The 92,570-nt window shown below is 55.7% G+C and carries 84 protein-coding genes, 2 pseudogenes and 1 other annotated feature; of the genes and pseudogenes, 32 read left to right on the top strand and 54 right to left on the bottom strand.

Annotation, left to right across the window (positions count from 1 at the left end):
- Positions 1 to 124: 124 nt before the first annotated feature.
- The 7 genes from uhpT to ivbL all read right to left on the bottom strand — a co-directional run bounded on the left by uhpT (position 125) and on the right by ivbL (position 7,395).
- Positions 125 to 1,516, bottom strand: a complete 1,392-nt coding sequence (uhpT, locus tag CWM53_RS29845) for a hexose-6-phosphate:phosphate antiporter (RefSeq protein WP_061152901.1) — start codon at positions 1,514 to 1,516, stop codon at positions 125 to 127.
- A 145-nt stretch (positions 1,517 to 1,661) separates the two neighbouring features.
- Positions 1,662 to 2,990, bottom strand: coding sequence for an MFS transporter (locus CWM53_RS29840; protein WP_012967017.1), 1,329 nt, complete (start codon positions 2,988 to 2,990; stop codon positions 1,662 to 1,664).
- Between the two features lie 11 nt (positions 2,991 to 3,001).
- Positions 3,002 to 4,483 (bottom strand): signal transduction histidine-protein kinase/phosphatase UhpB, encoded by a 1,482-nt coding sequence (uhpB, locus tag CWM53_RS29835; protein ID WP_165785154.1) that lies wholly within the window; start codon positions 4,481 to 4,483, stop codon positions 3,002 to 3,004.
- A 17-nt stretch (positions 4,484 to 4,500) separates the two neighbouring features.
- Positions 4,501 to 5,094, bottom strand: coding sequence for a transcriptional regulator UhpA (gene uhpA / locus CWM53_RS29830; RefSeq protein WP_100730494.1), 594 nt, complete (start codon positions 5,092 to 5,094; stop codon positions 4,501 to 4,503).
- Positions 5,095 to 5,215: 121 nt separating this feature from the next.
- Positions 5,216 to 5,503, bottom strand: a complete 288-nt coding sequence (ilvN, locus tag CWM53_RS29825; protein ID WP_002923283.1) for an acetolactate synthase small subunit — start codon at positions 5,501 to 5,503, stop codon at positions 5,216 to 5,218.
- Positions 5,504 to 5,506: 3 nt separating this feature from the next.
- The gene (gene ilvB, locus CWM53_RS29820) at positions 5,507 to 7,195 is read right to left on the bottom strand and encodes an acetolactate synthase large subunit (protein WP_042947099.1); all 1,689 of its coding nucleotides are present in this window, start codon (positions 7,193 to 7,195) and stop codon (positions 5,507 to 5,509) included.
- Between the two features lie 104 nt (positions 7,196 to 7,299).
- Positions 7,300 to 7,395 (bottom strand): ilvB operon leader peptide IvbL, encoded by a 96-nt coding sequence (ivbL, locus tag CWM53_RS29815; protein WP_100730493.1) that lies wholly within the window; start codon positions 7,393 to 7,395, stop codon positions 7,300 to 7,302.
- A 12-nt stretch (positions 7,396 to 7,407) separates the two neighbouring features.
- Between ivbL and CWM53_RS31560 the strand changes: the two genes are divergently transcribed.
- The 5 genes from CWM53_RS31560 to emrD all read left to right on the top strand — a co-directional run bounded on the left by CWM53_RS31560 (position 7,408) and on the right by emrD (position 10,945).
- Positions 7,408 to 7,575, top strand: coding sequence for a hypothetical protein (locus CWM53_RS31560; protein ID WP_165785152.1), 168 nt, complete (start codon positions 7,408 to 7,410; stop codon positions 7,573 to 7,575).
- A gap of 452 nt (positions 7,576 to 8,027) precedes the next feature.
- Entirely contained in the window at positions 8,028 to 8,147 is a 120-nt protein-coding gene (gene tisB, locus CWM53_RS29805; protein WP_004145059.1) for a type I toxin-antitoxin system toxin TisB, read from the top strand.
- A gap of 90 nt (positions 8,148 to 8,237) precedes the next feature.
- Positions 8,238 to 8,684, top strand: coding sequence for a GNAT family N-acetyltransferase (locus CWM53_RS29800; protein WP_061152896.1), 447 nt, complete (start codon positions 8,238 to 8,240; stop codon positions 8,682 to 8,684).
- A gap of 67 nt (positions 8,685 to 8,751) precedes the next feature.
- On the top strand, positions 8,752 to 9,585 hold the full coding sequence (locus CWM53_RS29795; RefSeq protein ID WP_100730492.1) for a DMT family transporter: 834 nt from the start codon (positions 8,752 to 8,754) through the stop codon (positions 9,583 to 9,585).
- 175 nt (positions 9,586 to 9,760) lie between these two features.
- Positions 9,761 to 10,945 carry a multidrug efflux MFS transporter EmrD gene (emrD, locus tag CWM53_RS29790; protein WP_074385316.1) on the top strand — a complete coding sequence of 395 codons (1,185 nt, stop codon included), beginning with the start codon at positions 9,761 to 9,763 and terminating at the stop codon, positions 10,943 to 10,945.
- A 176-nt stretch (positions 10,946 to 11,121) separates the two neighbouring features.
- Here the strand turns inward: emrD and dsdC are convergent, their stop codons facing one another.
- A complete protein-coding gene (dsdC, locus tag CWM53_RS29785; protein WP_074385315.1) occupies positions 11,122 to 12,045 on the bottom strand; it encodes a DNA-binding transcriptional regulator DsdC in 924 nt (307 codons plus the stop codon).
- A 16-nt stretch (positions 12,046 to 12,061) separates the two neighbouring features.
- A pseudogene (locus CWM53_RS31555) lies at positions 12,062 to 12,178 on the bottom strand (hypothetical protein); the annotation flags it as partial.
- Positions 12,179 to 12,269: 91 nt separating this feature from the next.
- Between CWM53_RS31555 and dsdX the strand changes: the two are divergent.
- On the top strand, positions 12,270 to 13,607 hold the full coding sequence (dsdX, locus tag CWM53_RS29775) for a D-serine transporter DsdX (protein WP_074385314.1): 1,338 nt from the start codon (positions 12,270 to 12,272) through the stop codon (positions 13,605 to 13,607).
- A 16-nt stretch (positions 13,608 to 13,623) separates the two neighbouring features.
- The gene (gene dsdA / locus CWM53_RS29770; RefSeq protein WP_074385313.1) at positions 13,624 to 14,952 is read left to right on the top strand and encodes a D-serine ammonia-lyase; all 1,329 of its coding nucleotides are present in this window, start codon (positions 13,624 to 13,626) and stop codon (positions 14,950 to 14,952) included.
- A 3-nt stretch (positions 14,953 to 14,955) separates the two neighbouring features.
- On the opposite strand, the gene CWM53_RS29765 is transcribed toward dsdA, so the two are convergent.
- From CWM53_RS29765 to CWM53_RS29745, 5 genes are all read right to left on the bottom strand, one after another.
- Positions 14,956 to 15,378 carry a regulator gene (locus CWM53_RS29765; protein ID WP_074385312.1) on the bottom strand — a complete coding sequence of 141 codons (423 nt, stop codon included), beginning with the start codon at positions 15,376 to 15,378 and terminating at the stop codon, positions 14,956 to 14,958.
- A gap of 74 nt (positions 15,379 to 15,452) precedes the next feature.
- Entirely contained in the window at positions 15,453 to 15,815 is a 363-nt protein-coding gene (locus CWM53_RS29760; RefSeq protein ID WP_074385311.1) for a DUF202 domain-containing protein, read from the bottom strand.
- On the bottom strand, positions 15,805 to 16,152 hold the full coding sequence (locus CWM53_RS29755; protein ID WP_100730491.1) for a YidH family protein: 348 nt from the start codon (positions 16,150 to 16,152) through the stop codon (positions 15,805 to 15,807). The genes CWM53_RS29760 and CWM53_RS29755 overlap by 11 nt, the downstream gene beginning before the upstream one ends.
- Positions 16,153 to 16,253: 101 nt before the next feature.
- Positions 16,254 to 17,576: a 6-phospho-alpha-glucosidase gene (locus tag CWM53_RS29750; protein ID WP_074385310.1), complete on the bottom strand. Its 1,323-nt coding sequence runs from the start codon at positions 17,574 to 17,576 to the stop codon at positions 16,254 to 16,256.
- Positions 17,573 to 19,195, bottom strand: coding sequence for an alpha-glucoside-specific PTS transporter subunit IIBC (locus tag CWM53_RS29745; RefSeq protein ID WP_074385309.1), 1,623 nt, complete (start codon positions 19,193 to 19,195; stop codon positions 17,573 to 17,575). The genes CWM53_RS29750 and CWM53_RS29745 overlap by 4 nt, the downstream gene beginning before the upstream one ends.
- Positions 19,196 to 19,493: 298 nt before the next feature.
- Between CWM53_RS29745 and CWM53_RS29740 the strand changes: the two genes are divergently transcribed.
- On the top strand, positions 19,494 to 20,240 hold the full coding sequence (locus tag CWM53_RS29740) for a GntR family transcriptional regulator (RefSeq protein WP_008806752.1): 747 nt from the start codon (positions 19,494 to 19,496) through the stop codon (positions 20,238 to 20,240).
- On the opposite strand, the gene CWM53_RS29735 is transcribed toward CWM53_RS29740, so the two are convergent.
- The 4 genes and pseudogenes from CWM53_RS29735 to ibpA form a co-directional block, all read right to left on the bottom strand.
- Complete coding sequence (locus tag CWM53_RS29735) at positions 20,208 to 21,869, bottom strand: putative transporter (RefSeq protein ID WP_061152887.1); 1,662 nt, start codon at positions 21,867 to 21,869, stop codon at positions 20,208 to 20,210. The genes CWM53_RS29740 and CWM53_RS29735 overlap by 33 nt on opposite strands.
- A 101-nt stretch (positions 21,870 to 21,970) precedes the next feature.
- Positions 21,971 to 22,795, bottom strand: a pseudogene (gene dinD, locus CWM53_RS29730) (DNA damage-inducible protein D).
- 136 nt (positions 22,796 to 22,931) lie between these two features.
- Positions 22,932 to 23,360, bottom strand: coding sequence for a small heat shock chaperone IbpB (ibpB, locus tag CWM53_RS29725; protein ID WP_008806750.1), 429 nt, complete (start codon positions 23,358 to 23,360; stop codon positions 22,932 to 22,934).
- 116 nt (positions 23,361 to 23,476) lie between these two features.
- Positions 23,477 to 23,890 carry a small heat shock chaperone IbpA gene (ibpA, locus tag CWM53_RS29720; protein WP_004151523.1) on the bottom strand — a complete coding sequence of 138 codons (414 nt, stop codon included), beginning with the start codon at positions 23,888 to 23,890 and terminating at the stop codon, positions 23,477 to 23,479.
- Positions 23,884 to 23,959: a sequence feature (ROSE (Repression Of Heat Shock gene Expression) occurs in the 5'-region of heat shock genes and acts as an RNA thermometer to modulate expression.), on the bottom strand. Its footprint overlaps the gene before it by 7 nt.
- A 245-nt stretch (positions 23,960 to 24,204) precedes the next feature.
- Between ibpA and CWM53_RS29715 the strand changes: the two genes are divergently transcribed.
- On the top strand, positions 24,205 to 24,537 hold the full coding sequence (locus CWM53_RS29715; RefSeq protein ID WP_061152886.1) for a YceK/YidQ family lipoprotein: 333 nt from the start codon (positions 24,205 to 24,207) through the stop codon (positions 24,535 to 24,537).
- Position 24,538: 1 nt separating this feature from the next.
- On the opposite strand, the gene CWM53_RS29710 is transcribed toward CWM53_RS29715, so the two are convergent.
- From CWM53_RS29710 to yidA, 4 genes are all read right to left on the bottom strand, one after another.
- Positions 24,539 to 25,765, bottom strand: a complete 1,227-nt coding sequence (locus CWM53_RS29710) for a DUF3748 domain-containing protein (RefSeq protein ID WP_074385308.1) — start codon at positions 25,763 to 25,765, stop codon at positions 24,539 to 24,541.
- A gap of 77 nt (positions 25,766 to 25,842) precedes the next feature.
- On the bottom strand, positions 25,843 to 26,976 hold the full coding sequence (locus tag CWM53_RS29705; protein WP_100730490.1) for a BamA/TamA family outer membrane protein: 1,134 nt from the start codon (positions 26,974 to 26,976) through the stop codon (positions 25,843 to 25,845).
- Positions 26,973 to 28,055, bottom strand: a complete 1,083-nt coding sequence (locus tag CWM53_RS29700) for a hypothetical protein (protein WP_100730489.1) — start codon at positions 28,053 to 28,055, stop codon at positions 26,973 to 26,975. The genes CWM53_RS29705 and CWM53_RS29700 overlap by 4 nt, the downstream gene beginning before the upstream one ends.
- 149 nt (positions 28,056 to 28,204) lie before the next feature.
- Positions 28,205 to 29,017 (bottom strand): sugar-phosphatase, encoded by an 813-nt coding sequence (gene yidA, locus CWM53_RS29695; RefSeq protein ID WP_074385305.1) that lies wholly within the window; start codon positions 29,015 to 29,017, stop codon positions 28,205 to 28,207.
- 163 nt (positions 29,018 to 29,180) lie between these two features.
- Here yidA and CWM53_RS29690 point away from each other — a divergent pair, with 163 nt between their 5' ends.
- The 4 genes from CWM53_RS29690 to CWM53_RS29675 are packed head-to-tail and all read left to right on the top strand — an operon-like array spanning position 29,181 to position 35,744.
- Positions 29,181 to 30,644 carry a DUF3375 domain-containing protein gene (locus CWM53_RS29690; protein WP_074385304.1) on the top strand — a complete coding sequence of 488 codons (1,464 nt, stop codon included), beginning with the start codon at positions 29,181 to 29,183 and terminating at the stop codon, positions 30,642 to 30,644.
- Positions 30,631 to 31,236: a DUF4194 domain-containing protein gene (locus CWM53_RS29685; RefSeq protein ID WP_074385303.1), complete on the top strand. Its 606-nt coding sequence runs from the start codon at positions 30,631 to 30,633 to the stop codon at positions 31,234 to 31,236. The genes CWM53_RS29690 and CWM53_RS29685 overlap by 14 nt, the downstream gene beginning before the upstream one ends.
- Entirely contained in the window at positions 31,229 to 34,609 is a 3,381-nt protein-coding gene (locus CWM53_RS29680) for an ATP-binding protein (protein ID WP_074385302.1), read from the top strand. The genes CWM53_RS29685 and CWM53_RS29680 overlap by 8 nt, the downstream gene beginning before the upstream one ends.
- On the top strand, positions 34,590 to 35,744 hold the full coding sequence (locus tag CWM53_RS29675; RefSeq protein ID WP_074385301.1) for a DUF3322 domain-containing protein: 1,155 nt from the start codon (positions 34,590 to 34,592) through the stop codon (positions 35,742 to 35,744). The genes CWM53_RS29680 and CWM53_RS29675 overlap by 20 nt, the downstream gene beginning before the upstream one ends.
- 75 nt (positions 35,745 to 35,819) lie before the next feature.
- On the opposite strand, the gene gyrB is transcribed toward CWM53_RS29675, so the two are convergent.
- From gyrB to dnaA, 4 genes are all read right to left on the bottom strand, one after another.
- A complete protein-coding gene (gene gyrB, locus CWM53_RS29670) occupies positions 35,820 to 38,234 on the bottom strand; it encodes a DNA topoisomerase (ATP-hydrolyzing) subunit B (protein ID WP_074385300.1) in 2,415 nt (804 codons plus the stop codon).
- Positions 38,235 to 38,262: 28 nt separating this feature from the next.
- Complete coding sequence (gene recF / locus CWM53_RS29665) at positions 38,263 to 39,336, bottom strand: DNA replication/repair protein RecF (protein WP_074385299.1); 1,074 nt, start codon at positions 39,334 to 39,336, stop codon at positions 38,263 to 38,265.
- A 146-nt stretch (positions 39,337 to 39,482) separates the two neighbouring features.
- Positions 39,483 to 40,583 (bottom strand): DNA polymerase III subunit beta, encoded by a 1,101-nt coding sequence (dnaN, locus tag CWM53_RS29660; protein ID WP_008806743.1) that lies wholly within the window; start codon positions 40,581 to 40,583, stop codon positions 39,483 to 39,485.
- A gap of 4 nt (positions 40,584 to 40,587) precedes the next feature.
- Positions 40,588 to 41,991 (bottom strand): chromosomal replication initiator protein DnaA, encoded by a 1,404-nt coding sequence (dnaA, locus tag CWM53_RS29655; RefSeq protein WP_061156307.1) that lies wholly within the window; start codon positions 41,989 to 41,991, stop codon positions 40,588 to 40,590.
- 621 nt (positions 41,992 to 42,612) lie between these two features.
- Here dnaA and rpmH point away from each other — a divergent pair.
- From rpmH to CWM53_RS29600, 10 genes are all read left to right on the top strand, one after another.
- Positions 42,613 to 42,753 (top strand): 50S ribosomal protein L34, encoded by a 141-nt coding sequence (rpmH, locus tag CWM53_RS29650; RefSeq protein ID WP_000831330.1) that lies wholly within the window; start codon positions 42,613 to 42,615, stop codon positions 42,751 to 42,753.
- Between the two features lie 15 nt (positions 42,754 to 42,768).
- Positions 42,769 to 43,128, top strand: coding sequence for a ribonuclease P protein component (rnpA, locus tag CWM53_RS29645; RefSeq protein ID WP_004151535.1), 360 nt, complete (start codon positions 42,769 to 42,771; stop codon positions 43,126 to 43,128).
- Positions 43,092 to 43,349: a membrane protein insertion efficiency factor YidD gene (gene yidD / locus CWM53_RS29640; protein ID WP_004151536.1), complete on the top strand. Its 258-nt coding sequence runs from the start codon at positions 43,092 to 43,094 to the stop codon at positions 43,347 to 43,349. Before rnpA ends, yidD begins: the two co-directional genes overlap by 37 nt.
- A gap of 2 nt (positions 43,350 to 43,351) precedes the next feature.
- On the top strand, positions 43,352 to 44,998 hold the full coding sequence (yidC, locus tag CWM53_RS29635; protein ID WP_061156305.1) for a membrane protein insertase YidC: 1,647 nt from the start codon (positions 43,352 to 43,354) through the stop codon (positions 44,996 to 44,998).
- 194 nt (positions 44,999 to 45,192) lie between these two features.
- Positions 45,193 to 46,557, top strand: a complete 1,365-nt coding sequence (gene mnmE, locus CWM53_RS29625; protein ID WP_100632164.1) for a tRNA uridine-5-carboxymethylaminomethyl(34) synthesis GTPase MnmE — start codon at positions 45,193 to 45,195, stop codon at positions 46,555 to 46,557.
- Between the two features lie 119 nt (positions 46,558 to 46,676).
- Entirely contained in the window at positions 46,677 to 47,096 is a 420-nt protein-coding gene (locus CWM53_RS29620) for a GNAT family N-acetyltransferase (RefSeq protein WP_004151539.1), read from the top strand.
- A 99-nt stretch (positions 47,097 to 47,195) separates the two neighbouring features.
- Positions 47,196 to 48,374: an MFS transporter gene (locus tag CWM53_RS29615; RefSeq protein ID WP_074385297.1), complete on the top strand. Its 1,179-nt coding sequence runs from the start codon at positions 47,196 to 47,198 to the stop codon at positions 48,372 to 48,374.
- A complete protein-coding gene (gene yidZ, locus CWM53_RS29610; protein WP_061156302.1) occupies positions 48,349 to 49,308 on the top strand; it encodes an HTH-type transcriptional regulator YidZ in 960 nt (319 codons plus the stop codon). Before CWM53_RS29615 ends, yidZ begins: the two co-directional genes overlap by 26 nt.
- A 308-nt stretch (positions 49,309 to 49,616) precedes the next feature.
- Positions 49,617 to 50,186, top strand: a complete 570-nt coding sequence (locus CWM53_RS29605; RefSeq protein WP_165785153.1) for a 4'-phosphopantetheinyl transferase family protein — start codon at positions 49,617 to 49,619, stop codon at positions 50,184 to 50,186.
- Positions 50,187 to 50,222: 36 nt separating this feature from the next.
- Positions 50,223 to 50,789 carry an NADPH-dependent FMN reductase gene (locus CWM53_RS29600; RefSeq protein ID WP_100730487.1) on the top strand — a complete coding sequence of 189 codons (567 nt, stop codon included), beginning with the start codon at positions 50,223 to 50,225 and terminating at the stop codon, positions 50,787 to 50,789.
- Positions 50,790 to 50,834: 45 nt separating this feature from the next.
- On the opposite strand, the gene CWM53_RS29595 is transcribed toward CWM53_RS29600, so the two are convergent.
- Positions 50,835 to 52,172 carry an NCS2 family permease gene (locus CWM53_RS29595; RefSeq protein WP_074385295.1) on the bottom strand — a complete coding sequence of 446 codons (1,338 nt, stop codon included), beginning with the start codon at positions 52,170 to 52,172 and terminating at the stop codon, positions 50,835 to 50,837.
- A gap of 170 nt (positions 52,173 to 52,342) precedes the next feature.
- Here CWM53_RS29595 and yieH point away from each other — a divergent pair, with 170 nt between their 5' ends.
- Complete coding sequence (gene yieH / locus CWM53_RS29585; RefSeq protein WP_008806734.1) at positions 52,343 to 53,008, top strand: 6-phosphogluconate phosphatase; 666 nt, start codon at positions 52,343 to 52,345, stop codon at positions 53,006 to 53,008.
- A gap of 79 nt (positions 53,009 to 53,087) precedes the next feature.
- Here the strand turns inward: yieH and CWM53_RS29580 are convergent, their stop codons facing one another.
- The 23 genes from CWM53_RS29580 to asnC form a co-directional block, all read right to left on the bottom strand.
- Complete coding sequence (locus CWM53_RS29580; protein ID WP_074385293.1) at positions 53,088 to 53,807, bottom strand: glucosamine-6-phosphate deaminase; 720 nt, start codon at positions 53,805 to 53,807, stop codon at positions 53,088 to 53,090.
- 49 nt (positions 53,808 to 53,856) lie between these two features.
- Complete coding sequence (locus CWM53_RS29575; protein ID WP_074385292.1) at positions 53,857 to 55,023, bottom strand: alpha/beta hydrolase-fold protein; 1,167 nt, start codon at positions 55,021 to 55,023, stop codon at positions 53,857 to 53,859.
- Positions 55,024 to 55,061: 38 nt separating this feature from the next.
- Positions 55,062 to 56,696 carry a carbohydrate porin gene (locus CWM53_RS29570; RefSeq protein WP_074385291.1) on the bottom strand — a complete coding sequence of 545 codons (1,635 nt, stop codon included), beginning with the start codon at positions 56,694 to 56,696 and terminating at the stop codon, positions 55,062 to 55,064.
- 482 nt (positions 56,697 to 57,178) lie between these two features.
- Positions 57,179 to 57,904: a phosphate signaling complex protein PhoU gene (gene phoU, locus CWM53_RS29560; protein ID WP_004145007.1), complete on the bottom strand. Its 726-nt coding sequence runs from the start codon at positions 57,902 to 57,904 to the stop codon at positions 57,179 to 57,181.
- A 50-nt stretch (positions 57,905 to 57,954) separates the two neighbouring features.
- A complete protein-coding gene (gene pstB / locus CWM53_RS29555) occupies positions 57,955 to 58,728 on the bottom strand; it encodes a phosphate ABC transporter ATP-binding protein PstB (RefSeq protein ID WP_004145006.1) in 774 nt (257 codons plus the stop codon).
- Between the two features lie 47 nt (positions 58,729 to 58,775).
- Positions 58,776 to 59,666 (bottom strand): phosphate ABC transporter permease PstA, encoded by an 891-nt coding sequence (gene pstA, locus CWM53_RS29550; RefSeq protein WP_061156294.1) that lies wholly within the window; start codon positions 59,664 to 59,666, stop codon positions 58,776 to 58,778.
- Positions 59,666 to 60,625, bottom strand: coding sequence for a phosphate ABC transporter permease PstC (gene pstC / locus CWM53_RS29545; RefSeq protein WP_004145004.1), 960 nt, complete (start codon positions 60,623 to 60,625; stop codon positions 59,666 to 59,668). The genes pstA and pstC overlap by 1 nt, the downstream gene beginning before the upstream one ends.
- A 128-nt stretch (positions 60,626 to 60,753) precedes the next feature.
- Positions 60,754 to 61,794: a phosphate ABC transporter substrate-binding protein PstS gene (gene pstS / locus CWM53_RS29540; protein ID WP_061156292.1), complete on the bottom strand. Its 1,041-nt coding sequence runs from the start codon at positions 61,792 to 61,794 to the stop codon at positions 60,754 to 60,756.
- A 336-nt stretch (positions 61,795 to 62,130) separates the two neighbouring features.
- Positions 62,131 to 63,960 (bottom strand): glutamine--fructose-6-phosphate transaminase (isomerizing), encoded by a 1,830-nt coding sequence (glmS, locus tag CWM53_RS29535; protein WP_061156291.1) that lies wholly within the window; start codon positions 63,958 to 63,960, stop codon positions 62,131 to 62,133.
- 183 nt (positions 63,961 to 64,143) lie between these two features.
- Positions 64,144 to 65,514 carry a bifunctional UDP-N-acetylglucosamine diphosphorylase/glucosamine-1-phosphate N-acetyltransferase GlmU gene (gene glmU, locus CWM53_RS29530; RefSeq protein ID WP_061156290.1) on the bottom strand — a complete coding sequence of 457 codons (1,371 nt, stop codon included), beginning with the start codon at positions 65,512 to 65,514 and terminating at the stop codon, positions 64,144 to 64,146.
- Positions 65,515 to 66,207: 693 nt separating this feature from the next.
- Positions 66,208 to 66,627 carry a F0F1 ATP synthase subunit epsilon gene (locus CWM53_RS29520; protein WP_008806724.1) on the bottom strand — a complete coding sequence of 140 codons (420 nt, stop codon included), beginning with the start codon at positions 66,625 to 66,627 and terminating at the stop codon, positions 66,208 to 66,210.
- A gap of 20 nt (positions 66,628 to 66,647) precedes the next feature.
- Positions 66,648 to 68,030 carry a F0F1 ATP synthase subunit beta gene (gene atpD / locus CWM53_RS29515; protein ID WP_008806723.1) on the bottom strand — a complete coding sequence of 461 codons (1,383 nt, stop codon included), beginning with the start codon at positions 68,028 to 68,030 and terminating at the stop codon, positions 66,648 to 66,650.
- A 26-nt stretch (positions 68,031 to 68,056) separates the two neighbouring features.
- Positions 68,057 to 68,920 carry a F0F1 ATP synthase subunit gamma gene (gene atpG / locus CWM53_RS29510; protein ID WP_008806722.1) on the bottom strand — a complete coding sequence of 288 codons (864 nt, stop codon included), beginning with the start codon at positions 68,918 to 68,920 and terminating at the stop codon, positions 68,057 to 68,059.
- A 50-nt stretch (positions 68,921 to 68,970) separates the two neighbouring features.
- A complete protein-coding gene (gene atpA, locus CWM53_RS29505; protein WP_012543303.1) occupies positions 68,971 to 70,512 on the bottom strand; it encodes a F0F1 ATP synthase subunit alpha in 1,542 nt (513 codons plus the stop codon).
- 12 nt (positions 70,513 to 70,524) lie between these two features.
- Entirely contained in the window at positions 70,525 to 71,058 is a 534-nt protein-coding gene (gene atpH, locus CWM53_RS29500) for a F0F1 ATP synthase subunit delta (protein WP_004202307.1), read from the bottom strand.
- A 14-nt stretch (positions 71,059 to 71,072) separates the two neighbouring features.
- Positions 71,073 to 71,543 carry a F0F1 ATP synthase subunit B gene (atpF, locus tag CWM53_RS29495; protein ID WP_004107293.1) on the bottom strand — a complete coding sequence of 157 codons (471 nt, stop codon included), beginning with the start codon at positions 71,541 to 71,543 and terminating at the stop codon, positions 71,073 to 71,075.
- 50 nt (positions 71,544 to 71,593) lie between these two features.
- A complete protein-coding gene (gene atpE / locus CWM53_RS29490) occupies positions 71,594 to 71,833 on the bottom strand; it encodes a F0F1 ATP synthase subunit C (RefSeq protein ID WP_000429386.1) in 240 nt (79 codons plus the stop codon).
- A 48-nt stretch (positions 71,834 to 71,881) separates the two neighbouring features.
- On the bottom strand, positions 71,882 to 72,697 hold the full coding sequence (gene atpB / locus CWM53_RS29485; RefSeq protein WP_016162026.1) for a F0F1 ATP synthase subunit A: 816 nt from the start codon (positions 72,695 to 72,697) through the stop codon (positions 71,882 to 71,884).
- Between the two features lie 7 nt (positions 72,698 to 72,704).
- Positions 72,705 to 73,085: a F0F1 ATP synthase subunit I gene (gene atpI / locus CWM53_RS29480; RefSeq protein WP_008806719.1), complete on the bottom strand. Its 381-nt coding sequence runs from the start codon at positions 73,083 to 73,085 to the stop codon at positions 72,705 to 72,707.
- Between the two features lie 616 nt (positions 73,086 to 73,701).
- On the bottom strand, positions 73,702 to 74,325 hold the full coding sequence (rsmG, locus tag CWM53_RS29475; RefSeq protein ID WP_050887797.1) for a 16S rRNA (guanine(527)-N(7))-methyltransferase RsmG: 624 nt from the start codon (positions 74,323 to 74,325) through the stop codon (positions 73,702 to 73,704).
- A 116-nt stretch (positions 74,326 to 74,441) separates the two neighbouring features.
- Complete coding sequence (gene mnmG, locus CWM53_RS29470; protein ID WP_061156287.1) at positions 74,442 to 76,331, bottom strand: tRNA uridine-5-carboxymethylaminomethyl(34) synthesis enzyme MnmG; 1,890 nt, start codon at positions 76,329 to 76,331, stop codon at positions 74,442 to 74,444.
- A gap of 381 nt (positions 76,332 to 76,712) precedes the next feature.
- Positions 76,713 to 77,153: an FMN-binding protein MioC gene (gene mioC / locus CWM53_RS29465; protein ID WP_008806716.1), complete on the bottom strand. Its 441-nt coding sequence runs from the start codon at positions 77,151 to 77,153 to the stop codon at positions 76,713 to 76,715.
- Positions 77,154 to 77,251: 98 nt separating this feature from the next.
- Complete coding sequence (asnC, locus tag CWM53_RS29460; RefSeq protein WP_002882510.1) at positions 77,252 to 77,710, bottom strand: transcriptional regulator AsnC; 459 nt, start codon at positions 77,708 to 77,710, stop codon at positions 77,252 to 77,254.
- A 151-nt stretch (positions 77,711 to 77,861) separates the two neighbouring features.
- On the opposite strand from asnC, the gene asnA reads away from it, so the two are divergent.
- Positions 77,862 to 78,854 carry an aspartate--ammonia ligase gene (asnA, locus tag CWM53_RS29455; RefSeq protein ID WP_100632160.1) on the top strand — a complete coding sequence of 331 codons (993 nt, stop codon included), beginning with the start codon at positions 77,862 to 77,864 and terminating at the stop codon, positions 78,852 to 78,854.
- Between the two features lie 4 nt (positions 78,855 to 78,858).
- On the opposite strand, the gene viaA is transcribed toward asnA, so the two are convergent.
- Together viaA and ravA are read right to left on the bottom strand one after the other, a co-directional pair.
- On the bottom strand, positions 78,859 to 80,307 hold the full coding sequence (viaA, locus tag CWM53_RS29450; protein ID WP_008806714.1) for an ATPase RavA stimulator ViaA: 1,449 nt from the start codon (positions 80,305 to 80,307) through the stop codon (positions 78,859 to 78,861).
- Positions 80,304 to 81,803 carry an ATPase RavA gene (ravA, locus tag CWM53_RS29445; protein ID WP_074385288.1) on the bottom strand — a complete coding sequence of 500 codons (1,500 nt, stop codon included), beginning with the start codon at positions 81,801 to 81,803 and terminating at the stop codon, positions 80,304 to 80,306. Before ravA ends, viaA begins: the two co-directional genes overlap by 4 nt.
- 217 nt (positions 81,804 to 82,020) lie before the next feature.
- Between ravA and kup the strand changes: the two genes are divergently transcribed.
- From kup to rbsR, 7 genes are all read left to right on the top strand, one after another.
- Entirely contained in the window at positions 82,021 to 83,889 is a 1,869-nt protein-coding gene (gene kup, locus CWM53_RS29440; protein WP_012543298.1) for a low affinity potassium transporter Kup, read from the top strand.
- A 185-nt stretch (positions 83,890 to 84,074) separates the two neighbouring features.
- Positions 84,075 to 84,494 carry a D-ribose pyranase gene (rbsD, locus tag CWM53_RS29435; RefSeq protein WP_002882527.1) on the top strand — a complete coding sequence of 140 codons (420 nt, stop codon included), beginning with the start codon at positions 84,075 to 84,077 and terminating at the stop codon, positions 84,492 to 84,494.
- 10 nt (positions 84,495 to 84,504) lie between these two features.
- Complete coding sequence (rbsA, locus tag CWM53_RS29430; protein WP_100682099.1) at positions 84,505 to 86,010, top strand: ribose ABC transporter ATP-binding protein RbsA; 1,506 nt, start codon at positions 84,505 to 84,507, stop codon at positions 86,008 to 86,010.
- A 5-nt stretch (positions 86,011 to 86,015) separates the two neighbouring features.
- The gene (rbsC, locus tag CWM53_RS29425; protein ID WP_008806709.1) at positions 86,016 to 86,981 is read left to right on the top strand and encodes a ribose ABC transporter permease; all 966 of its coding nucleotides are present in this window, start codon (positions 86,016 to 86,018) and stop codon (positions 86,979 to 86,981) included.
- 27 nt (positions 86,982 to 87,008) lie between these two features.
- Entirely contained in the window at positions 87,009 to 87,899 is an 891-nt protein-coding gene (gene rbsB, locus CWM53_RS29420; RefSeq protein ID WP_012969238.1) for a ribose ABC transporter substrate-binding protein RbsB, read from the top strand.
- A 100-nt stretch (positions 87,900 to 87,999) separates the two neighbouring features.
- Positions 88,000 to 88,932, top strand: a complete 933-nt coding sequence (rbsK, locus tag CWM53_RS29415) for a ribokinase (RefSeq protein WP_162678220.1) — start codon at positions 88,000 to 88,002, stop codon at positions 88,930 to 88,932.
- Positions 88,933 to 88,935: 3 nt separating this feature from the next.
- Positions 88,936 to 89,928: a ribose operon transcriptional repressor RbsR gene (gene rbsR, locus CWM53_RS29410; RefSeq protein ID WP_074385287.1), complete on the top strand. Its 993-nt coding sequence runs from the start codon at positions 88,936 to 88,938 to the stop codon at positions 89,926 to 89,928.
- Here rbsR and mdtD read toward each other — a convergent pair.
- Positions 89,925 to 91,322: a multidrug transporter subunit MdtD gene (mdtD, locus tag CWM53_RS29405; RefSeq protein WP_074385286.1), complete on the bottom strand. Its 1,398-nt coding sequence runs from the start codon at positions 91,320 to 91,322 to the stop codon at positions 89,925 to 89,927. The genes rbsR and mdtD overlap by 4 nt on opposite strands.
- Before the next feature lie 12 nt (positions 91,323 to 91,334).
- Positions 91,335 to 92,036, bottom strand: a complete 702-nt coding sequence (locus CWM53_RS29400; RefSeq protein WP_100682097.1) for a FadR/GntR family transcriptional regulator — start codon at positions 92,034 to 92,036, stop codon at positions 91,335 to 91,337.
- Between the last annotated feature and the right edge of the window lie 534 nt (positions 92,037 to 92,570).

Here is a 92,570-nt window from a genome sequence, read left to right as displayed (position 1 = left end):
ACGAGCGTAACCATCATGACCCGGCGCAGCAGTGGCTGCGGGAGCTACTCCTGCAATCCAGCCAGCAAGAACAATAAAAAAGCCCGGCGCAATGGCCGGGCAAGCTTACCAAATACCTGGTGAATCAGGCAGTCTGCAAAATACGGTTCTTTTTCTCGCGGCGAATTTTACGCTCTTCGAAGATAGCCACGATGGCCATCAGGCAGATACAGCCGATGGCGGCGGCGTCCAGCGCCGCAAAGGTGCCGGCCCAGCCGGTCAGGCCGAAGACCGGCGTACCGTCGGCGATCATCCCGAGCCCCAGTTTGGCGAAGCTATCGCCGATCAGATAGGCGAAGGTGCCCTTGATTCCATCGGCGGCGCCGATCGCTTTTTTCGGCACGAAGCCGACGGCGGCGACGCCGATCAACAGCTGCGGACCAAACACCAGGAAGCCCAGCGCAAACAACGAGGCCAGATAGACGTACTGGTTGCTGGCATGTTGGTAAACCCCGAGGGTGGCGATAATCAGCGCCAGCGCGACGCAGGCCACCAGCGCGCGGCGGCCGTTGGCCAGATCCGACAACCAGCCCCACAGTAGCGTGCCAACCAGCGCGCCGACTTCAAACAGGGTAAAGCCCTGAATCGCCACCTCTTTAGACAGCTTCAGCTCCTGGAAGGCATACACGGTGGACCACTGATCGATACCGATACGCACCACGTAGAGGAAGATGTTGGAGAAGCACAGCAGCCAGATCACTTTGTTTTTCAGCACGTACTCAACAAAGATCTGCCACTTGGTCATCGCATTTTCTTCGGTCTCTTTGTCCTCTTCGCTGATCGCTTCGCCAAACAGCTCTTCCGCCGTACCAAGGCCGTAGGATTCCGGCGAGTCGCTACCGTAGCGCAGGCCGATAAAGCCAACGATCAGCGCAATAATCGACGGGAAGACAAACATGCCGATCACGTGGCCGTCGAACAGATAGTTGGCGCCAAACAGCGCCACGCCCGCCGCGCCCGCGCCGCCGAGGTTGTGGGAGATATTCCAGAAGCCGAGGAAGGTGCCGCGTTTGCGTCTGGGCGTCCACTTGGTGATGGTGGAATAGCTGCACGAGCCGCCGGTGCTCTGGAAGAAGCCGCTCAGCGCATAGAAGGCGATCATCAGGAACAAGCTGGTGGAGCCCGCGCCCATGCTGGCGCTAAAGCCCAGCATACAGATGGCGGAGAGGATCAGCATAAACGGCAGGAACTGCTTGGTGTTTTTGCCGTCGGCATAATAAGAGACCAGCGTCTTGCCCACGCCATAGGTGATGGAGAAGCCCAGGCCAATCATCCCCAGCTGCGTCATGCTCAACCCGTAGGTGGAGATCATGTCGTTCTGCGCGATATTAAAGTTCTTGCGGATCAGATACATGGTCAGGTAGCCGATGAAGACCACCAGATAGGACTGCATGAAAGGTTTGAACCACATTTTGCGCCGCACATCGAGCGGCAGATCCAGGGTCGGCTTGCGCACCTGATTCAGAAAGGCCAGCATGGGTATCTCCTGAGCTGATTTTTTATGCCTGCGTAATAACCAGGCATTGTAAAAACCAGCGCGCCGTCTGGCCTGAGACGGCGTCCAGGTGAAACCGGGAAAATTTCTTAGTTTTGCCCCGTTCGCGGCGAAAGGGTGAGCTACATCACGCTTCGCTGGCGGTACGCGGCGCCTGCGCGTTTAAAAACGGCAGCAGCAGCAGCGCGGAAATGCCGGCGGCAATCGCAATCACCACGAAGAATCCGGTCCAGTGCCAGATATCCATCACCTGCGCCAGCGGCCAGCCGGAAAGCGAGGCGCCAAGATAAGCGAACAGGCCGACAAACCCGGTTGCCGCCCCGGCGGCTTCTTTATGCGAACATTCCGCCGCCGCCATGCCGATCAGCATCTGCGGGCCGAAGACGAAGAACCCGGTGGTGAAGAAGCAAGCCGCCTGCATGACGTAGCTGGCAAACGGCATCAGCCACAGCCCGCCAACCGACAACAAAATTCCGGCGGCGAAAATCAGATTCATCGGCCCACGGTTGCCGTTAAACAGCTTATCCGAGCCCCAGCCCGCCACCAGCGCGCCGATAAAACCGCCCAGCTCAAACATGGTCACCGCCGAGTTAGCGGTCACCAGATCGACGCCGAGCGTCTCCGACATATACAGATTACCCCAGTCGTTAATCGCCGCCCGCACCACGTACACCAGCACATAGCACAGCGACAGCAGCCAGATATAGGGATTGGCCAGCACGTAGCGGGTCAGGATCGCTTTGCGCGTCAGCCCGGCCCCCTCCTGCTGCTGGGCGATTTCCAGCGCATCGTGACGCCAGTCGCCCACGGCGGGTAACCCCACCGCCTGCGGGCGATCGCGCAGCCGCCAGCACAGATACAGCCCGGCGAGGATCGCCAGACAGCCGGCAATGGTCATCCCGGCACGCCAGCCGTAGTGCAGCGCCGCCGCCCCCACCACCATCGGGATCAGCGCGCCGCCGACGTTATGCGCGGTATTCCATAGCGCCCACCAGCCGCCGCGTTCGGTCCGCGAATACCAGGCCGTCAGCAGCCGGGCGCACACCGGCGAGCCCCAGCCCTGGAAGAAGGCATTCAGCGCCCACAGCAGCGCGAAAGCCCATAGCGAAGTGGAAAAACCGAATAGAATATTCACCACCCCGGTGGCAATCAGCCCCAGCCCCATAAAATAGCGGGCGTCGGAGCGGTCGCTGACGATACCGGAGAAAAATTTCGACAGCCCGTAAGTGATGTAAAACAACGTGGCCAGCAGGCCAATATCGCTGCGGGTCAGGACGTTGCTGGCAAGAATTTCCGGGACCGCGGCGTTAAAGCTTTTGCGGGTGAAATAAAACAGCGCGTAACCAAGCCAGATAGTGAGCAGAATATGTCGACGCCAGTAACGATAACGCTCGTCCAGCTCGCGTTTATCGCTAACTGGCGCGGCGTCCGGCGGCGCTTTTAAAAAGGCAAACATCGGCGCTCCTCTCAGGCGTAACGCAGCGGTAAATTGACGCACACGCGGGTACCATGTGTGCAAGAGATCGTTAACGTACCGCCCAGCGCGGTCACACGTTCGCGCATGCCGGTCAGGCCGAACCCCTGCAGATTCGAGCCCGGCGGCAGGCCGCAACCGTCATCTTCCAGCACCAGCATCAGACGCCCATCCTGCTGCCAGCCCTGGAGGGTGACGGCGCTGGCGCTGGCGTGCTTGACGATATTATTGAGTCCTTCCTGGCAGACGCGAAACAGCGTCACGCGCTGGTTTTCGCTCAGCCCCGCTTCGTTAATCCGCCAGTCGAGATGGCTGACAATACCGCGGTCTTCCAGTTCCATTTCGCGCATCAACGAACGTATCGCCTGTTCAAGCGGCAGATCGTCAAGCTGGCGCGGACGCAGACGACCAAGCAGTCTTCGCACCGAGTCGTAAACTCCCAGCGACAGCTGTTCTATCAGCTGGCCGCTCTGGCGCACGCTGCCGTTATTCGGCGCCAGACGCTGGACGATCCCCGCCTGGGTGCGAATTGCCGTGATCGTCTGGCCAATATCATCGTGGAGCTCGCGCGCCACGTCACGCCGCACGCTCTCTTCCGTTTCCAGCAGGCGTTCCGCCAGCCGCCGATTACGCGCCAGCTCGTTCTGTAGCGACAGGTTAAGCTCGCGCAATCGCTGGATCCCCGCCCCCAGCAGCAGCCCGGTGAGGCTCTGGGCCAGCAGTGAAAGCAATAAATCGACCGGGTGATCGTGCCAGGTCTGGCTGGCAATCAGCGCGATGGCGTTCATCAGGGTGGCGATCAGCGCCCCCTGCCAGCCGTAGTGCCAGGCGAGGGCGATAATCGGCAGCGCGAGGCAAAACGGGGTAAAGCGGGAGAGCTCGGCGGGCAGCCCAAGCTGCAGCCACAGGCTAATGGTGAATAACAGCAGGTACCAGATCAGATGCCGGCCGCGCCAGTTAATCGGCTGCGAGACCAGCGCGGGCCCCAGTGGCCGCCAGACGGTACTGGTAAGATAGTGCCAGATAACCAGGCAGGTCGGCGCCAGCGTCAGACCACCGGTCAGCGTCAACAGCAGGGCGGTCAATCCTTCGCTCCCTTGCGCCAGCCACGGCAGCGATTGCAGCAGCGAGGCGGCGATCAGCGCCCCGCCCTGGCGCAGCAGCGTCAGCCAGTCGCGCTGATGGCGATAGCGTGAAATCAATGCCACCGGCAGCAGGGTCAGCAGACTTCCGGTCATCAATATTATCGGGTGCGCCAGCGCCACTTCCTGCGCCAGCCAGAAGATAAGCAGCCACTCGGCGCCCAGCAGCACCGGCCAGTAGCCGCGCGGGCATTGCAGCATCAGCCCTAAACGCAGGCCAAAGGGAAACAGCAGCACCGCTAAATCCGCACGTTCCACCAGATGCAGACTGATACTCCACAGGCAAAACCAGGCTGCGGAGAAGATAAAGGCGCAGCCGATCACCGACAGCAATCGTGAGACGACAGCCTTCATTGCCAGCTATCGAACATGCGGCGCGCCAGCTCAACGTCGTTACTGACGCCCAGTTTTTCCAGCAGGTTGGCGCGGTGAACGTGAACGGTTTTCGGCGACAGGCCGAGCTCGGCGGCAATCTCTTTCACCGCCATCCCCTGCGCCAGTTTTTCCGCCACCTGGCGTTCGCGTTTGGTGAGTGGATCCTGGCGCCCGGCGGCCAGCTTCATGGCGATATCCGGCGTGAGATAGCAACCGCCCGCCGCCACCGTGCGCACCGCGGCGATAAGTTCATCCGGGCTGCAGCGTTTCGACAGGAAGCCTCGCGCGCCGGCGTTCAGCGCCTGCTCGATCAGCGCCGGGCTGTCGTGTACCGACAGCATGATGGTCGCCATCCCCTTCGGCAACTGGCTGAGCAGCTCCAGCCCGGAAACATCCGGCATGGAGATATCGCAGATACAAATCTGAACGCCGCGCCCCGGTAGCCCCGCCAGCGCCTCGCGGCCGCTACCAAATTCGGCGACAACCTGAAAATCAGCTTCCAGCCCCAGCAGCTGAGCAAAGCCGGAGCGGACAATCAAATGATCGTCAATAAGGGCGATGGTGGTCATGATAGGGTCCTGGTGCCTGAGACGAAAAAGCGCTGTGTCCGTAGGCCGGATAAGCGCAGCGCCATCCGGCAAAGGCGCTTACCTTAACCATAAGCACCTTACCGTTCAAGCCTTGCGCGATTTACTCGAAGAACACTGCAATTTTGTTAAACATGGTGGGATCGGACTGGTTGCGCGCCACTTTGGTGACATCTTCCAGCTTTTCAATCTGGCTAATCATCTGCCCCAATCGCTGGTCATCATTCACCAGCAGCCAGATACGGCTGTGTTCACTGCCCTGAATTGGCAGACAGAGAATGCCTTCGACGTTAAACGCCCGACGGGCAAATAGCCCGCAAACGTGGGTCATGACGCCGGGATGGTTGCGGACGGTGAGTTCCAGAATGACGTTATCACATTGTTTTTGCATGGCTTATTCCCCCACCATTTCAGTATTGGCCGCACCCGGCGGTACCATCGGATACACTTTCTGCTGTGCGTCGATACGCACGTGGATCAGCGCCGGCCCCGGACGGTCGATAATTGCCTGCAGCGCCGCCTGCGGATCGGCTTCGTTATTTAAATCACAGGTTTGCAGGCCAAAACCGGCGGCAATCTGCATAAAGTTAATCATCCCCGGATAGGTGGCGGCGAACACGCCCTGCTGATAAAACAGGCTCTGCTGCTGGTGCACCAGCCCCAGCGCTTCGTTGTTCAGCAGGATAATTTTGACATCCAGCTGATTTTCGGCGGCGGTAGCCATCTCCTGAATATTCATCATCAGGCTGCCGTCGCCGGAGAAGCAGATAACCTTGCGCTGCGGATTCGCCAGCGCCGCGCCGATGGCCGCCGGCAGGCCGAAGCCCATGGTGCCGAGGCCGCCGGAAGTCAGCCACTGGCGCGGACGGTTGAGCGGGTAGGCCTGCGCTGTCCACATCTGATGCTGACCCACATCGGTGGTGATGATCGCCTCATCGTCAACGCAGGCGGCCACGGCGTTAATCAGGCCGTAATGGGAGAGCGGGTCGCTTTCCTGCGGGATGGCGCAGGGGAATTCACGCTGCAAATCGGCCACCAGCTGGCGCCACTCGTCGCGCGGCTGCGCCTCAATCTGCGGGATGAGCTGGGCTAAGACTTCCGCCACATCACCCTGAATCGCGACGTGCGGTTGCTTGATTTTACCCAGCTCAGAGCGGTCGATATCGACGTGGATAATCTTCGCGTTCGGGCAGAACTGCTCGGTCTTGCCAATCGCCCGGTCATCAAAACGCGCGCCTAAAACAATCAGTAAATCCGCTTCCTGCAGAATAAAGTTGGTGCTGCGCGCGCCGTGCATGCCCAGCATCCCCAGCGACAACGGATGCGCCTTGGGCAGCATGCCCAGCGCCATCAAGGTCATGGTGGTCGGCAGGTTGGCTTTTTCCGCCAGCTCACGAATCGGCTGCGGCGCGTTAATCACCCCGCCGCCCAGATAGAGCACCGGACGCTTCGCCGCGTTGATCATCGCCGCTGCTTCACGCACACTTTCAGGGGCGAATGCCGGTGCCGGGGCGCGCTCGCCCGGTTCTGGCAAGGTCTCCAGTTCAATAGTGGCCGACTGTACGTCCTTAGGAATGTCTATCCACACCGGTCCGGGACGCCCGGACTGGGCAATACGGAAGGCATCGCTCATCACCTGCGGCAGCTCGGCGATGTCGCGCACCAGATAGTTATGCTTGGTGATGGGGATAGAGATGCCGTAGGTGTCGACTTCCTGGAAAGCGTCGGTGCCGATCATGGAGGCCGGCACCTGGCCGGTGATGCACACCAGCGGAATTGAATCGAGGCGGGCATCGGCGATCGCCGTAATCAGGTTGGTGGCGCCAGGGCCGCTACAGGCCATACAGACGGCGGGTTTGCCTTCGGTTCGCGCCATCCCCTGAGCGATAAAACCCGCGCCCTGCTCGTGGCGCGCCAGGATGTGGCGGATCTGCGTGCTTTGGCTTAAGGCATCGTAGATAGGCAGGATAGAACCGCCCGGGATGCCGCTGACCATAGTGATGCCCTGGCGTTCCAGTAAATGAACAACCAGCTGCGCGCCGGTAAAGCGCATTGTGTTTGATGTTGTGCCCGAACTTGCCATGCTCCAGTCCTTTTATTCTGGGCCGACTTTACCGGGGGGCTCGCCAACAAAAAACCCCGCTCGGTTTGCGCCGGCGGGGTTTGGAATTCGTGTTGTTCCGGACCCTACGGCGCGTTGCCGACGACGACCACCACAGACACGACGACCACCGCGGCAGGCGCGGTTTTTAGTAGGGTCGAAGCGATCAGGGTTGCGTACATTAGGGACCTGTTGTGTCAATAAATAAGCTGAATTCATACAAACACAGGTTTTCCATTTTCACAATGGATTTATTTTCATCCAGGAAAATTTGCGCGAAAGATCACAATTCGGCGCAAAAGGGCAGAAAACAAAAAACCCCGCCGGAGCGAGGTTTTTATCAGCATTGTTACGGGTGGTAGCCGCAAGCACACTGTATTACGTCAACGCCAAAAGTATACGCGATCGCTGCAGTTCGCGCAATTTAAGGACGATATTTCTCTGTCATAGAGTATGGACGAGGGGGGCGAACTTGTCCAAAAAATACTGTTCATCCATACAGTATTTATCTATACTGGGTGTGTTCACTTTGTGCCATTCGGGGGCCGCAAGTTTGACCGGCGCAACGAAGTCCTGGCTGAAACGGGTGGTGCCGTCAGTGCCTTAACCCCGAGAGAGCACACTGTGTTACGTCAACAACGTGCAGTATCTGAACCGCGCGGCAACGCGTGGGTCAACGCTGCGCACCCCTGCTGTTGCAGGCGGCGGGCCGGGAAGCCGTCTACGGAAAGGACGAACTATCGGCCAGGGCAGACGCCGCCGGCGACAGGCAGGGATAAGCTGGCCACAGGCAGCGGAAAGGTACGTCAGCTTATTGTGCTCCTTAACCACAGGAGACGCGCGTATGGGCGGAATGGATATTATTATTTTAATCCTGAAACTCATGGTTGCTGTGTTGCAACTACTTGATGCAGTCCTGAAACAGTTCCGCTGATTCAGGTTCAAGTCGCACCTGAGGGGGGCGGGCAACCGCCCCCCTGCAGGCGCCCGCCGGGCGTCCCGGGATGACTTGATGGAGGAAGCTATGCCACCCCTGTTAATTGCCGCCACGACGCCGGATGTCCCGGGGTTCGCGGCGCTACGAATCGAAAGCCTTGAACAGCATTTCAATATGCTGCGCCGCCTGGCGGAAAACTGGCAGAGCGGCAAAAACCGCTTTAACGCGCCGGGCGAAACGCTGCTGGGCGCCTTCGTCAACCACCAGCTGGTAGGGGTATGCGGCATCAATAGCGATCCCTTCAGTCCGCAGCCGCGGGCCGGGCGCATTCGCCACCTCTACATCAGCGAACGCTATCGTCGCCGGGGGATCGGCCAGCAGCTGCTGGTCTCGGTCATTACCCACTCCAGCGCCTGGTTCGATTTTCTTAACACCCATGCCCCGGCGCAGGCCTGGCCCTTTTATGAAAAGCTTGGTTTTCGCCCGGTATACGATGAACCCCGGGTCACGCATCGTCTGTTCTGCTCGCTTTAGCCGCAGCTGGTTGGCTGCGCGGGCGCATGTTACAGTCCGAAGACCTTAACTTCTGAATCGTTTTGCGATGACCCTCACCGTATTCTGCATTTTGCTGTTCGCCGCCCTGCTGCATGCCAGCTGGAACGCTATCGTCAAAGCCAGCGGCGATAAAATGTACGCGGCGATAAGCGTCAGCGGATCGGCCGCGCTGCTCGCCCTGGTGATGCTGCCCTTCGCGCCGCAGCCGACGCTGGCCAGCGCGCCTTATCTGGCGGCGTCCTGCGCATTGCAGGTGGTGTATACGGTGCTGGTAGCGAAGACCTACCAGGTGTCGGATATGAGCCAGACCTATCCGCTGATGCGCGGCACCGCGCCGCTGCTGGTGGCAGCCATTAGCGTCATTTTTCTTGGCGATCGCTTATCGCCGCTGGCCTGGCTGGGCATCGGCGTTATTTGCCTGGCGATTCTGGCGATGGCCTTTCACGGCCGCGTTAGCTCCCGCAAAGGCATCGTGCTGGCGCTGATCAACGCCTGCTTTATCGCCGGCTACACGCTGGTGGACGGCACCGGCGTCCGGCTGGCGGGCTCTGCGCTGGGTTATACCCTGTGGACCTTTTTTATGAACGGTTTCTGCCTGCTGTGCTGGGCCATGGTGGCGCGACGGCGAGAGGCCAGTCGTTATTTACGTCAGCACTGGAAAAAGGGCATCCTCGGCGGTGTCGGCACCATGGGCTCCTACGGTCTGGCGCTATGGGCGATGACGCAAGCGCCGCTGGCGGTGGTCGCCGCGCTACGTGAAACCTCCATTCTCTTCGGCGCGCTGATCGCCTTTATCGTCCTGAAAGAGCAACTGATACCGCTGCGCATCGTGGCCGCCTGCGGGATTGCCGCCGGGGCGATCCTCCTGCGGCTGTCATAGCCTGAAATGGCAACATTAGTTGCCGAACCTGTTTACAAAATCTGCCTCGACTCCCCCCAGCAATCGGTACTTTGCAGTTGTTCTGTCATTTTTATATGGTAGATTCCTCCATCGTTTACGGGGTGTGCCAGTCACATATTCTTCACTTCTAATTACTCACAAAGTATTCATCGACATGAAACGGCATAAGAACTTCAATTTGTTGTTGATGCTGGTACTGCTGGTGGCCGTCGGCCAGATGGCGCAGACCATTTATATTCCGGCCATCGCCGACATGGCGGTCGCGCTGAACGTCCGCGAAGGGGCGGTACAAAGCGTGATGGCGGCCTATCTGCTGACCTACGGTATTTCACAGCTGTTCTACGGTCCGCTCTCCGACCGCGTGGGCCGCCGTCCGGTGATCCTCGTCGGGATGTCGATTTTTATGCTGGCGACGCTGGTAGCCATTACCACCCATAGCCTGCCGGTGCTGATCGCCGCCAGCGCCATGCAAGGGATGGGTACGGGGGTCGGCGGCGTGATGGCGCGCACCCTGCCCCGCGACCTGTACGAAGGCGCTCAGCTGCGTCATGCCAATAGCTTGTTAAATATGGGTATTCTGGTCAGCCCGCTGATTGCGCCGCTGCTCGGCGGCATCCTCGACACCCTGTGGAGCTGGCGCGCCTGCTACGCTTTCCTGCTGGTCCTGTGCGCTGGGGTGACCTTTAGCATGGCGAAGTGGATGCCGGAAACGCGCCCGGAAGGCGCGCCGCGCACCAAACTCCTGACCAGCTACAAAACGCTGTTCGGTACCGGGGCGTTTAACTGCTATCTGCTGATGCTGATCGGCGGCCTGGCGGGGATAGCGGTATTCGAAGCCTGCTCCGGGGTGCTGATGGGCGCGGTGCTCGGTCTGAGCAGCATGGCGGTGAGTATTCTGTTTATTCTGCCGATCCCGGCGGCATTCTTCGGCGCATGGTTTGCCGGCCGGCCGAACAAGCGTTTCCCGACGCTGATGTGGCAATCGGTTATTTGCTGCCTGTTGGCAGGTTTGATGATGTGGATCCCTGGGCTGCTGGGCATCATGACTGTCTGGACCCTGCTGGTGCCTGCGGCGCTGTTCTTCTTCGGCGCCGGGATGTTGTTCCCGCTGGCCACCAGCGGCGCGATGGAGCCATTCCCGTTCCTCGCCGGTACCGCCGGGGCCCTGGTGGGCGGTTTGCAGAATATCGGCTCCGGCGTACTGGCCTGGCTGTCAGCGATGATGCCGCAAACCGGTCAGGGCAGCCTCGGCCTTCTGATGATGCTGATGGGCCTGTTGATTCTGCTGTGCTGGCTGCCGCTGGCCTCGCGCTTTACTCGCCATCAGCAGCCGGTATAAGCGCGTCGGCCGTTCCCCGGATGGCGGCTGACGCCTTATCCGGGCTGCCGTTCTGATGAAGGCCCCGGCGATGGGTTCCGTAGAACCGTAGCCCTGCTAAGCGTAGCGCAAGCAGGGAAATCCCCGGATAGCGGCTTACGCCTTATCCGGGCTACCCCCGGGTGGCGGCTTTTACCCTATGTCAGGCTGTGCAGCCATTCGATAAAGGCGTCGATTTTCGGCCACTGACGGCCCGGCAGGGTCGTCACGTAATAATGCTGATGGCATTTCAGCGTCATGTCGCCGAACGGCGCGATAAGCTCCCCGCTTTCTAACCGCTTCTGCACCAGCCGCTTGCGCCCCATCGCCACCCCTACATGGTTCATTGCCGCAATCACTGCTAAATCGGAACGATCGAAGCCAATGCCCGACGATGGCGGCAGTTCCACCGCAAACTGCTGCGCCCAGCTATACCACTCATCGGTCCCCGAGTCGTTGCTCCATGCCTGGCGATCGTGGAGCAGTGTGCAGTGGCGCAGATTGTCAGGATGCTGCGTTAACTGGTGCTGGCGGGCATAATTCGGCGTACAGACCGGCACGATCGCCTCATCCATCAGAAAATGGTGGCTAAGTTGCGACGACGGCGCATCATCAAAATAGATTGCCAGATCGATACCCGCCCGCTGCAGATTGACGTTATCGTTGCCGGTCAGCACGGTCAGCGAGATGGCCGGGTAGCGGCGGCTAAAATCCCCCAGCGCGGGCACCAGCCAGCACTGGGCTATCGACGGGCGCGAATAAACCGTCAGGCTGCCGGAGAGTTCCTGGTTTTTGATGTCCAGAATCTCCTGATTGAGGCCATCCAGCGACGACTTCAGCGCCCAGTAAACGCGCTTCCCTTCACGCGTCAGCTCCACTTTGCGGTGCGAGCGGACAAAGAGCTGGATCCCCAGCTCTTCTTCCAGCTGATTAATCCGGTGACTGACAGCACTTGGCGTGAGCGCCAGCTCGTCTGCGGCCAGGGCGAACGACTCATGCCGCGCCGCCACTTCAAACGTCGACAGCCTGGAGAGCTGCCAGCCGTTGAGCAACCGGGTACCTAAGGTTTTTAGTGCATCCATAACGCGATCCTGGCGAGAAGAGGAGTCTGGATAATAAAAAAATAACGCCGGGACTTCCGCTAAAGGATGAATTAATTTGACTCACTGCAAGTTTAAAGGTCACTTTTAGAGCTAAATCACCTTCTTGATTCAATTTGGCTCATCTGAAAGGCCATTTATATCGTTTGTCAGCCCATGCCGGTTTTCTGTTCAATAACCACACGTTATTTACGGCGAGGTGGGGTATGGAATCGCAAATCTGGGTTGTGAGCACGCTGCTGATAAGCATCGTGTTAATCGTCTTAACGATCGTCAAACTGAAGTTTCATCCGTTTCTGGCGCTGCTGCTGGCGAGCTTTTTCGTCGGCGCGATGATGGGGATGGGCCCGCTGGAGATGGTCAACGCCATTGAGAGTGGGATCGGCGGCACGCTGGGCTTCCTGGCGGCGGTGATCGGTCTCGGCACCATTCTCGGTAAGATGATGGAGGTTTCCGGCGCGGCGGAGCGTATCGGCCTGACGCTGCAGCGCTGCCGCTGGCTGTCGGCGGACGTGATTATGGTGCTGGTCGGCCTGATCTGCGGCATTACGCTGTTTGTCGAAGTCGGCGTGGTGCTGCTGATCCCGCTGGCGTTCTCCATCGCTAAAAAAACCAATACCTCACTGCTGAAGCTGGCCATTCCGCTGTGTACGGCCCTGATGGCGGTACATTGCGTGGTGCCGCCGCACCCGGCCGCGCTGTTCGTTGCCAACAAACTGGGCGCCGATATCGGGACGGTTATCGTCTATGGTCTGCTGGTCGGCCTGATGGCCTCGCTGGTCGGCGGCCCGCTGTTCCTCAAGCTGCTCGGCAACCGTCTGCCGTTTAAATCGGTACCGGCCGAATTTTCCAACCTCGACGTTCGCGAAGAATCGACGCTGCCGTCGCTCGGCGCCACGCTGTTTACCGTACTGCTGCCGATTGGCCTGATGCTGGTGAAAACCGTCGCCGAACTGAACATGGCGAAAGGTGGCACGCTGTATATGTTGCTGGAATTTATCGGCAACCCCATCACCGCCATGTTTATCGCCGTCTTTGTCGCCTATTACATTCTCGGCATTCGTCGCCAGATGGGGATGGGCGTCCTGCTGACCCACACCGAAAACGGCTTCGGATCGATCGCCAACATTCTGCTGATTATTGGCGCCGGCGGCGCGTTCAACGCGATTTTGAAATCCAGCGGCCTGGCCGATAGCCTGGCGGTGATCCTCTCGAATCTGCATATGCATCCGATTCTGCTGGCCTGGCTGGTGGCGCTTATCCTGCACGCCGCCGTCGGCTCCGCCACCGTGGCGATGATGGGCGCTACCGCCATCGTTGCGCCGATGCTGCCGCTTTATCCTGGCGTAAGCCCGGAGATCATCGCCATTGCCATCGGTTCCGGCGCCATTGGCTGCACGATCGTCACCGATTCCCTTTTCTGGCTGGTAAAACAGTACTGCGGCGCCAGCCTCAGTGAAACGTTCAAGTACTATACGACGGCGACATTTATCGCTTCACTACTTGCACTAGCCTGCACCTTCCTGCTTTCTTTCATCATCTAAGCGAACGAGACGTAATATGAAAAACGCTGACCTGACCCAATTAACCGCGACCTTCCCGCTTGTGCAGGATCTGATCGCCCTGAAAGAAACCACCTGGTTTAACCCGGCAACGACAACGCTGGCGCAAGGTTTGCCCTATGTCGGCCTGACCGCCGCAGATGTAAAAGACGCTCACGAACGCCTTCAGCGCTTCGCGCCCTATCTGGCGGAAGCTTTCCCGGAAACGGCCGCCACCGGCGGGATTATCGAATCGGAAGTGGTCGCCATTCCGGCAATGAAACGCCGCCTTGAGCAAAAGTTCGGCCAGCCGATTAGCGGCGATCTGCTGCTAAAAAAAGACAGCCACCTGCCGATTTCGGGTTCCATTAAGGCGCGTGGCGGGATTTATGAAGTGCTGACCCATGCGGAAAAGCTGGTGCTGGAGGCCGGACTGCTCACCACCGCAGATGATTATCGCAAATTGCTGACGCCGGAATTTAAACAGTTCTTCAGCCAGTACAGCATCGCCGTCGGTTCTACTGGCAACCTCGGGATGTCGATCGGCATCATGAGCGCGCGCATCGGCTTTAAGGTTACGGTACATATGTCTGCCGATGCCAGAGCATGGAAAAAGGCCAAACTGCGCAGCCACGGCGTAACGGTCGTTGAGTACGAAGAGGACTACGGCGTCGCCGTCGAACAGGGGCGCAAGGCAGCGGAATCAGACCCGAACTGCTTTTTCATCGATGATGAAAACTCGCGCACGCTGTTCCTCGGCTATGCCGTAGCCGGCGAGCGCCTGAAGGCGCAGTTTGCCAAAGCAGGGCGCGTGGTCGATGCCGATCATCCGCTGTTCGTCTATCTGCCGTGCGGCGTTGGCGGCGGCCCCGGCGGCGTGGCATTCGGCCTGAAGCTGGCCTTCGGCGACCACGTTCACTGCCTGTTCGCCGAACCGACCCACTCGCCATGCATGCTGCTCGGCATCTATACCGGGCTCCACGACCAGATTGCGGTGCAGGATTTAGGCATTGATAACCTGACCGCCGCCGATGGTCTGGCGGTCGGCCGCGCTTCCGGGTTCGTTGGCCGGGCGATGGAGCGCCTGCTCGATGGCCTGTATACCCTTGATGATCAGACGATGTACGACATGCTGGGCTGGCTGGCGAAAGCGGAAAACATTCGCCTTGAACCGTCCGCGCTGGCCGGAATGGCCGGGCCGCAGCGGGTCTGCGCCAGCCAGGCGTACCATCAGCTACAAGGTCTGAGTGAACAACAGCTGCAGCACGCCACCCACCTGGTGTGGGCGACCGGCGGCGGCATGGTGCCGGAAGAGGAGATGGCGCAGTATCTGGCGAAGGGGCGCTAACCTTCAGCGCAGCAGCGGCATCAGCGCCTCTGGCGGCCGCTGCTGTCGGCGTAAGTCTCGCATCACTCGCATATAAGGCCCGCTAAGATCGTAGAACTGCCGGTAACCCGCGCACAGCGGGTCTTCCTGTTCGCCGCAGCGGCACAGGCGCAGCCACGGGCAGCCGTAGCAGGTGCTGTTGGCCGCTGGCGCGCCTGGCTGGGTCAGCGTCTCGCCGCACCAGGCGCTCAGCGTCTCACTAAACAGCAAAATATCGATTCGCCCAATATCTTCCCGCACCCAGCGGTGAAAGACAGTGCAAAGAAACTCACCCCAGAGCGCGGCATCGCCGGCCGCCAGCTGCGGAATAAAATGGATAGCGGTGAGACCCTGTTTACGCAGTTGCGCATAGAACGCCTGCGGCTGGTGGCAATGATGCGCCTCCACCACGACAGCCTGAAAGGGAGTGTCATGTTGCTGGCCGGGGGCATGAGTGAGAGGCAAATTCGCCGGACATCCTGTCATGACATATCCCTAATGAATAAAACGATCTGTTGAAGGTGAGTAACAGCAAACAGGAATGCCAGAGAAAGTACTGCGAGAGCGATCAAAAATTTGTCACGAACCACCCGCGGCTGAAAAAAATCGCTGTCATCGACGTCCATCAGATGACGACGGCGGGTATAGCCCCAGAGGATCACCGCCACTATCGCCAGCACGCCGATCGACAGCCAGAACGGCAGGCCGGCGCGGTGCCAGCTGTGTTTAATCGCCAGCGCCATCAGCGCGCCATAGCCCAACAGAGTGCGAAACCAGGCCAGCGAGGTGCGCTCTGGCTGTAGTCCCGGATCGCCTTCCCGCCGCGCCCGGCGTTTATCCGCCATACACCACCAGCAGCATCACCGCGGCCACCACCGCCAACAGCAGGATGCTAATCACCAGCAGCGTGCGGGTATAGGGAAGGTCCTGCTTCAGACGCATCGCCTTCTCGTTATTCAGCCAGCGCAGATAGCCATAGATGACCATGCCGCCGGCAAAGAGACACAGCAGCAGGGCAAGAATTTCACGGATCAGCGGCGTGGCAAAGTCCGGCGCTAACTGGTCAAGGCCGACGCCAGCAGCCAGAAAACCGAGCGCCGTGCGGATCCACGCCAGAAAGGTGCGTTCGTTAGCCAGCGAAAAGCGGTAATCTGGCGCTTCGCCGAGGCGGGAGATTTTCATTACAGTTCCTTGTTCATCGCGCAGGCAGGCTTCAGCATAGCGTAAATCAGGAACCGGGGAGAAGAACCGGCGCCCCGCGGGCGCCGGTCAAACAGCGGGGATTAATGCAGCTCAGGCCAGTAATCTTTGTTGGCCGCAATCAGGTCGTCGAGGATCGCTTTCGCCACCGAGGCGCTCGGTACGGTTTTCGACAGGGTAATCGCCTGCCACAGCTTGTGGTAAGAGCGTTGTTCCCAGGCATCGACCACCAGTTTTTCCACTGCCACCTGCTGGCTCATCATCCCTTTCTGGAAGTGCGGGATGTCGCCGACCGTCAGCGGTTCCGGTCCGTTGTGGCCCACCAGGCACGGGATCTCCACCATCGCGTCGGCGTCAAAGTTATGGATCGCGCCGTTGTTTGGCACAATCAGCAGCATCCTTTCCTGCGTGTTAAAGGCGATGGCCGTCGCCAGATCGACGATATACGACGCATGCTCGTCAATCTCCAGATCGCCGGCAGTGGATTTCCCGGCGGCAATAATCGCCCGGCAGGCACTGAAGACGTTTTTCTCCCGATGATCCATTACCTCGTTGGCGCGGGTGCGTTCCGGGTTGGAGTGAGCTACCACGTAGTCCGGGAACAAGTAATATTTCAGGTAGGTGTTCGGCATGGTCTGCGGATCCAGCGCCTGCACGTCTCTCGCTTTGGCGAAGGTATCGTTCCAGCTGGCCTCGGTGTGCGGATCGTTAGAGGGCGGCACATAGCCATATTTCGCCACATACTCGCGCAGCTTCGGCATCAAATCGTTGCCGTCGAGGTCTTCAATCGACGTCCACCAGCCAAAGTGATTGAGGCCGTAGTAGCGCACGCGCATCTGTTTGCGATCTTTGAGGCCGACAATCTGCGCCATCCGCCCTTCAATGCCGATCGGCATATCGCAGATGTTGAGGATTTTGGCGTTCGGCCGCAGACGCCGGGTGGCTTCCGCCACAATCGCCGCCGGGTTGGAGTAGTTGAGCATCCAGGCGTTCGGCGAGTATTTTTCCATATAATCCACCAGCTCCAGCACGCCTCCGATAGAGCGCATACCGTAGGCGATCCCCCCCGGTCCACAGGTCTCCTGGCCCAGCACGCCGTGGCGCAGCGGGATTTTCTCATCCTGTTCACGCATCGGATATTTACCGACGCGGATATGCGCCATGACGAAATCAACATCGGTAAACGCCGCCTGCGGATCGGTGGTATAGCTGAATTGAATATCCGGCGCCTGCTCTTTGAGGATCACTTTGCACGCCTCGGCGATTGTCTCCTGCCGCGCGCCGTCGTTGTCGTAAAATTTCAGCGACCGCAGCGGAAAACGATCCTGGTTTGCCAGCAGCATCAGAACAATGCCCGGGGTGAAGGTGCTGCCGCCGCCTGCGATAACAACTGAGAATTTTTTCATGATACTGCCTCCGTCATGGTGGTATGTTCGGTCGAAAGAGAATCTTTCATCAGGTTTTCCAGCTGGTCGCGCACCTGGGGAACGTGCAGGCCGACGATGACCTGAATCCCGTTGCCGCGGCGTACTACCCCGTGGGCGCCCAGCGCTTTAAAGACGTCGTCACTTTGCGTTTTCGCCATATCGACCAGCGCGATGCGCAGTCGGGTGGCGCAGTTGTTAATGCTTTCAATGTTGTCGGCGCCACCGAGGGCCTGTAGGAAGCCAGCAGCCTGACCCAGCCGGGTCTCTGGCGCGGCGGCGGCCGTGGTTTTACCTCGTGCCGCCTGGTAATCGGCCTTGCTGTAGAGCTTGATTTCGCTCTCTTCCCGACCAGGCGTCTTCAGGTTCAGACGCAGGATCAAGGTGCGGAAGACCACGAAGTACAGGGCGGTGAAACAGAGGCCGATGCCTATCTGAATGAACATCATCGAGGCGTGGTGATGGAACATCGGGATCCAGTTTTGCGGCAAGAATTGATCGAGCAGGCCGCCGCCGAAATTGCCTACCACCCCGCAGATGTACATCACCGTCGCCATGGTCGCCGCCAGCACCGCGTGAACGGCAAACAGCAGCGGCGAGATGAACAGGAAGGTGAACTCCAGTGGTTCGGTGATCCCGACCAGCATCGCGGTCAGGGTGGCAGGGATGAGCAAGCCAGCAACCTTGACGCGGTTTTCCGGCGCGGCGGTGAAGTAGAGCGCCAGCGCAATCCCCACCGAACCAAACACTTTCGAGTTACCGTGCAGGGCAAAGCCGCCCTCCGGGAACAGCGTCTTCAGTGGTTCCGTACTTTGACTAAACGCCTGCAGATGCTCCGCCCAGTAGACCTGCAGACCGCCCTCCACCACCGCCGGGCCAAAGATGAACGGACCATAGACGAAGTGGTGCAGACCGGTGGGGATCAGAATGCGCTCAAGGAAGATGTAGACCCACACCCCAAGCGCCCCGGCTGAGCGCAGGAAGGCCTGCAGCGATTCAATGCCCAGCTGGACCTTTGGCCAGCCGAGCAGGGTCAGCCAGGCGCAGGGGATCATCGCGAGGAAGGCGACAATGACCACAAACGATGAGCCCTGAAAGATGCCGAGGAATACCGGCAGGGGTTTATCGAAATAGCGATTGTGCAGGGCCGTCACCAGGCCGGAGATGACGATGGCGCCGATAATGCTGGTGTCGAGGGTTTTGATCCCGGCAATCATCGTCAGGCCGCTGCCTGCCGTGGGTTCAACGGCAAAGTCGACGCCAAAGAAGTGGCCCCAGGTCATCCCCATGGCGTTGATAAAGTAGTTCCAGGTGAGAAAGCTCACCAGCACCGCCAGACAGGCCCGGCCCTGGGCCTGTTTCGCCAGGCCGATCGGCAGACCGACGGCGAAAATCAGCGGCATATTACGAAAGACAGTCCAGCCGCCCTCTTCAATGATGTGAACGATCTGGGCAAACAGGCTGTCGGGTGCGGTCAGCGCTTCGCCGACAAACATCGGGTTGCGCAGCATGATGGCGATACCGACCACAATCCCGGCAAAAGGAAACAACAAAACCGGGGTAAACATGGCGCCGCCAAAGCGTTGTATTTGACTGAGCATTTGAAAATCCTCATGTAACAACTCGTAGGGTGAGTGGCCTTCTTTTTCTTGATTACCGGCCTCACTCGAGAATAGAAATTTGCCCGTCCGACAACATGCCGCGCCGTTGCGATTCGTGATCCCATTCATGGTTTTAATTTGGCCAAAGTTGTCTACTTCTATAACCAAAGTTAGACATCAATAAATCAGACAGTGGAATTAACGAAATGAATGAGTACTAATTACTTGTAATAAATCTATTTTTTTAACGAAAAGAGAAGACAGCGACATTCCATTTTCCTGCACAAGAGGACTACTGGTGATCTACAAATCCATTGCTGACCGCCTGCGGCTGCGGCTGAATTCCGCCGACTTCGCCATCGGTAGCCCACTACCGGGAGAGAAAAAACTGGCCGAGGAGTTCGGGGTGGCGCGCATGACTATCCGCAAAGCCATCGACCTGCTGGTGGACTGGGGATTGGTTGTGCGTCGCCACGGCTCGGGAACGTTCGTGGCACGTAAGGACGTCCATCATGAAACCAGCAATCTCACCGGCCTGGCGGAAGTGCTGCGCAAGCAGGGCAAAGAGGTGGTGAGCCAGGTGCTGGCCTTCGAGGTGATGCCTGCCCCGCCGGCCATCGCCAGCCTGCTGCGGATTAAAATTGATGAACGGATCTACTTCTCACGGCGGGTGCGCTACGTCGATGGTAAGCCGCTGATGCTGGAGGATAGCTATATGCCGGTGAAACTGTTCCGCAACCTGTCACTGAGCCATCTGGAGGGTTCGAAATTTGATTATATTGAGAAGGAGTGCGGGATCATCATCAGCGGGAACTATGAAACGCTGACGCCGGTGCTGGCGGACAAGCAGCTGGCGCGCTCAATGAACGTCCCGGAGCAGACGCCGCTGCTGCGTATTACCTCCCTTTCCTACAGCGACAGCGGCGAGTTTCTTAACTATTCCGTCATGTTCCGCAACGCCAGCGAGTATCAGGTGGATTACCACCTGCGCCGCGTCCAGGCGCAAAGCCCGCTAGCTCAGCCCCCAGAACAGCACGGCGAGTAGCTGCGGAGTGATAATCCGCAGGAACATCACCAGCGGATAGACGGTGGCGTAAGAGAGCGCCGCCGCGCCGCTGGTGGCGTGCAGATTGTTGGCGAAGGCCAGCGCCGGAGGGTCAGTCATGGAGCCGGCCAGCATGCCGCACAGCGTCAGATAGTTCATTTTTGCCAGCATGCGCGCGAGGATCCCCACCGTCAGCAGCGGGATGGCGGTGATGAAAATGCCGTAAGCGATCCAGCTCAGACCCTCGCCCTGGGTCAGGGTCGCGACAAAGTCGCCCCCCGATTTTAGACCGACCACCGCCAGAAACAGCACGATCCCCAGCTCGCGCAGCGCCAGGTTGGCGCTCGGCGGCATAAACCAATACAGCTTGCCGATGCTGCCGATACGCCCGAGGATCAGCGCCATAATCAGCGGCCCACCGGCCAGCCCCAGCTTCAGCGCGACAGGGAAACCGGGAATAAACAACGGGATAGATCCCAGCAGTACCCCGAGGCCGATACCGATAAACACCGGCAGCATCTGGACCTGCTGCAGCTTCTGCTGAGCGTTACCCAGTTCGGCGGCCACGGCGTCAATCGCCTCCTGACGGCCGACCAGGTTGAGGATGTCACCAAACTGCAGGCTGGCGCTGCTGCTGGCCACCAGCTCGACGCCAGCGCGATTCAGCCGGGAGATCACCACGTCATAGCGCTGTTTGACGTGCAGATCGCGTATTTTCTTCCCCAGCACTTTTTCGTTAGTGACCACCACCCGCTCGACTTTCAGATCGGTGCCGCGCGTCGACAGCGAGGTGGCCACCTCCTGGCCAATCACCAGCTGCGCATTGTGCAGATCCTCAGGTCGCCCCACCAGGTGCAACAGGTCGCCCGCCTGGATAAGGGTGCCCGGCGCAGGCACCATCAACAGCTCACCGCGCTTCAGCCGCGAACAGACGATGTTGTCGCTATTGAGCATCGGCACATCCTGAATCGCCATCTGGTTGAGGTTGGGGTTCTCCACCCGCACGTTAATGGTGTGCAAATGAGCGTGGCCGTTGCCGCTGCTCTCTTCAAACCGCTGGGCCTCTTTCTCCACATTGATGCGGAAGAACAGGCGCACCAGCCACATGGTCAGCAGAATGCCGCAGATGCCGAACGGATACGCCATCGCGTAACTCATCCCCATCTGATCGACCACCTCGAACGGCACCCCAAGATCGCGCAGGATTTGCTGCCCGGCCCCCAGCGCCGGCGTGTTGGTCACCGCACCGGAGAAGATACCGAGCACTACCGGGAGAGGAATATTGAACAGTTTATGCAGCACCGCGGTCACCAGGCCGCCGAGGATAACGATAAGGATAGCGAACAGATTGAGCCGCAGGCCAGAGACCCGCAGCGAGGCGAAAAAGCCCGGCCCCACCTGAATACCGATGGTGTAGACAAACAGGATCAAGCCGAATTCCTGAATAAAATGCAGCATTGGGCTGCTGAGGGCGACACCCGCCTGATCGACAAAGTGGCCGACAATAATCCCGCCAAACAGGACACCGCCAATGCCAAAGCCAACGCCGCGGATTTTGACATTGCCGATCCACAACCCCACTACCGCCACCAGCGCCAGCACGCTGACCGTCAATGCTATCTCACTCATGGTATCGTCCCTGTGAATAACACCATTAACTACAGGGATTATGACCACTGCCAGACGGGTTGTATGCCGCCTGGCGCACAATAATCATGGAGTAAGATACGCTACTCAGGCGCGTTCTTATTTTTCGCTGCGATAGTGAGTTGCTGAATACTTTTCTCCGGGGAAGGAAGCGCTTCAGGCATAGTGCCACCCAGGTCTTTAATAGTCTGGCGTACTTTTTGCCCTACCTCATAATGCGTTTTGTTGGCGAGTTACTTCGAATCAACCGCGTCCCGACGTAGTTTTTCTTCCGTTTGGGTAGCACGAAACAGGTTGGCCGCGAGCCCAGTCGATCCCATATAGTCGAGTATTTTTTGGCTTTTCTTTAGGCCCTTACGCTCATGGATTGCTTTTTGGTCAAGACCACCATAGAGACCTTTATAGCCATGGTTTTGAAAGACAGCAAAATCAAGAGTCGTCTCAACACTGGCACGTTGGGCCGTTTCAACCAGATGTTTATTATGCTCTTTGAGCTCATTGCGCAGGAACAGTCGCTTTTCATCCTCTCGTAGAGACTTAAATATTTGATCATCTTGCAATTCCTGGCGCCGGGTTTGCAAGGCAAAGTACGTTTTCCCCGCAGCAATCACCGGTTTCGACGGATCGCCATTTTGCACTACCAGATAGCAGGCGTAGCGTGAGAGGTGGAAATCTTCAAGATTCCTGCTGGCGCCAGAACCTAATTCGACCATTTTGTTGGTTTCAACAAAATGGTCTGCCGAGGGATGACCACTCGCCTCACATGAAATTATCGCTTTTGCAATGACCTTATAAAAATTCCGCCACTCTTTATAGTCAAGCAGGGGACCAAGGTTGCGGGCAGACCAATACTCCCGCCCCGCCTCATCGCTCTTTCTAATCGCTTCAAATGGCTGCTGTTCGTTCATAACGTATCCTTGTTTGAGTGAGTCCCAAAGTATGATTGTTTTTTAAACTGAAACACCCGTTGCAGCAAGGAAGTTTATTGCGCTCTCGCACGCAAAAAAGCCCCGAAAATCGGGGCCTTATCAGTAGGTTGCTTTATTAGCTATTTAACGCTGGTCGTTCGCTGATGGCGATACGCTGCGGGGCAATCTGCTCAGGCTCATTGCGGGTCAGATCGATATGCAGCAGGCCATTGGTGAAGGTCGCGCCAGAGACCTCCATGTTGTCGGCGAGGGTGAAGCTCAGGCTGAAGGCCTGGCTCACCAGCCCCTGGTGCAGCCATGTGGTCTCTTTTTCCGGCTGCTGCGGCGTGCCTTTCACCACCAGACGGGTACCTTCCAGTTGAATATCCAGATCTTCCTGACGGAAACCGGCCAGCGCAAGGGTAATGCGATAGTGGTTATCGTCGCTTTTTTCGATGTTATAGGGCGGGAAGCTCTGGCTTTCACCGGCGGTTTGCAGGGCGTTGGCCAGTTTGTCAAAACCGATCCATTGACGCAGCAGGGGGGATAAATCGTAGTTACGCATAGTGTTTTCTCCTTCTATGAAGCGAGTGAATACCTGCGAATTCTGTAAATTCGCATCTGCTCCCTGACGGCGAGCAGGTTGTGACATCAGGCCGCCACGCGGCCTGAAACGGACAATTAGTTGATTTCGATGCGGCGCGGCTTGTTCGCTTCCGGGATCACGCGTTCCAGATCGATATACAGCAGGCCGTTCACCAGGTTGGCGCCGCGGACGTGAATGTTTTCCGCCAGCTGGAATTTGCGCTCGAAGTTACGCTCGGCGATCCCCTGATACAGGTAGGTCCGCTCTTTCTGCTCGGCGGCGTGGGCGCCTTTGACGATCAGCAGATTGTCCTGGGCCGTGATCTCCAGCTCGCTTTCGGCAAAGCCTGCCACCGCGATAGCGATACGATAGTGGTTTTCGTCTACCAGCTCGACGTTATACGGAGGATAGCCGCCGTTGCTCTGACTTTGATTGTTTTCCAGCAGGTTGAACAGGCGGTCGAAACCAATGGCTGAACGATATAGCGGGGAGAGATCGAAGTTACGCATAGTAAATAGCTCCTGAAAATCAGCGAGAATCAAATGACCTTCCATCGTGGACAGGCCGCGGTAATCCGGAATACCCCTCAGGCGTATTCTCAGTGGGTTACACCTATAAAATGGGTTTCTCCCCGTGCTTTTCAAGGGATTGAGGGCGAATTTTTTTGCAGTTTACCGATGATTGCTTAGACTGGGGGGAGGAGCACAAAAAGCAAAGTGCGATGCCCGCCACAGTGCGACGCAATAACGCTATGCATTCACGGGTTGGCCCGATATAACCGCTGAAAGGTTATCTCAACGCCCGAAACGACGATGGAAGAACAATGAAAAGCAGACGACTGTTAAAGCTGGTCCTGTTCAGCGGGATAATAAGCCTGAGCGGTTGCTCCAGCGTAATGTCACATACCGGTGGCAAAGAGGGAACCTATCCGGGCACGCGATCCAGTGCGCAAACGCTGGGGGACAGCGACACCAACTGGGGTGTGAAATCACTGGTGGCGTTGGACATGCCGTTCACCGCCGTCATGGATACCCTGCTGCTGCCGTGGGATATGTTCCGCACCGACAGCTCAATCAAATCGCGGGTTGAAAAGAGTGAGAAGGCCACGCTGGCGACCAACTCGGTTATCCCGCCAGCGTCGATGCCTGCCCAGTAAGTTATCGCCCGGTCTGCGTGACCCACAGCTGGCGATAACTGTCCACCTCCTCCATCCAGGCAATCTGTGTCCCGTCTGGCGAAAAGACGATCGCGTCTGCTGAGGGCGGATGACCGTGCACATCGGTTAAAAAGGTAATCTCCCCCGTGCCGGCATGACAGCAGGCAATCCGATCCTCCAGCACAAAGCCCAGCCATTCTCCTGTTGGATGCCAGTTAAACGCCGACTGGATACCCGATGCGTGATACGTCAACTGTCGCGGCTCGCCCCCCTGCGGTGAAATAAGCCACAGCTGCACCACGCCGGCGTCATCGCGCATCAGAAAGGCTATCGCCGTCGCCTGTGGATTGGCGCGCACCCAGTGGCGCGGAACGTTCACCAGCCCCGGATAGCGGCGATGCTGGGTGAAGGTCAAACGACGCTGACTGACGCCCGCCGGCGGGGCCGGCATCGTGGTTGCGGTACCGGCCAGCGGCGCCCCGCCAGGCTGCTTCCAGCCGGCTTCTTCCTGTGGCAGATCGACAATAAACAGCTCAGGCACTTTATTGCCATTTTCCGCCAGGGTATCGCCAATAAACGCCAGCGCCTGGTTCCCAACCCACCCCTCTTCATAGGCGCGATTAATCTCATCGCTGCCTGGCGCTGGAGTCGGTGTCGTACGGCTTACCAGCACGCACCAGTGGCTGCCGCTATATTCGCGCGGATGCTGCCCCTGCGGCGTCACCGGTCCATACGGCGTCGCTACGCCGACGTTGCGCAAGTCCAGCGCCGGGTCGCGTTCGTGCAGCACGTGGTCGTTGTAGGTAAAACTGACGAACTGACCATTGGGGCTATAGACATGGACGTGGCTGCCGCCGCGCAGCGCGCCGGGCGTGTAAGGGGCGGTAATGTCCATGGCGTCCAGATTCTCGACGGCCCCCTGAAAGGCCACCACTCCGCGGCGATGATGAAAATCATACTGCCACTGCGCATCCGGCCGCTCGGGGCCGTGAATAAACACGTAGCGCTCCTGGGTGGGATGCACAGTCACCACGCCGACGTGCGCGCCTTGCGTGGCACGATAAATGGTCTCCACAGTACCGCTGTTTACGTTCACTCGCTCAATGGTCTCGCCGGTGAACGACGCGCCGGACGGGCGGACGTCGAACACCAGCCACTGGCTGTCGGGGGTCCAGGTGCGGGTGTTGGTAAGCTGGTGGTTGCGAGGGGCAAAGGTGACTTGTTTCATGGTGTGCTGACCGGGCCGATATAAGAGTGGCGTTAGCATACCGCAATCCGCACGGGGTTGAATGCCCGGCAACCTGCTTAAAACGCTTCCCCAACCTGGAAATAGAACCCGCTGCTGCCTTTGCCGATGCCATAATCAAGACGGATATTGACCCGCGGCTTGAACTCGAAACGATAGCCAACGCCGCCGGTGGGCAGCCAGCGGCCATTGTTCAGCGATGACAGCGACGGCCCCATGGTTCCCGCCCCGACCCAGGCGACAATCCCGTGCCGCCAGGTGAGCTGCCGGCGGTATTCCAGTTGGCTGCTGACGACGTTGTTATCCCGGTAGCGCCCCTGATAGTAGCCTCGCATCCGCTCGTCGCTGCCCAGCAGGGGCATCATGCTCCACGGAACATCGCCCTGGGTGAAGGCACCATCGGCCTCCCAGGCGAGCACGCTTTTCTCGCTCAGGGCATGATAATGGCTATAGTGCAGCTGAAATTCATCAAAGCGGGTATCGCTGCCTAACCCGGGGGCGTAATGGGTGTAGCGGAAGTTGGCATACTGGCCCCGGCGCGGGTTGGGGACAAAGTCGCGATCGTCCCAGTTGATATCGATGCTGGCGCCAGAGCTGAATACCGACGGTCCCTGTGGGGTACTTTCTATTTTCGGTAAATCGTCGTGGTCCATCTCATCGGCATTCTGCGCCGCCAGCGACCACCCAGCGCCGAGATAGAAATTGTCGATCAGTTGCCGGTAGATTGTCGGGCGCAGGGTCAGCACCTGGGCGGTATATTTTTCCTTCTCGTTGTCTTTATCTCCGGCGTGAAAACCCTGCCCCCAGAAGTAAGTCGGGGTATTGGCCATCGACCCTTCAACAAATACGCGCCACAGATCGTTATCGAAAAAGGCGTAGTTTTTCACGCTGAGGCCAAACGCGCCGGTGGAGCTGGCGTAGCCGCTGAGCGTCAGGGTGGAATTCTGGCTGGTGGTATCCTGCGGATCGGGGCGATACATGCCGACGACCGCGGTGCCGATGCCCAGCCCCAGCTCCGGCGTATAGAACGGACCGGGCATCACGCCCCAATCGATCCCTTTACTGGCGTCGAACTTATCGCTGGCGCCGAGATGCTGCAGCCAGTCGTCGATTTTCTCGCGGCTGAGCATCTCGGCCTTGCTGCCAATCGGGCAGGTCATCAGCAGCAGAAAAGTGATAAACAGTCGGCTCAAAAGCGGTACTCGCCGGAAATAAAGAAACTGTTACGTTCGGCAAAGCCAAACTCCGTGGTGATATTAACGTTTTTCGTCAGCTCATACTGCGCGCCCACCAGCACGTTCCACGGCGACTGCAGATGCTGTTTCACATCGAAGCGGCCGTTATTGTCCTGATTGGCCAGATTGACCATATTTTGCAGCATTGGCGACGGCATCGAGAGATCGTTGAGGCTGCCCTTAAACTCCTGCTGTACGTCCTGATACATGCTGCCGACCCACAGGTTCAGCTTTCCGGCGGGGAGATGCAGCGCCTCGACCGATGGCGTATTAAAACGATAGCCTACGCGCGGCGAAAAGGTAAACGCGTCGATACTGCCGTCGAGGATATCAAAACGCGTTTGCGTGTAGTTGGCGTCGAACACCGTAAACCAGTTGCCAACGCCGCCCACCAGCGTGGTGCCCATCCCGTAGGTGGTGCCTTTAAAATCGAGACGAAAGTCGAGATCCTGCATCCCCGGCATGGGCACCACTTTACCGTTTGGCCCCTTCAGGCCGACGGCAATTTGCGAAATCGAATGCCCTTCGGTGTGTCCGACGAGGCCATAAACGTTCATAAATGGCAGCAGCCAGGCATCCAGCTTAAGCGTCTCGGTTTTGCTGCTTTCCCGGGTATTACCGACGCCAATCTGGAAGGCGTTATCCAGCGAGACCGGCCCATTAGCGAAAATGGTATTCACGGCGTGTTTGCAGACAGGATCCTTACCGCAATCGATGTTACGGCCATCCAGCGACAGCCCGGTGAAGTTAATGCTGTCGACATTAATATTCTGCCGCATATCCATATAGTTAATGCTGACGCCGAACGGCAGCGGCAGGACGTAGCCGCGTTTTCTGGCCTCATCGCCTAAAAAAGGCAATATCGCGGTTGGTTCCGCTACTGCAGTCTCGGTTTTGACCGGCGCAGGCAGATCCGCCGGTTCTGCGCCGTGATAGGCGTATACCGGCTCGAGCGGCGTCGTTGGTTCCGCGGCCGCGCAAATCTGAACAGAGGCGAATGGCAGCGCAACCAACATCAAACGGTGGTATATATTCATGAAAACTATGATGTTAGTGATGAATTGCGAAAAAGAGGGCGGGTAGCTTATAGAATCCCCTGCGCGGAATAAGGGATTTAAATGCGGATTAACATCTGTTCATGAAAAAAGAGAAGACTGGCCCGGACATCGCCGGGCCTGAAGAACGCTTACGCTAAAACGTATTTTTCAATGGCGAAGGCGACGCCATCTTCGAGGTTAGATTTGGTGATGAAGTTCGCCGCTTCTTTGACCGCGGGAATGGCGTTATCCATCGCCACGCCGACGCCGGCAAACTCAATCATCGCGATATCATTTTCCTGATCGCCAATCGCCATAATCTCTTCCGGTTTGATACCCAGCGCATCGGCCAGGGACTTCACGCCAGTGCCTTTATTGACGCGTTTATCCAGAATTTCGAGGAAGTACGGCGCACTTTTCAGCACGGTGTACTTCTCTTTCACTTCCGCCGGGATACGGGCGATGGCCTTATCCAGGATCGCCGGCTCATCGATCATCATCACCTTCAGCAGCTGGATCTCAGGGTCCATTTTTTCCGCTTCACAGAACACCAGCGGGATGGTCGCCACGTAGGATTCGTGGACGGTGTAGTAGCTGATATCGCGGTTCGCAGTGTAGAGCGTGTTGCGATCGAGCGCGTGGAAGTGAGAGCCGACCTCGCGGGAGAGCTGCTCGAGGAAGCGATAGTCGTCATAGCTCAGCGCGGTTTGTGCGACAGTACTGCCATCACCGGCCTTCTGTACCAGCGCGCCATTGTAAGTAATGCAGTAATCACCCGGCTGTTCCATATGCAGCTCTTTCAGATAGCTGTGGACACCGGCGTAAGGGCGGCCGGTGGTCAGCACCACGTTGACACCCCGCTCGCGCGCCGCGGCGATGGCGGTTTTCACCGCAGGAGAGATGGTATGGTCTGGCAGCAGCAGAGTGCCGTCCATATCGATTGCAATCAGTTTAATAGCCATAGGATCCCCGGGTAAGATGAGTCTTCCCTCATGCTAACGCGATTCCGCTCAAAAAACAGCTGATTAAAGAGGATGGCTAGTTATGCGATCTCTCCCCTTTTAAAAATAAACCAATGCGGGATAGAATAAAAAATAACCTTATATTCTCATGGGATGCGCATTTATGGACTTCACTACGCTGGATACCATGCGCACAAATCATCCTGCATGGAAATTACTACGAGCAGAATCCGCTGCGCTGATTGCCAGTTTTCTCTGGCAAGCTTTTGCTTTGCCTAACACACGCAGCATTACCCAGGATGAGTTAACTGAACAACTGGAAGATACGCTCTATATTTTACGCCAGCAGTATGGTGATAATTTTTATCCTCGCGCGGCACGAGATTATCTTAACGACTGGGCAGCACCTGAGCGCGGTTGGTTACGTAAGTTTTACCCGCCAGGCGATGACCGCCCCTGGTTTGACTTGACCCCAGCCAGCGAAAAGGCGCTGAGCTGGCTGGATAAGCTGGGCGATTCCGCATTTATCGGTACGGAGTCCAGGTTGGTCACCCTCTTTGAGCTACTTAAGCAGGTGATCTCCGGCAGCGAAAATAACCCTGAACTGCGTATTCAGGAACTTGAGCTGCAGCGCAAAGAGATTGATGCGGAGATAAGCGCAATCCGCAATGGCAAACTAACGCTACTGGACAGTACGGCACAAAAAGAACGTTTTCAGCAAATAGTCTACCTATCTCGTGAATTACTCTCAGATTTTCGCCAGGTAGAACATAACTTTCGTCAGCTTGATCGTAACGTCCGCGAGAGAATTGCATTATGGAATGGCGCCAAAGGCGATCTGCTGAAACAAGTCTTGGGCGAGCGCGATGCCATCACCGAATCTGACCAAGGGCGGAGTTTTCGCGCGTTTTGGGATTTTTTGATGTCACAGTCAAGGCAGGAGGAGTTTTCCCAATTACTGGAAAAACTTCTCTCGCTAGAGGCTGTTGCAGAAATGCAGCCTGATACTCGTATCAAACGTATTCATTATGACTGGCTGGAAGCTGGCGAGTATACCCAACGAACCGTGGCACAGCTTTCGCAGCAGTTACGGCGCTTTCTTGATGACCAGGCATGGCTGGAGAATAAGCGTATTATGGAAATCCTGCATAATATTGAACACAATGCCGTCGCCTTAAAGTCCACGCCGCCGGAAGGCGACATCATGGATATTAGTGATTTTCAACCACAGATCATGTTGCCTTGTGAACGCCCGCTTTATACCCCACCAATAAAAGCCAAAATTATCCAGCAAATACTGGAACAAGGTGATGAATCAATCGATATCGATATTCTTTTCTCGCAAATCACCATCGATAAACCCCGGTTGTTGCGCAATATCCGCAAGGCATTGCAAGCCCGCTCTCAAATCAGTCTTCACGAACTGGTCTCTTTATATCCATTACAGCAAGGGCTTGCTGAACTAGTCACCTACATTCAACTTGCCAGTGAATCGACCACCGCGACGTTTGATGAAAGTCGTAGTGAAACGATTTCCTGGCTCACCGTAACGGGGACAGAAAAAATGGCGCGTATTAACACCGTTATTTTTACACGTGCGCAGGGGATAAATAATGGAGCAGAATAATTTCCCAGTTTCATCGGATAATACACTTTCGTCACTCATTATCTCACTTCTGAAAGGTGTCATATACCAGGAAAGTGACCCTTATCTCTGGGGGGCACTGTTGCGTTTACAAATTCAGATTCGTGATTATTTTCGGGCGATGAATCTGGAGCTTTACCTGGACGAAGCGGAAGGCTACGCCTTTTTGCGCTCTAACCCAGATAACGCTGATGATGAATCCATGCCTCGCCTCATTTCCCGCCGTCCCCTGTCATTTCCTGTAAGCCTCTTACTCGCACTATTGCGCAAAAAGATGGCCGAATTTGATGCCAGCGGTAGCGAAACACGTTTGATTTTAACGCAGGAACAAATCGTCGATTTATTGCGTGTCTTCATGGCGGAAAGTACCAATGAAGCACGTCTGGTGGACCAGATTGGCCGCCATATCAATAAAATTGTTGAGATGGGTTTCTTACGCCCATTGCGTAACCAAAATCAAACATGGGAAGTCCGCCGTATCCTTAAAGCGTTTGTCGATGCACAGTGGTTATCCGATTTTGATACGCGCCTGCAATCCTATCACCAGCATCTCAGGGGAGAGAATAATGACTAATGCGCCGGAACTCGATTTTAGTACCGATGAGTCTTCTGCTGGCTTTCGTCTTGAACGGCTGGAGATTTTCAACTGGGGTACATTTAATAACCAGGTCTGGTCCTTCAGCCTACAGGGTAAAAATGCGCTTCTTACTGGCGATATTGGTTCAGGAAAATCAACGCTGGTGGATGCGGTAACGACGTTACTGGTACCTGCTCACCGTATCGCCTATAACAAAGCGGCTGGTGCAGAAAACAAAGAGCGCTCATTACGATCGTATGTATTGGGGTACTATAAATCTGAACGCCTGGAAAATAGTACCGGCGGAAAACCCATTGCACTGCGAGACCACCGAAATTACTCCGTTATCCTGGGCGTTTTTCGCAATGAAGGATTTGATCAGGTCGTGACTCTGGCTCAGGTTTTTTCATTAAAGGAGCCAGCAGGAAAACCAGTCCCGTTTTATGTAACGTCGGAAAAAGCGTTATCTATCGCGCAAGACTTCTCCAGTTTTGGTAGTGATATTAATAACCTCCGTAAACAGCTACGAAAAAATAACGCAGAAATATTTGATTCATTTCCTCCCTACGGTACCTGGTTCCGTCGTCGTTTTGGCATAAACAATGAGCAGGCGCTGGAGCTGTTTCATCAAACGGTATCCATGAAATCGGTGGGTAATCTCACTGATTTTGTCCGTAGCCATATGCTTGAGCCTTTTGATGTCGCTCAACGTATTAAACATCTGATTGAACACTTTGAAGATCTTCATCGCGCCCATGAGTCGATACTGAAAGCACGTCGTCAGGTGGAGCACTTAACACCACTCGTGGATGAGTGCGACAGGCATGCTCTATTACTTCAGGAAACAGAAACCATGCGCGCCTGCCGCGATGCTCTGGCAGGTTGGTTTGCTCATCAGAAGCAAGTACTACTCGAAAAAAGGCTTACTATCCTTAAAGATGACCTCCTGCGATATCAAAACATACTTGCTGTCACGGCTGAGCAGTTACAGGAAAAACGAAACCAGGAAAGGATGCTACGCGCTGATATTGCCGCCAATGGTGGCGACAGGCTGGAGCAGCTCTGCCTGGATATCAGTCATCGTGAACAGGAGAAAAACCGTCGGCTGAAAGCTGCGGAGAATTATAACGCGCTGCTAAACAAAATAAATCTTTCACCGGTGAAAGATCATGAGGAATGGCTGGCGACTCGCCAGCTACTGCAGAATCATGCAGAGGAGCTTGCAGACCGCGACGCCGAATTACAGCAACAAAAAAACGAGCTGCATATCGCCTTTTCCCGCAAACGCGAGACACACCAGCAACTGAACGCTGAAATAACTAACCTCAGCTCACGGCGCAGCAATATTGACGCCCGACAAATACATCTCCGTTCGGGTATATGCGACGCACTTGGGCTAGACGAAAAACAGCTTCCTTTTATCGGTGAATTACTGACCGTTCGTGAAGAGGAAAAGGCATGGGAAGGGGCAGCAGAACGCCTATTACACAACTTTGGTCTTTCTATACTGGTTGCCGACGAGCACTACCCTCAGGTTACCCAATGGGTTGAAAACAACCACCTTCATGGCCGGTTAAGTTATTTCAGGGTTAGTGCTGGTGTGCATCATACCGCTTTAACTCCGCTTCCCGGCGCGATTAGCGAAAAACTGCAAATAAAACCCGACACCATCTGGTATGACTGGCTGGAAAGACGCCTACAACAATTTAATCATATTTGTTGCGAAACGCTGGAGCAGTTCCGTCGCGAAAGTAAGGCGATTACCCGCAGCGGTCAGATTAAATCACCAGGCGATCGTCACGAAAAAGATGACCGCCATAATATCAACGACCGCAGCCGCTATATTTTGGGATGGAGCAACCAGGAAAAAATCGCCGTGCTGGAAAAGCAGGCCCGGGAACTTGAACAAGAGCTGGCGGATCTCGGCAATGAATTAGCCTCTGTTGAACAAAAACTCAAAAACTTGCAGCAACAACGCGACATTTATAATCGCCTCAGTGAACATAACGATTTTCAGGCCATGAACTGGCAGCCGTTGGCTCAGGAAATTGCCCAACTGGAAGCCGAGAAACATGAGCTTGAAGCCGCATCTGACCAGTTGGCAGTACTAAACCAACGGCTGAATGAAATGATGACAGAAATTCAGGCGTTGGAGACAACCCATGCAGATAAAATCGATTTACGTGCACGCACGCAGGAAAAAATCGATCGTGCAGAAGAGAACCTGCGAGAAACGGCATCGGCGCAAGAAGCTGCAATCGCTCAGGAAATGCCGCACTATTATCCTCAGCTGGAACAGTGGCGTGAAGAGGCCTTGCCCGGCAAGCAAATCAGCGTAGAGTCCTGTGATAACTGCCAGCAGATGATGCGCGGCTGGTTGCAGGATAAAATCGACAGTGAAGATAAAAAACTAAGCCGTTCTCGCGACAAAATTATCAATAGCATGTCGGGATATAATAACCAGTTCCCTCAGGAAACGCAGGAGCTTGACGCCAGTCTTGAGTCTGCTTATGAGTACCGTCAAATGCTGAACGCATTGCAAGCCGACGATCTTCCCCGCTTTGAAGCGCGCTTTAAGCAACTCCTCAACGAAAATACCATCAATGATATCGCCAGCTTTCAGAGCCAACTCAACCGGGAAAGAGAAACTATCCGGGAGCGTATTGAGAAAATTAATGACTCGCTGGTACCTGTGGATTATAACTCCGGTCGCTATATTTCTCTGGTCGCTCAACTCAGCCTTGATGCGGATATCCGTGATTTCCAAAGTGAGTTACGCGTTTGCACTGAAGGTGCGCTGACAGGTTCAGAAGATGAGCAATATTCCGAAGATAAATTTCTGCAGGTGAAACGTATCATTGAGCGCTTCCGCGGCCGGGAAGGATTAAGCGATCAGGACAAACGCTGGACCGCTAAAGTGACGGATGTGCGCAACTGGTTTACCTTCTCCGCCTCCGAACGCTGGCGAGAGGATGATACCGAGCATGAACACTACTCAGATTCCGGTGGTAAATCCGGCGGTCAGAAAGAGAAGTTGGCTTACACCATTCTTGCCGCCAGTCTGGCTTATCAATTCGGACTTGAATGGGGTGAGAAACGGTCACGTTCATTCCGCTTCGTCGTGATTGATGAGGCATTTGGCCGGGGCTCAGATGAATCTGCGCAGTATGGGCTTGAGCTTTTTAAACGTCTAAACCTGCAATTGTTGATCGTCACGCCATTGCAAAAAATCCATATAATCGAACCCTATGTAGCAAATGTCGGTTTTGTGCACAACGAGGCAGGGAAAATATCTCGTCTGCGCAACATCAGTATTGAGGTCTATCAGCAGGAAAAAACAGAGAAAAAGCATGAGCTGGACAACGCCTGAGGAGTTAAAAAGCCAGATATATAAACTATGGGAAAAAGGCGTACTGTTGCGTGAACTGGCAGAAGACAGTCGCTATTTCCCACTGCGGTTGAGATGTAAAAGACCCACCTCAGACGACCTCTCTTCCCGGTTTAATGAGGTTCGCCAGTGGATAAGCACACTCATTCAGGCTGAGGCAAAAGGTTATCGAATCGAATGGCGTGAAGTCAGGCACAGAGTTATAGGCATGAACCGCCTGCCGGCGAGTATTTGGGTTGACTCAGCCATTGACGCAATACGCATTCTCGGGCTGCATAAGCAATCAGAATGCTATCAGCGCCTGTTTCTGCAGATCATCACCGCCCAACCAACATTGCGCAGTTGGTTAATGAAATATCCATTACGCGCGTTAGAGCAAGACTGGGCAAAGCTTTTGATGATTATCACCTGGCTGCAGAGTAATCCTCGTCCGGACGTCTACTTACGCCAGATTGATCTGCCGGATATCAACAGTAAATTTATTGAACAACATAGAGGCATCTTAACGGAGCTATTAGATCTCGCCTTACCGCCTGACGCGATCGATTTACAGGCGCGTGGCATTACCCAGTTCAATCGCCGCTTTGGTTTTCGTGATAAACCCCAGCGCGTAAGGTATCGTTTCGCAAGCCAGGACAGGGAAATTGACAGCCATGAATTTGCTTCGCTGAACTTACCCGTTGCCAGCATATTTATGATTGAAAACGAAATCAGTTTTTTGACCTTCTCCGAACCAGCGGGATGCATGGTCATTTTCGGCAGAGGATATGGATTTGATATGTTGTCTTCTGCTCGCTGGATTTGCCACAAAAAACTCTATTACTGGGGGGATATTGATACCCACGGTATGGCGATACTGAGTCAATTCCGTCAACTTTTCCGGCATACCCAAAACTTCTTAATGGACGAGGCAACATTGCTGGCGCATCGCTCATCATGGGTAGAAGAAGCTAAACCCTGCTTACGGCTACTGTCGAATCTAACAGACCAGGAACAGCAGCTATACCAGGCACTGACAACACACCATTTCGGTCAAAATATTCGTCTGGAGCAGGAGCATATTTCGATGAGTTGGGTGCAGGCGGCGCTGGAGAAACAATTTCCCGACGAGGGCTAAATAGCCTTTATTGCCCGGTGGCGCTAACGCTTACCGGGCCTACGAAACCTGCAAGCCCGGTAAGCGAAAAGCGGTTTAGATATCTATATTCGCCGCTTTCAGGGCGTTCTCTTCGATAAAGGCGCGACGCGGCTCAACGGCATCGCCCATCAGGGTGGTGAACAGCTGGTCGGCAGCGATCGCATCCTTAACGGTGACGCGCAGCATGCGGCGGCTGTCCGGATCCATGGTGGTTTCCCACAGCTGATCCGGGTTCATCTCACCCAGACCTTTATAGCGCTGGATAGAGAGACCGCGACGGGACTCCTTCACCAGCCAGTCGAGGGCCTGCTCGAAGCTGGCTACCGGCTGACGGCGTTCGCCGCGCTCGATGTAGGCATCTTCTTCCATCAGGCCACGCAGTTTCTCACCCAGGGTACAGATACGGCGATATTCCGGCCCCATGACGAACTCGTTATCCAGCGGATAGTCGGTATCCACCCCGTGGGTACGGACGCGGATAATCGGTTCAAACTGCTGCAACTCGGTGTTCTCACGGACATCAAATTTCCACTGGCTGCCGTGCTGCTCTTTCTCATTCAGCTCGGAGACCAGGGTGTTCACCCAGCGGGTCACCTTCTGCTCGTCAGCCAGATCGGCCTCGGTCAGGGTCGGCTGATAGATAAGCTCTTTCAGCATCGCTTTCGGGAAGCGGCGCTCCATGCGGCCAATCATTTTCTGGGTGGCGTTGAACTCGGCAACCAGTTTTTCCAGCGGTTCGCCCGCCAGCGCCGGCGCATTGGCGTTGGTATGCAGGGTCGCACCGTCAAGAGCGATAGCGATCTGATACTGATCCATCGCTTCGTCGTCTTTAATGTACTGTTCCTGCTTGCCTTTCTTCACTTTGTACAGCGGCGGCTGGGCAATGTAGACATGGCCGCGTTCGACGATTTCCGGCATCTGACGGTAGAAGAAGGTCAACAGCAGGGTACGAATGTGCGAGCCGTCGACGTCCGCATCGGTCATGATGATGATGCTGTGATAGCGCAGTTTATCCGGGTTGTACTCATCGCGGCCGATGCCGCAGCCAAGGGCGGTGATCAGCGTCGCCACTTCCTGGGAAGAGAGCATTTTATCGAAGCGGGCTTTCTCAACGTTGAGGATTTTACCCTTCAGCGGCAGGATCGCCTGGTTCTTACGGTTACGACCCTGTTTAGCAGAGCCGCCCGCGGAGTCCCCTTCCACCAGGTACAGTTCAGACAGCGCCGGGTCGCGTTCCTGGCAATCCGCCAGTTTGCCCGGCAGGCCTGCCAGGTCAAGGGCGCCTTTACGACGGGTCATCTCACGGGCGCGACGCGCAGCTTCGCGGGCGCGGGCGGCGTCGATAATTTTGCCGACCACAATTTTGGCATCGGACGGGTTTTCCAACAGGTATTCGCTCAGCAGTTCGTTCATCTGCTGTTCTACCGCCGATTTCACCTCGGAAGAGACCAGCTTGTCTTTGGTCTGCGAGGAGAATTTCGGATCCGGCACTTTCACGGATACCACGGCGATCAGGCCTTCACGCGCGTCGTCGCCGGTGGCGCTGACTTTCGCTTTTTTGCTGTAGCCCTCTTTATCCATGTAGGCATTGAGGGTACGGGTCATCGCCGCGCGGAAGCCCGCCAGGTGAGTACCGCCGTCGCGCTGCGGAATGTTGTTGGTAAAGCAGTAGATGTTTTCCTGGAAACCGTCGTTCCACTGCAGCGCCACTTCCACGCCAATACCGTCTTTTTCGGTGGAGAAATAGAAGATATTCGGGTGGATCGGCGTTTTGTTCTTGTTGAGATACTCAACAAACGCCTTAATGCCGCCTTCGTAGTGGAAATGGTCTTCTTTGCCGTCGCGCTTATCGCGCAGGCGGATTGAAACCCCGGAGTTCAGGAACGACAGCTCGCGCAGACGTTTCGCCAGGATCTCATATTCGAATTCAGTAACGTTGGTGAAGGTTTCATGGCTCGGCCAGAAACGCACCATGGTGCCGGTTTTATCGGTCTCGCCGGTCACCGCCAGCGGCGCCTGCGGTACACCGTGCACATAAATCTGTTTATGGACTTTGTTATCGCGCTGGATAACCAGCTCCAGCTTCTGCGACAGGGCGTTAACCACCGAGACGCCTACGCCGTGCAGACCGCCGGACACTTTATAGGAGTTATCATCGAATTTACCGCCGGCGTGCAGGACGGTCATGATAACTTCCGCTGCGGAGACGCCCTCTTCCGGGTGAATGCCGGTTGGGATGCCGCGACCGTCATCCTGTACGGAGACGGAGTTATCGCTGTGGATGGTCACAACGATATCTTTGCAGTAACCCGCGAGCGCTTCGTCGATAGCGTTATCCACAACCTCGAATACCATGTGGTGCAGACCGGTGCCGTCATCCGTGTCGCCGATATACATACCCGGGCGCTTACGCACCGCATCCAGCCCTTTCAGGACTTTGATACTGGAGGAGTCATAAGAATTCGACATCAACGTTTCTCGCTCATTTAATCTTGGGTTAATCCGTTATTTTACCTTTTTCCACGCGGAACATCTTCGAATTTTTGTCCGACATGTCCATAACGTGTTCAGCGCTGATCGCGCTGACGAAAACCTGCGACTGCGTCGCTTTCAGGCGGCTGGATAACAGACCGCGGCGGGCATCATCAAGTTCCGAGGCAAAATCATCTATCAGGTACAGGCAGCGCCGCCCGCTGACGCGGGTGAGGAACTCACCTTGCGCCAGACGCAGGGCGCACATCAGCAGCTTAAGCTGCCCGCGCGACAAGGTATCTTCCACCGGCGCCCCGTCGGCGCGAATACGGAAATCCGCTTTATGCGGGCCGTGGGCGGTGTAGGTTAACATTCTGTCGCGCTCGAAATTCCGCTCCAGCACCTCCGCGTAGTCGGTCTCTTTTTCCCAACCGCGCTGGAAAGAGAAGGTGAGCGTGAATTCTGGTAAAAATTGCTGACAAGTATCCGCCATGTCTTCGACGATAGCGGCGCTGTATTCGGCACGCCAGCGGCTGATTTGTTCCGCCAGCGGAATGAGTTCCAGATCCCATGGTCGCAGCTGGGCATAGCGGCTGACCTGACGCAGCGCGGCGTTGCGCTGCTTGACCAGGCGCTTCAGGTTGCTCCAGGCGGTGAAGAATCCGGCTTCGTTATGAAAACATCCCCAATCGAGGAATGCTCTTCTGTATTTGGGGCCGCCATTGAGTAAAGTAAACCCCTCCGGCGTAATCAGTTGCATCGGCATCAGGTGCGCCAGCTCCGCCACTTTGTGGCCGTCGGTGCCGTCGATGCGCACCTTGCTGTCGCCCTGTTTGTCTTTGGTCAGGCCGATGGCGGTTTCCCGCTCTTCGCCCTGCAGGCGGCCGTGCAGGACAAAAGCCTCCTGCTCGTGGCGGATCACCCGGCCAATTTGCAAACTACGAAACGCCCGGCCATGACCGAGCGTATAGATAGCTTCCAGCACGCTGGTTTTGCCGCTGCCGTTTGCGCCAACCAGGAAGTTAAAGCTGGGGGATAAAGCGAGATCCGCATTTTCAATATTGCGGAAATCTTTGATGAGCAAGCGCGTCAGTGACATATCAGCGTTCTTTGGGCCAGGGCGTTATCGGCGCAGCCAGTTTCAACGCGGACTGCGCGCAGACCCTGGAGCGTACACGAAGTACGTGACAGGGGCGAGCACAGCCCAGATTGAAAATGGCAAGTAAGATAGCCCGATATTTTCCACTACAATCTCATAGGCATGACGACATAGGCTGCGGATTGCGAAGCCGCATCCTCAATCTGCACGCTCGACACCGAATCCGTCAGCAAAATGCGCACATTCTCGCACTTCAGCGCATTCAGCACATCCAGCACATAGCTAACGTTGAAGCCAATCTCCATCTCCGTTCCGGCGTAGGTCACATCCAGAATCTCTTCCGCCTCTTCCTGCTCCGGGTTATTGGCGGTGATTTTCAGCTGGTTTTCACTGACGTACAGCCGCACGCCGCGGAATTTCTCGTTCGAGAGGATTGCCGCGCGGGCGAAGGCCTGCTTGAGAATGTCACAGCCAGCATCGAGATGTTTATCCGGATTTTTCGGCAATACGCGGCGATAATCCGGGAAACGGCCATCAACTAGCTTCGACGTAAAGATAAAATCGCCCACGTGAGCGCGGATATTGTTGCTGCCAATCTGCACGCGCAGCGGGGTATCGCCGCCATCGAGCATCCGCATCAACTCAATCACCCCTTTACGCGGCACGATCACCGAATGGTTCGGCAGCGACGCTTCCAGCGGCATCGAACAGACCGCCAGGCGGTGACCATCGGTGGCCACCGTGCGCAGTTCGCTACCTTCGGTTTCAAACAGCATACCGTTTAAGTAGTAACGAACATCCTGGTGCGCCATCGAGAACTGAGTGGCTTCGATCAGACGCTTCATGGTCGCCTGCGGCAGGGTAAATTCCACTTCGCTCTGCCAGTCATCCAGATTCGGGAAGTCGGCAGCAGGCAGCGTCGACAGCGAGAAGCGGCTGCGGCCGGAACGCACCAGCATCCGATCGCCTTCCAGCTGAACCGCGATCTCCGCGCCTTCCGGCAGGCCGCGGCAGATATCAAAGAATTTACGCGCCGGAACGGTCGTTGCGCCCGCTTCGTGCGGCTGAACCAGCGCCACGCGCGCCACCATCTCCATTTCAAGATCGGTACCGGTCAGCGACAGTGCGCCGTCCGCGACCTGAAGCAGCAGGTTACCGAGAATGGGCAGCGTCGGACGACCACCTAACGGACCGCTCACCTGTTGCAGCGGTTTTAATAAATGTTCACGTTCTACGGTAAATTTCATAGCGTCACGAGGATAATGTTCTGATTAAATTGGAAAAATCTTCTTTAATGTCGTGGCTTTCTTCACGCAACTGCTCAATCTTACGGCAGGCGTGCAGCACGGTGGTATGGTCGCGGCCGCCAAACGCATCGCCGATTTCCGGCAGGCTGTGGTTGGTCAGCTCTTTGGCCAGCGCCATCGCCATCTGGCGAGGACGCGCCACCGAACGGGAGCGGCGCTTGGACAGCAGATCCGCTACCTTAATCTTGTAGTACTCCGCCACCGTCTTTTGAATATTGTCGATGGTGACCAGTTTTTCCTGCAGCGCCAGCAGATCGCGCAGCGCTTCGCGCACGAAATCGATGGTGATCGCCCGGCCGGTGAAGTTGGCGTTGGCGATAACGCGGTTCAGCGCCCCCTCCAGCTCACGCACGTTTGAGCGCAGGCGCTTGGCAATAAAGAACGCCACTTCGCCTGGCAGGCGAATGTCGTTTTCATCGGCTTTTTTCATCAGGATCGCGACGCGGGTTTCCAGCTCCGGCGGCTCGATCGCCACCGTCAGGCCCCAGCCGAAGCGGGATTTCAGACGATCTTCAACGCCATTGATCTCTTTTGGATAACGATCCGAGGTCAGGATGATCTGCTGATTACCTTCCAGCAGGGCATTGAAGGTGTGGAAAAACTCTTCCTGGGATCGTTCTTTATTGGCAAAGAACTGAATGTCATCGATCAGCAGGGCGTCAACGGAGCGGTAGTAGCGCTTAAACTCTTCGATGGCGTTGTTTTGCAGCGCTTTGACCATGTCCTGGACGAAACGCTCGGAGTGCATATAGACCACTTTCGCGTTCGGCTTACGCGCCACAATGCCGTTACCCACCGCGTGCAACAGGTGGGTTTTCCCCAGACCGGTACCGCCATAAAGGAACAGCGGGTTGTAGGCGCCGCCCGGGTTATCGGCCACCTGACGCGCCGCCGCGCGGGCCAGCTGGTTAGATTTACCTTCGACGAAGTTATCAAACGTGTGTTTCACGTTAACGTTAGAGCGGTAGGTCGGCTCCGCCGGTGCCGGAACATTATCCCAGCCAGGGCGCACGATCGTCGGCGCCACGCGCGCGGTCTGCACCTGCGCTGCCGGGATGGCCGCTGTGGCCGGGCTTACCGCTCCTTTCTGCAGCGAGCTGGCTGGCTTAGCACCCACCTCAAAACGCAGCTGCGGGGCATCAGCACCGCAAAAATCATTGAGGAGTCCATTGATATTATTGAGGTATTTGTCCCTTACCCAGTCGAGCACAAAACGGTTTGGCGCATACAGTGCCAGCGTGTTATCGCTCAGTTCCGCCTGCAATGGGCGGATCCACATGCTGAATTCTGTGGCTGGTAACTCATCCTGCAATCGGGCAAGACACTGCTGCCAAAGCGAAAGTGACACGGCGGACTCCACTCGAACATAAAATCGATATCAAAGAAAAACAGAAACAATCGTGATTGTTGGCACACGTCGACAAGACCCTGCATTAGCCGAAAAGCCCCTGCACTAAAGGGGTGACGTGCGAACCGCTATCTGCGGTTATTACCCGTTGCGGATCCGGGGATCGCGATCGGGACCGGGGATCATAGCCTAAACTGAGAAAGAGATCTTGTGTTTCTCAACAGATTCTTCCCGATTTATCCACAGGAAGGATCGAAACCGGGTAAGTGTAATCGATCCTGGGGAGAGTGAAGCACGATTTCCGCCGCATATTGGAAAAATTAATGAGCTATGCTGGTTTTGGGCGGAAACGATCTAACAAAGATCCTTCCGGATCCTTGCGCTTTACTGGCCAGGCCGTATAATCCCCCACCCGGCGCGTAATGCCCGTTTTCGTCACGCGTCTCAGCTTATTTTTTGTGCGACAAGGTGCGAGAAATAAGGAAAGAGAATTGACTCCGGAGTGTACAATTATTACAATCCGGCCTCTTTAATCACCCACGCTGAGGCGTAAGTCGTTCGAAGTTCGTTCGGGTCTACGCAAAAGTCAGTGAATTTATTCAAGTTTAGGTAGAAATCGCCATGAAACGCACTTTTCAACCGTCTGTACTGAAGCGCAACCGTTCTCACGGCTTCCGTGCTCGTATGGCTACTAAAAATGGTCGTCAGGTTCTGGCACGTCGTCGTGCTAAAGGCCGCGCTCGTCTGACCGTTTCCAAGTAATAAAGCTAACCCTGCGTGGTTAAGCTCGCATTTCCCAGGGAGTTACGTTTGTTAACTCCCAGTCATTTCACTTTCGTCTTCCAGCAGCCACAACGGGCTGGCACGCCGCAAATCACCATCCTCGGCCGCCTGAATTCGCTGGGGCATCCCCGCATCGGTCTTACGGTCGCCAAGAAAAACGTAAAACGCGCACATGAACGCAATCGGATTAAACGTCTGACGCGTGAAAGTTTTCGTTTGCGTCAACATGAACTCCCGCCAATGGATTTCGTGGTGGTGGCGAAAAGAGGGGTTGCCGACCTCGATAACCGTGCTCTCTCGGAAGCGTTGGAAAAATTATGGCGCCGCCATTGTCGCCTGGCTCGCGGGTCCTGATCGGCCTGATTAGAGTTTATCAGCGCCTGATTAGTCCGCTACTCGGGCCGCATTGTCGTTTCACCCCAACCTGTTCTCAATACGGAATTGAGGCCTTACGCAGGTTTGGTGTGATAAAAGGCAGTTGGTTGACAATGAAACGCGTATTAAAATGCCACCCTTTACACCCTGGTGGTGACGATCCCGTCCCGCCCGGACCATTTGATACCAGAGAACACTAACGATGGATTCGCAACGCAATCTTCTTATCATCGCTTTGTTGTTCGTGTCTTTCATGATCTGGCAAGCCTGGGAGCAGGACAAAAATCCGCAGCCCCAGCAGCAGACCACGCAGACTACGACCACAGCAGCGGGTAGCGCCGCCGACCAGGGCGTACCGGCCAGTGGCCAGGGGAAACTGATTACGGTTAAAACCGACGTGCTTGAGCTGACTATCAACACCAACGGTGGTGATATTGAGCAGGCGCTGCTTCTGGCGTATCCAAAAACGCTGAAGTCGACCGAACCGTTCCAGTTACTGGAAACCACGCCGCAGTTTGTCTACCAGGCGCAGAGCGGCTTAACCGGCCGTGATGGTCCGGATAACCCGGCGAATGGCCCGCGTCCGCTGTACAACGTCGATAAAGAGGCGTTTGTGCTGGCTGATGGCCAGGATGAAATCGTCATTCCGCTGACCTACACCGATAAAGCCGGCAACGTCTTCACCAAAACCTTCACCCTGAAACGTGGTGGCTATGCGGTGAACGTCGGTTATAGCGTGCAGAACGCCAGCGAGAAGCCTCTGGAAGTCTCGACCTTCGGTCAGTTGAAGCAGACCGCGGCGCTGCCGACCAGTCGCGATACGCAGACCGGCGGCCTGTCCACGATGCATACTTTCCGTGGCGCAGCGTTCTCCACCGCGGATTCAAAATACGAAAAATATAAATTCGATACCATTCTGGACAACGAAAACCTGAACGTCAGCACCAAAAACGGTTGGGTTGCCATGCTGCAGCAGTACTTCACCACCGCGTGGGTGCCGCAGAATAACGGGACGAATAACTTCTACACCGCTAACCTCGGCAACGGCATTGTGGCTATTGGCTACAAATCGCAGCCGGTACTGGTGCAGCCTGGTCAAACCGACAAGCTGCAGAGCGTGCTGTGGGTCGGCCCGGCTATTCAGGACAAAATGGCTGCCGTTGCGCCGCACCTGGATCTGACCGTCGACTACGGCTGGCTGTGGTTCATCTCCCAACCGCTGTTTAAGCTGCTGAAATTCATCCACAGCTTCCTCGGCAACTGGGGCTTCTCGATCATCGTTATCACCTTTATCGTTCGTGGCATCATGTACCCGCTGACCAAAGCGCAGTACACCTCCATGGCGAAGATGCGTATGCTGCAGCCGAAGATTCAGGCCATGCGTGAGCGTCTGGGCGACGATAAACAACGTCAAAGCCAGGAAATGATGGCGCTGTATAAAGCGGAAAAAGTGAACCCACTGGGTGGCTGCTTCCCGCTGATTATTCAGATGCCGATCTTCCTTGCGCTGTACTACATGCTGAGCGCCTCGGTTGAACTGCGTCATGCGCCGTTTATCCTGTGGATCCACGACCTGTCTGCACAAGACCCGTACTACATCCTGCCGATCATCATGGGCGCGACCATGTTCTTCATCCAGAAGATGTCGCCGACCACCGTGACCGACCCGATGCAACAGAAGATCATGACCTTTATGCCGGTCATCTTCACGGTGTTCTTCCTGTGGTTCCCGTCTGGCCTGGTGGTGTACTACATCGTCAGCAACCTGGTCACCATTATTCAGCAGCAGCTGATTTATCGTGGTCTGGAGAAGCGTGGCCTGCATAGCCGCGAGAAGAAGAAATCCTGATACTCTTCATTCTTCAAGCCGCAGATGCGTTGGTTTCATTAGTTCGCCCCAGTCACTTACTACAGTAAGCTCCTGGGGCCTCACTAACTTGCCGCCTTTCTGCAACTTGAATTATTTCGAGTATCTACGGTAGCGTTAATGCCAGAGAAGGCGGTCAATGGACCGCCTTTTTTACATCTACATAGAGAGTCACCATGAGCCATAACGACACTATCGTCGCCCAGGCCACCCCTCCGGGACGCGGTGGGGTGGGCATCCTGCGTATCTCCGGCCTCAACGCGCGCGATGTCGCGCAGGCGGTGCTGGGCAAGCTGCCGAAGCCGCGTTATGCCGACTACCTGCCGTTCAACGACGTTGACGGTACGCCGCTGGATCAGGGGATTGCGCTGTGGTTCCCCGGGCCGAACTCCTTTACCGGGGAGGATGTGCTTGAGCTGCAGGGTCACGGCGGCCCGGTCATTCTCGATCTGCTGCTCAAACGTATTCTGACGTTGCCCGGCGTACGCATCGCCAGGCCGGGCGAGTTTTCCGAACGCGCGTTCCTCAACGACAAGCTCGACCTGGCGCAGGCAGAAGCCATCGCCGACCTCATCGACGCCAGTTCAGAACAGGCGGCGCGCTCGGCGTTGAACTCCTTGCAAGGGGCCTTCTCCGCGCGGGTTAACCACCTTGTGGAAGCGCTCACTCACCTGCGCATCTACGTGGAAGCGGCGATCGATTTCCCGGATGAAGAAATTGATTTCCTCTCCGACGGCAAAATTGAAGCCCAGCTGAACGGCGTGATGGCCGACCTCGACGCCGTCCGCGCGGAAGCTCGTCAGGGCAGTCTGCTGCGCGAAGGGATGAAAGTGGTGATCGCCGGGCGACCAAATGCCGGTAAATCGAGCCTGCTGAACGCCCTGGCGGGCCGCGAAGCGGCGATCGTCACCGACATTGCGGGCACCACCCGCGACGTGCTGCGCGAACATATCCATATCGACGGCATGCCGCTGCATATCATCGATACCGCGGGCCTGCGCGACGCCAGTGACGAAGTGGAGCGTATCGGCATCGAGCGCGCCTGGCAGGAGATTGAGCAGGCGGATCGGGTGCTGTTTATGGTCGACGGCACCACCACCAGCGCCGTTGACCCGGCGGAGATCTGGCCGGACTTTATCGAGCGCCTGCCCGCTAAACTGCCGATTACCGTGGTGCGCAATAAAGCCGACGTCACTGGCGAAACGCTGGGGCTCAGCGAAGTCAATGGCCACTCACTGATCCGACTGTCGGCACGTACCGGCGAAGGCGTGGAGGTGCTGCGTAACCATCTCAAGCAGAGTATGGGCTTCGATACCAGCATGGAAGGTGGCTTCCTCGCCCGCCGCCGTCACCTGCAGGCGCTGGAAGAGGCGGCGAACCATCTGCAGCAGGGCAAAGCCCAGCTGCTGGGCGCCTGGGCCGGGGAGCTGCTGGCGGAAGAGCTGCGCCTCGCGCAGCAGGCGCTGAGCGAGATCACCGGGGAGTTCACCTCCGACGACCTGTTGGGCCGCATCTTCTCCAGCTTCTGCATCGGCAAATAACGTTTAGTCCGTAAACGTTCACTCACCCGCATTAACGCCGCGTTAATGCGGGTTTTTTCTTGCCCTTTGCGGCGCAACGTTCTCTACTTTTATCTCCCCTTTTACCACGAGACTAAAGCATGACCGTTGAATATACCGTGATCGAGAAGGTGCCCTCCGCCGAAGCGTTTTGCCACCTGCGGGTGGCGGCGGGCATGTCGCCACGCCCCCTGGAAGGCGCCAGAGCCGGACTGCCGCATAGCTGTTACGGCGTACATATCCTCTGGCAGGAGACGCCGATCGCGATGGGACGCATCGTCGGCGACGGCGCGATTAATTTCGATATTGTCGACGTCGCCGTCGATCCGGCTCATCAGGGAAAAGGCCTGGGCCGGCTGGTGATGGAGAAGCTGGTCGCCTGGCTGGACGCTAACGCCTTTGACGGGGCCTATGTCACGCTGGTGGCGGATGTGCCGGAGCTGTATGCGAAGTTCGGCTTCGAAAGCGTCAGACCGGAGAGCGAAGGGATGGCCCGCGTCTGGCGAACCCGGAGTCGTTAGCTCGCATTTCCTGCCAGGAAAAGAGCGTTGTCCAAATGGCAACTCGTCTTGCGGCACGTTCCTCACTATGCTGAACGCCATTCACATCGCGAGGATCCCATGACACGCTTTCTTCTCTGCAGTTTCGCCCTGGTTCTGCTCTATCCTTCCGGCATCGATATGTATCTGGTCGGCCTGCCGCGTATTGCTCAGGACCTGGGAGCCAGCGAGGCACAATTACATATCGCCTTTTCGGTCTATCTGGCCGGTATGGCCTCCGCAATGCTGTTTGCTGGTCGCATCGCCGACCGGTCTGGACGTAAGCCTGTCGCCATTGTGGGCGCGGTGATCTTTGTTGTCGCCTCCCTGCTCTGCGCCCAGGCGCACACCAGCAGCCACTTCCTCGCCGGACGCTTTATCCAGGGGATCGGCGCCGGCAGCTGCTACGTGGTGGCTTTCGCTATCCTGCGCGATACGCTGGACGATCGTCGCCGCGCCAAGGTGCTGTCGTTGCTCAACGGCATTACCTGCATTATCCCCGTCCTGGCGCCGGTGCTTGGTCACCTGATTATGCTGAAATATCCGTGGCAGAGCCTGTTCTACACCATGACCGGCATGGGCGTCATGGTCGGTTTGCTGTCGGTCTTTATCCTGCGCGAGACGCGCCCGACGGCACACCCGCAGACTGCGACACCACAGCATGGCGGCAGTGAGTCGCTGCTGAACCGCTTTTTTCTCAGCCGCATTCTCATCACCACCCTCAGCGTGACGGCGATCCTGACCTACGTGAACGTCTCTCCGGTACTGATGATGGAAGAGATGGGGTTCGACCGGGGAACTTACTCAATGGCGATGGCCCTGATGGCGATGATCAGCATGGCAGTCTCCTTCTCGACGCCGTTCGCCCTGTCGCTGTTTAACCCCCGCACCTTAATGCTGACCTCGCAGGTGCTGTTTCTGGCGGCAGGCCTGGCGCTGAGCCTCGCCACCCGCCAGTCCGTCACCCTGATCGGGCTGGGCATGATTTGCGCCGGCTTCTCCATTGGATTCGGCGTCGCGATGAGCCAGGCGCTGGGGCCCTTCACGCTGCGCGCGGGCGTCGCCAGCTCGGTTCTCGGCATCGCGCAGGTGTGCGGTTCATCGCTGTGGATTTGGCTCGCCGCCATCATCGGACTCAGCGCGATGAATATGCTGATCGGGATACTCATTGCCTGTAGCATAATGAGCCTTGTTTTATTACTGGTCGTCACCCCACCGCGGGTTGCGCAATACGATGAAGAAGCCGCTGTCGAGTCTTGATCTTAATTTACTCCTCTGCCTGCAGCTCCTGACCCAGGAGCTCAGCGTTACCCGTACGGCGAAACGGATGAACGTTTCGCCGTCAGCGGTGAGCAAGTCGCTGGCCAAACTGCGCGCCTGGTTTGACGACCCGCTGTTTGTGAAAACCCCGCTGGGTCTGGCGCCTACGCCGCTGGTCAGCAGCATGGAGCAGGATCTGGCGGACTGGATGCAGATGGGCAACCAGATCCTCGATAAACCGCACCACACCATGCCCAGCGGCCTCAAATTCGAGCTGGCGGCGGAAACGCCGCTGCTGATGATCCTGTTTAACACCCTCTCCCAACGCATCTATCAGCGCTATCCGCAGGCATTGATTCGTTTGCGCAACTGGGACTACGACTCCCTGGACGCCATTATTCGCGGCGAGGTGGATATCGGCTTCTGCGGGCGCGAAAGCCATCCGCAGTCGCGGGAGCAGCTGAGCCTGCTGCCGTGGTATATCGATTTTGATGTCCTGTTCACCGACCTGCCGCAGGTCTGGCTGCGCGCCGATCATCCGGCGCTCAGAGAGGAATGGGATCTGGCGGCATTCTTGCGCTATCCGCATATCACCATCTGCTGGGAACAGAGCGATACCTGGGCACTGGACGATGTGCTGCAGGAGCTGGGGTATAAGCGTAACGTGGCGCTGACCGTGCCGGGGTTTGAACAATCGCTCTTTATGGCCGCTCAGCCGCAGCACACCATGCTGGCCACCGCGCCGCGCTACTGCCAGCACTATAATCAGCAGCACCAGCTACCGCTGGTCTCTCGCCCGCTGCCGCTGGAACCTCAGCTTCTGGAAAAGCTCCGCGTCCCCTTCACCTTGCTATGGCATAAGCGCAACAGCTACAACCCCAAGCTCGTCTGGCTTAGAGATACGTTAAAAGAACTCTATTCCGGTACGCTGTAAGCCTTGTTTCGTGTCCATCGCACCTTATTGCGCAAGAATTTGTAAAATTCAAACAAATTCTCTTTTCAACGGGGCATTTCGGCATTAAAACCTGTTAATACCAGGCGATAATAACGCGCGCAATTTTTACCAGACCATTACTCACGGAGCGACGTATGGCAACGCATTTTGCACGAGGGATACTCAGTACCGGGGAGCCGCTATCGACACGTTTGTCGGCGGCCTGTCATCAATCCGCACGTCTACTCCCTGAATACCGCCAGGCTCGCTTTCGTGCTTCGCGTTCGCTGCTCGCCGAACTGCTGTTTATGCTATACGGCATCAGCGAGCTGCCTGAAATCGTCAACGCCGCCAATGGCAGACCGGTTTTTAGCGATCGTCATCTTCCCCACTTTTCTATCTCTTATACTGGCAATATTGTTGGCGTCGCGCTGACCACCGAGGGGGATTGTGGCCTCGACATGGAACTGCAGCGCACGGTGCGTGGACACGACGCTGACCGGCACAATTTCAGTAACAATGAAAATCTGTGGATTAACATTCAGCATGACCCGGATGAAGCGCGTAGCCAGCTGGTGGCGCTGCGGCGAAGCGTGTTGAAACTGACCGGCGAAGCATCAACGCAGCTGCTGCCGGGTTCTGGCCGCCTGCGCACCGCCGGTAGCCAGTCGATCGAAGCCGTCTGTGACGCCGAATCGCTGCTGGTGTGGTCGATTGCCGCCAGCCCAAATATCGGCTCACTGAAGGTCTGGGAATATGACGCTAAGGGGGGCGAATGGCATAGTCTGCCGGATGCTCAGCGGCGCGCACGCGAACCGTCGGCCCGCCTGATGCGCTTTACCAGCTTACCGATGGAAAAAACCTTATCCCTCAATTGACCGGTTTTGCCGGCATCATGATACAAAGGAGCAATCATGTCAGATACCTTAAAAGTGGTTACGTTACTCGGCAGCCTGCGCAAAGGGTCGTTTAATGGAATGGTCGCGCGCACTCTGCCCGGCATCGCGCCCTCGGGCATGGACATCTCCGCGCTGCCGTCGATCGGTGATATCCCGCTGTACGATGCTGATATTCAGGAGGAAGAGGGGTTCCCACAGAGCGTGCAGGATATTGCGCAACAGATCCGCGAGGCGGATGGCGTGGTGATTGTCACTCCCGAGTATAACTATTCCGTGCCTGGCGGCCTGAAAAACGCTATCGACTGGCTGTCACGCCTGCCCGAGCAGCCGCTGTCCGGCAAACCAGTACTGATTCAGACCAGCTCAATGGGTGCCATCGGCGGCGCACGCTGCCAGTATCATCTGCGCCAGATTCTGGTCTTCCTCGATGTGATGGTGATGAATAAACCGGAATTTATGGGCGGTGTGATCCAGAACAAAGTGGATCCGCAGTCAGGTGAAGTAGTCGATCAGAGCACCCTCGACCATCTGCGCGGCCAGCTGACCGCCTTTGGCGACTATATTCAGCGGGTTAAAGCATAAAAAAAGCCCGGCAGCGATGCCGGGCTTTTTCATCATGCGTGCGGATTAATGTGCATCGATAAAGACAATCTTCAGCACAAACAGCAGCGAGACGATCACCACGCACGGGCTGAGCTCGCGCAGGCGGCCGGTTCCGATCTTCATCACGCAGTAAGAGATAAAGCCTAAGGCGATACCTTCGGTGATCGAGAAACTAAACGGCATCATCACCGCGGTGATAAACGCCGGTACCGCTTCCGTCAGGTCATCCCACTTCACGCGCGCCAGGCTGGAGGTCATCAGCACGCCAACGTAAATCAGCGCGCCGGCGGCCGCATAGGCTGGAACCATCCCCGCCAGCGGAGACAGGAAGATAACCAGCAGGAACAGGATCCCAACGACAACGGCGGTCAGGCCGGTGCGCCCGCCCACGGAAACGCCGGAGGAGGATTCGATATAGGCCGTCACCGACGAAGTACCGATGAAGGAACCCGCCACCGACGAGACGCTGTCGACAAACAGCGCTTGCTTCATGCGCGGGAATTTACCCTGTGCATCAGCCAGACCCGCTTTATCGGTAACGCCAATCAGCGTCCCGGAGGAGTCAAACAGGTTGACCAGCATAAACGAGAAGATCACGCCGGCCAGGCCCAGGTTCAGGGAGCCCGCCAGATCGACATGACCAATCACCGACGTCACGCTCGGCGGCGCGGAGACGATGCCGGTGTAGTGCACATCGCCCAGCATCCAGCCCAGCAGGGTGGTGACCACAATAGACACCAGGACCGCGGCATGAATGTTACGTGATGCCAGAATTGCGATGATAAAGAAGCCCAGTATGCCCAGCAGCACACTGTGGGAGGTCAGATGACCAATGCTGACCAGCGTTTCCGGATTAGCGACGATAACCCCGGCATTTTTCAGACCCATCATGCCGATAAACAGGCCGATACCGCTGGTGATACCGACGCGCAGGCTCACCGGAATATTGGCGATCATCCAGTAGCGTACACGGAAAATCGTCAGCAGCAGCAGACCGACGGCGCCCCAGAAAATCGCGCCCATGCCTACCTGCCACGGCAGGCCCATCGCCTGTACCACCACAAAGGCGAAGAAGGCGTTCAGACCCATCGCCGGCGCAAGAGCCACCGGCAGGTTCGCGAACAGACCCATCAGGATACTGCCGAACGCAGCAATCAGACAGGTAGTCACAAACACGGCGCTGGTATCCATGCCCGCTACGCCAAGAATTTGTGGGTTAACAAAAACGATATACACCATCGTCAGGAACGTGGTGAAACCGGCGATCGCTTCCGTACGCACTGTGGTGCCGTGCTCGCGCAGCTTAAATACGCGCTCCAGCAGACCCTGGCCAGAAGACTGGCTGGTTTGTTGTTGACTCATTATCGGTTTCCGAACGTAAAGGAGGGAAAATTCGAGGCTATCCTATACCAAAACAGGGCACCCGGCGCAGTTGTATGGTAATTTTTTTCATTTATTTTGCTTATACGGCAACGATTGCGTCGCGGCATTGGGCATGACGAAAACGTTAAACTTGTTAATACGGAAAGACTATGACTCAACCAGAAGCAGTATTTTTTGACTGTGACGGCACACTGGTCGACAGTGAGGTGATTTGCTCCCGCGCCTACGTTCACATGTTCCAGGAATTCGGCATTACGCTGGACCTTGCCGAGATTTTTAAGCGCTTCAAAGGGGTGAAGCTGTACGAAATTATCGACACTATCAACGCTGAGCATGGCGTTAACCTGCAAAAAGCGACGCTGGAGCCCATTTACCGTGCGGAGGTCGCTCGCCTGTTTGATAGCGAACTGGAGGTGATTGCCGGAGCCCAGGCGCTGCTGGATGCGGTAAGCGTCCCGATGTGCGTGGTTTCCAATGGCCCGGTCAGTAAAATGCAGCACTCTCTTGGCCGCACCGGCCTGCTGCACCATTTCGCTGACCGCTTGTACAGCGGCTACGATATTCAGCGCTGGAAGCCTGACCCGGCGCTGATGTTTCATGCGGCAGAGGCCATGCAGGTAAAAGCCGAAAACTGTATCCTGGTGGATGACTCCAGCGCCGGTGCTCAGTCGGGGATTGCCGCCGGTATGGAGGTGTTTTATTTCTGCGCCGATCCGCACAACCAGCCGATCGATCATCCCAAAGTGACCACCTTTACCGATCTGGCAGAGCTGCCGGCATTGTGGCAAGCGCGCGGCTGGGATATCACGCGTTAAGGGCCTGGTGAGCGGCACATTGGCATCGATGTAGCCCCGCTAAGCGTCTGCGCAAGCGGGGAATAGAACCAGCGACTGGTTATGGCTGCAATTCAGTGACTGCCGCCTTATCGGCAATAATCACCAGTGAAGGGTGTAATTTGAGCACCGACGCCGGCACCTGCTCGCTGACCGGGCCTTCAACCACCTGCTTAAGGACTTGCGCCTTCGCCGCGCCGCTCACGATCAACAGCAGATTTTTTGCCGCCATCACGCTTCTCGGCCCCATGGTGACATAGCTATCGGGCACGACGGAAAAATCCCCACCCATCTCGCCGTTAGCGACAATATCAATCATTTCCCCATGAATCGGCACTTCAACCGTCTGATCATGAAAGCGGGTGGTATTCGGCAGGTTGCCGCAAAAATGGCCGTCGGCCCCCAGCCCCAGCACCATCAGGTCAAGGCCACCAGCCTCTTCCAGCTGGCGATCGTGCTGAGCGGCGTTGTCCAGCGTCAGCTTGTGAATATTCTCTTCTTTGATCTGCGCCGGGGTAAAAAACAGCTGGCGCAGATTAGATATCGTGACGCCTTCTCGCGACTGGCCGCGAAAGGGTATCTCATCGAAGTTGTAATAGTGCACCCGATCATAGAATGCTTTGCCTTTCACGGCGGCGGTTAGATGCTCATACATCCGCTTTGGCGTGCTGCCGGCCGTCACGGCGAGATTCACCCGCCGCGGCGCCGTGATATAGCCCAGAACATGATGGCTGGCGACCAGGCTCATCTCTTCATAATCTTCAGTCACAATCATTTTCATCTTGTCGTCCTTCACAAGCACAAAACGGGGGCTGAAGGCCCCCTAACGGTTATTTAAACAGTTTCTGCACAAACTCGGCGTAGGCCGGGCGCCAGACGTCCATTTCATGGTTCAGGCCGGGATACGAGTGATAGTCGAAGTTGATCTTCTGTTTTTCCAGCTCGCTTTTCAGACCAGCGATGTCTTTACCGGTTACGGAATCTTTTTCCCCGACGACCACGGTAAAGTTACGCAGTTGCTTATTGATCGCGTCAGGATGCTTCAGCTGCGCTTCCACGCCGGCATTCGGCACCGTGGTGGTCGTGACACCGCTAAAGGTGGCAAGCCAGCCAAAACTATCCAGATGGTTCATTCCGGAAACCAGCGCCTGATAACCGCCCTGTGACAGGCCAGCCAGCGCCCGGCCATCGGCATCTTTACGCGCGTTAAACCGGGTATCGATCAGCGGAATAATATCCTGCATCAACTCGTTATCCGCCGCCTGTGCATTGAGCGGATAGAAGTTTTTGCGCCGCTCCTGCGGCGGGAAGTTTTCCGCGACCGCTTCCGGGGTGTCGGTTTCGGTATCCGGGACCACCACCAGCATCGGCTTGATTTTGCCCTCCGCCAGCAGGTTATCCATGATCTGCGGGATACGCCCCTGATCGATGGCCGACAGACCGCTGTCGCCAAAGCCATGATAGAAATAGAGCACTGGCAGCGGATCGCCGGTTCCGCTATAGCCCGGCGGCGTCCAGACATAGAGACGACGTTCGGCGTTCAGTGCCTTCGAGTGATAAGTGAGGGTGCGCAGATCGCCATGCGCGACCGCCCGATCGTCGAGAATACTACCAGGTACCAGAATCAAGCTGGTATTCACCTGGCGCTGCGGCTTCTGATAGCGACTGCCGGTATCCACCGAGCGGAAGCCATCCACATCGAAATAGTATTCATAGAGATTGGGTTTCATCGGCTCACTTTTCCATGTCCACACCCCCTGAGCCTCTTTGGTCATGTCGTGTGAGACAAAGGAGTCCGGCGTGGCGCCGGTCACTACCGAGACCCGCCGGGCATCGGGAGCAAACAGGCGATAAGTGATACTCTTATCCGCGTTAACCTGGGTAATAAAGTGGCTCACCGGCAGGGTGGGATCCGGCATCGCGGGTAATGGCGCCGCCTGGAGGGTAAACGCCGCGCCCGCCAGCGCCAGTGCGAAATAAATTGCATGTCGTTTCATCGTTATTCCTCTTCCGTTGTGTCCGTTCTGTTATCGTCTTACCACCAGATTTCCGCCTGCGCCCCCACGGCAAACTGATCGTTTTTACCGTCTTCAAAAATGCTGGTGGTATTATTCGCTGCCTTATCCAGGTCGATATCCTTCGCTTTAATATAGGTGGCATAGAAGCGAATTTCCGGGCGCGAGGTCAGCATACTGGTATTGACTTTGAAGGTATGGAACAGCGTGGTCTTGTAGCCGGACTCGTTATATTTCTTGCCGGTAACATCTTTGTTTTGCTGTTTGAAGTATCCCAGCTCGACGCCGGTCTGGTTATATTTATCCCAGATATAAGCCGGTCGCAGGACCGTGCGAATGGATTCAAAATCGGAGTGGGCCCCGGTCTCGTAGCTATAGACGTCGTTACCAAAGGAGTAGACGATGGCATTCGCCATAATAATGTCATCGCGTAAATAGGTTTCTCCCTGCGAGGTTAAGCGCACCGCGGTGCCATTGGTATGATCGCCATAATAGCGGCCGTTAAAAGTGGTATAGGGGCTGGATCCGGCATAGCGCGAGAAGCTGCTGGCAATAGAATTATTCGCCAGTAAGAAAGAGAATTCGTTAAAGCCGCCGTTAGCCCATTTCTGCGTTAACGAGGTGCCTGCCATCCAGGTATCTTTCCACGGATAATAACCTTCATTGCCCTCTTTATATTTCTCCGAGGAACTTTGGTTGGCAGCGACATAGCGCCCGCTGACCATCAGGCTGGCTTTATCCCACAGCGGAATCGCTTTGTAGCGGACGTCCAGGGTGTTGGTGTTAATTTGCTGCTTATTGCTCAAAGAACGGTCGTAATCATCGACATCTTCTCGGACCAATGCGATATCGAATTTCCCGGCGCCCACCTGCCAGTTTTCCAGCCCCACGCCGGCCGCCGCATCGGTTCTCTGCGTTTTCCAGTCCAGCATCTGGATTTCGATTTTTGGCGCCCCGTGTTTGCCGACCCAGAAATCGGCTTCCGGGGCAAACGGCAGGAACCCTTTGGTGTTAACGTACATATCCGAGAACTGGATGTAGTTTTCGCCGCCAGCGTTGTCACCAAACCAGCCAGCGGAATACTGCTGGCCGACGTTACCGTCGAGCATCACGATGGCATCAACGCGTTTATCGCCTTCCTGAAACACCCGCTGCTTCAGCTGCAGATCGAACCAGCCGGAATATTCATTGCCCAGGCGGCCAAGCGAGCCAATCGCCCACGATTTTGGCGAGCCGTGCGAGGCGGTACCCCATCCGGAACGGAAGTAGCCGTTATAGCTAAAGCCAATTTCATCTTTCACGAACGTGCTAAAATCTTTCAGCGTCATCGCGCTATAGGCTGGCGCGCCGTCCGTGGCTGGTTGTTGATTTTTGACCAGCACCGCATCCGGTTTCACCGCTGTTTTCGGCCCGGCGGTCGCCACCCCGGTCTTGCGCTTCTGACCTTCTGCTGGCGGAGACCATGAGGCCCAAATCTGGTCTCTTTTTCTCTCCTGGTCCTGATATTTTTTGAGTTCTTTTTGCGTGTCTTTGAGCGCTTTTTCCAGCAGCTCAAGCCGTTGCTCCACCGTCAACGGGCTCGCTATCAGAGTGGTGGAATAACAAAGCGGTGCCAGCAATACCATCGCCGGAGCGATCCTGGTTTTTCTCATCATAATATTCCCTTATATAAGTATTGGCGTAAATAAAACACGACAGCAACAAGCATCCCGCGCAGGTTCGAATAGCCGTATCCATACCGTTTGAGGTCGCGGCGGCTGTTATTTTTGCAGTTAGACAAAAGCAAAAAAAAACCTGAAGAAGACCATCTGCCTTAACAGATAATCCTCTTCAGGTTTTGCCCGCACATCGCGGTAGCAACCCTCATTCAGCCATTATTGGCCCGCATAAAACAAAAAAACCTGATACCGCCGCCGTAGGGGCAATATCAGGTTTTGCCTGCTGTCGCAGTCACAATCCGTTTAAACCACCCTGAGCGTTTAAGCTCAGGAGTGGGCGTTGATTGTTACGCGATAAAATGAAGAACTCAAACGGGCAGATTGTTAATTGTGACGATAATCTCAGCAATCTCGCTGCCGCGGGAAAAATTATATCTAATCCTGATAAATCCATTTACCAGAATTAGACAGAATGATTATTACTCTTTCGGATCTTTGCCGGCGAGCAGTTTATCCAGCTCATCGCCGCCAACGTGACGGAAATCCTGACCTTTGACGAAGTAGAAAATATATTCGCAGATATTCTGGCAGCGGTCGCCGATGCGCTCGATCGAACGCGCGCAGAACAGCGCGGTCAGGACGCTCGGGATAGTGCGCGAGTCTTCCATCATGTAGGTCATCAGCTGGCGCACGATGCCTTCATACTCCTGGTCGACTTTCTTATCTTCGCGATAAATACGTACCGCTTCGTCGAGATCCATACGCGCAAACGCATCCAGTACGTCATGCAGCATCTGCACCGTGTGACGGCCCAGCGATTCGAGGCTCACCAGCAGCGGCTGGTGCTGCTGGGAAAACTTCTCCAGCGCGGTGCGGCAGATTTTATCCGCCACGTCGCCGATGCGTTCCAGCTCAGCGATAGTCTTGATGATCGCCATCACCAGGCGCAGGTCGCTGGCGGTCGGCTGGCGCTTGGCGATGATGCGCACGCAGGCCTCGTCGATCGCCACTTCCATCATGTTGACCTGCTTGTCGCCGTCGATGACGCGTTTCGCCAGATCGCTGTCCTGGTTATGCATGGCGGTGATCGCATCAGAAAGCTGTTGCTCCACCAGCCCACCCATGGTCATCACCTGGGTGCGGATATACTCCAGTTCAGCGTTGAACTGGCCGGATATATGTTTGTTAAGATTTAGGTTGTCCATGGTGTCTCCTGATTGCCCAACTGGTGAGAGCCTGAAAGCACAAGGGCAAATCAACCGTAGCGGCCAGTAATATAATCTTCAGTTTGTTTCTTCGCGGGCTTGGTGAACAGGTCGTCCGTGTTGCTGAACTCAATCAGCTCGCCAAGATACATAAATGCCGTATGGTCGGAGCAACGCGCAGCCTGCTGCATGTTGTGAGTCACGATAACGACGGTGTAGTCCTGTTTCAGCTCGGTGATCAGCTCTTCGATACGCCCGGTGGAGATCGGGTCCAGCGCGGAGCACGGCTCATCAAGCAGCAGGACTTCCGGACGGATCGCGATACCGCGCGCGATGCACAGGCGCTGTTGCTGGCCACCGGAGAGAGAATACCCGCTCTGGTGCAGTTTATCTTTGGTTTCGTTCCATAATGCGGCTTTGGTCAGCGCCCACTGCACGCGCTCGTCCATATCGGCACGGGACAGCTTTTCAAACAGGCGCACGCCGAAGGCGATATTGTCATAAATGGACATCGGGAACGGCGTCGGTTTCTGGAATACCATGCCAACCTTGGCGCGCAGCAGGGCGATATCCTGGGTGTTGGTCAGAATATTATCGCCATCCAGCAGGATCTCGCCTTCCGCGCGCTGCTCCGGATACAGTTCAAACATTTTGTTGAACGTGCGCAGCAGGGTGGATTTACCACAGCCTGACGGACCGATAAACGCCGTCACCTGGTTTTTGGTGATATCCAGGTTGATGTTCTTCAGGGCATGGAATTTGCCGTAGTAGAAGTTCAGGTTACGAACTGAAATCTTACCCGGAGCTGTATTCACCATACTCATCTCAATCTCTTCCTCATTCAGCGCAGCAGCCGCTGCGCCGCAAAAAATTAACCGTGTTTCTTCTTGGCGAAGATAACGCGCGCCAGGATGTTCAGCAGCAAGACGCACAGGGTGATAATCAATACCCCGGCCCATGCCAGTTGCTGCCACTCCGCAAACGGACTCATGGCAAATTTGAAAATGGTCACCGGCAGGTTGGCAATCGGCTGCATCATGTCGGTGCTCCAGAACTGGTTGGAGAGCGCGGTGAACAGCAGGGGAGCCGTTTCCCCGGCAATACGAGCGATTGCCAGCAGGATCCCGGTCATAATCCCCGAGACGGACGCTTTCAGGGTAATCGCCGAGATCATCTTCCACTTCGGCGTCCCCAGCGCATAGGCCGCTTCACGCAGGCTATCCGGCACCAGCTTCAGCATATTTTCGGTGGTACGAATAACGATAGGCACCTGCAGCAGCGCCAGCGCGATAACGCCCGCCCAGCCCGAGAAGTGTTGCATCTGCGCCACCACGATGGTGTAGACGAACAGGCCGACCACGATAGACGGCGCGGAAAGCAGAATATCGTTGATAAAACGGATGATTTCCGCCAGTACCGACTTGCGGCCGTACTCCGCCAGATAGATACCCGCCATGATCCCCAGCGGCGTACCAAAGACGGTCGCCCACAGGATCAGCAGGCCGCTGCCGGCGAGGGCGTTGGCCAGGCCACCGCCTGCCGTGTTCGGCGGCGGCGTCATTTCGGTGAACAGCGCCAGACTCATGCCATCGAAACCGCGGGTTATCGTCGCCATCAGGATCCAGATAAGCCAGAACAAACCAAACGCCATGGTCGCTATGGACAGCGCCAGAGCGATACGGTTCTTCATGCGGCGTTTGGCCTGCATCTTGCGACGGGACTCCGCCAGCTCGGTAGTGGTTTGCAATTCAATGGTCGCCATTAGCGTGCCCCCTCATTCTTCGCGAGGCGCATAATCATGAACTTAGACGCGGCCAGAACGATAAAGGTGATAACGAACAGGATCAGGCCCAGCTCCATCAGCGCCGCCACGTGCAGTCCGGTTTCCGCTTCGGCGAACTCATTAGCCAGCGCGGAAGTAATGCTGTTCCCTGGCATATACAACGAGATGCTGTCGAGCTGGTAGGTGTTGCCGATGATAAAAGTGACCGCCATGGTTTCACCCAGCGCGCGGCCCAGACCGAGCATCACCCCGCCGATCACCCCATTCTTGGTGAACGGTAAGACAATGCGCCAGATCACCTCCCAGGTGGTGCAGCCGATGCCATAGGCCGACTCTTTCATCATCACCGGCGTCTGTTCGAAGACATCGCGCATGACCGCGGCGATATAAGGGATGATCATGATGGCCAGAATGACGCCAGCGGCGAGAATACCGATACCAAACGCCGGGCCGGCAAACAGCGCGCCGACGAACGGGATGGTCGACAGGACGTTACCGACCGGCTCCTGGAAGTAAGTCGCAAACAGCGGGGCGAAAATAAACAGGCCCCACATGCCGTATACGATACTCGGGATTGCCGCCAGCAGCTCAATCGCAATACCCAGCGGGCGCTTGAGCCAGGCGGGGGACAGTTCGGTCAGAAACAGCGCGATGCCAAAACTCACCGGGACGGCAATCAGCAGCGCGATAAAGGAGGTGACCAGGGTTCCGTAAATCGGTACCAGCGCACCGAAGATTTCGTTTGGCGCATCCCACTCCTTGGTCCACAAAAAGGCAAAGCCAAACTTTTGAATGCTCGGCCAGGAAGAGATGATCAGGGAAACGATGATGCCGCCCAGCATCAACAGGACAATCAGCGCAGCCAGTTTTACCAGCGCACTGAAAATCATGTCACCCTTTTTCCCCGGAGGGGTAAATGCAGGCTTGGTTGCAGCCATAGATTACTCTTTACGTATTAAAACTTGTTCGAATAAATGCCCGGTGGCGTTCGCTCCCGGGCCTACAGTCTGAACCGTAGGGCGGGCAGCGCCTGAACGCCCCCGCCATCTTCGTCAAAAATCTACTGTTAGTACAGCGCTTTACCGCTGCTGTCTTTGACGTTGGTTTTCCATGCTGCACGAACCTGCTCTACCACGCTTTCCGGCAGCGTCGCGTAATCCAGTGCATTTGCTTCTTTCGCGCCGTTTTTATACGCCCAGTCGAAGAACTTCAACACTTCAGCGGTCTGTTCCGGCTTGTTGGTCGCCTTATGCACCAGGATGAAGGTGGTTGAGGTGATCGGCCATGCATTTTCACCTTTCTGGTTGGTCAGGTCCTGTGCGAAGGACTTGCTCCAGTCAACGCCTTTCGCGGCGTTAGCGAAGTTATCTTCAGTCGGGCTAACCGGCTTGCCACCAGCGGACACCAGCTTGGTGTACGCGAGGTTGTTTTGCTTGGCGTAAGCGTATTCGACGTAACCAATAGAGCCCGGCAGACGCTGAACAAAGGCGGCGATACCGTCGTTACCTTTGCCGCCCAGTCCGGTTGGCCAGTTTACGGTAGAACCTGCACCGATTTTCGATTTCCACTCTTCATTCACCTTGGACAGGTAGCTGGTGAAGACGAAGGAGGTACCGGAACCATCAGCGCGGCGAACCACGGCAATGTTCTGTGAAGGCAGCTTCAGGCCCGGGTTGAGTTTAGCGATCGCTTCGTCATCCCATTTTTTAATTTTACCCAGATAGATATCACCGAGGGTTTTGCCATCCAGCACCAGTTCGCCGGATTTCACGCCAGGCAGGTTAACCGCCAGCACCACGCCGCCAATTACGGTGGGGAACTGGAACAGCCCTTCCTGAGTCAGTTTGTCATCAGCCAGCGGAGCATCAGAAGCACCGAAATCAACGGTGTTAGCAATAATCTGCTTAACGCCACCAGAGGAACCAATGCCCTGGTAGTTCACTTTATTGCCCGTTTCTTTCTGATAGGTGTCAGCCCATTTGGCATACACCGGCGCAGGGAAAGTTGCGCCTGCGCCAGTCAGGCTTGCTGCTGCGAAGGCAGAGAAAGCGCTCATCGATAAGGTCGCGGCGACAACTGTTGCGACGGTGGTACGCATAACGTTCATAATGTCTCCTGCTGGGATTCGTAAATCATTGTTTCGAGGCTATGGTGAGCAAAATAGGTCAAAGAGGTGACAGTAAAATGTACGAATTATGACAGTTTTATGACAGGTCGAAAGAAGGGATTTTATAGCAAATAATAGTCATATAACTCAGATGGTTATCTGTAATCATGACCGTGCAATGACAGAATAATTTTCTTTTTATGACAGAAAAATCGAACCGCAAAACGATCGTTTGTCATCTACCGCCAGCCAAAATATTTCGCGCAAGTTCGGTGATGAACAGCAGGTGAAAATAAAAAGGGCTGCCGCCGGCAGCCCTTTGCAAGATATGATGCTTTACTCCACAGTCACCGATTTCGCCAGGTTACGCGGCTGGTCAACGTCAGTGCCTTTGATCAGCGCGACGTGATAAGCCAACAGCTGCAGCGGTACCGTATAGAAGATAGGGGCGATCATCTCTTCGACATGCGGCATCTCAATGATGTGCATGTTATCGCTACCGTTGAAGCCGGCGTCACCGTCGGCGAAGACGTACAGCTCGCCGCCGCGGGCACGAACCTCTTCGATGTTGGATTTCAGTTTTTCCAGCAGCTCGTTGTTCGGCGCCACCACAATCACCGGCATTTCCGCATCAATCAGCGCCAGCGGGCCATGTTTCAGCTCACCTGCCGCATAGGCTTCCGCGTGAATGTAGGAGATCTCTTTCAGCTTCAGCGCTCCTTCCATGGCGATCGGGTACTGATCGCCGCGGCCGAGGAACAGCGCATGGTGCTTATCAGAGAAACGCTCTGCCAGCTGTTCAATACGCTTGTCCTGGGAGAGCATCTGCTCGATACGGTTCGGCAGCGCCTGCAGACCGTGCACGATATCGTGCTCAATCGCCGCATCCTGACCTTTCAGACGCGCCAGTTTCGCCACCAGCATCAACAGCACGGTCAGCTGAGTGGTAAAGGCTTTAGTTGAGGCCACGCCGATTTCAGTACCGGCTTTGGTCATCAGCGCCAGATCGGACTCACGCACCAGTGACGAACCCGCCACGTTACAGATGGCCAGCGAGCCGAGATAGCCCAGCTCTTTAGAGAGGCGCAGCGCCGCCAGGGTATCGGCGGTTTCACCCGACTGGGAGAGGGTGATCATCAGACTGTTGCGACGCACCGCGGACTTGCGATAGCGGAATTCCGAGGCGATTTCCACATCGCACGGGACGCCGGCTAATGCTTCGAACCAGTAACGGGAGACCATCCCGGAGTTATAGGAAGTCCCGCAGGCAACAATCTGAATATGTTCAACCTGAGCCAGCATTTCATTGGCATTCGGCCCCAGCTCGCTGAGATCCACTTCGCCGTGGCTGATGCGCCCGGTCAGGGTGTTTTTAATCGCGTTCGGCTGTTCGTAAATCTCTTTCTGCATATAGTGGCGGTAGATACCTTTATCGCCAGCGTCATACTGCAGATTAGATTCGATCTCCTGGCGCTTCGCTTCCGCGCCGGATTTATCGAAAATCACCACCGAGCGGCGAGTGACTTCGGCAATATCGCCCTCTTCGAGGAAGATAAAGCGGCGGGTCACTGGCAGCAATGCCAGCTGGTCGGAAGCGATAAAGTTTTCGCCCATTCCCAGGCCAATCACCAGCGGGCTACCGGAGCGGGCCGCCAGCAGGGTTCCCGGGTCACGGGTATCCATGATCACCGTACCGTAGGCGCCGCGCAGCTGCGGAATAGCGCGCAGCACGGCTTCACGCAAGGTACCGCCTTGTTCCAGTTCCCAGTGCACCAGATGGGCGATAACTTCGGTATCGGTCTCGGTGACGAAGACATAGCCGCGAGACTGCAGCAGGGCACGCAGCGGCTCATGGTTCTCGATGATCCCGTTATGGACCACCACAATGTGTTCAGAAACATGCGGATGCGCATTGCTCTCAGACGGTTCGCCGTGCGTCGCCCAGCGAGTATGGGCGATCCCGGTACCACCATGTAACGGTTGCTCTTCTACCGCCTGAGCCAGCATCTGAACTTTACCCAGGCGACGCACGCGGGTCATATGACCTTCGCTGTCGACCACCGCCAGACCGGCAGAGTCATACCCACGGTATTCCAGACGACGTAAACCTTCGAGAAGGATTTCAGCAATATCACGCTGCGCGACTGCGCCAACAATTCCACACATAGTTAAATTTCCTGATAATGGCGATATGCCATGCGTTGTCGCTGACCTGTATTTGCCCGTTTTCCGGGCGCCCCGAGCCTTGTAGAGAGTGGGGTTATTGTTATGGTACTGCCTGCGGACGGGGGTCTATATTGACCCTCTCATCCTGGTTCGCCGGGCATATTTCCCCGGCGACAATCCAAATTATTTCTTCTTCACCGGACGCTGCCAGCCCTGCTTGTGGACCTGCGGTACGCGGCTCAACACCAGTTCGTTATCGGCGATATTGCGCGTAACGGTGGTCCCGGCGGCGATAGTAACACCGTTGCCTACCGTGACTGGCGCCACCAGCTGGGTATCCGAGCCGACAAAGACATCATCGCCAATAATCGTTTTGTGTTTATTCGCGCCATCGTAGTTGCAGGTGATGGTGCCGGCGCCGATATTGACGTTATCACCGATCTCCGCATCGCCCAGATAGGTCAGATGACCCGCCTTGGAGCCTTTCCCGAGACGCGCTTTTTTCATTTCCACGAAGTTGCCAACGTGGGCGCCTTCCAGCAGTTCGGCGCCCGGGCGCAGACGGGCAAATGGGCCGATGGTGCAGGCAGCCTGCAGCAGGGCATCTTCCACCACGCTATAGGGGCTAATTTCGCAGTCATCGCCGATGGTGCTATTTTTGATCACGCAGCCGGCGCCGATTTTCACACGATCGCCCAGCACCACATTGCCTTCCAGAATAACGTTAGTATCGATCTCCACATCGCGCCCGTGCTGCAGCGTACCGCGCAGATCGAAACGCGCCGGATCGCGCAGCATCACGCCCGCCAGCAGTAATTTTTCTGCCTGCTCAGCCTGGTAAACGCGCTCCAGGCGCGCAAGCTGCAGGCGATTGTTGACGCCTTCGACTTCGCTCAGGCGCTGCGGATGCACCGCGACGATCTCGTGCCCTTCCTGATACGCCATGGCGATGATATCGGTGATGTAGTATTCGCCCTGAGCGTTGTTATTGGTGAGCTTCGCCAGCCAGCGCTTGAGGTCTGCTCCGCCGGCGATCAGGATCCCGGTGTTGATTTCCTGGATCTGGCGCTGCGCCTCGCTGGCATCTTTGTGCTCAACGATGCCAGTCACCTGGCCATTTTCACGGGTAATGCGGCCGTAGCCCGTTGGGTCATCCAACTTCACCGTCAGCAGACCAATACCACCCTGTGGTTTCGCGGCGCGCAGGCGCTGTAGCGTCTCAACGGAAATCAGCGGCACGTCGCCATAGAGCATCAGGATGTCTTCATCATCATTGAAGAAAGGTGCTGCCTGCTGCATGGCGTGTCCGGTTCCGAGCTGCTCGGCCTGCAGCACCCAATTCAGGTTGTCTTCATGGAGGGTCTGACGCAGCAGATCGCCACCGTGACCGTACACCAGATGCACCGCACATGCGCCTAAATCGTTAGCGGCATCAATGACATGCTGCACCATAGGCTTCCCGGCCAGGGTATGCAGCACCTTAGGAAGATCGGAATACATGCGGGTCCCTTTGCCTGCGGCAAGGATAACCACGCTCATCGCACTATTTGACATACTCATCCTGACGGTAGTTAGAACGGAAAGTAAAAGCCTTTCACGTTGAAATTTCTACATATTTTTCATCATAAAACGAGACGTGGAGAAAACGTCCATGCTCGCGGTTATACACCATTTTATGACGCTATTTTTGACCACTGCAAATCAGTTTAACGCTGAAAAAGGAGGGTGGGGAGGGTAATCATTGACTATCTCACTGCTTTTGCTGTTTTTTCGCCACCTGAATAAAGCGGCAGAGCGCGGCCCTATTGGCGGAGATCAACAGGATATGGGCCGACTGAGTGGAAATCAGCCGCAGGCAGAGGAGAGCTGAAGTGATTGGTGGCATCAATAAAATACAAAAGGCCACCGTCAGGTGACCTTCATTTACCGGTTTCACATCGCCAGTGTTGTCGTTTTGATGGGCGATACGTCGTGCAAGCCGGGGAATAGCGCGTGGCTTAGAAGCTCAGTACGCTGAATTTGGCGATGATTTTATGGAACAGTTTCATGATGATTTCCTGACGCAGGTGCAGTTTGATAACGTTCTTTTATGTGACATACATCACAAAATAGAGTCTACGCCTCATCATTTAACTAATCAATAACAATTAAGGGTGGATCCTGTTTTCACTTTACCCGCTCGCCAGCCGCTGGCCATAAAAAAAGCCAGCCTGGAAACCAGACTGGCTTTTTACGTTCAAGCCGGTGTTACATCGCTTTTTTGGTCAACTCGATAACGCGCAGTTTAGCGATCGCTTTGGCCAGTTCCGCAGACGCCTGAGCGTAATCCACATCGCCGTGGGAGCTCTTAATGTGCTCTTCGGCTTTGCGTTTCGCTTCCAGCGCTCGCGCTTCGTCGAGGTCCTGACCGCGAATTGCGGTATCCGCCAGAACGGTCACGCTGCCAGGCTGCACTTCAAGAATGCCGCCAGACAGATAGATAAACTCTTCATGACCGTGCTGTTTAACGATGCGAATCATACCAGGCTTAATGGCGGTGAGCAGCGGCGCGTGTCCCGGGTAAATACCCAGTTCACCTTCGCTACCCGTTACCTGGATTTTTTCGACCAGACCAGAGAACATTTGTAACTCTGCGCTGACGACGTCCAGGTGGTAAGTCATTGCCATATCACCCTCCGATTAAGGCGTTAAAGTTTTTTGGCTTTTTCCACGGCTTCGTCGATGGAACCGACCATGTAGAACGCCTGCTCTGGCAGGTGATCGTATTCGCCTTCCATGATGCCTTTAAAGCCACGGATAGTGTCTTTCAGCGCCACGTATTTGCCCGGAGAACCGGTAAAGACTTCTGCTACGAAGAACGGCTGGGACAGGAAGCGCTGGATCTTACGTGCGCGAGCTACCACCAGTTTGTCTTCTTCAGACAGTTCGTCCATACCGAGGATGGCGATGATGTCTTTCAGTTCCTGATAACGCTGCAGGATGGACTGAACGCCACGCGCGGTGTCGTAGTGTTCCTGACCAACAACCAGCGGATCCAGCTGACGGCTGGTGGAGTCCAGCGGGTCAACGGCCGGGTAGATACCCAGGGAAGCGATCTGACGGCTCAGTACTACGGTTGCATCTAAGTGAGCAAAGGTAGTGGCTGGGGATGGGTCAGTTAAGTCATCCGCCGGTACGTATACCGCCTGTACGGAGGTGATAGAACCGGTTTTGGTGGAGGTGATACGTTCCTGCAGAACGCCCATCTCTTCCGCCAGAGTCGGCTGATAACCTACCGCTGAAGGCATACGACCCAGCAGTGCGGATACTTCAGTACCGGCCAGGGTGTAACGATAGATGTTATCGACGAACAGCAGAACGTCACGACCTTCGTCACGGAATTTCTCAGCCATGGTCAGGCCGGTCAGTGCAACGCGCAGACGGTTTCCCGGCGGCTCGTTCATCTGGCCGTAAACCAGGGATACTTTATCGATAACGTTGGAGTCGGTCATTTCGTGGTAGAAGTCGTTACCCTCACGAGTACGCTCACCGACGCCCGCAAACACAGAGTAACCGGAGTGCTCGATCGCGATGTTACGGATCAGCTCCATCATGTTTACGGTTTTACCTACACCCGCACCACCGAACAGACCAACTTTACCGCCCTTCGCGAACGGACACATCAGGTCGATAACTTTGATACCGGTTTCCAGCAGTTCCTGAGAGCTGGACAGCTCTTCATAGGAAGGTGCTGCACGGTGGATAGCCCAACGCTCTTCTTCACCGATATCGCCTTTCATGTCGACCGGCTGACCCAGTACGTTCATGATACGACCCAGTGTTGCTTTACCTACCGGGACTTCGATTGGGTGCTCGAGGTCTTTTACTTCCAGACCGCGGCGAAGACCATCGGAAGAACCCATGGCGATGGTACGAACGATACCGCCGCCGAGCTGCTGCTGAACTTCCAGCACCAGAACTTCTTTACCATTCTGCACCTCAAGAGCTTCGTACACGCGCGGTACGGCATCCTGAGGGAATTCGACGTCAACTACGGCGCCGATTACCTGGACAATTTTTCCAGTAGCCATCTTGAATCCTCTACGAATTAACCTGGTTATACCGCGGATGCACCACCGACGATCTCGGTGAGTTCCTGAGTAATGCTGGCCTGTCGAGCTTTGTTGTATACCAACTGCAGCTCTTTAATCAGGCTGCCGCCATTGTCGGTCGCGGCTTTCATCGCCACCATACGTGCGGCCTGCTCGCTGGCCAGGTTTTCTACCACGCCCTGATAGACCTGAGATTCGACATAACGACGCAGGAGGGTATCCAGCAGCGCTTTCGGATCGGGTTCGTACAGGTAATCCCAGGATTTACGTTTCAGATCAGCGTCTTCTGATGCCGGTAACGGCAGCAGTTGAGTGATCGTCGGAACCTGAGACATGGTGTTAATAAATTTGTTGCTGACAACGTACAGCTTGTCCAGACGGCCTTCATCATAGGCCTGCAACATCACTTTTACCGGGCCGATCAGTTCGGACAGGGAGGGGTTATCCCCCATACCAGTCACCTGTGCAACCACGTTACCGCCAACGGCGTTAAAGAAAGAGACGCCTTTAGAGCCGATCATTGCGAGGTCGCACTGAACGCCTTTATCGGACCATGCTTTCATTTCCGCCAGCAGTTTCTTGAACAGGTTAATGTTCAAGCCGCCGCACAGACCACGGTCGGTCGACACCACCAGGTAGCCCACGCGCTTAACGTCGCGTTCTTCCAGGTAAGGGTGCTTATATTCCAGATTACCGTTCGCAAGGTGACCAATCACTTTGCGCATAGTATCTGCGTAAGGACGGCTGGCCGCCATGCGCTCCTGCGATTTACGCATTTTGGAAGCGGCGACCATCTCCATCGCTTTAGTGATCTTTTGCGTGTTCTGGACGCTTGCGATCTTACTACGTATCTCTTTTGCGCCGGCCATGAGCTTCTCCTCAATGCCTTGCGGCCTGCCCTAAGACAGACCGCCAGACGTTACCAGGACTGGGTTGCTTTGAAGGAATCGAGGATGCCTTTCAGCTTGCCTTCGATTTCGTCGTTATAGCCACCGGACTGGTTAATCTCTTGCATCAGCGGAGCGTGATCACGGTCGACGTAAGCCAGCAGAGCGGCTTCGAAGCTACCGATTTTCGCCAGTTCTACATCAGCCAGGTAACCACGTTCTGCTGCGAACAGAACCAGAGACTGCTGCGCAACGGACATCGGCGCATACTGTTTCTGTTTCAGCAGTTCGGTCACTTTCTGACCGTGGTCCAGCTGTTTGCGGGTTGCATCGTCAAGGTCGGATGCAAACTGGGAGAACGCTGCCAGTTCACGATACTGCGCCAGTGCGGTACGGATACCACCGGACAGTTTCTTCATGATCTTGGTCTGCGCTGCACCACCAACACGGGATACGGAGATACCCGGGTTAACCGCAGGACGAATACCGGCGTTAAACAGGTTGGTTTCCAGGAAGATCTGACCATCGGTAATGGAGATTACGTTGGTCGGAACGAATGCGGAAACGTCGCCCGCCTGCGTTTCGATAATCGGCAGCGCAGTCAGAGAACCGGTTTTCCCTTTCACTTCACCTTTGGTGAAAGCTTCAACGTATTCGGCGTTAACACGCGCAGCACGCTCCAGCAGACGAGAGTGGAGGTAGAATACGTCGCCCGGGAAGGCTTCACGTCCTGGCGGACGACGGAGCAGCAGGGAGATCTGACGATAAGCAACAGCCTGTTTAGACAGGTCATCGTAAATGATCAGCGCATCTTCGCCGCGGTCGCGGAAGTATTCGCCCATTGCGCAACCAGCGTATGGCGCCAGGTATTGCAGTGCAGCAGATTCGGATGCAGTCGCTACCACCACGATGGTGTTAGCCAGCGCGCCGTGCTCTTCCAGTTTACGCACCACGTTAGAGATGGTGGACGCTTTCTGGCCGATAGCAACATAGACGCACTTGATACCGGAATCACGCTGGTTGATGATGGCATCGATAGCCAGCGCAGTTTTACCGGTCTGACGGTCGCCGATGATCAGTTCACGCTGACCACGACCGATTGGGATCATGGCGTCAACGGATTTATAACCGGTCTGTACCGGCTGATCGACGGACTGACGTTCGATTACGCCCGGTGCGATCGCTTCTACGGCGGAGAAACCGTCGTTTTCCAGCGGACCTTTACCATCAATTGGCGCGCCCAGGGTGTTAACCACACGGCCCAGCAGGCCGCGGCCAACCGGAACTTCCAGGATACGGCCAGTACATTTAACCTTCATGCCTTCGGCGAGGTCAGCATACGGACCCATCACCACGGCACCAACGGAGTCGCGCTCCAGGTTCAATGCGATAGCGTAACGGTTACCCGGCAGGGAGATCATCTCACCCTGCATACATTCGGCAAGGCCGTGGATGCGGATAACACCGTCACTTACAGAAACAATAGTACCTTCGTTATGAGCTTCGCTCACAACATTGAACTGAGCAATGCGCTGCTTGATCAGTTCGCTGATTTCGGTGGAATTCAGTTGCATGCTCCAGTCCCCTTAAGACTGCAAGACGTCTGCAAGGCGATCAAGACGGCCGCGTACGCTACCATCAATGACCATATCACCCGCACGGATGATAATACCTGCCATAACAGACTTATCGATTTTGCAATTCAGCTTAACTTTGCGTGACAGACGTTTTTCCATCGCGCTGACGATCCTGGCAAGCTGTTCATCACTCAGTTGGTTGGCAGATATTACTTCTACCTCTGCGATGGCCTCACTGGCCGCGCGCAGGTGAATGAATTGCTCAAGAACGTCCGGGAGCACTTTCAGACGATTGTTTTCCGCCATCACCTTAATCAGGTTCTGGCCGTTTTCGTCGAGTTGCTCACCGCAGATAGCGATAAACGCTTCTGAGAGCGTTTCCGGCGCCAAAGCACCGGAGAGAAGCTCTGCCATTTGGTCGTTTTTGGTCACTTCGGCGGCAAACGCCAGCATATCCTGCCAGCGTTCAACACTGTTGTGTTCGACGGCAAAGTCAAAAGCTGCTTTGGCGTAGGGGCGAGCTACCGTTACAAATTCAGACATCAGCCCCTCCCTCCTTACAGTTCAGCGACAAGTTTATCCACGATGTCGCTGTTAGCAGCTTCATCCACGGAACGTTCGATGATCTTCTCGGCGCCAGCAACAGCCAGGATAGCGACCTGCTTACGCAGCTCCTCACGTGCACGTTTACGCTCAGCATCAATTTCAGCCTGCGCTTGTGCAACGATTTTGGTGCGTTCCTGTTCTGCTTCAGCTTTAGCTTCGTCCAGAATCTGAGAGCGACGCTTGTTCGCCTGCTCAATGATTACCTGGGCTTCCGCTTTCGCTTTTTTCAGCTGGTCGGTCGCGTTGGCCTGTGCAAGGTCCAAATCTTTCTTAGCGCGTTCTGCAGAAGCTAAACCGTCAGAAATCTCTTTCTGGCGTTTTTCGATGGCAGCCATTAAAGGCGGCCATACGTACTTCATGCAGAACCATACGAAGATAACAAACGCGATGGCCTGGCCGAGGATTGTTGCGTTCATGTTCACAGCACAATACCTCTTTAATTAACTCTGTGGCTTAGGTTTCTAACAACTTACTACGCGACGGCGAACATCACGTACAGACCCAGACCTACAGCGATCATCGGGATAGCATCCACCAGACCCATAACGATAAAGAACTGAGTACGCAGCAGAGGAATCAGATCCGGTTGACGCGCTGCGCCTTCCAGGAATTTACCTCCGAGGATGCCGATACCGATCGCAGCACCGATTGCCGCCAGACCCATCATCACAGCGGCAGCCATGTACAGCAGATCCATATTCAGGTTTTCCATGACAGTCTCCAGTTTGTTTCAGTTAAAACGTAGTAGTGTTGGTAAAAATCAATGCTCTTCGGACGCCATCGACAGATAGACAATCGTCAGAACCATGAAGATGAAGGCTTGCAGCGTAATAATCAGGATGTGGAAAATGGCCCAAGGCACATTCAGGATCCACTGTGACCACCACGGCAACAGACCAGCAATCAGAATGAAAATCAGCTCACCGGCATACATGTTGCCGAACAGTCGCAGACCAAGAGAAACCGGTTTGGACAGCAGGCTTACCCCTTCAAGGATTAAGTTGACAGGAATGAACGCCCAGTGATTGAACGGCTGCATGGTCAGTTCTTTAACGAACCCACCTACGCCTTTCATTTTGATGCTGTAGAAAATGATCAGGATGAACACGCCAAGCGCCATCGACAGGGTGATGTTCACGTCGGCAGACGGAACCACGCGCAGTGCAGGCAGGCCGAGTATGTGCTCACCGATCCAAGGTAAGAAATCGATAGGCAAGAGGTCCATCAGGTTCATCAGGAAGACCCAGACGAACACGGTCAGCGCCAGTGGCGCGATAACCTTGCTCTTGCCATGGTACATGTCTTTGACGCTGCCATGGACGAAGCCGATGATCATTTCGATGAAGGTTTGGAATTTCCCTGGTACGCCGCTGGTCGCTTTCTTAGCAACGCTACGGAACATGGCAAGGAACAGCAGACCGAGAACCACCGAGAAAAACATGGAGTCAATGTTGAGCGTCCAGAAGGTGGCTGTGTGGTTGTGCGGATCCACCAGCGAGAATGTACGTAGGTCCAGCTGAAGGTTGTTCAGATGGTGTCCTATGTAATCCTGCGGCGTCATATTTTCTGAAGCCATGATGCCTTTACCCTTTGTTGTTAATTACAGCTGGCGCCAGAACTTGTACCACCAGCACCAAAACCCACGTCACGATCAGCGGCATAAATACCACTTTTAAAACAGCCAGCGCCATCGCCAGAAGGGCGAAGGTCAGCAACACCTTGAAGGCTTCACCGAAGGCGAAGGTCCAGGCCACACGGCCTTTTGCTGGTGTATGCGCCTGATGACGCCAGGCAAAAATCATAAACATCAGGTTTGGCAAAACCACTGCCAAACCGCCGCATACTGCGGAAATGCCCCAGAAGGGGTCTTTGAGGCTGAACAGCAGTCCACTTGCTATTACTGCCAGTAACTGAATAAACAGAAGCTTGCGAGCAACGTTTCGACTCAAGAGCGACACTGACATCACGTTTTTACTCCTGCTCCCTTTGAGGTATGTCGCGTGTCGTATAAAACGTCCTTTAAGACGAAGAGTCAAGCATCAAAAAGCGGACAAATTATACGGTGACGCCCCGTGAATTCAAACAATAAGTAGCAAAATAGTGAATAAATGTTTAATTATTTTCCAACGGACAACTTTCCGTGCATTTCAGCGTTCTGTGAGCGGTCATACAAAACTGCAAATAGTGAGTAAACACGGCAATTAAAGCGTGCATTAGATCACATAATAAACATTTCACGTGCCCTTTAATGAATCAAGGACATAAAACACTATTTTTCATGCTTTTGATATTCAAGATAAAAAGTGAGGACATTATCTAAAACAACCCCACATACAATAAAAACCTTTTATTGACATTTATAATAAAAATTTAACATCACTATGCTGTTTATCCGTGTCGATTTTTAGCACCCTGATATTTTCAAAGTTGACTATTTTGTCAGTGAATCACTTACGCTAAGTTAACTGCAAGAAAAGCCATAGTAAAAACATGGTTAAATGCAGCCCGATAACATCGGAAGGTGACCTTTATTTTTGTAACATCCGCAGGCCACATTTTTTCCACATTTTTTGATAAAAACTAACGCGATTTTGGCGTGATCACCACCAGGTGCCGCTCCCCTTCCAGCTGAGGAACATGCAGCTCAATCACCTCGGCAATGGCATACCCTTCCGGCAGATTTTCCATTTCTTCTTTTTGCGCTAACCCTTTGAGCGCATAGAAGTGACCGTTCGCCGCCGGCAGATGATGGCACCAGCTCACCATATCATTGAGCGACGCGAAGGCGCGACTGATGACCCCATCAAACGGCGGTTCGGCAGGGAAGGCTTCCACGCGACTTTGCACCGGAGTAATGTTCTCCAGATTCAGTTCATGCTGCACCTGACGCAGGAAGCGCACGCGCTTGCCAAGACTGTCCAGCAGGGTGAAATGCGACTCCGGACGCACGATGGCCAGTGGAATGCCAGGGAGCCCCGGTCCGGTCCCGACATCGATAAAGCGCGAACCCTGCAGATAAGGCGCCACGATGATGCTGTCGAGGATATGACGCACCAGCATCTCATTCGGATCGCGAACGGAAGTCAGATTATAGGCTTTGTTCCACTTATCGAGCAGCCCGACGTAGGCCACCAGCTGGTTTTTCTGGTGATCGGTGAGCGAAATACCCGCTTCATCCAGCAGACGAGAAAGTTTGTTGAGCACGGTCAGTACCTTCAAAAAATAATGAGCCCGGAGGCGCTAACGCTTACCGGGCTATGAATGATAAAGGCGAACGCTGATTATGCAACTGCGAAATCAGCGCTGGCAGGTGGCCGCAATCAGGCGCTGCGGCGCAGCATCCCCTGCTTTTTCAGCCAGACCAGCAAAATAGAGATCGCCGCCGGCGTGATCCCGGAAATACGTGACGCCTGCCCTATCGACGACGGCTTATGGTCGTTCAGTTTGGCGATCACTTCGTTAGACAGCCCGGTGACCTGGCGGTAATCGAGCGTCGCCGGCAGCACGGTATTCTCGTTACGCTGCTGTTTCTCGATCTCATCCTGCTGGCGCGCGATATAACCCTCATACTTCACCTGGATCTCTACCTGCTCGGCCGCTTGTTGATCCTGCAGGCCTGGCGCGAACGGCGACAGCTGTACCAGCTGTTCGTAGGTCATTTCTGGACGACGCAGCAGATCTTCACCACTCGCTTCACGTGACAACGGCGCGGTCAAGTGAGCGTTCACTTCGGCAGCGCTCTCTGCCTGCGGGTTCACCCAGGTCGATTTCAGACGCTGGCGTTCACGTTCAATGCTTTCCAGCTTCTCGTTGTACCGCGCCCAGCGTTCATCGTCCACCAGACCCAGTTCGCGCCCCTGTTCGGTCAGGCGCAGGTCGGCGTTATCTTCGCGCAGCATCAGACGATATTCGGCACGGGAGGTAAACATGCGGTACGGTTCTTTGGTACCCAGGGTGCACAGGTCATCCACCAGCACGCCGAGATAAGCCTGATCGCGACGTGGCGCCCAGCCCTCTTTTTCCGCAGAGAAGCGGGCGGCGTTAAGACCGGCCAGCAGACCCTGAGCAGCGGCTTCTTCATAACCGGTGGTACCGTTGATCTGTCCGGCAAAGAACAGACCCTGAATGAATTTGCTCTCGAGTGTTGGCTTCAGATCGCGTGGGTCGAAGAAATCGTACTCAATGGCGTAGCCAGGACGGACGATCCGCGCGTTCTCCATCCCCTGCATTGAGCGGACGATTTGCATTTGCACATCAAACGGCAGGCTGGTGGAGATACCGTTCGGATAAATTTCGTTTGAGGTCAGGCCTTCCGGTTCAAGGAAGATCTGATGCTGATTGCGATCGGCAAAGCGCATGACTTTGTCTTCGATCGACGGGCAATAGCGTGGCCCGATCCCTTCGATCACTCCGGCGTACATTGGGCTGCGATCGAGGTTATTGCGGATCACGTCATGGGTTTTCTCGTTGGTATGGGTGATATAGCACGGCACCTGGCGCGGATGCTGATCCGCGGATCCCATGAACGAGAAGACCGGCATTGGGTTATCGCCGTGCTGTTGCGCCAGCACGCTGAAATCGATGGTGCGGGCGTCAATACGTGGCGGGGTACCTGTTTTCAGACGACTTACACGCAGCGGCAGCTCACGCAGACGACGAGACAGCGGGATTGACGGCGGATCGCCGGCACGGCCGCCGCTGTAGTTGTCCAGACCAATATGAATTTTGCCATCGAGGAAGGTCCCGACGGTCAACACCACCGCTTTAGCGCGGAATTTGAGGCCCATCTGAGTGACGGCACCCACGACGCGATCGTTTTCCACAATCAGATCTTCCACCGCCTGCTGGAAGATCATCAGGTTCGGCTGGTTCTCCAGCGCGGTGCGTACCGCCTGACGATACAGCACGCGGTCTGCCTGGGCACGAGTGGCACGTACCGCGGGCCCTTTGCTGGCGTTTAGTATCCTAAACTGAATACCCGCCTGATCGATTGCGGTTGCCATCAACCCGCCAAGTGCGTCCACTTCTTTTACCAGGTGTCCTTTCCCAATGCCGCCAATCGCCGGGTTGCAGCTCATCTGCCCCAGCGTGTCGATATTGTGTGTCAAAAGCAGGGTTTGTTGGCCCATTCGCGCTGCGGCCATCGCGGCCTCAGTGCCTGCATGACCCCCGCCAATGATAATGACGTCAAAAGGATCCTGATAAAACATGGTGATCTGCCTCGCATAACGCGGTTTGAAAATGGATTGAAGCCCGGGCCGTGGATTCTACTCGGCTTTGCTCTTTTGAGAAAGACTCCGGGATCCTGAGTATTAAAAAGAAGATCTTTATATAGAGATCTGTTCTATTGTGATCTCTTATTAGGATCGACTCTCTTTGTGGATAAGTCGGATCCGCGAAGTAAGATCAAATGCTTAAGAAGGATCACTATCTGTGAATGATCGGTGATCCTGGTCCGTATAAGCTGGGATCAAAATGAAGGGTTATACACAGCACAAAAACCATACGACGGTTATTCTTTGGATAACTACCGGTTGATCCAAGCTTTTAAGCATGGTTATCCACAGAAGATCCGACGATCTTTACAATTCTCAGAGCAAATTTTTCCAGGATCCCAGCCAGATTTCCGCTGGATCCTCCGGAATTTCATGTTCCAGTACGTTAATTTTCAGCGTTTCGCCGATCTGTTTTGCGCCGCTGGCCTTCAATGCTGCTTCTAATTTATCGATCGCGCCGCAGAAGGTGTCGTATTCGCGGCTGCCGATCCCGATGGCGCCAAAGCGCACGGCGGAAAGATCGGCCTTCTGCTCCAGCAATGCGTCATAGAAGGGAACCAGGTTGTCGGGAATGTCGCCGGCGCCATGCGTTGAAGAGATAACTAACCAGATCCCTTCCGCCTGCAGATCGTCAACCAGCGGACCGTGCTGGATTTCAGTGCTGTAGCCGGCTTCTTCCAGCTTTTCCGCCAGATGCTCTGCTACATATTCCGCACTGCCCAGGGTGCTGCCGCTGATAAGTGTAATGTCTGCCATGATCGCCGATCGCCCGCTCAACTGTTCAGAGTGGCGTATTGTACGCTGTGAGCGAGCTGGGATCTACCTGTGGAAAAATGTGGGATTAAAAAAAGCGATCAGGGCTTGATGGTACGCATGATCGGGTTCTGCAGCACGATCAGCGTCTCGGTGGACTGAATTTCATCAATTGTTTGGATCTTGTTGATAAGTACCTGCTGCAGGGCATCGATGGATTTACACATCACCTTAATAAAGATGCTGTAGTGGCCGGTGGTGTAATAAGCCTCGGTGACCTCCTCCAGGCTTTCCAGGCGAGCAAGGGCGGAAGGGTAGTCCTTGGCGCTCTTGAGAATAATGCCGATAAAGCAGCCGACATCATAGCCCAGTTGCTTGGGGCTAACGTCAATGCGCGCGCCGGTAATGATGCCCGCCTGCTTCATCTTCTCAACACGTACGTGGATGGTGCCTGGGCTGACGCTGAACTGTTTGGCCAGTTCGGCGTAGGCGGTACGAGCGTTGGCCATCAGCGCATCGAGAATGCCGCGGTCCAGATTGTCGATCTGATAATTTTCCATATCTTTTTCTTATGAAGTTTGAGGGTTCTTGCTATTTTAGCGCCATATTTTGATGAATTAAAAGTCGATGCGGCTTTTTATTGATTGATTATTGTATTGCGGCCCTGTTTTGTTGCTTAATCAATGGCAACAGGACGCAGGAGTTATAAAAATGAAAACCGCATATATCGCAAAACAACGCCAGATCAGTTTCGTTAAATCCCACTTTTCCCGTCAGCTGGAAGAGAAGCTTGGCCTGATTGAAGTCCAGGCGCCAATCTTAAGCCGCGTGGGCGATGGGACGCAGGATAACTTGTCCGGCTGCGAGAAAGCGGTTCAGGTAAAAGTGAAAACACTGCCCGACGCCCAGTTCGAAGTGGTTCATTCGCTGGCGAAGTGGAAGCGTCAAACCCTGGGACAACACGACTTCAGCGCGGGCGAAGGGCTTTACACGCACATGAAGGCCCTTCGCCCCGATGAAGACCGTCTGACGCCTATCCATTCCGTCTATGTCGACCAGTGGGACTGGGAGCGCGTGATGGGCGATGAAGAGCGTCACGTCGGCACTCTGAAGGCAACCGTCGAGGCGATCTACGCCGGGATCAAAGCTACCGAGCTGGCGGTCAGCCAGGAATTTGGCCTGAAGCCGTTTCTGCCGGAACAGATCCATTTTGTTCACAGCCAGGAGCTGCTGAGCCGCTATCCCGATCTTGATGCCAAAGGCCGTGAGCGAGCCATTGCCAAAGAGTTGGGGGCCGTCTTCTTAATTGGTATCGGCGGCAAACTGTCTGACGGTAAGCGCCACGACGTGCGTGCGCCGGATTACGATGACTGGATCACAGAGGTTTCTGAAGGCTTTGCCGGTCTGAACGGCGATATCCTGGTGTGGAACCCGGTGCTGGAAGATGCTTTCGAGATCTCCTCAATGGGGATCCGCGTTGACGCCGAAGCGCTGAAGCGCCAGCTGGCCGTGACCGGCGATGAAGATCGCCTACAGCTTGAATGGCACCAGGCGCTGCTGCGCGGCGAGATGCCGCAGACTATCGGCGGCGGCATTGGCCAGTCTCGTCTGACGATGCTGCTGCTGCAGCTTGACCATATCGGCCAGGTACAGTGCGGCGTATGGCCGGCCCAGGTTCGCGAAAGCGTTTCCGCGCTGCTGTAATGAATTAGCGCCGCCAGCGTCGCAGCAGGCGGCTACGCAGCCCGGTATCAAAGCGCCAGATATGATCGAAGATGCGCATGATGCCGGGTTTGCCGTGTACCGACATCGCCACCGCGTGAAAACGGTGCTGGTGCTTACGCTGTAACTCCCCCACCTGAGCAATCACCTCATCCGGCAACCGCTGGGCGATAAAGTCAGAGATCACGACGGCATCCGCATCCACCCACTGCGGGTTTTGCAGACGTTCAATAATGGCGCGAAAACAGCTGGCCAGATCGGTACCGCCGCGAAAGCGCTGGCTTAAAAAGCGGATCGCCTGCTCCAGCCCGCGCTCGCTGGTCAGTTCGTAATGCACCACTTCGCTGGAGAACAGCATAATAAAGCAGCGACGGTTATCGGCCAGCGCGACGCGCATCAGGGCCAGACAAAAGGCCTTAGCGCACTGCTCGTTAAAACCGCCCATCGACCCTGACGTATCGACGCAGACAATAAAGGGCCCGCGCGGCTGTTCATCAAAATCCTGCCGTGTTACCGGGCGTTCGGTGATTTTCTCACGCCAGGCGTCGCCATGCAGCCGGTAGGTGAGCAGCTGCTTCTCCACCAGCTTGCGATAAAATTCAAACTCCAGCTCCGTGATGCCGAGCGTCGCCAGCTCCGGCGGCAGCAGCCGCAGAATGTCGTCACTCTGCTGAAGGCCGTCGACTTGCTCCGGTACTGTCGCCGGCTCGCGCACCAGGCTGCGAAAGGTTTCCATCGGGGCGTCTTTCTTCGGCACGGATTTCGCTTCCCGTGAACGCCCGAGTTGTTCCGCCAGCTGCAGCAGTTCCGGCTGCTGGTTGAGAAAATCGCCATAGCGCACGATCAGCTGATAGTCGCCGCGTTTGAGTTCGCCAGCGCTCATATCCCACAGACGCCCGGCGGCAGTGTCATTTTCCGCCAGTACCGGATCGAGCTGACCGCTGAGCGTCATTCGTTCCTGGACCTCACTGAGTAACTGGTCGCGTTCTTCATCCAGCAGTTGCTGGTTAAGGCTGGTGGCTTGCACCACCAGGCTCAGGCGCCAGCGCTGTAAAAACAGCGTATGCAGCGCCGGAGTAAAGGTGGCATTGTCATCCACCAGCTTCTGCGCCTGAGCGGCAAAAGGAGACTGTAGCTGGTGTAGTTTGCCGAGGATCTGCGGGAGCTGGACGATAAACTGCGAGGTAGAGAGCAGCTGAGCCTGCTGATAGGTTTGCACTTCGGCGTCCAGATCCGGCGGGACGTTAACTTCTTTCAAACGGGCGCGAACGGCTTCACGCCAGCGTGGAATATCCGCCGCGATGATGTTTTTCAGGCGGGGAAATTTCTCAAAGAACACCGCCAGCTGAGGAGAGGCCAGCAGCGCCAGCAGCATCTCCTCGATCATTCCCTCTTCGCTGACTGCCAGCATGACATTCAGCATATCGAGCGTCATGGCTGCTTCGCCTGTTTAATCTGCGCGCCGACGTCCTGCAGGCTGGCTTCGATTCTTCCCAGCCACTCGACCGGGATAAACAGACACTTTTGCTGCTCGCTGAAGCGGTTGTGTTGCTGGTGCCACTCATCATCGAGCGCCTCCAGCTGTTGGCGAATTTCTGCCGGCATGTTCTCCTGCGATGCGCTACCGGGCAGCGCGAGGCGTGAGCCCTGCAGGCTGACGTCGCGGACGACCAGGTGCTGGCTGGTGTCGACATCCATATTGAGCAGTTGGGCAAAGCCGATCCCGTTGAGCTTACCGCGGATCTCACCGCCTTTTTCCAGCCAGCTGGCTAACGCCTCGCGTTCAAAAGTAATGTGGATCACTTCCATATCGTGAAGTTTGAGCGGCTGCTGCAGCAGCAGCGTCAGGGTGGCCCCCTGGATCTCCGCCGGCAGTTCATAGTGCGGTTTGCGGCTAAACATCCCGCCAAGGCGGGTGACCTTCAGCGCCGTTTTGTCGCTTTGCTGCTGTTGGATCTGAATGCGTCGCTGGACAATGGCCCCCAGCCGCGTCAGCATCGCCTGCTGTTGCCAGGCGTGGCAGGTCATTAGCGTTTCCAGCTGCTGCGACATCAGGTTCATGCTCTCGACGTTGTGCCACAGACAATCTTTCAGCAGGATCAGATCTATCGGCGCGATGCTGTCGCGCCCGCTGAAGAAAGCGCTGGCCTGCAGCAGGCGAATGGCCTTTTTCCAACGGCGATCCGAGACGTACGGCGCATTTGGTAGAGCATCCAGCTGCTGGCGGAGCTGGAATATCAGCTCAAACACCGCGTCTGGCAGTTTGATATTGCCGATCTGCTGCTGCCATTGGGTAAACTCTTCGTCGCTAACCTGCAGCGCGCTGGGCACTGGATTGATGTTTTCATCCTGCTGGCTGACCAGCATTGAACGGAAATTACCTTTATCCTGCACTTTATCAAGCCACAGACGGATCAGCATTCGGTCATACAGCGCTTCCAGACTGCTGTCGGCTTCGGGGAGTTCGTTCGACGCGGCCACCAGCAGGCGCATCGGGATTTTCTCTTCGTGCGCGCCATTGCGGAAGTGACGTTCGTTAATCGCCGTCAGCAGGGTGTTGAGGATGGCCGGACCCGCTTTCCATATTTCATCGAGAAACACGATTTCTGCTTCCGGCAGGTAGCCGGCGGTTAAACGTTCGTAACGGCCTTCATCTTTCAGCGCCTGAATGGACAGTGGCCCAAAAACCTCTTCCGGGGTGGAGAAGCGGGTCATCAGGTATTCAAAAGCGCGCGCCTGCTGGAAGGCGAACTTGAGGCGGCGGGCAATCAGGCTTTTGGCGATCCCCGGTGGGCCGAGCAAAAAAACGCTCTCGCCGCTGAGCGCCGCCAGCAGGCAAAGGCGTATCGCGTGGCTGCGTTCAAAGAGTCCTTTTTCGAGTGCCGCGCTGAGCCGGGAAATTCTTTCAGCCAGTAAATGTGTTTGAGCCATAATTGAGTTGCGTGCTTTGTCATGTATCGTTATTGGGTCGAGTATAGATGTTAGAGCAGGGGCGGTAATAGCCTGAAGAATCGATTTATTTTTTTTGAGCCAGGTTAATATGGTGTCTGTTAGGGGTACGATTTCGCAAATAATCGTGCATACTGTGCGCTTTTTGTGGGCCAAGGGACTAGGCACACATTTGTTTTATAAACGAAAAGACTAGTCTATGAGCACTGATAATAAACAATCGTTGCCGGCATTAACGTTGGCGGCCATCGGCGTGGTGTACGGCGATATCGGTACCAGTCCACTGTATACCTTGCGCGAATGCCTGTCAGGTCAGTTCGGCTTTGGCGTTGAGCGCGATGCCGTGTTTGGCTTTTTGTCGCTGATTTTCTGGCTGTTAATCTTTACCGTATCGATTAAATACATCACCTTCGTAATGCGGGCGGATAACGCCGGGGAAGGGGGGATCTTAACGCTGATGTCGCTGGCCGGACGTAATACCTCGGCCCGAATGACCTCCGTACTGGTGATCCTCGGCCTGATCGGCGGTAGCTTCTTCTATGGCGAAGTGGTGATTACGCCGGCTATTTCCGTTATGTCGGCGATAGAGGGGTTAGAAATTATCGCCCCGCAGCTTGATACCTGGATTGTCCCTATCTCCATTATCGTGCTGACCCTGCTGTTTGTGATCCAGAAGCACGGGACCGGAATGGTCGGCAAGCTGTTTGCGCCGATTATGCTGATTTGGTTCCTGTTGCTGGCAGTGCTTGGCGCGCGCAGCATCCTCGATAACCCGGAAGTTCTGCAGGCGCTAAACCCCTACTGGGCGGTGCACTTTTTCCTGCAGTACAAAACGGTTTCCTTTATTGCGCTCGGTGCGGTGGTGCTGTCTATTACCGGGGTGGAAGCGCTGTACGCCGATATGGGGCACTTTGGCAAACTGCCGATCCGCGTGGCCTGGTTCTCCGTCGTGCTGCCCTCGCTGGTGCTGAACTACTTTGGCCAGGGCGCGCTGCTGCTGAAGCACCCGGAAGCGATTAAAAACCCGTTCTTCCTGCTGGCGCCGGAGTGGGCGCTGATCCCGATGCTGATTATCGCCACGCTGGCGACGGTTATCGCCTCGCAGGCAGTGATCTCCGGGGTCTTCTCCCTGACCCGTCAGGCAGTGCGTCTGGGCTATCTGTCGCCGATGCGCATTATCCACACCTCGGAAATGGAGTCCGGGCAGATTTACATCCCGTTCATTAACTGGCTGCTGTACGTTTCTGTGGTCATCGTCATTGTCAGCTTTGAGCATTCGTCTAATCTGGCGGCGGCGTACGGTATCGCGGTAACGGGCACCATGGTGCTGACCTCCATTCTGTCGGCAACGGTGGCGCGCAAAAACTGGCACTGGAATAAGCTGTTTGTCGGCCTGATGCTGGTGGCCTTCCTGTGTATCGATATTCCGCTGTTCTCGGCGAACCTCGATAAGATTGTCTCCGGTGGCTGGCTACCGTTGTCTCTGGGGCTGGTGATGTTTACGGTGATGACCACCTGGAAGAGCGAGCGTTTCCGCCTGCTGCGCCGGATGCACGAGCACGGTAACTCGCTGGAAGCGATGATCTCTTCGCTGGAGAAGTCACCGCCGGTGCGTGTGCCGGGTACCGCGGTGTATATGTCCCGCGCCCTGAACGTGATCCCGTTTGCCCTGCTGCATAACCTGAAGCACAACAAGGTGCTGCATGAGCGAGTGATCCTCCTGACCTTGCGCACCGAAGACGCGCCTTACGTGCATAACGTTCGCCGGGTGCAGATCGAGCAGCTGTCGCCGTCGTTCTGGCGGGTGGTGGCCAGCTACGGCTGGCGGGAAACGCCAAACGTTGAAGAAGTATTCCATCGCTGTGGCCTGGAAGGACTCAGCTGCCGGATGATGGAGACCTCGTTCTTTATGTCGCATGAGTCGCTGATTATCGGCAAACGACCGTGGTATCTGCGTCTGCGCGGCAAGCTTTATCTGCTGCTGCAGCGTAACGCCCTGCGCGCGCCGGATCAGTTTGAAATCCCGCCAAACCGGGTTATCGAGCTCGGTACCCAGGTCGAAATATGATGTAAAAAAAGCCCTTCCATTGTGAAGGGCTTTTTGTTTCTCACTCCGGCTGTAACGTCCTGTCTATGCTTCGCGAAACGTTTCGATGGCGATCACATTTCTCTTCTCTGATGATGGTTTTCTGCTCACACATTGATAATAATTATTTTAGCGAAACGTTTCGCTAGTGGAGCAAAAGAGAAAAAATGAAAAAAGGCACCGTACTTAACGCTGATATTTCCGCGGTCATCTCCCGCCTGGGCCACACCGATACGCTGGTGGTCTGCGATGCCGGATTACCGGTTCCCCGCAGCAGCACGCGCATTGATATGGCGCTGACGCAGGGCGTACCTTCATTTATGCAGGTGCTGGAAGTGGTGACGACGGAAATGCAGGTTGAAGCGGCTGTTATCGCGGAAGAGATTAAAACCCATAATCCGCAGCTCCACGCGACGTTGCTCACTCACCTTGAGCAGCTGCAGCAGCACCAGGGAAATACCATTGAAATTCGTTACACCAGCCATGAGCAGTTCAAAAAACAAACCGCAGACAGTCAGGCGGTAATTCGCAGCGGGGAGTGTTCCCCGTTTGCGAATATCATTCTCTGTGCCGGCGTCACGTTCTGAGGTCGCCGTCATGGAAGCCTTATTGCAACTGAAAGGGATCGATAAAGCGTTCCCTGGCGTCAAGGCGCTCTCCGGCGCGGCGCTGAATGTCTATGCCGGTCGGGTAATGGCGCTGGTAGGAGAGAATGGCGCTGGCAAGTCCACTATGATGAAGGTGCTGACCGGGATCTACACCCGTGATGCCGGCTCTTTGCTGTGGTTAGGCAAAGAGACGACCTTTAACGGCCCAAAATCCTCCCAGGAAGCCGGGATCGGCATCATCCACCAGGAACTGAACCTGATCCCGCAATTAACGATTGCCGAGAACATCTTCCTTGGCCGCGAGTTCGTTAACCGCTTCGGCAAAATCGACTGGAAGCAGATGTATACCGAAGCCGACAAGCTGCTGGCAAAGCTGAATCTCCGCTTTAACAGCCAGAAGCTGGTGGGCGATCTGTCGATTGGCGATCAGCAAATGGTGGAGATCGCCAAAGTGCTGAGCTTCGAGTCAAAGGTCATCATTATGGATGAACCGACCGATGCGCTGACCGATACCGAAACTGAATCGCTGTTCCGCGTCATCCGCGAACTGAAGTCACAGGGGCGCGGCATTGTCTATATCTCCCACCGTATGAAAGAGATCTTCGAGATTTGCGACGACGTCACCGTCTTTCGCGACGGGCAGTTTATCGCCGAGCGCGAAGTGGCTTCTCTGGATGAAGACCGTCTGATCGAGATGATGGTTGGCCGCAAGCTGGAGGAACAGTACCCGCATCTTGATAAAACGCCGGGCGCGGTACGCTTGAAAGTCGACAATCTCTGCGGCCCGGGCGTGGAAAATGTGACCTTTACCCTGCGCCAGGGAGAAATCCTGGGTGTTGCCGGGCTGATGGGCGCCGGACGGACCGAACTGATGAAAGTGCTGTACGGCGCGCTGCCACGCAGCAGCGGCTCCGTGACGCTGGATGGCCATGAAGTGGTGACTCGTTCGCCGCAGGACGGTCTGGCGAACGGCATTGTCTATATCTCCGAAGATCGTAAGCGCGATGGCCTGGTTCTCGGGATGTCGGTAAAAGAAAACATGTCCCTGACTGCGTTGCGCTACTTCAGCCGGGCGGGTGGCAGCCTCAAACATAAAGATGAACAGCAGGCGGTCAGTGATTTCATTCGGCTGTTTAACGTTAAAACGCCGTCCATGGAGCAGGCAATCGGCCTGCTTTCTGGCGGCAACCAGCAAAAGGTCGCCATTGCCCGCGGGCTGATGACCCGGCCGAAGGTGCTGATCCTTGATGAACCAACCCGCGGCGTCGACGTCGGGGCGAAGAAAGAGATCTACCAGCTCATCAATCAGTTCAAAGCCGATGGCCTGAGCATCATTCTGGTCTCCTCTGAGATGCCGGAGGTGTTAGGCATGAGCGATCGCATCATTGTGATGCATGAAGGGCATCTCGGCGGTGAATTCACACGCGAGCAGGCCACCCAGGAAGTATTGATGGCTGCCGCTGTGGGCAAGCTTAACCGTGTGAATCAGGAGTAAGAAAGATGACAACCCAGGCTGTTACTGGTCGCCGTTATTTCACGAAAGCGTGGCTGATGGAGCAAAAATCGCTGATTGCCCTGCTGGTGCTGATCGCGGTGGTATCGACCATGAGCCCCAACTTTTTTACCGTCAATAACCTGTTCAATATCCTGCAACAGACCTCCGTTAACGCCATCATGGCGGTAGGGATGACGCTGGTCATACTGACCTCGGGGATCGACCTGTCCGTCGGCTCCCTGTTGGCGCTCACCGGTGCGGTGGCGGCGTCGATTGTTGGCATTGAGGTTAATGCGCTGGTGGCGGTCGCTGCCGCCCTCGCATTAGGTGCCGCGATCGGCGCAGTCACCGGGGTGATTGTGGCGAAAGGCCGCGTGCAGGCCTTCATCGCCACCCTGGTGATGATGCTGCTGCTGCGCGGTGTGACCATGGTGTATACCAACGGCAGCCCGATCAATACCGGCTTTAGCGATAACGCCGATCTGTTCGGCTGGTTTGGCATCGGGCGTCCGCTGGGGATCCCGACGCCGGTATGGATCATGGCGATTGTCTTCCTGGCGGCCTGGTACATGCTGCACCATACTCGCCTGGGCCGTTATATTTACGCACTGGGCGGTAATGAAGCGGCGACGCGTTTGTCCGGGATTAGCGTCAATAAAGTCAAAATTATCGTCTACGCCTTGTGCGGGATGTTGGCGTCGCTGGCTGGGATCATCGAAGTGGCGCGTCTCTCCTCCGCGCAGCCGACGGCGGGGACGGGCTATGAGCTGGACGCCATTGCGGCGGTGGTGCTCGGCGGCACTAGCCTGGCGGGCGGTAAAGGACGCATTGTCGGCACGCTGATTGGCGCGCTGATCCTTGGCTTCCTGAATAATGGTCTGAATCTTTTAGGCGTTTCTTCCTATTACCAGATGATCGTTAAAGCGGTGGTGATTTTGCTGGCGGTACTGGTAGATAACAAAAAGCAGTAACTGAGAACTCTACAGGACATCTTAACTATGAATATGAAAAAACTGGCGACCCTGGTCTCTGCTGTTGCGCTAAGTGCGACCGTCAGCGCGAACGCGATGGCCAAAGACACCATCGCTCTGGTTATCTCTACCCTGAATAACCCGTTCTTCGTGTCGCTGAAAGACGGCGCGCAAAAAGAAGCTGACAAGCTGGGCTACAACCTGGTGGTGCTGGATTCCCAGAACAACCCGGCGAAAGAGCTGGCAAACGTCCAGGATTTGACGGTGCGCGGCGCCAAGCTGCTGCTGATCAACCCCACCGACTCTGATGCCGTCGGCAACGCCGTGAAGATGGCAAACCAGGCGAAAATCCCGGTCATCACCCTTGACCGTCAGGCCACAAAAGGCGATGTCGTGAGCCACATTGCGTCCGACAACGTGCAGGGCGGAAAAATGGCTGGCGATTACATCGCGAAAAAAGTGGGTGAAAGTGCGAAAGTCATTGAGCTGCAGGGCATTGCCGGGACTTCTGCGGCGCGCGAGCGTGGCGAAGGCTTTAAACAAGCCGTGGCGGCGCACAAGTTCAACGTCCTGGCCAGTCAGCCGGCCGATTTCGACCGTACCAAAGGGCTGAACGTGATGCAGAACCTGCTGACCGCACACCCTGACGTGCAGGCGGTGTTCGCGCAAAATGATGAAATGGCGCTCGGCGCTCTGCGTGCGCTGCAGACTGCAGGCAAATCCGATGTGATGGTGGTTGGATTTGACGGCACTCCGGATGGCGAAAAAGCAGTAAACAGTGGCAAACTGGCGGCGACCGTCGCACAGTTGCCGGAGCAGATCGGCGCGAAAGGCGTTGAGACGGCTGATAAGGTACTGAAGGGCGAAAAAGTGGAAGCTAACTACCCGGTTGAGCTGAAACTGGTCGTTAAGCAGTAATATGCGATTCGGACTGGCAACGGTCCGAGGGACAATATAAAAAAAGAAAAGCAGGGCATGCGCCACCGGATCCCGGTGGCGCGCTTTCCCGGGAACAGAAATGATGAAAACTGCAGGCAAACTTGTCGTCCTTGGCAGTATCAATGCCGATCACATTCTTAACCTTGACACTTTCCCGACGCCGGGTGAGACCGTCACCGGCAACCACTATCAGGTGGCGTTCGGTGGTAAAGGGGCTAACCAGGCGGTGGCCGCCGGGCGCAGCGGAGCGGATATCGCGTTTATCGCCTGCACCGGCGATGACGATATCGGTGAACGCATCCGTCGTCAGCTGGCGAGCGACAAAATCGACGTGGCGCCCGTGCGCGCGGTCGCCGGGGAAGCGACCGGCGTGGCGTTAATCTTCGTGAACGCCGAAGGTGAGAATGTCATCGGTATTCATGCCGGCGCCAATGCGGCGCTTTCCGTCTCCCAGGTTGAGGCCGAAAAAGAACGTATCGCCAGCGCACAGGCACTGTTAATGCAGCTGGAGACGCCGCTGGAGAGCGTGCTGGCGGCGGCGAGAATCGCTCATCACCATCAGACTACCGTGGTGCTGAACCCCGCGCCAGCGCGTGAGCTCTCAGATGAATTGCTGGCGCTGGTGGATATCATTACCCCCAACGAAACCGAAGCGGAAAAGCTGACCGGTATTCGCGTTGAGAGCGACGAGGATGCGGCAAAAGCCGCCGACGTGCTGCATGCCAAAGGCATTGGTACGGTGATGATCACCCTCGGCAGCCGCGGCGTCTGGCTCAGTGCCGAAGGCGAAAGTCGTCGGATCCCGGGCTTTCGCGTGCAGGCCATTGATACTATCGCGGCCGGTGATACCTTTAACGGCGCGCTGGTAACCGCGTTGCTGGAAGGGACTTCCCTGCCAGAAGCGATCCGCTTTGCGCATGCCGCGGCGGCGATCGCCGTGACCCGCAAAGGCGCACAGCCGTCCGTGCCGTGGCGCACAGAGATTGATGAATTTTTAGCGCAACAGGGGTAATGCTTGGCTACGATGAAAGATGTGGCCCGCATCGCGGGCGTTTCCACATCGACGGTGTCACACGTCATCAATAAGGACCGTTTTGTCAGCGAGGCGATTACCGCCAAAGTAGACGCTGCGATCAAAAGCCTCAACTACGCGCCCTCTGCGCTGGCGCGTAGCCTCAAGCTTAATCAAACCCGCACCATCGGTATGCTCATCACCGCCAGTACCAATCCGTTTTATTCGGAGCTGGTGAGGGGCGTGGAGCGCAGCTGTTTTGAGCGGGGTTATAGCCTCGTACTCTGTAATACGGAAGGTGATGAGCAGCGAATGAATCGTAATCTGGAGACGCTAATGCAAAAACGCGTCGATGGACTACTGCTGCTGTGCACGGAGACCCATCAGCCTTCTCCGGAAATTATGCAGCGCTATCCGTCGGTACCGACGGTCATGATGGACTGGGCCCCCTTTGATGGCGATAGCGATCTGATTCAGGATAACTCGCTGCTTGGCGGCGATATGGCAACTCAGTATCTGATTGACCAGGGGTATTCGCGCATTGCCTGTATTGCCGGCCCGCTGGATAAAACCCCGGCGCGTCTGCGCCTTGAAGGTTACCATGCTGCGATGGCGCGCTGCGGCCTGCCGGTTGCCGATGGATACGTGGTGACCAGTGATTTTGAGTTTGGCGGCGGGTTTAGCGCGATGCAGCAGCTGCTGGCTTTGCCGCAGCGGCCGCAGGCGGTATTTGTCGGCAACGATGCCATGGCGGTTGGCGCTTATCAGGCCTTGTACCAGGCCGGTTTGCAGATCCCGCAGGACATGGCGCTGGTGGGCTACGATGATATTGAGCTGGCACGCTATATGACGCCGCCGTTGACCACCATTCACCAGCCAAAAGATGAGCTGGGAGAACTGGCCATCGATGTGCTGATCCATCGAATGGCCGATCCGCAGCAAAAACAGCAGCGCGTTCAGTTAACGCCGGAGCTGGTGGTTCGTGGCTCCGCTTAGCGTTTGTGCCGCTCGCTAATCAGATTACGGCCATCTTTCGCTCTTAACAGCATAAACATCAGCGCCGACACGATGGTGATCACGCCCATGGTGATAAAGGTGTAGTGAAACTGCTGTACCGTGCTGGCATTGTCAAAACCTTCATAGAAGCGCAGCACCGCAGCGCTGATGGCCACCCCGAGACTGATTGAAAGCTGCTGGGTCACCGCCAGCAGGCTGTTACCGCTGCTGGCATTGTCATCCGTCAGGTCGGCCAGCGTAATGGTATTCATCGAGGTGAACTGCGTGGACATCGCCATCCCCAGCACAAACAGTGGCAGAAGAAGCATCCACAGCGGCATCTCTGGCGACTGCAGCGAGAACTGGGCAATCATGAGGCCAATAAATACCGTGATCCCCACCAGGGTCTTACGATAGCCAAACCAGCGCAGCACCTGGGTAACGGTAGATTTCGCAATAATGGAGCCGATAGCGGTGGGGGCAATCATACAGCCGGCGATAATGGCCGGATAGCCGAAGCCAACCTGCAGCATCAGCGGCATCAGAAACGGCACACAGCCGGTACCTAAACGCGTGGCAAGGTTGCCAGCAATGCCGACTGAGAAAGTATGCGTCTTAAATAAAGAGAGCGAGATAAGCGGCGCAGGATGGCGGCGCGCGTGCCGAACATAGGCCACGAGCAGTAACAGACTGACGGCAATCACGGCCAGCGCCAGCCATGTCGCCACGATTTTTTCTCCAAACAGTTCAATACCGCTGGAAAACAGTACCAGGCTTAAGCCAAATAACAGAAAACCGGTTATATCGAAGCGCCTGCGCGGCGTCGTGAAATTTGGCATGTATTTGCGGGCATAGAGAATACCGATGATGCCGATGGGAATGTTTATCAGGAAAATCCAATGCCAGCTGGCCCAGGTGACAAACACCCCACCGAGCACCGGGCCCAGAATCGGTCCCACCAGACCCGGCATGGTCACAAAGTTGAGTACCGGAAGCAGCTCGCTGCGGGGATAGGCGCGCAGCAGTGCTAGCCTCGCCACCGGCATCATCATCGCCCCGCCGATCCCCTGAATCACCCGAAAAATGACCAGCTCCATTAATGAACTGGAAAGGGCGCAGGCAAGTGAGCCGAGGGTGAAGAGGCTAACGGCGATAATAAAGACCCGGCGCGTGCCGAAGCGATCGGCCAGCCAGCCGCTGACTGGGATCAGCATCGCCACCGTCAGCGTATAGCTGATAATGGCAGACTGCATTGCTAAGGGAGAACGATTAAGACTGTGGGCGATAGCCGGGAGGGCGGTGTTGAGAATGGTGGCATCCAGCGCCTGCATAAAGAAGGCCATCGCCGCGATCCACGGCAGGCCGGCCATGCTGCGCCCTTTTTTTCTGCTCATGCCAATTCCTTGTTATTGATTTACGTGGTGAGGGGCGTTCAACAACGCCTGACAGGCGAGCAAGGCACCTGGCGCATCACTGTTGAGAATGGCATCGACAATCGCCTGGTGGAGATCGAGCTTCACCACTTCATTTTGCGTAATCGACGTGAAGTAGGTGTGGTAGACCGAATGAAATAAAGAAGCGAATGAGCTGAGGAAAGGATTACCGCTCATTTCATAGATGTGTTCATGCCAGGCCATATCGACATCTATCCAGCGATCGCGCTGAAAATGACGTTTCAAGGCAATCATCTCTTCCATTAAGGTATTGAGCTGCGCTTTTTGCTCTGCGGTGCCGTTAGCGGCAGCGAGAAAACAGGCTTGTGGCTCCAGGCTGCTGCGCATGACGAGAAAGTGGCTCACCACTTCTTCGAAGTTATCTTCTGTTAGCCACCAGGACAGCAGTTCCTTATCCAGGAAGTTCCAGCTGCTGCGCGGCATCACCCGGGTGCCAATGCGAGGTCGAGGTAGCAACATGCCTTTTGCCGTAAGCGTCTTCACCGCTTCACGGACGGCGGTACGGCTTACGCCGAACTGCTCCCCCAACTCCATCTCGCCGGGAAGAATGCTTTCCGGCTGATATTCGCCAGTCAGTATTTTTTGGGCGAGCTTCTCGGCCAGTACCCAGGAGATGTTCTTTTGTGCCGCCAGTTGCTGTGCGCTTAAAGACATAAATGCCGTTCCTTTCTTTTCTTTACTCTAACAGTATGCCACCAGGCGCCCCGTTTCGTCGGTTAAAACAGCAAAACGGCGGTTTTTTGCGACATTCCTCGCCGCTTTGTTGAAAAAAGAGACGGTTGAAAAGTTTTTTTGAATTTCCCCTTGTCACCTCAGAATTACTCCCTATAATGCGCCTCCACTGACACGGAACAACGGCAAGCAAGCCGCCGGGTCAGCGGGGTTCCGGTGAGAACTTCGCGGAGAAAAGCAAAAATAAATGCTTGACTCTGCAGCGGGAAAGCGTAATATGCACACCCCGCGCCGCAGCGAAAAACGAAGCGGCACTGCTCTTTAACAATTTATCAGACAATCTGTGTGGGCACTCAAAGTGACATGGATTCTTAATGTCTTCGGACAATAAATGAATACCAAGTCTCTGAGTGAACATACGTAATTCATTACGAAGTTTAATTCACGAGCATCAAACTTAAATTGAAGAGTTTGATCATGGCTCAGATTGAACGCTGGCGGCAGGCCTAACACATG

The sequence above is a fragment of the Klebsiella sp. A-Nf5 genome (assembly GCF_002810545.1).
GTDB classification, from domain to species: Bacteria; Pseudomonadota; Gammaproteobacteria; order Enterobacterales; family Enterobacteriaceae; genus Klebsiella; species Klebsiella variicola.
This window is presented reverse-complemented; position numbering and strand designations above follow the sequence as displayed.

Bases quoted from the DNA above. Each gene is read 5' to 3' on its own strand.
- rbsB (WP_012969238.1), top strand. From the start codon at position 87,009: ATGAATATGAAAAAACTGGCGACCCTGGTCTCTGCTGTTGCGCTAAGT.
- phoU (WP_004145007.1), bottom strand. From the start codon at position 57,904: ATGGACAACCTAAATCTTAACAAACATATATCCGGCCAGTTCAACGCT.
- mnmE (WP_100632164.1), top strand. From the start codon at position 45,193: ATGAGCCATAACGACACTATCGTCGCCCAGGCCACCCCTCCGGGACGC.
- uhpT (WP_061152901.1), bottom strand. From the start codon at position 1,516: ATGCTGGCCTTTCTGAATCAGGTGCGCAAGCCGACCCTGGATCTGCCG.
- dnaN (WP_008806743.1), bottom strand. From the start codon at position 40,583: ATGAAATTTACCGTAGAACGTGAACATTTATTAAAACCGCTGCAACAG.
- ilvN (WP_002923283.1), bottom strand. From the start codon at position 5,503: ATGCAAAAACAATGTGATAACGTCATTCTGGAACTCACCGTCCGCAAC.
- atpD (WP_008806723.1), bottom strand. From the start codon at position 68,030: ATGGCTACTGGAAAAATTGTCCAGGTAATCGGCGCCGTAGTTGACGTC.
- ibpA (WP_004151523.1), bottom strand. From the start codon at position 23,890: ATGCGTAACTTCGATCTCTCCCCGCTATATCGTTCAGCCATTGGTTTC.
- pstB (WP_004145006.1), bottom strand. From the start codon at position 58,728: ATGAGTATGGTGAATACAGCTCCGGGTAAGATTTCAGTTCGTAACCTG.
- atpI (WP_008806719.1), bottom strand. From the start codon at position 73,085: ATGTCAGTGTCGCTCTTGAGTCGAAACGTTGCTCGCAAGCTTCTGTTT.
- pstA (WP_061156294.1), bottom strand. From the start codon at position 59,666: ATGGCGACCATTGAATTGCAAACCACTACCGAGCTGGCGGAGTCCCGT.
- ravA (WP_074385288.1), bottom strand. From the start codon at position 81,803: ATGGCTCAAACACATTTACTGGCTGAAAGAATTTCCCGGCTCAGCGCG.
- kup (WP_012543298.1), top strand. From the start codon at position 82,021: ATGAGCACTGATAATAAACAATCGTTGCCGGCATTAACGTTGGCGGCC.
- CWM53_RS29750 (WP_074385310.1), bottom strand. From the start codon at position 17,576: ATGAAAAAATTCTCAGTTGTTATCGCAGGCGGCGGCAGCACCTTCACC.
- rbsC (WP_008806709.1), top strand. From the start codon at position 86,016: ATGACAACCCAGGCTGTTACTGGTCGCCGTTATTTCACGAAAGCGTGG.
- CWM53_RS29595 (WP_074385295.1), bottom strand. From the start codon at position 52,172: ATGAGTCAACAACAAACCAGCCAGTCTTCTGGCCAGGGTCTGCTGGAG.
- CWM53_RS29575 (WP_074385292.1), bottom strand. From the start codon at position 55,023: ATGAAACGACATGCAATTTATTTCGCACTGGCGCTGGCGGGCGCGGCG.
- atpE (WP_000429386.1), bottom strand. From the start codon at position 71,833: ATGGAAAACCTGAATATGGATCTGCTGTACATGGCTGCCGCTGTGATG.
- CWM53_RS29680 (WP_074385302.1), top strand. From the start codon at position 31,229: ATGACTAATGCGCCGGAACTCGATTTTAGTACCGATGAGTCTTCTGCT.
- atpB (WP_016162026.1), bottom strand. From the start codon at position 72,697: ATGGCTTCAGAAAATATGACGCCGCAGGATTACATAGGACACCATCTG.
- rbsK (WP_162678220.1), top strand. From the start codon at position 88,000: ATGATGAAAACTGCAGGCAAACTTGTCGTCCTTGGCAGTATCAATGCC.
- atpA (WP_012543303.1), bottom strand. From the start codon at position 70,512: ATGCAACTGAATTCCACCGAAATCAGCGAACTGATCAAGCAGCGCATT.
- dsdC (WP_074385315.1), bottom strand. From the start codon at position 12,045: ATGGATGCACTAAAAACCTTAGGTACCCGGTTGCTCAACGGCTGGCAG.
- gyrB (WP_074385300.1), bottom strand. From the start codon at position 38,234: ATGTCGAATTCTTATGACTCCTCCAGTATCAAAGTCCTGAAAGGGCTG.
- emrD (WP_074385316.1), top strand. From the start codon at position 9,761: ATGAAACGGCATAAGAACTTCAATTTGTTGTTGATGCTGGTACTGCTG.
- dsdA (WP_074385313.1), top strand. From the start codon at position 13,624: ATGAAAAACGCTGACCTGACCCAATTAACCGCGACCTTCCCGCTTGTG.
- mdtD (WP_074385286.1), bottom strand. From the start codon at position 91,322: ATGAGCAGAAAAAAAGGGCGCAGCATGGCCGGCCTGCCGTGGATCGCG.
- asnA (WP_100632160.1), top strand. From the start codon at position 77,862: ATGAAAACCGCATATATCGCAAAACAACGCCAGATCAGTTTCGTTAAA.
- pstC (WP_004145004.1), bottom strand. From the start codon at position 60,625: ATGGCTGCAACCAAGCCTGCATTTACCCCTCCGGGGAAAAAGGGTGAC.
- yidZ (WP_061156302.1), top strand. From the start codon at position 48,349: ATGAAGAAGCCGCTGTCGAGTCTTGATCTTAATTTACTCCTCTGCCTG.
- yidD (WP_004151536.1), top strand. From the start codon at position 43,092: ATGGCGCCGCCATTGTCGCCTGGCTCGCGGGTCCTGATCGGCCTGATT.
- CWM53_RS29400 (WP_100682097.1), bottom strand. From the start codon at position 92,036: ATGTCTTTAAGCGCACAGCAACTGGCGGCACAAAAGAACATCTCCTGG.
- atpH (WP_004202307.1), bottom strand. From the start codon at position 71,058: ATGTCTGAATTTGTAACGGTAGCTCGCCCCTACGCCAAAGCAGCTTTT.
- CWM53_RS29690 (WP_074385304.1), top strand. From the start codon at position 29,181: ATGGACTTCACTACGCTGGATACCATGCGCACAAATCATCCTGCATGG.
- CWM53_RS29520 (WP_008806724.1), bottom strand. From the start codon at position 66,627: ATGGCAATGACTTACCACCTGGACGTCGTCAGCGCAGAGTTACAAATG.
- glmS (WP_061156291.1), bottom strand. From the start codon at position 63,960: ATGTGTGGAATTGTTGGCGCAGTCGCGCAGCGTGATATTGCTGAAATC.
- yidC (WP_061156305.1), top strand. From the start codon at position 43,352: ATGGATTCGCAACGCAATCTTCTTATCATCGCTTTGTTGTTCGTGTCT.
- CWM53_RS29605 (WP_165785153.1), top strand. From the start codon at position 49,617: ATGCTATACGGCATCAGCGAGCTGCCTGAAATCGTCAACGCCGCCAAT.
- CWM53_RS29755 (WP_100730491.1), bottom strand. From the start codon at position 16,152: ATGAAAATCTCCCGCCTCGGCGAAGCGCCAGATTACCGCTTTTCGCTG.
- CWM53_RS29795 (WP_100730492.1), top strand. From the start codon at position 8,752: ATGACCCTCACCGTATTCTGCATTTTGCTGTTCGCCGCCCTGCTGCAT.
- yieH (WP_008806734.1), top strand. From the start codon at position 52,343: ATGACTCAACCAGAAGCAGTATTTTTTGACTGTGACGGCACACTGGTC.
- glmU (WP_061156290.1), bottom strand. From the start codon at position 65,514: ATGTCAAATAGTGCGATGAGCGTGGTTATCCTTGCCGCAGGCAAAGGG.
- CWM53_RS29580 (WP_074385293.1), bottom strand. From the start codon at position 53,807: ATGAAAATGATTGTGACTGAAGATTATGAAGAGATGAGCCTGGTCGCC.
- recF (WP_074385299.1), bottom strand. From the start codon at position 39,336: ATGTCACTGACGCGCTTGCTCATCAAAGATTTCCGCAATATTGAAAAT.
- CWM53_RS29710 (WP_074385308.1), bottom strand. From the start codon at position 25,765: ATGAAACAAGTCACCTTTGCCCCTCGCAACCACCAGCTTACCAACACC.
- ibpB (WP_008806750.1), bottom strand. From the start codon at position 23,360: ATGCGTAACTACGATTTATCCCCCCTGCTGCGTCAATGGATCGGTTTT.
- CWM53_RS29700 (WP_100730489.1), bottom strand. From the start codon at position 28,055: ATGAATATATACCACCGTTTGATGTTGGTTGCGCTGCCATTCGCCTCT.
- ilvB (WP_042947099.1), bottom strand. From the start codon at position 7,195: ATGGCAAGTTCGGGCACAACATCAAACACAATGCGCTTTACCGGCGCG.
- CWM53_RS29615 (WP_074385297.1), top strand. From the start codon at position 47,196: ATGACACGCTTTCTTCTCTGCAGTTTCGCCCTGGTTCTGCTCTATCCT.
- dsdX (WP_074385314.1), top strand. From the start codon at position 12,270: ATGGAATCGCAAATCTGGGTTGTGAGCACGCTGCTGATAAGCATCGTG.
- rbsD (WP_002882527.1), top strand. From the start codon at position 84,075: ATGAAAAAAGGCACCGTACTTAACGCTGATATTTCCGCGGTCATCTCC.
- CWM53_RS29620 (WP_004151539.1), top strand. From the start codon at position 46,677: ATGACCGTTGAATATACCGTGATCGAGAAGGTGCCCTCCGCCGAAGCG.
- CWM53_RS29735 (WP_061152887.1), bottom strand. From the start codon at position 21,869: ATGAGTGAGATAGCATTGACGGTCAGCGTGCTGGCGCTGGTGGCGGTA.
- uhpA (WP_100730494.1), bottom strand. From the start codon at position 5,094: ATGACCACCATCGCCCTTATTGACGATCATTTGATTGTCCGCTCCGGC.
- CWM53_RS29715 (WP_061152886.1), top strand. From the start codon at position 24,205: ATGAAAAGCAGACGACTGTTAAAGCTGGTCCTGTTCAGCGGGATAATA.
- CWM53_RS29675 (WP_074385301.1), top strand. From the start codon at position 34,590: ATGAGCTGGACAACGCCTGAGGAGTTAAAAAGCCAGATATATAAACTA.
- viaA (WP_008806714.1), bottom strand. From the start codon at position 80,307: ATGACGCTCGATATGCTGAATGTCATGCTGGCAGTCAGCGAAGAGGGA.
- mnmG (WP_061156287.1), bottom strand. From the start codon at position 76,331: ATGTTTTATCAGGATCCTTTTGACGTCATTATCATTGGCGGGGGTCAT.
- CWM53_RS29745 (WP_074385309.1), bottom strand. From the start codon at position 19,195: ATGCTCAGTCAAATACAACGCTTTGGCGGCGCCATGTTTACCCCGGTT.
- CWM53_RS29800 (WP_061152896.1), top strand. From the start codon at position 8,238: ATGCCACCCCTGTTAATTGCCGCCACGACGCCGGATGTCCCGGGGTTC.
- asnC (WP_002882510.1), bottom strand. From the start codon at position 77,710: ATGGAAAATTATCAGATCGACAATCTGGACCGCGGCATTCTCGATGCG.
- atpG (WP_008806722.1), bottom strand. From the start codon at position 68,920: ATGGCCGGCGCAAAAGAGATACGTAGTAAGATCGCAAGCGTCCAGAAC.
- CWM53_RS29570 (WP_074385291.1), bottom strand. From the start codon at position 56,696: ATGATGAGAAAAACCAGGATCGCTCCGGCGATGGTATTGCTGGCACCG.
- mioC (WP_008806716.1), bottom strand. From the start codon at position 77,153: ATGGCAGACATTACACTTATCAGCGGCAGCACCCTGGGCAGTGCGGAA.
- CWM53_RS29760 (WP_074385311.1), bottom strand. From the start codon at position 15,815: ATGGCGGATAAACGCCGGGCGCGGCGGGAAGGCGATCCGGGACTACAG.
- CWM53_RS29685 (WP_074385303.1), top strand. From the start codon at position 30,631: ATGGAGCAGAATAATTTCCCAGTTTCATCGGATAATACACTTTCGTCA.
- ivbL (WP_100730493.1), bottom strand. From the start codon at position 7,395: ATGTACGCAACCCTGATCGCTTCGACCCTACTAAAAACCGCGCCTGCC.
- rbsA (WP_100682099.1), top strand. From the start codon at position 84,505: ATGGAAGCCTTATTGCAACTGAAAGGGATCGATAAAGCGTTCCCTGGC.
- yidA (WP_074385305.1), bottom strand. From the start codon at position 29,017: ATGGCTATTAAACTGATTGCAATCGATATGGACGGCACTCTGCTGCTG.
- CWM53_RS29840 (WP_012967017.1), bottom strand. From the start codon at position 2,990: ATGTTTGCCTTTTTAAAAGCGCCGCCGGACGCCGCGCCAGTTAGCGAT.
- pstS (WP_061156292.1), bottom strand. From the start codon at position 61,794: ATGAACGTTATGCGTACCACCGTCGCAACAGTTGTCGCCGCGACCTTA.
- rpmH (WP_000831330.1), top strand. From the start codon at position 42,613: ATGAAACGCACTTTTCAACCGTCTGTACTGAAGCGCAACCGTTCTCAC.
- CWM53_RS29600 (WP_100730487.1), top strand. From the start codon at position 50,223: ATGTCAGATACCTTAAAAGTGGTTACGTTACTCGGCAGCCTGCGCAAA.